The organism is Clostridium beijerinckii (genome assembly GCF_018223745.1).
Taxonomy (GTDB): domain Bacteria; phylum Bacillota; class Clostridia; order Clostridiales; family Clostridiaceae; genus Clostridium; species Clostridium beijerinckii.
In genome coordinates this window covers 1,950,001-2,065,343 of the sequence record NZ_CP073653.1, presented here as the reverse complement: position 1 = coordinate 2,065,343, position 115,343 = coordinate 1,950,001, and the positions used below count along the sequence as shown (strand labels likewise).

Sequence of the window (115,343 nt, the reverse complement as noted above, 5' to 3'; positions counted from 1 at the left end):
TGTTTCCCCATTAGCATCCATAAACTCTTCGCTAAGATAATCAATACCCGAATCGATAATTGCTACATTTACACCTTTTCCTGTTAAGTTCAATTGAGATCCGGTTTGTAAAAAGCTAGCTTGAGACGCATCTACTGGTGAAATATCTTGTAAAGTATAAAATTCTGCAGGAATAACATATACAATTGATGAAATATATGGTTCATTTCCCATATTGATTTCAACATCTTTTTTAACAGATACAACGGCATATCTATCATTGATTACTGTAACATAGTAATCTGGTATTTTAGAAATCTCAGCTTCAATATCTCCTTGATACTGTACAACATAATTATCATAATTAATATCATGAAAAATTCTTTCCATCAATATATTTTTTTTCATTTAAACTCCTCCATGTATCTCTTCGGAATCCTTATGAACGACTTCTATATATAATATTTTAATGTGTACAATATTCAGTTCTTTTAATTTATACACACTTAACTCCTTTATACTATTTATATTTAATAATATTTATATATATAATAAATTATTCGTAAAGAATATTTATAAAAAAAATAACATATCAACTTCTGATTAAGAAGTTAGTATGTTATTTTCTATTTAATTTAAATTACAACCTTTTGTATTTATTACTTTTTATAAAATTATTGTTGATTTGCTAATGTTTTATAAATTTCTAACCTTTCCTTCGCTTCAGATTCTGTTTTCTCGAATAATTTCTCTGACTCCTCTGGAAATGCTTTAGCAAGGGATGCATATCTTACTTCACCCATTAAGAAGTCTTTAAAATCTTCTTTTGGATCTTTAGAATCTAATATAAATGGATTCTTTTCTCCCTTTAATGCTGGATTATATCTATAAAGATGCCAATATCCACAATCAACTGCTTTCTTTTCTTCCTCTTGAGTATTTGACATTCCTACTTTTATTCCATGATTAATGCATGTAGAATATGCTATTATCAATGATGGACCATCATATGCTTCTGCTTCTGCTATAGCTTTAATAGTTTGATTCTTATCTGCTCCCATACAAACTTGAGCTACATAAACATATCCATATGTCATTGCCATTCTTCCTAAATCTTTCTTCTTCGTCCTCTTCCCAGATGCAGCAAATTTTGCAATTGCTGCTGTTGGAGTTGATTTTGATGACTGACCACCAGTATTTGAGTAAATTTCTGTATCGAATACTAATATATTTACATTTTCATTCATTGCTATCACTTGATCTAGACCTCCATAGCCTATATCATAAGCCCAACCATCTCCTCCAAATATCCACTGTGACCTTTTTACGAAATATTCTTTATCCTTTAATATCTCTTTAGCAATTTCACTATTTTCTTTTTCAAGAACTTCAACTAACCTTTCTGCCCTTTCTCTTGTTCCATCCCCAATATCCTTATTATCTAACCATTCTTTAAGAACAGTTTCAGTTTCCTCTGACATATTACTTTCAAGGGCGATAGCAACATTATTCGCTATTCTTTCTCTTATTGTTTTAACACCTAAATACATTCCATATCCGAACTCAGCATTATCTTCAAACAATGAATTTGCCCATGCTGGCCCATGACCATGTTCATTAATTGTATATGCCATTTCATATGACCCTGCTGCCCAAATTGATGAGCACCCTGTGGCATTTGCAATCATCATTCTATCACCAAATAATTGTGTCACAAGCCTTGCATATGGAGTTTCACCGCAACCTGCACATGCTCCATTAAACTCAAGTAATGGTCTTTCAAATTGGCTTCCTTTAAGAGTGTATTTATTTAGCGGATTTTTAGGTTTAACTCTTTCCATATAGTAATTCCAAGCTTCAATTTGCTCATGTTGACTATCTTGTGATTTCATTACTAATGCTTTACCTGGTGCTGGACATACTTGTGCACAATTACCACATCCAGTACAATCAAGCGGAGTAATACCAATTGAGAAATATAACTTTTCATCACCTTTTATTCCTTTAGCATCTAATACTTTTAGACTTTCAGGAGCCTTTTCTTTTTCATCTTCATTTAGTAAGAATGCTCTAATTGTAGCGTGTGGACATATATATGAACATTGTGCACATTGAATGCAGTTTTCTGGTATCCACTCAGGCACATTTACAGCTATTCCTCTCTTTTCATAAGACGTTGTTCCAGACATAAAGGTACCATCTTGTATTCCCGCTTTCACGAAATGGGACACTGGCATTGAATCGCCCTCTAACCTATTCATTGGCCTAGTGATTTCTTTAATAAATTCCGGAAAATTCTCATCAAGCTCAATTTTATCGTCTAAATCAGTATTCCAACTATAAGGAACCTTAATTTTAGTTATTCCCTCTAACCCTGCATCTATTGCTGCGTGATTCATATTAACAATTTTTTCGCCTTTATTACCATATGATTTAACAACTGCTTCTTTTAGAAATTTTATAGCATCCTCAACTGGAATTATATTTGCTATTTTAAAGAATGCAGCTTGCATTATCATATTTATTCTTCCTCCAAGGCCAACACCTTGAGCAATTCTAACTGCATTAATTATATAGAATTCTATATGATTTTGAGCAATATACCTTTTTATAGATGCTGGTAATCTCTCATCCAATTCTTCAGGCGTCCAAATTGTATTTAATATAAATTTACCATTCTTTTTTAGACCTCTAATCACATGATATTTATACACATAGGATTGATTATGACACGCAACAAAATCCGGTCTATCAATTGGATATCTAGATTTAATTGGCTTATCACCAAATCTTAAATGCGAAACTGTAAGTCCTCCTGATTTTCTAGAATCGTAATCAAAGTATCCTTGAGCATACATATCTGTATTATCTCCGATAATCTTAATTGCACTTTTATTCGCACCAACTGTACCATCTGATCCTAAGCCCCAGAATTTGCACGATGTAATTCCATCAGGAGTAGCATCTATATGTTCGAATGTTCTTAAAGATGTATTTGTAACATCATCAATTATTCCAATTGTAAAGTTATTTTTTGGTACATCTAAAAATAAGTTATCATAGACAGCAGCAATATGAGCTGGTGTTGGATCTTTTGATCCAAGTCCAAATCTTCCACCAACAACAATCGGAGCATTATCCATTCCAAAAAATGCTCCTGATACATCTAGGTAAAGTGGTTCTCCAACTGACCCTGGTTCTTTCGTTCTATCTAAAACTGCAATTTTTCTTACAGTCTTTGGAATAGCCTTCAATAGTTTATCCACTGAAAATGGCCTATATAACCTTACTTTTACAAGCCCTACTCTTTGTTTATTATTATTTAGAAAATCTACAGTTTCCTCTATAACATCATTTACTGCCCCCATAGAAATTATAATTCTATCAGCATCATGTGCTCCATAATAATCAAAACAATGATATGATCTACCTGTAAGCCTAGTAACCTCGGTCATATATTGTTCAACAATTTCTGGAACATCATCATAATACTTATTTACAGCCTCGCGCATTTGAAAGTAAATATCTTGATTCTGAGCAGTTCCTCTTATAACAGGATGATTTGGATTTAAAGCTCTTTTTCTAAATTCATCAAGTGCCTTATAATCTAATACCTTAACAAGTTCTTCTGGTTCAATTACCTCTATTTTTTGAATTTCATGAGATGTCCTGAATCCATCAAAAAAATTCATAAAAGGTATCCGTGATTTTATAGTTGCTAAATGTGCCACTCCACTTAAATCCATTACTTCTTGAACAGACCCTTCTGCAAGCATTGCAAAACCGGTTTGCCTTGCCGCCATAACATCTTGATGATCTCCAAATATACTTAGTGCTGATGTTGCAATTGCTCTAGCAGCTACATGTATGACACATGGCAGCAATTCTCCTGCTATTTTGTACATATTAGGAATCATTAATAGTAATCCTTGGGATGCTGTATATGTTGTTGTTAATGCACCTGCTTGAAGCGAACCATGCAGTGCACCAGCTGCTCCCGCTTCTGACTGCATTTCAACAACTTTTAACGGTTGCCCAAAAATATTTTTTTTCCCTTGTGCAACCCATTCATCCACATGTTCTGCCATTGGTGATGATGGAGTTATCGGAAAAATCACTGCTGCTTCCGAAAATCCATATGACATATATGCAGCAGCTGTGTTCCCATCCATAGTTTTCATTTTTCTCATTGTATTTACCTCATTTTCTCTTTGTTTCTATATTGTTAATTATTAATTCTATCTTCATTTATAGTATTACTAAAAAATTTTGATAGTATGTATTTTTCAATGAAGTAATTCCATGTTCTTCAAATGATAGTATAATTTTAGATCAAATAAACAAAAGTTATAATATTCTCACTTATTCGTATGTTTCCAACGGAAATACATGAGAGTATTATAACTTTTAAAATGTTCAAATTTATATTTTTCACATACCACAGCTTTCATATTTAAAAAAATGGGTACTAGCTTTTTCTATATTTATATAAGAATTTAAAGTTTTTACTTGACTAAAATAACATTTTACATTTCGTTTGATTTTAAATAAGGTCTAGGTTCTATACTATCTAATAATAATTATTTTTCCAAAGCTTCCTTCAAAGTATGCCATGCTAAAACTGCACATTTAACTCTTGCTGGCATATTAGAGATATTTTTAAAAGCCATAGCATCTTCTAATGCATATAATTCTTCATCATCTTTAATTTCTCTTTTAATCATTCCAATAAAAGTTTCTGTAAGCTTTAATGCTTCTTCGATATTTTTACCTTTTATCAAATCTATCATTATTGATGTAGATGCTTGAGATATTGCACACCCTTGCCCTGTAAAGGCTAAATCTTCAATAACACCATTGTTTAATTTAAGTTCTAACGTAATTTCATCTCCACAGCTTGGATTATGACCTTTTTCCTTAATATCTGGGTTATCTAAGTTTCTCTTATTATGCTTTGAAGTGCTGTGTTCCATTATAAGTTCTGTATAAATAGCATTTAAATCCATCTAAATTACCTCCATTTCAAAAACATTTCATATGTTTTCTTTGTTGCTTCAATTAATTTATCTACATCTTCCTTTGTATTATAAAAGTAAAAACTAGCTCTACATGTTGCGTTTATACCCATATATCTCATTAAAGGCTGAGCACAATGATTGCCCGATCTTATTGCAACACTGTGAGAATCAAAAACTGAAGCAACATCATGAGGATGAACTCCCTCTATGTCAAATGAAATTATTCCACCTCTATGGCTTAAATCCTTAGGCCCATATAGCTTTACATAAGGCAGTTCTTGAAATTTTTCAAGTGCATAACTTGTAAGTTCTCTTTCTATTTCATCTATTCTTTTCATGCCTATATTTTCTAGATAATCAATGGCTGCTGCAAGCCCTACAGCACCTTCAACATTTTGAGTACCACCTTCAAACTTAGATGGCAGCTCTGCAAAGGTTGCTTCTTGCTCATAAACATATTCAATCATATCTCCACCAACTATATATGGAGGCATGCTTTCCAAAAGCTCTTTCTTACCGTAAACTATACCAATACCCATTGGTCCTAAAAGCTTATGACCTGAAAACACTAGGAAATCTGCATCTAAGTCTCTTACACTTACTTTCATATGTGGTACGCTTTGTGATCCGTCTACAATTACTTTAGCACCCTTTGAATGAGCATATTCTATAATTTCTTTAACTGGATTAATAGTACCAAGTGCATTTGAAACATGTGTTACGCTCACTAGTTTAGTCTTTTCGGTAATCTTATTCTTAATTTCTTCTTCTGGAATCTCTCCGTTTTCATTTACGTACATATATTTTAAAGTTGCTTTTTTAGCTCTAGCTACAATCTGCCATGGAATAAGATTCGAATGATGTTCTGCAATTGAAATAACAATTTCATCGCCTTCATTAATGTTATTCATTCCATAAGAGGATGCTATAAGATTAAAACCTTCTGTAGCATTTTTAGTAAAAATCACTTCTTTTGAAAACTCTGCATCAATGAATTTTTTAACTTTTTCTCTAGCGTCATCATAGGCCTTTGTTGCATCTATGCTTAATTTGTAAGCTCCTCTATGTGGGTTTGCATTACTTACTTTATAGTAGTTTTCAATAGCCTCCAAAACTTGGATAGGCTTTTGAGTTGTGGCACCGCTATCTAAATAAACTAACCTTTCCCCATTTTCGTCAGCCTTTAAAACAGGGAAATCTTTTAAAAAATCTAAATTATTCATTTTTCAATCCCCTGTCTACTTCTTGTAATATTTCTTCTATAACATCATTATCGCCAATTGCGTCTATTATTGGATTAAATGCAGCTCTAACAATTACAATTTTAGCTTCATCGTAACTTAATCCTCTAGACATCAAATAGAATAATTTATTCTCGTCAATTCTACCTGAAGAAGCAGCATGTTCTCCTGAAACGTCATCTTCTGCACATAATAATACTGGCATTGCTTTAGCTCTAGCTTCTTTTGAAAGGAGCATACAATATTCATCTTCCGCTCCAACACTTTTAGCTGCACCAGTTTTAAAATCTAAAGTTCCTTTAAAAGCCTTTCTAGCTTCTCCTTGAAGTGCTCCTTTAACATTTATATTAGAATTACTTCTTTTACCTTTATGAGTAACAATATAATTAATATCTATAAGTTTATCTTTACTTCCTAGATATATTGAATTTATATTTGCAGCTGATTTATCACCTACTAAGTCTCCATGATAGTTATAAATGCTGTATTTTCCTCCAAGGTCTACTGATATAAAATCAACCTTTCCATCTTCTTCAATATCTGAAACATTAGAATCGAAATGAATAGTACTATCATTTAAGAAATTCACTTTAGTTAATTTAATTTCACTATTCTTCTTTGAATATATTGTACAAATTCCATTATGATAACCATTTGAATCGTCTAAAGATTTATACTTTACTATAATAGAAGCTTTTGAATTTTCTTCTCCAACTATTATTAAATTATCTACTAATGAACTGTTATCTTTATCAAAGTTGAATTCTATAATTACTGGTTCGTCAGTTTTTATATTTCTACCTATTGTTATTACATAACCTTGGTTGAAACCTTCTTTACCTTGGTTTATTAAATCTTCACTGATTCCATATTGAAACTCTCTATATAAAGGTAATATTTTGTCATTTTCTAACTTTTGAATATCAACGCCTTCTAAGCCCTTGATTTCTACGTTATCAAACTTTTTAATTTCTCCAATATTTAATTCTCCAAGGCTTATATCATTAATATTAACCCAGCTTTTAGTTCTTATTGGAGTTTTATTTAAATTATTAAATTGTATAGCCTTCATTTCTCTCACCTACCCTATGCTTCCTTCTAATTCTATGTTGATTAAATTGTTCATTTCTACTGCATATTCTAATGGTAATTCTTTTGATATAGGTTCCACAAACCCTCTTACTATCATAGATTTAGCTTCATCTTCACTTATTCCTCTAGTCATAAGGTAGAAAATAGAAGCATCACTTATCTTACCTATTTTTGCTTCATGACCAATTTCAACATCATCATTTAATAAATCAATTACTGGAATAGTGTCTGATTTTGATTTATTATCTAACATTAGAGATTCACAGGATACCATAGATTTTGAATTATAGGCATTTGAATTTACCTTTAATACTCCTCTATAAGTAGCTTTTCCACCGTTTCTTGAAATTGATTTTGAGTTTATAGTAGAAGAAGTGTTTGGTGCGGCATGTATAACCTTTGCTCCAGTATCTAAGTTTTGTCCCTTACCTGCAAAAGATACACCTGTAAATTCTGCTCTTGCTCCTTCGCCCTTTAATATACTCATAGGATATAGCATCGATATTTGTGAACCAAAAGAACCTGATACCCATTCTATTGTTCCATTCTTTTCAACAATTGCTCTCTTAGTGTTTAAGTTAAGCATGTTCTTTGACCAGTTTTCTATTGTACTATATCTTAGTGTTGCGCCTTCTTTTACATAGAGCTCAACACAGCCTGCATGTAAATTTGTAACGCTATACTTTGGAGCTGAGCAACCTTCAATAAAATGAAGCTTTGCTCCTTCATCTACAATAATTAGTGTATGTTCAAATTGTCCTGCTCCAGGTGAATTTAATCTGAAATAAGATTGTAGCGGTATGTCTACATTAACCCCTTTAGGAACATACACAAAAGATCCTCCTGACCAAACAGCTCCATGAAGTGCAACAAATTTATGATCATTAGGTGTAACACACTTCATAAAATATTCTTTAACTAAATCCTCATGTTCTCTTAATGCTGTTTCCATATCAGTATAAATTACGCCTTGTTTTACTAAATCTTCTTTTATACTGTGGTAAACTACTTCTGAGTCATACTGTGCTCCAACTCCAGCTAGTGATTTCTTTTCAGCTTCTGGAATTCCTAGTAAATCAAAAGTTTTCTTTATATCCTCAGGCACTTCATCCCAAGAACCAACTAAGCTGCTCTTTGGCCTTACATAGGTTACAATGTTATCCATATCTAACTCATCCAAGGATGGTCCCCATGTTGGTAATTTCAATTTATTATATATTTCTAAAGATCTTAATCTAAAATCTCTCATCCATTTGGCTTCATTTTTTTCTTCTGAAATAGTTTCAATTATATCTTTTGTTAAGCCTTTTTCAGATTTAAAACTAAAGCTGTCTTCATTTTTAACATCATAGATTCCTCTATCCATTTCATCTATATAAGTCTTCTTTTTGTTTTCCATCTTATTTCACCACCTTTATATAGCTACATTTTCTTTAAAAGATTCATAACCCTTTTCTTCAATTTCATTAGCTAAGCTTCCATCTCCGGTTTTAACTATTCTTCCATCTACTAATACATGAACATAATCAGGTTTTAAATTTTCTAATATTTTTGTATTATGAGTAATAATTAAAACTCCATTGTTTTCATTTGAGAACATTTTAATACCTTTAGAAACAATTCTTATAGCGTCAACATCGAGTCCAGAATCTGATTCATCTAAAATTGCTAACTTTGGATTTAAAGTTAACATTTGTAGTATTTCATTTTTCTTCTTTTCTCCACCTGAAAATCCTACATTTAAATATCTGCTTGCATAGCTTTCATCTATTTTTAATTCTTTCATATTGTTCTTTAAATCTAAGTCAAACTTAAAATGTTTTAGCACATTTCCATCTGTAGTTCTCTTAGCATACTTTAAGAAATTCTCTACAGTAATTCCTGGAATTTCTTCTGGGTATTGAAATGATAAAAATAAACCTTTTTTAGCTCTTTCATCAGTCTTTAATTCATTTATGTTTTCACCTTCGAATTCTATATCTCCACTCAATCTTTTATATTTAGGATTATTTAAAAGAGCATTGGCTAGAGTAGATTTACCAGCTCCATTTGGTCCCATTATTACGTGAACTTCACCTTTATTTATTTCAAGATTTAATCCTTTTAAAATCTCTTTATCATCTGCTTCAATTCTTAAATCACACACTTTTAACAAACTCTTATCCATAACAATTCTCCTATCTAACTAATATTTAATTAACTATGTTTTTCACAAAACACCTGTCTAAACTCCATAAATGTAAGTCTTATATATAATTTCTTTATATGTATAAATTTTAAAGTGCATTCTAAATACACCTTAATATTAGCACAGGTTTTTTTAATGTGCAATACAAATGCACATTTTATTTTTAACCAATTTACTTTTTTTTATTATAAGGTATAATGAAACTAAAGAAGGGATGTGAAAATTTGAACTTATCTAAGTTTTCAGATTATGCTTTTAGAATTTTAATATATTTAGCTAAGAATCAAGATAAAATATGCACTGTGGAAGAGTTGGCATCTAACCTTGAAATATCTGAACATCATTTAAAGAAAATCGTTCATAGGCTAGGTAAAACTGAATATGTAATATCAACTAAAGGAAGAAATGGCGGCTTAAAACTTGGGATGGAGCCTAAAGACATAAACCTTGGGAAAATATTAATAATTACAGAGGAAAGTATAACTGTATCTGAATGTTTTTCAAGTGCAAAGCATACTTGTTCCACTTCAAAATGCAAATTAAAAGCAATATTATCATCATCTATTAATTCTTTTGTTGATGAATTTAGCAAATATACCTTAGAGGATATTTTATAGCAAGATAAAGTTTTTATACTTTATCTTGCTATAATTTTTTATTCAAATTCTATCATTAGAAAAATATTTTTTTGTCTAAAGCCTTGTCACAAAAACCATATACTTATAAAAAATCAAGAAAGTAATTAGGCTGTACTGATTTCTAAATTACATAAATCAGTATTTTTTATGCCCCCATTAAATGTATACTTATATATAAAAATAAAGGTGTTACAGTCGCTTCCCACTATAACACCATTTACTTACGAATTGTATTTTTTCTCCAATTCTTCTAATATTAAAATATTATCTTTTTTTATGTGATTATTTATTTCTTCAAAGTCAATACATTCCTTATTTATACCTGTTAATGTGCCTGCGTTTAATTCTCTTTTGGCAAATGTATATACAACTTTATCTTCTTTATCAATATGTCTCTCTAATAAATGCGTATAGGAGATAGCATTAGAAATTACGTCTAAAATAGCTTCTTCATCCCCATCTTTTAGATTTTTAAGTGCAGCTTGAAGTTCACTTATGTGTAGTCTTCCAAGATCATGCTCCACAAGCATACCATGCTTAACTATTTTTTCAGCAGTTGGGCCTATTTCTTCAACCATTCTATTAAAAAGCATTACTTCTTCTTTCTTATGATGATGAGAATCAGCAAAATTTCTAATAAAACCTATCATGGAATTAAAATCATCATAACTTATTTTTTCACCTTTGTATAATCTAAAACATGCTTTTCTTACAACAACCAACATTCTTTTTATATACTTATGTTCTTCCATCATTAAATCTATAGCATCCATATCTTTTCCTCCTATTACATATTTTCATTAAAAATAATAGTGATAAATTTAATCATCGTATAACCAAAAATATAGCTGGGTACTCTATTATTCTTAAATTATTAACCCATAAAAATCCTTAATTCTAAGAATCTTATTTTCTTCTTATCACCATTGTATTGTTGCCTTCTTCAACATACTCAAAATCTGAATTAACTGCATTTACAAATTCTTTAACCCATAAACTTCTTAGCTTGTAGAAATAATCAACGTCACCTTCTTCTTTATTCCAAATATCACTATGAACGCATACTCTTCTCTTCCATTCAACGATATCTTCTTCTGCTTTAATTACTTCATTGACTCTATCACATGGCATTCCATCTAAAATATAATCATTGATACTGTCAAAAATTTCACCTGCATTTGTAAGTTCCATTCCCTTTTCTTTAACTTCACTTGCAGCTTTAATTCCTTGGCTAGAATAAATCTCTTCTAATTTTGTAGTAACACCTTTATTATTATTTATAAGTTTTGTTGTCCACGCAGCCATTCTTCCTTCTGCTGAATGAATTTTTCCTTGTAACCATCCATGGATGTTACTTGTATCTATCATCTCTTCTAGTGGAAGATTCGGAGTTGGCTCACCATACTTTTCATTGATTTCTTTACGCAACTCATCTACATTTAAGCCTTCCTCTTTTGCAAGATTTATTATCTCACCTTCTAATTTTTCAAACCATAAAATCTTATTAAATAACCAATAGTGTATCTTTCCTAAAAATAAACTCATATTTTTTCTCCTCCTATAGCAAAAGTATTTAACTAGAAAATAAAACCTTTGTTATTTTTAAACTTAAAACAATTTAAAAATCCATATTTATTTACTTCGAATACTTATTTATATTATGTTTTATTTGTAAATTTATAATACCATATTATTTTATATTTTTACGTAACATATGATACAAATCCATAAAAAAGATATATAAGAAAATCTTATATTTTATCCTTTTTTATAGAAATATTTTTCCTTTCATTTTATTTAGCAGTCAATAAAAGAAGCAGTGGATGTTCTTAACTTCCACTGCTTCCTATACCCTTATATTAACTTACCCTCTTATTTTCCCATAAATCTTATTTTTGTACTGGTTTCTTTATTATTCCTAATATTATTGCCCCAACTATTGCCCCAATGACTATTGCTCCTAAGTATTGAAGTGGGTTGGTTACGATTGCAATAACAAATATTCCACCGTGAGGTGCTCTTAATGCACATCCAAATGCCATTGAAAGAGCTCCAGCAACTGCTGAACCGATTATACAAGATGGTAGTACTCTTATTGGATCTGCTGCCGCAAAAGGAATCGCACCTTCTGAGATAAATGATAATCCCATTATATAGTTTACAAGACCTGCTTGCCTGTCTTTTTCAGTAAATTTATTTCTAAATACTGTAGTACATATTGCAATTGCAAGTGGTGGAACCATACCACCAGCCATAACAGCTGCCATTATATCAAAGTTTCCACTAGCAAGTGATGCTGTACCAAAAAGATAAGCTGCTTTGTTAACTGGACCACCCATATCAACTGACATCATACCACCTAAAACAATACCTAAAAGAATCTTACTTGTACCACCCATTGAATTAAGTGCACCAGTGATACCTGTATTTATCGATCCCATAATTGGGTTTATGAATAACATTATAACACCGATTAAAAATGTTCCTAGTAACGGATATAAAAATACTGGCTTTATACCTTCTAAACTGTTTGGTAAACCTGCAAATAACTTCTTAAGACCAACAACTAAATATCCAGCAATGAAACCTGCAAGTAATGCACCTAAGAAACCACCAGAAACTGCTGGAACCTTTGGATCAAATGCGCTTGCAAAAGTAACACCGGCACTAGCTAAAGCACCACCAACAAAACCTACTGAAAGAGCTGGTCTATCTCCAATACTCATTGCAATAAATCCAGCAAGAACCGGTAACATAAATCCAAATGCAGTACCACCAATATTCTTCAAAACTGCAGCTAATGGTGTACCTGTACCAAAACCACTCGGATTAGCAGGATTAAATGTATCAAATAAGAATGCTAAAGCTATTAATATACCACCACCTATTACAAACGGTAACATATGTGATACACCATTCATAAGATGCTTATAAATTTGACGTCCAACTGATTCGTTTGAAACATCTTCGCTGCTATCAGCACCTCCAGCATGATGATATATTGGAGCATTTCCTCTTATAGCTTCCTCAATTAATTGAGTTGACTTGTGTATTCCATCTGCAACTTTGGTTTTAATTACTCTCTTACCATCAAATCTAGCCATTTCTACATTTTTATCAGCCGCTATAATTATACATTCTGCATTTGCTATTTCTTCTTTTGTTAAAACGTTTTTAGCGCCGCCAGAACCATTTGTCTCAACTTTTATTGAGACTCCCATATCTTTCCCCTTACTTTCAAGACTTTCAGCCGCCATGTAAGTATGCGCAATCCCTGTTGGACATGCAGTTACTGCTAATACTCTATAACCACTTTTATTCATCTCTATTTCCCCCTTTACCTCTTCAGGAAACTTTTCCATTTCCTTCTTATCTATTAACCTTAAAAACTCTTCTTTATCAGAACAGTTTACTAAGCTTGTTCTAAATGATTCATCCATTAATATAGTAGATAATCTTGCTAATACTTCTAAGTGTAAATTATCATTATTATCTGGTACAGCAATCATGAAGAAAAGATGTGCTGGTTGACCATCTAACGAATCATAATCAACACCCTTTTTACAAATTGCAGCTGCAAGAGATGCTTTCTTTACTGCACTTGTCTTTCCATGTGGAATTGCTATTCCGTCCCCTATCCCGGTTGTACTTAATTCTTCCCTGGCTAATATTGCTTTTTTATATTCTTCTTTATTATTTAAATTCCCAGTTTTGTCCATTAAATCAACTAATTCATTTATGCATTGTTCTTTTGTATTTGGATTAAAATTTAAGTTTATGCCTTGTTTGTGTAATAAATCTACAATCCTCATTGTTAGCCTCCTAAAATTTAAATATATTTTTATGCTTTTGTAAAAATCATAATACTTGTTAAATTACCCTTGTTAAAACTTTAAAATATAATAAGATTCAACTCACACTATAGTAAATTCACTATTAAATTTGCTTTAATAATTCATATACTTGTTCTTTTGTTGCCAATTCTTCTGAGAAAGCACTTGCACTTCCTGTAGCAATTCCCATCTTGAACGCTTCATCTATATTTTTATTTTTCAAATATCCGCATAAGAAACCAGCCACCATTGAATCTCCAGCCCCAACTGAATTTTTAAGTATTCCTTTTGGAACAGCTCTTTTTATAGGTTCTCCATTTTCAGGTAGTAGAATTGCTCCATCCCCTGCCATTGAAATAAGAACATTTTTTGCTCCCATTTCTTGAAGTTTTCTACCATATTTAATTATGTCTTCATCATCTTTTAACTCTACATTAAACATTTCTGCAAGTTCATGATGATTTGGTTTTATCAAAAACGGTTTATATTTTAATACCTTTAACAGCAAATCTTTTGTTGCATCAACTATGAACTCTACACCCTTATCCAATAAGCTGTTCATAATGCTTTCATATATATTATCTGGCACACTATTTGGTATACTTCCTGATAATATTAAATAATCACCTTTTGTTAGATGCGAAAGTTTTTCATGTAAGAGATTTAACTCTTCATCAGTTATTGCAGGTCCAGATCCATTAATTTCTGTTTCTCCATCACTTTTAAGTTTCACGTTTATTCTAGAAAATCCACTTTTTAATTTTATAAAATCACAGTTTACGCCATGGCTTTGTATTTGTCTTAGAATTTCATCTCCAGTAAATCCAGCAACATATCCAAGAGCTGTATTCGCTACCCCTAGATTTTTAAGAACTATGGATACGTTAATTCCTTTACCACCCGCATAAATATTTTCTTCTTCAGTTCTATTTAATGAATCAACTTTAAATGAATCAACTTTAACAATATAATCTAAAGAAGGATTAAGAGTTATTGTATTAATCATTTTTTACCACCTCTATTACATTAGTATCATAACTAATATTATTATCAATTTTTGTTGTTATTAATGTTGAATCTGCTATTGCTCCGAAAGTTATAAAACTAACTTTTTCTAATTTAGATTGATCTGCTAATACATATGATTCTCTGCACATTTTCATTGCTTGAGCTTTAACCATTGCTTCATTCATATCTGGAGTTGTATAACCGCTCTCGTTGCTTACGCCATTTACTCCAAAGAAGCCTTTTGAGAAGTTATATTTTTTTAAATCTTCTACAACGGTGCTTCCTACTATTGCTTCAGTTATAGCTTTAACTTCGCCCCCAACAATAAAAGTCTTAAAACCTCTTTCCAAAAGCTTTTTTGCATGAACTATTCCATTAGTTACAACTATTATTTCGTTGGCTTCAATAAAATCTATTAAGATCTCAGTTGTTGTTCCAGCATCCAAGTAGAGTATATCCCCATCTTCAATTAATGCAGCAGCATGCTTTGCTATTTCAGATTTTTCATCTACATTCAAAGATTGTCTAACATTAACTTTATAGTCGTGCTTGGATGTACTCTCACCTATTGCAATTGCACCTCCATGAATTTTCTTTAAAAGTCCCTCACTATCAAGTGTATTTAGATCTCTTCTAACTGTAGATTCCGAAGCATCCAGTAATTGTACTAAATCAGTAACAGATACTATTCCTTTTACCTTCAACTCCTGAAGAATGATATTAAACCTTTCTTCTGTAAACATTATCATCACTCCTCTGATATAATCATAACTTATATTTCAATAAAAATCAACCATTTTATTTCAAAAAAATCATTTATTTTCACTTATATTGATTTTTATTGATTGTTTTTATTCGAATTTAAATATTTTATTCTTCTATTGACCGTTTCAAATTATTTAACTTATACAATATTGGTTCTAAAAGTAATCCTTCTCTTACTGGATAATCATAAGAACTACTTTCCTTAATGCAATCTTCAACAAATTTGCATGATTCCTCAACGCTCTTTTCTAATGAGTTACCATCCATAATTAATCCAATCAAAACTGATGCAAAAACATCTCCAGTTCCTGGATAAGATCTTTCTATCCTATCCCTAATTATTAATTTGAAAGAATCGTTTTCTCCATTATATACAGCTATCCCAATCTTCTTTTTATTTGCGACAGGTGCACTTGTGATTATTACATTATCACATCCAAAACTATATAATTTTCTAGAAAGCGCTAATAGTTTCTCTTCATTCACTTCCTCTACAATCTTTTCATCACATAAAATACATGCTTCCGTAAAGTTAGGTGTAATGATATGCGAATATCTTATTATCCTTTTTAAACTATCTGAATATTCCTTACTAAAATTACTATAATAAGAACCGTTATCAGCAAAAATAGGATCGAGCACTACTAATGATTTATTCTTGTTTACAGATTCTAATAAAAGTAAAGTTTCTTCGATATTATTAGTACTTCCTAAATATCCAACAAATATGCTTTCAAAATTTATGTTCAATTCAATATAGTGTTGAACCGCCTTACTTATATATCCATCCAATCTTTCTATGTTTGGACTAAACCCTCCAGTATGACTGGTTAATATCATAGTAGGTATCGGACAAACCTCTACCCCCAAAGTTGATAGAATAGGAATTACATTGGTTAAAGCAGCTTTTCCTATTCCGCATAAATCATGTAAAACAGCTGCTCTTTTTATAGGCTTTATCATAGATTTCTCCTCTCTAAAACATTTTTACATTTAGTTTTTTAATTCTTCATCATATTCAATAGAAATACAACTTCTTTGTAAAAAATTATAGTATTAATACCTGAATCAGGCAAATTAATTACCATATGATTGTATTACATTAGAACTTTTACTGTTGTTTTTTATCATGGTTGTGTAATAATTTTAACTTTTAGCAAAAAAATGCTATCCACCTATCTATAAAAGGTTATATAGCACTTCACTGTTATTCTCTATAAGAATTTCAATTCTTTTAACCTGTCAATTAAATTAATCTTATTATCTTTCGCTACCTGCCTTATCTCTAACTCAATTCCTTTCTCGTAAAGTTTCTTGAAACATTCTATATCTTTATTATTTACGGATATAGCACCAGTAATTTGTTTTTTTCCATCCTTATAGCACATTCCTCCAACATTTACAGATTTAATATCAACTCCACCTTCAATCATTCGAAGCACGTCTGCCGGATTAGTAAATAAAAATAAAGTCTTAAAATTTTTATATTTAGGATTCTTATAAGCTTTGATAGCGGTTTCTATTGGTATTACATAAGCTTTAATTCCTTTTAATGCTACTTGAAGTAACAACTGTTTTCTCAAATCATCTTTAGCAACTTCATCACTACACGCCATAATTCTGTTACATCCACTTGCTTTTGACCATATGGTTGCAATCTGTCCATGTATCAATCTGTCATCAATTCTTACAAAGCTAATTTCCATGATTTCAAAACCCCTTCAAATTTTATATTAATTCTATATTTATCATGTACATTTAAACGCAGCTATCCCCAACGCTACATTTCATTTTTAAAATTTGTAATTATAATATCACAAAATGTATTCATTTTCAATCACAACAATTCACTTTCCTTCAAACAAAATCGTGATAATCCCACTTAAAGCTCAAAATAAGATTTTCTTTATATTATTATTTATTAAAAAATTAAGCTATAATCATTTACTCTTATTTATGTTATGTTGAAATTTAATTTCTGCCTCCTAGCCTTAATTAATCATTTAACTTGCTAGAATTTTAAATAAAGATTTATTTTTGAAGTATTTATACTTCAAATACTCAATTAAATTCATTATATCTAGTAAAATACAAATTATAATTTTTATAACAAAAAATAGCATATTAAAGTAATTTTAATATGCTAAATTGTTTATATTTTTTACTCAAGTATACTTTCTTATGCTGAATTTTATAAAGTAACACCTTGTTTTAAAATAGCTAACTCTTTAAATTTATTAATTTCATTATTTACATATTTTCCATTAGCCACTTCAACCACATATTTTATAAATTCTTCTGTTACTTCACTCAAAGTCTTATCTTCAACTAAAGTTCCTGCATTAAAGTCCATCCAATGTGGCTTTAAATTGTATAATGGAGTATTTGTTGATATCTTCATTGTTGGAACAAATGTACCAAACGGTGTTCCTCTACCTGTTGTAAATAAAACCATATGACAACCAGCTGCCGCTAAAGCTGAGGCTGCAACCAAATCATTTCCTGGTCCACTTAAAAGATTTAATCCATTAGTTTTTAAAGTTTCACCATATTTTAATACACCTACAACTGTTGAATCTCCTGATTTTTGTGTACACCCTAAAGATTTATCCTCTAATGTTGTAATTCCACCAGCTTTATTTCCTGGAGAAGGATTTTCGTATATAGGCTGATTATACGCCATGAAATATTCTTTGAAATCATTTATTAAATGTACAGTTTTATCAAAAGTTTCATTATCTTTAGCTCTATTCATAAGAATTGTTTCAGCACCAAACATCTCAGGAACTTCTGTAAGTATTGTTGTTCCACCTTGTGCAACTAAGAAATCTGAAAAACTACCTACAAGAGGATTTGCAGTTATTCCTGAGAAGCCATCTGAACCACCGCACTTTAATCCAACTTTTAAATTTGATAGAGATACTGATTCTCTCTTATCATTTTTCATATTTTCATAAAGCTCACGTAATATTTTGGCACCCTCTTCTATTTCGTTAGAAACTTCCTGTGATACTAGAAATTTAATTCTAGTTGTATCATATTCTCCCAATGACTCAATAAATTCAGCCATTGTATTATTTTCGCAACCAAGTCCAAGTACTAACACGCCTCCAGCATTAGGATGCTTTACTAAATTTCCAAGCATAGTTCTTGTATTTGCATGATCATCTCCCAATTGAGAACATCCATAATTATGTTTGAAAATTTCAACTCCATCGATCCCAACAGGTTTTACATCTTCTTTGAATTTTTCGATTATTCTTTCACCAATTCCATTAACGCACCCAACGGTTGGCACTATCCAAAGTTCATTTCTTATACCAACATTACCGTTTGCTCTTCTATATCCATCAAAAGTAAGATTTTTGTTTTCTATAGAAACTTGTTTTAGCTGCTGATTAAAATTATATTCCATAATTCCATCTAAATTTGTTTTAATATTATGCGTGTGAATCCATTCTCCTATTGATATATCCTTAACAGCATGTCCTATTGGATATCCATACTTTATTACATTGTCGTTAACTTTAAAGTCTGATATAGCTACTTTGTGTCCTCTTTTTATGTCTTCTTTTATCTCTATTTTTTTATTTTCAACTTCTATAATTTCACTTTTAGACAAATCTCTAAGTGCTACTACAACATTGTCTTTTTCATTTATTTTTATAATTTCTTTCATCACTCTCTACCTACTTCCATTAAATTATTGTTCACAACTTTAAATTTAACAGCTATATGAATATTCTATAATAATAATTTATAATCTTATTCCTAAATAACTTCTTTTATAGCTTCCTTCATTCCTACTTTTTCAATTATTTCTAAATATCTTGAAACTTCATCAGCTAGATTAGGAATTTCATTCAAATTGCTTCCCCAATTCTTTTCATATGCAAGAACAGAAGTTACAATTTTGTTTAGGCCTTCTTTTGTTCCATCATATTTTTCCCATAATTCCTTGAATAATTCTAATATATCCTCATCATCAGCTAGTTCAATATCTTCGTCTCCTCTTTTTCCTTTGTAGAATTCTATTAAAGATGCAAGGGAGAATACTAATTTCTTAGGAAGTGTACCCTTTCTCTTTAGATATTCAGTCAAACTTGGTAAATCTCTTGTTTTGTATTTAGATAATGAATTTAATGCTATGCTCATTAGATAGTGCTTTACATATGGATTTTGGAATCTTTCTATAATCGCATCTGCAAATTCCACTAATTCTTCGTGAGGCAAATCTAAAGTTTCTATGATTTCATCATATATTACATCATGGACGTATCTTCCTATAACCTCATGATCAACAGCTTCTCCTACAGTTTCTAAACCATAAAGGTATGCTACTGGAACCATTGCCGTATGAGGCCCATTTAAAATTCTAACTTTTCTTGTTCTATATGGTGTCATATCATCTACAACTTTTACATTAAGTCCAGCTTTTTCTATTGGTAATTCATCTTTTATAGACTGAGGCCCTTCAATTACCCATAGGTGGAATATTTCCCCTACATCTACTAAATTATCATCATATCCAAGTTCTTCTCTAACTTCATCAATTGTATCTCTTGGATATCCTGGAACTATTCTATCAACTAAACTACAGCAAAAAGTATTAGCATCATTTATCCAATTCACAAAATCTTGTCCTAAATTCCACATTTCTGCATATCTTAATACTATTTCTTTAAGTTTTTCACCATTTCTATCAATAAGCTCACATGGAATTATAATAAAACCTTTACTATTGTCACCATTAAACACCATAAATCTACGGAACAAAAATGCGGTTAACTTACCCGGAAAACTTTTTTGACATCCTTCATTTAACTTATCATTCTCATCAAAAGCGATTCCTGCTTCTGTTGTATTTGACACTATGAACCTTAATTCTGGATTTTCTGCAACTCTTAAATATTCATTATAATCTGTATATGGATTAATTCCTCTACTTATACTATTGATTATTTTATGTGTTTTTATAGCTCTTTTTCCTTGAACTCCTTGAAGATAAAGTGTAAACAAGCCATCTTGTTCATTTAGCATATTAACTAGTCCACCTTCTTGAGGCTGAACGACTACGACACTTCCATTGAAACCTGCTTCTTCATTCATTTTGTCAATTTGCCAATCAACAAATGCTCTTAGGAAATTTCCTTCCCCAAATTGTAGCACTTTTTCAGGGTAAGTCTTAAATTCTTTATATATTTTCTTATTTAATTTCATTAGTTATTCCTCCTAAGTTTTTTCATTAAAAATATCTTAAACTAATTTCAATGGACAATTAACAATGCAAATGCTATCATTTTAATATTTCATATCTCTTCAATTACCAATATCAACTTTGATATATACATTGTTAAAGATAAGTAAAAGTTTATTTTAAATATTATTTGAAGTTTATAATTTAGAGATAGAATACACTTAAAATTTAATTATCAAAATAATCCTCTTTACTTATCCTTAAATGTAATTAAAATTTTATATGAAGAAAATACTTTTAATAGCGCTAACATTTTCAATTGTTAGAAATATAGTAATATCTGTTTCAGAAAACTCTATCTTTCAACACCTTGTCTCTTTCCTATGAATTCCATCAGTTGATCATAATATGGATAACCTTCCATATCTCCTTGTACCAATGTTGCCATAGCTCCAACACCGTTAGCATATTGTCCAATTTCGTTTAGTGATAATTTTTCTAAATATCCAGCTAAAAATCCAGCTGCAAAACCATCGCCTGCCCCAGCTGTATCTTGAATTAAATCTGATACATTATATCCTGCGACCTTGACTCCTTCTTTTTTATCTTTTATATAGCAGCCTTCTGACCCTAATTTTACTGCGACTATTTTCGCTTCCTTATTTAAGAAAAAATCTGCCACATCATCTTTATTAGTTAATCCTAATAAAAGTTCCGCTTCATCTAATCCAGGCATTACAATATCTGCCTTACTAGCAATATCCACCAAGATCTTTCTAGCTTCATCAACCGTCCACAATTTAAGCCTGATATTAGGATCGAATGATACTAATATCTTGTTTTCTTTAGCTATTTCTATTGCTCTGTATACTGCTCTTCTACAACTTTCCGATAAAGCTGGCGTTATACCTGTAATATGAAGAATTTTAGCTTGCTTAATATATTCTTCATCAATATCCTCTGGCGATAAGCTACTAGCAGCAGAATTCTTTCTATAATAATATACATTCGGATTGCTTCGTTGATAACGTTCCTTAAAAAGCAATCCTGTAGGCCTTTCTTTATCAATTATTACTCTTGATGTATCTACTCCCTCTGCTTTTATAGAACTTATAACAAATCTTCCGAATTCATCATCCGAAACTTTTGAGAACCAGCCCGCACTATGATTTAATTTTGCCAAGGCAGTAGCGACATTTGATTCGGCACCACCGAGTGACTTGGAAAAACTATGAACATGTCTCAAAGGGCCATTAATATTAGGACTAAATACGACCATTGATTCTCCAAAAGTTAAAACATCCATTTTAGATTCTCTCCTTCGCTTTTCTGTATGCATCCATAAATTCTTTAGCAGTCCTTTGAACTAGATCATAATCGCCTGTTTTTGCACCTTTAGTTAAATCTCCTCCTGTTCCTACTACGAAGGCTCCTGCTTCTATCCACTCATGTAAGTTAGCTATACTAACACCACCTGTTGGCATAAAGTCTCCTTGAGGGAGCGGCCCCTTAAATGATTTAATTACTGATGGCCCATATAGATTGGCTGGGAATATTTTAACCACATCAACTCCATACTCAAAAGCTGTAATAGCATCCTTAACGGTCATTACTCCTGGCATAACCAGAATCTTATACCTATTACAAAGCTTTAAAGTATCAATATCCAAACTTGGGCTTACAATAAATTGTGCCCCTGCTAAAATACAAGCTCTTGCCGTTTCACTGTCCAATACAGTTCCCGCCCCAACAATTACATCGGTATCCTTATATTTTTCAGCAACTTCTTTAATAACTTCAACTGGATTTGGAACAGTCATTGTAAGTTCCATCACTTTTATTCCGCCTTTTGAAACAGCATCTACAATTTTAAGAGCTTCTTCTTTTGAGTCTCCCCTCACAACTGCAACAACACCTGCTTCTTTTATATTTTTTAAAACTTCTTCTCTTCTCATATTACACCTCAAATTCTTTCTTAATTAATATCTTCATACTGAATATATATACAGGTTTTAGATAATAAAATTATTCTTTAGAATATCCATTAGTTTAAAATTCATAGTCTTTCAAACTAATTTTTCAGAATATATATTATAATTTCAAACATTCATTTTTTAACAAATCTATTTTGTGCTATCACTATTAATTAAATACACAGTTCTTAAAATGGTTAACTTAAAATATGATTAATAAATTATAGTATGAAAATTATAGGTTTGAAGAATTCTATATTATTTATTTTTGTATTTTTAAGAACTGTGTTATATATTAAATAAGTTTATAGCTTATTTATATATCAAAGCATTTTTTTCTTTGATTATTAAATTAAAATATTTATAAATATTTTAATTTAATAAATAATTTTCGTTCACGTTAACAATTAGAGGTCGAACAATTGTTAACGTGAACAATTTTAGTTAAAAATTATTTAAGTTATATTTACATTATAGTATCAAATAAAAAAATATGCAATACTTTTTTGTGAACGTTAACAGTTTTTTACAAGTATATCTTTTTTTATTTACTCAATATATAAAGATAAAACACTATCAACTCTCAAAATACAAAGCTGATAGTGCCTTATTCTTCTTAGCTAAACAATAATGATTTATTTATAACATTATTATTCTAAAATTCCTTTTTCCCATTTTCCTTCTTGTAAGTCTTGAGCAACTTTTCTGTACTTGTCATCTGGTAGATTATGTAATATACCTACTACAAGAGCAGCTAAAGCTAAAGCTACTGCTGGATACAATGTCATTGCTCCCTTAATTCCTAGTAATGTTTCTGCACTTTGTTGTGCGTTTGCAACATACCCAGTCATACCTAATACTGCTGCACTAACAAGGGCTGCCATAGATTGTGCAATTTTTCTTGAAAAGTTAAATGCAGCATAAGTTACACCTTCTTTTCTTATTCCAGTATGCCAATGTCCATAGTCAATTGCATCCGTTACGAATGCCCAAGTAACTCCATTTGGAATAGCTAAAGCTACATATCCTATTGTAACAAGAACTGTGAAAGTAGTAGCATTTGTTGGTATTATAAAGTTTAATCCATTAGCAACAATTCCAATCAATAGTCCTGCAATCGCAGTTTTCTTTTTACCAAAATGTTTTACTAAGAATGGAATAGCGAATATACCTATTACAGAACATCCAATCATTATACCATTAACCTTAGGTTGAAGTTTAATATCCCCTAAGTTATATTGGCAGAAGAAAATCATCATTTGGTTGTTAGTATTCATAGCTGATATTGTAAATAATTGCATAAGAATTAAGCATAACAATGGTCTATTTGTAAATACAACTTTAAAATAATCTTTAGCAGATGCTTTTTCTGATTTACCTTCTCTGTTAACTACAACGTGTTCTTTTGTGTTAGCAAAACAGATAAAGAATGAAACAACTCCTATAACAGCCATAACTGCGGCCGCAACTGGATAACCAACTTTTTTGTCACTAAACATCATAAGAATAGGTACAAAAGCTACTCCAGTTATTAATTGTGCTCCTAATGAACCAGCTTGTCTAAATGTAGCTAATTGGCTTCTATCCTCTACATCTCTTGTCATAACCGATGCTAATGATCCATAAGGAACATTAGTGAATGAATATACAAGACCCCAAATCATATATGTTGCATAACCATATATAATCTTAGATGAAAGCGGCATCTCAGGCATAGTAAAAGTAATAATTGTAAGTAGTGCAAGAATTATACTTGAAATCATCATTACAGGCCTAAACTTTCCTGATTTACCTGCCTTTCTACTATCTATCAATGATCCTGCTAATGGATCCATGAATGCATCGAATATTTTTGTAAATGCAAATATACCACCAACTGCTCCAGCACTAATTCCACATGTATCTATGAAAAACTTTGTAAGATATGATTGACCTAAGTCAAACATAAATCCATTACCAAAATCTCCAAAACCGTAAGAAATTTTCTCTCTTAAACTTAATTTAACGTTTCCATTATTAGCATTAGTTGATGCGTTTTTGTCAACAGAATTTAACATTCCTTTTCCTCCGTATCTTTAATTTAGTTAATTTTTTATTCATTAATCCAATATTATAAATTATCTTTTATTTTACAAATTAGGTTTTGGTATTCATCATCGCTTAAATATATTTTTTGTGGATTCATCTCAAAAGTTTTTCCCCAAGATGGGCCGCCTTCATATTTAGGTACAATATGAAGATGAAGATGTTTCATAGTATCAGCAAATGCTCCATAATTTACTTTATCTGGATTGAACGCTTTATGGATTGCTTTAGCTACCTTTCTAGCGTCATTTATGAAAGCTGCTGCTTCATCTTCATTTAAATCCGCTATTTCACTTTTATGTTCCTTATAAACAACATTACATCTTCCACTATAAGTTTGTTCCTTAAACAAATATACTGTTGATACATCTAAATCACAAATCTTAATCATTAAAGAATCTAAATCTTGATTCTTCGAACAATAAAAACAATTTTCATCAAAACTCATTTATTTACCTCCTTTATTATTGATATATATTTACTTATCATGCAATTAAGAAAATTTAATTGCATGATAATAAATTTCATTATAAAACTACTTTAACTGCTTCCTTCATTCCTACTTTTTCAATTATTTCTAAATATCTTGAAATCTCATCAGCAAGATTAGGAATTTCATTTAAATTGCTTCCCCAATTCTTTTCATATGCAAGAACAGAAGTTACAATTTTGTTTAGTCCTTCTTTTGTTCCATCATATTTTTCCCATAATTTCTTAAATAATTCTAATATATCCTCATCATCAGCTAATTGAATATCTTCGTCTCCTCTTTTTCCTTTGTAGAATTCTATTAAAGATGCAAGGGAGAATACTAATTTCTTAGGAAGCGTACCTTTTCTCTTTAGATATTCAGTCAAACTTGGTAAATCTCTTGTTTTGTATTTAGACAATGAATTTAATGCTATACTCATTAAATAGTGCTTTACATATGGATTTTGAAATCTTTCTATAATCGCATCTGCAAATTCTACTAGCTCTTCGTGAGGCAAATCTAAAGTTTCTATGATTTCATCATATATTACATCGTGGACATATCTTCCTATAACTTCATGATCAACCGCTTCCCCTACAGTTTCTAAACCGTAAAGGTACGCTACTGGAACCATTGCCGTATGAGGTCCATTTAAAATTCTAACTTTTCTTGTTCTATATGGTGTCATATCATCTACAACTTTTACATTAAGTCCAGCTTTTTCTATTGGTAATTCATCTTTTATAGACTGAGGGCCTTCTATTACCCATAAGTGAAATATTTCACCTACATCTACTAAATTATCATCATATCCAAGCTCTTCTCTAACTTCATCAATTGTATCTCTTGGATATCCTGGAACTATTCTATCAACTAAACTACAACAAAAAGTATTAGCATTGTTTATCCAATCAATAAAGTCTTGTCCTAAGTTCCATACTTCTGCATACTTTAATACTATTTCTTTAAGTTTTTCACCATTTCTATCAATAAGCTCGCATGGAATTATAATAAATCCCTTACTGTCATCTCCATTAAATGCATTAAATCTGTGATATAAAAATGCTGTTAGCTTACCTGGATAACTTTTTTGACATCCTCCATTTAAAGTATCGTTTTCATCAAATGCAATTCCTGCCTCTGTTGTATTTGACACTATAAATCTTAAATCTGGATTTTCTGCAACTTTTAAATATTCATTATAGTCTCTGTAAGGATTAATTCCCCTACTTATACTATTGATTACTTTATGAGTTTTTGATGCTTGCCCATTTTGGACCCCTTGTAAATATAAAGTGTATAAACAATCTTGATCATTAAGCATGTCCACAAGACCATTTTCTAATGGCTGAACAACTACAACGCTTCCATTGAAATCTGCTTCATCATTCATTTTATCTATTTGCCAATCAACAAAAGCTCTCAAAAAGTTACCTTCTCCAAATTGCAATACTTTTTCTGGATATGTTTTAAATTCTTTATATGATTCCTTATTTAATTTCACAGCTATTCCTCCTAAATCTTCACTTCATCTGTATCTTTGCATTATTGTATGAAAATAAGCATCTCACTTATTTTCATACATAAAAGATTACATATTAAAGTATTTGTCTGCGTTATTATAACTAATGTCAGCTACAATTTGTCCTAAATGTTCAATGTCGTTAGGTAACTCGCCATTTTCTACCCATTCTCCAATTACGTTGCAAAGTATTCTTCTAAAATATTCATGTCTTGTGTAAGATAAAAAGCTTCTAGAGTCTGTTAACATTCCAACAAATGTGCTTAGCATACCTAAATTAGCTAAAGTTCTAATTTGATCTTGCATACCAATCTTGTGATCATTAAACCACCAAGCTGATCCAAATTGTATTTTGCCCTTAATTCCGTCTCCTTGGAAGCATCCAAGTAATGTTCCTATTGTAGAATTATCATTTGGATTTAAACTATATATAATAGTCTTAGGTAAAGCTTTTTCACTATTTAACGCATCTAATAACCTTGACAGTGGAATTGCAACTTCTGTATCATTAAGTGAATCAAATCCTGTATCAGGTCCTAATTTTTCGAACATTACTTTGTTATTATCTCTAACGCAATTCATGTGAAATTGCATTACCCATCCTAGATCGTGATATAATTTTCCAAAGAACTTTAATATATATACTCTTAATTTATTTTCATCTTCAAAAGATACTTGTCCATTTTTAAGTACGTTTGCAAAAATTTCTCTAACTTCTTCTAAAGAAGCATTGCCTACTGGAACAAAATCCAATGCATTATCTGACACTCTACATCCAGCTTCATGAAAATATTCCACTCTCTTTTTTAATGCTTCTAAATATTCATCAAAGTTTGAAATTTTAGAACCAACTACTTCTTCTAGTTTGTTAAACCAATCTTTAAATGTTTCTTTATTAACTCCTAGAGCTTTATCAGGTCTAAAAGCTGGTAATACTTTCACATCAAAGCTTTTATCTTCTTTTATTGCTAAATGATATTCTAATGAATCTATAGGATCATCTGTTGTACATATCACTTTTACATTTGATTTCTTTATAAGATTTCTTACTGTAAAATCATCGCTATTTAACAGCTTATTAACTTTTTCCCAAATAGCAGGTGCACTTTTTTCATTTAAAACTTCATCTATTCCAAAGAATCTCTTAAGTTCTAAGTGTGTCCAATGATAAAGTGGATTTCCGATAGCAAATGATATAGTCTTTGCCCAAGCTAAGAACTTTTCATAATCACTTCCATCTCCTGTAATATATTTTTCATCTATGCCCAAAGTTCTCATCTGTCTCCATTTATAATGATCACCATAAAGCCATACTTGAGTTATATTTTCAAACTTTTTGTCTTCTAATATTTCCTTCGGATTAATGTGGCAATGATAATCAATAATTGGCATTTTTTCTGAATAATTATGATATAATTTTTCAGATGCTTCGTTGCTTAATAAAAAATTTTCATCCATAAACTTTTTCATATCAAAATCCTCTTTTCTTTTTTGTTCACGTGAACAAAAATACGTGCAAATCCCTGTTCACGTGAACATTTTCTTGTATCTACTTGATAACTTTATTATAATATCATATTTCAAATAACGCAACACTTTTTTGTGAACGTTAACAACTTTTTTTAATAATTAGTGCTTAAATTCACTAATTATTAAAATCCATTATTAAAGTTTTTTTACTGATTTTCTTACCACAAGCTGAGATTGTATATAAACTTTTTCTTTATCTACTTCTTTATTCTTTATAAGATTTAATAAGTTTCTTCCGCCATATTCGCTCATCGCCAAAGAATCCTTCCTTACACTTGTCAACGGAGGAGTTACATAGTTACAGAAGTTGCTATCATCAAACCCTATAATTGAGATATCTTCCGGAACTTTTAACCCAGCTTCAAATATTGCTTTCATAGCACCCACCCCAATATCATCATTAGCGCAAAATACTGCTGTTGGAACATTCTCTAATTTAAGTAACTTTTTCATATTTTCATATCCACTTTTCAGATCATATCTACCACTTAAAATATATTCCTCATTAATTGGAATATTATTATCCTCCAACGCTCTTATATATCCTCTTTTTCTATATACTGTTGATTCAAATTCCTTATTTCCTTGCAATAATGCTATTTTTCTATGATCGTTCTCTATAAAATAAGTAACTGCATCGTAAACTCCTTTTGTATCATCTGACATTATGTTTACTAATCCTTCATTTTCAATGTATCTATTTATAACTACAGTTGGTATATTTTTTTCTAGAATAGTCTGTATGAATTCATCATCATTTTTACTTTGACTTACAACAATTATTCCATCAAAATTTCTGTTATCAATTAAATGGGAGTATTGATAATCATCTATACCTCTTACAACTAAATTATATTCTTTATCTATGACATTATTGACTCCTCTTATAATTTCGTGAAAGAATGTATCTGATGTTCCTTCGCTAATCGATGAAAAAAATACACCTATAACGTATGATTTTAATAAAACAAGACTCTTAGCACTATAATTTGGTACATAATTCAATTCTTTTGCTAAAGCTATAATTTTAACCTTGGTTTCTTCATTAATATACGGACTATTATTAAGTGCTCTAGACACTGTTGTATGAGAAACATTAGCTAATTTTGCAATATCCTTTATAGTGACACTCATATTTTCTTTACACTCCTTATTAAGTAAACTTTTTTCACCATATACGATAATCACAGTATATAAAAAAGCTTAATCTACTTCTAATAATATTTTAATAATTAAAATTCATTTTTGCAACCTATACGATTTTAATTGTTTTTCCTTAATTTATCAATGTTATATTTAATTTTTATTATTTAGTTGTTTTCACAGTAATCTTCAATGGTTTGAGCAACTATTTTGGCTTGCACTACTGCTTCTACTACAGTTTTAGCACCAGTAACAACATCACCTGACGCGAATGTACCTTTTTTAGTTGTATTTCCTTTATCATCTGTTATTAACAATCCCCATTTATTGGTATCTAATTTTGTTGTATTTGAAACTATATTAGTTCTAGGGGTTTGACTTACAGCTACAATTATTGAATCACATTTGAAAAATTCTTCTTTTTCTTCAATAAGTTTGTTTTGAACTTTTCCATCTGACTCTACTACATTCTCAGTATTAACTAACTTTACTCCCTCTTCTGTTATTTCTAATGGCGATTTAAATAATTCAAAATTAATTTTATCTTCCTTAGCTTCTTTTATCTCCTGCTTTGTTGCAGACATTTGATCAAAACCTTTTCTATATATTATTGTAACATCTTCAACTCCATTTCTTTTTGCACTTCTTGCGGCATCCATGGCTACATTACCAGCTCCGATAACAGCTACTTTATTACCTAGCTTATAGTTCTCTGGTGATTTTAAATAATCAATAGCAAAATGTACATTTCCTAAAGTTTCACCTTTAATATTTAATGTTTTTGGATTCCATACTCCGGTACCAATAAACACTGCTTTATAACCATCTTCAAATAGTCTATCTAATGTTATTACAGGACCGATAAGAGTATTAGGCCTAACTTTTACACCAAGTTCTATTAATCTTTCTTCAATGGAATCTACTAATTTTTTTGGAAGTCTATATTCTGGTATTCCATACCTTAGTACTCCACCTATCTTCTCGTGCGCATCAAAAATAGTAATATTATATCCTTTCCTAGCTAGTATAAATGCAATAGTAATTCCTGCTGGACCACCACCAATTATAGCAATTCTGTCTTTCTTTTTAGAAACAGCTTTAAACCTAGTTTCTTCTATGTATCTTTGAGATATTTCCTGTTCTATATCATGAAATCGTATTGGTTCCCCTTTAATCCCTCTTATACAATTTCCTTTGCATTGGTCTTCATGAATACATACTAATGAACATACTGCTGAAAGCGGATTATTTTCAAATAATATTTCTCCTGCTTCTTCAATTTTTCCTTCCTTATACATATTTATAATATCAGGTATAGGTGTTTCTACTGGGCAATTAGACTTACAAGCTGGTTTCTTACATAGCAAGCATCTATTTGCTTCACCAATCAAATTATTATTATTTATCATATTTGTCTTCCTCCTTATCATCATTTGTATATAAAGTATACTAACTTAATTTAGTATTTATTTCAATAATATATATCAAAAAATATGCTATACTTTTTATCATAAAATATAGCATATTTTATTGACTCTGTCCTTATATTTCTTTATATTACATAAAGTTTTGTTCAAACATAAATTTATAGTTATTCTATTATTTTTTATATAAATATAGGATTCCATTTTTAGGGCTGTATATTAACTTGCCTGTAAAGCTCCTCTTCTTCAATTCTTTCTGAAGACTATACATAAAAAAACCATGCGTGACAATTAAAATGTTTTCTGTACCTTCTTTTCTCGCTTCATTTAATAATAAATCAACAAACTTCTCAGCTTTCTCTCTTGTAATAATCTTATTTTCTTGTTGAGATTTATGGTTGAAATACCACGCTATTCTTCCACTAATCGCCCAAAACCAATACGGAAGCTTTAAATTACTTTTAAATATTGGATCAATGATAGTTTCTCTAATTAGATCATTTTGAATTATATCATCCTTATATACATGTTGTGCTGTCGTTATTGCTCTTATAAGCGTACTAGAATAACATTTATCCCAATTTATCCCCATAAGCTCTACATCTTTTCTAATCACACCACTTATATTGTAATTTTCTTCCCAATTTTTAAATTCTTTTGATGTCATAAAAAAACTTTTACGGTAATCAACTTTAAAATGTCTGATAAGACCAACATTCATAAAAATCCCTCTTGTCTTTTATTATTCATATAAGAACTATAATGATTAGGCATTAATCTGCTTAATAATTTCAATTAACATATTAACCCTATTAAAAGGAGTAATGAAATATAATCCATCTGCAATACCTTTTAGTTTCTTTCCTATTTCCACAGTAATTTTTACACCGATTTCTTGTGCCTCTTCTTTGCTCATATTTTCTGAAAACATTTGTACATATTTATCTGGTATAGTTACTCCAGGAAGCTCATTATTTAAAAACATTGCGTTTCTATAACTTACAACGGGAAGTAATCCCGCTAAAATCTTTACATTAGTCCTCTCTTTAATCATTTTCAAGAACTCTATAGCATTGTCATCATAGATAGGTTGCGTTAAAAAAAACTTTGCACCTTTTTCTATCTTCTTCATCATTCTATTATATTCTACTTCTTTATTTAAAACATTCAAATTCAAAGCACCACCTACATAAATACTATCTTCTTTGAATATTTCTTCATTCATGCTTTCTATTAATTCTATTAGCCTAAATGAATTTAAATTAAATACGCTTTTTGTTTCAACTTTACTAGCATCAGATATAGGGTCACCAGTAATTGCAAGGATATTTCTTATATTTTCAATATGAGATCCTATCAGACTTGACCTTATTGCATTAGTATTTTTATCTCTACAGCAAACATGAGGCATAGCTTCAATTCCTATTTCTCTCTTGATTTTAGACGATATAATAGTTGAATCTGCTCTAACCTTCGACATTGGTGAATCCGGAACTGTTACTAAATCAATATTGTTTTCTTTACATATCTTAGCTCCATCTATGATTCTTGATATATCGGTATCAATTGGTGCCGATAATTCTATAGCTACAACAAACTCACCATTTTCGAGCTTATCTTTAAAAGTATTCTTAGCCTTTTTCTCAAAACTTTTAACTTTTGGCTCAGCCTTAGTATTAGCATTGATTACTTTAGAATTCTCATTAATTATTTTGGTTAATTGTTTAATATAGCTTGGATTTGTTCCACAGCATCCCCCTATAATTGAAACCCCAAAAGACCTTATTTCACTAACTTTTTTCGCAAAATATACGGGATTGTTTGGATAAACTGTTCTTTCGTGAATTATCTCTGGATAACCTGCATTAGGCAGTACCGAAACAATTTCATTTTCTATATTAATTTTTTTAACCATTTCCAATATATGTGCTGGTCCAGAACCACAGTTAAACCCAAATGCATCTATATATTCTGTATTTCGTACTTCTTTAATCAATTTAGCCGCACTTATCCCATCTCTTGTAAATCCATCTGGCTTAACAGCAAACTGAGTAAGTATGAAACTATCTATATTCTTGTACTTAATATACTCGCTTATTTTTTTCAGGTAATTATAGTTGCTAAAAGTTTCGAATATAAAAATATCTATACCATTTTTTAAAAAGCAATCTACTATGTATTTATATTCTTCTAAAACTTCATTGCTAAATTCATCTAAATTATCTGTTTTAATAGGTCCAATACTTGCACCTATTAAAACAGAAGTATTTCTTGTTACTTCTTTAGCTAAGTTTATTCCTGACTTAATTATGTCCATTAATGTTTCTAACGATACTCCAAGATCATATGTATTAGCAGAAAAAGTATTTGTTCTAATTAGTTTAGCCCCTGCTTCAATATACTCTTTATGTATTCTTTTTATAGTTTCTTTATCATTTAAGTTACCAAATTCACAATAGGATACATCATTACCTGTTACTTCTGAATAATATGTTCCCATTGCTCCATCACATATTAGTATATCATTTTTTAATATCTCTTTTATCATTTTTAATCTCCCCAAATCCTTGTTAATAATGCTTACTAGTAAGTATACTATAATTTTTTATTCTAGTCCTCTTTTTTAATACGATTTTCCTATTGATAAATTTATTTTTTAGCCAAATTGCATGTAAAAATAAAAAGTAGATCTATCTTTGATACTATGCATCTAGATAAATCTACTCTTAAATAACTCATTAATTTTTAACAGTCTTATTAGCTGTATTCTCGTCAGTTTTTGGTACTTGTATAGTCTTATTAGGATCTTCCTGAATTTTTCCTGACGTAGGATTATTTACAATAGTTCCGTTATCTGGACCTATATTAATAGTATTGTCATCCTTTGCAGGACTTGTCACTGGTGTATTTCCCTTGTTATCATTCTCATTTTGTGCAGGAACCTCTGGTTGTAAATTTAACACACCATCATCCTTTTGTTCTTTTTTAGGGTTATCTGTAGCTTTCCCCGAATCCACATTAGGTAATGAATTGTCAGCTGCTCCATTTATTACAGGCTTATCTACAGTTGTTTTTTCAGGTTTTGCATCTGAATTTGAATTAGTAGCTGGAGTAACGACATCACTATTTTTTTCATCTTTTGCATCCCACTGAGTTACATTTTCTTTATCTTTTATACTTGCAGTAATTTCTTTTACTGGTGCTACATCTATTTTATTCTTTGTACTCTCATCTACCACTAGAGATGCTTCATATCTTCCTAAGCTTATTCCTTTTGTCTTAGCTTCATCAACATCTTCCTTATCACCTTTAACATAAGTAACTTTTTCTGTATTAAAGGTAGATTGAATAACATCCTTTATATCTTTCTCATAAGCACTGTTATCTTCATTTTTTATAAATGCAAATCCAACCAATACTTCCCTATTAGTATCTAAATATTTTTTTTCTATAAGTTTTTCCTTTATTTTTTGTATTCCTTCATCAAGAGATATACCTTTAACATCTGTAAAATCTATATTCTTTCCATCATTGTTTACACCTTCAACTCTAATAATCTTCAATTTATTATCAGCTTCTATTTGTATACTAGGATTAATATCTAAACTAACAACTGCATATGCTGTATCAGATTTCATAGTATGAAAGAAGGTGAATACTATTAAAAACAACGCTGCAATTGCTCCAATTGACTTAATAAAGTTATTATACCTATAAGTCCCACTATTACTAGCCTTAATGAGATCATCTTCAAAATAAAATATTTTTTGCCCTATTTTCATATCTTTCTTAGGTTCAATCTTTTCCATTATGCCATTATCATTTAAAGCTATAGCATAACTTTTTTTAATTTCCATTATTATTCCCCTATTCATTCTTTTCACCTACTTTCTGATCCAATTTTTTAAAGCACTGAGATTTTTATCAATTATTATTACAACAGAAATTATAAATTTTTTGCTTCTTTTTATTACCTTTTCTGTAACTGAAAACTTTAAAACAATCCTTTTGATTGGTAATCTTTTCTTTAAATACATAAAAGATAAAAATTCTTCATCCTTTGATATTTCTTCTGATAAATTAATTGCATTCTTTCTCGTTGCTTGTTGTTTGGGAGCTTCATTCACCAAATCTTCCAAAGTAAAACCAAACGAACTTATTTCATTCTTTAAGGCAGTTATTTCTTCCAGCAACATGCTATTATCTTCCTTAGGCTCAAAATATTCATCTCTAAAATCCAAACCTTTGTCCACTAATTCGTCCAAAGATGAATGATTATGCTTATTTTCACCTTTTAAGTAATTCTTTATTCTACTTCCAATTACTAATTTTGCAAAAGATAAAAAATGTCCCTTCTCATTATCATATCTTTCAATTGCCTCATGAAAACCAAGTAATCCAACGCTAAGTTCTTCATCATTTTCGCAAGATACATAGCGACCTGTCACATCTGAAATACTTTTTATTATAAAAGGCATATGATTTTCAATAAGTTCATTTATACTTGTGTTCTTATCAACATTTAAATCTATTAAAACACATTCGAGCATGACATACGCTCCCTTCTCCGGTCATTATTATATACAAAAAAAAATATAGGTTTTGGTACTTTTTATTAAACAAATGTAAAACTTTAATTTCTAGGCTTAATTTAACATTTAATTGAAAATACTTTCGTAAAATCTAAAGTGATATTTACTATTATATCATGTATTAAATATATTTTTAACTTTGTTGGTTGAAAAATATATTTATAGAACTTTTTTTCTCTTATCAATGTAACTTCTAACACTTTTTTATTAATTTGACAAAAGATATCATTCACATACTTATATTATTAAAACATAAATTTGATTTTTAATTTAATTACAGCTTATTTTACTAAAACAAAAAGGAGCTTAGAGACCGGCGAAGGACACTCTAAGCTCCACATTAGCACTTTACGTACCAACTGCTTATTTAGAATAACATAAATATTTCAAAATTTCAACACAAATTATAAACTTTATCTATATATGTTAAATTTAAAATCCTAATATAGATATATATATATGTTTTAATAAATAAATTTACATTTAAAACTCTAGTAAGCAAAACGCTAAATTAAGAGTAGAATCTTGAAATTTGATTACAACATATATACTAACACATTCCCCCGTTACCACTACTATTATTATCTCCACCGCAAGCATTCATACTATTAGAATTAGGTTTAACATTTTTATTTGCATATTTTTTCATATAATCAATAACTCTTGCCTGCAATTTGTTTAAGCTGTCCAAATATTCATGGTTATTAGGATCTAATTCTACAGCTTTTTTCAAGTAATTAAGCCCACTGTCAAACCATCCCTTTTGAACAGATATAAAACCTTGAAGATAATTCCATTCTGCTGAATTCGCATTATTTATTAAGTTCAATTTTGCTTCAGCCTCAGAAAAGTTTTTATTATCGACTAAATCACGAATTTCTTTATATAGATTACCATTAATAATGAGCTCATATGCCGCACTAAGAGCCAAAACTTTTTGTTTAGTGGTCTCATTTTGATTTTGTGTATATTCTTCTAAAATATCTTTGAATTTATTTTTTATTTCTTCTTCAGAAGCTGTTTTTTCAATGCCTAAAACCTCGTATGGATCCAATTTAATTACACCTCTTTACTCTATCTTCTATTCTACTATTAAATATATTTAATAAAAATTAGTAATATTCTTACATGTAATTAATTTGGTCCAAAATAACCTAATAGATTTTATTAATTGACTACAAATAGTACTTTTTTAAAATTACAGCTCTTATGCTTTCATATTTTATATGTGAAGGTAGTTCTTTTTTTAGTACATTTATCTTATCATATCCATGCTTTTGGCATGCATCTATTATTAGCTTTTCATCTTCTTTATTATAAAATTCTTCCAAATTTATATGAAATGCATTTTCTCCAAACTCTTTTATATAATCTGTTACATATCCTAGGATAGTTGAAATTGAGATCTCTAATTTTTGAGATACTTCATGTATAGTTATGTTCTGCTTAAGCATATCTATTGAGATTTGATCATTCTCCCTAGTCTCTCCATCAATTATAACCTTTCTTCTTTTTCTTTCAATCCATTCTACTTTTCTATCATTTTCTGACAAATATTCGTTTACTATATTTATTATCTTTTCTCCATACAAACTTATTTTCTTAGGTCCCATGCCTGTTATATCTTTTAATTCATCTAAAGAACTCGGGCATCTTCCACTTATTTCCTTCAGAGTATTCATTGTCAGTATTGCTTGGGGTAATGCTCTTTCTTCTTTAGCGAATTCTTTTCTTGCATTGTCTAGTCTCTCGTATAATTCTAAGTCTGTTTTAACTTCTATTCTAGATTCTTCATCTTTATTTATACTCTTTTGTTCGTCTAGCAAGCCTTCATCATGATCAGATATAGCAATTTCATGTTCTTCTACAAAATTCCGTATTACATCTTCAAATACTTTTCCGTATTTATTATATTTAACTTCTCCAACTCCAGAAACTTTAAGCATTTCATATTTTGATATCGGATAATTTACAGTCATTTCTTTTAGTGTAACGTCACCGAATATTATATATGGTGGAACATTGTTTTCCTTTGCCAGTTCTTGTCTTAAATTTCTAAGAATCTCAAAAAGTTCATTTTCTTCACTAGCTTTCTTTTCTACTCTAAACTCTTTTAATTGAACTTTTTCTTGAGATGTTAATACTCTTCTTGATCTATCATTTAAACTCAACACTGGATATGTACCTTCAACCACATTAATATATCCATGAGAAATCAATGTATTAATAAAGTTTTTGAGATCTTCTGCTGAATATTCTTTCATTAATCCATAAGTAGAAAGCTCGTTAAAATGAAATTGAATAACTTTTTTATTTTTAGATCCTCTAAGCACATCTACAAGCATTCCAATTCCAAATTTAACTTTCATCCTGTATATACATGAAAGAACTTTTTGCGCTTCTATTGTCTTATCAACAAACTCTCCTTTACTCAAACAATTACTGCAATTATCACATTGCCCATTATATGTTTCTCCAAAATACTCCAAAACGTATTTTCTATAGCAATAATTGCTATATACAAAATCCATCATTTGTTGAAGCTTTCTATATTGATTGTTCTTTCTCTCTACATCTTCTATTGAGTTTTCTATTAAATACTTTTGGACCTGAACATCTTGAGGCGAAAATAATAATACGCATTCGCTCTTTTCTCCATCTCTTCCTGCTCTTCCAATCTCTTGATAGTAACTTTCAATATTTCTTGGCATATTATAGTGTACAACATATCTTATATTAGGTTTGTCTATCCCCATTCCAAAAGCATTGGTTGCTATCATAATACCAGCTCTATCATATATAAAATTTTCTTGATTTTCTTTTCTAGTATTTTCAGATAATCCCGCATGATAGCAAGTCACATTATACCCTTTCGCTTGCAAAGATTCATATAAATTATTGACTTCTTTCCTAGTTGCAGCATATATAATGCCTGAAACTTCTTTATTGTTTTCTATATATTTATATAAATATTCCTTTTTGTTACCACTTTTAATCACGCTGATAGATAAGTTTTCTCTATCAAAACCTGTTATAAAGACTTTTGGATTATTCAATTTAAGAAGATTTATTATATCTTCTCTCACTTCCTGTGATGCAGTTGCAGTAAATGCTGTTATTATAGGTCTCTTTTGAAGTAAACTTATAAAATTTGATATTTTTCTATAACTTCCCCTAAAATCATGTCCCCATTGAGAAATACAATGAGCTTCATCTATAGCTATTTGAGAAATATTACATTTAGAAATAACACTCAAAAACTCAAAAGATTCTAATCTTTCAGGAGCTATATAAAGAATCTTTATTTCACTATTTTCCAAATTGTTTATTACTTCTTTTTCTTCTATAGCACTCAATGTACTATTTATTAAAGCGCCTTTTATCCCCATATCTTTTAGCGTATCTACTTGATCTTTCATTAGGGATATTAGAGGAGAAATTACTATTGTTATTCCTTCTAGCATCAATGCTGGTATCTGATAACAAATTGACTTTCCTCCTCCAGTTGGCATTATAGCAAGTACATCTTCTCCATTTATTATTTTACTTATTATGTCTTCTTGCCCTTTTCTAAATGACTTATATCCATAATATTTCTCCAAATAATTTAAAGCTACATTATCCATTTAATAATACTCCTTAGATTAATACTTCCATTAAACAAGGTAGTCAAAATTGATTTAAAAACCACTTTTAACTACCTTAATATATTACTTAGCTAAAATTTCTATTCCAGTCTCAGTTATCAACACTGTATGCTCCCACTGCGCTGATAATTTATCATCGGCTGTATAAATAGTCCATTCATTTTCTTCATCAACAAAAACATCATAAGTTCCTTGATTAACCATTGGTTCAACGGTAAGAATCATTCCGGGAACAAGCAACATTCCAGTTCCTTTCTCCCCTATATGAGGAACAAATGGATCTTCATGAAATTCATTACCTATTCCATGTCCACCTAATGCTCTTACTATTGTATATCCATTTTTATGAGCATGTTCCTGACACGCTGCACCTATATCTCCTAAGAATCCCCAAGGTTTTATAGCTTCAATTCCTTTTATCATACATTCCCTAGCTACTTCTACTAATCTTTTAGCTTCTTCACTAACATTGCCAATCATAAACATTCTAGATGCATCTGAATAATATCCATCTAAAATCGTAGAAACATCTACATTTATAATATCTCCATCTTTGATTATAATATTTTCACCTGGGATTCCATGGCACACTTCATTATTTATTGATGTACATACACTCTTTGGGAAACCTTCAAAATTCAATGGTGCTGGAATCGCCCCATGTTCTATAGTATAATCATATACTAATTTATCTATATCAGCAGTGCTCATCCCTGCTTTAATTTTACTTGCAACTAAGTCTAAAACCCCATCATTAATCTTAGCGCTTCTTTTGATTCCTTCTATATCTTTTTGGCTTTTTATAATATTTCTTGGTGGGACTATATGGCCTTTTCTTTTAAAACTTTCAATTTTTTCATCAAATTCTAAATGACATTTTTTATATTTCAACCCACTGCCACACCAACATTTTTCATTTCTATCTAAGATCATTGTTTTTATAACACCTCTTTATAATACATTATTATTTATTAATATTTTAGTTTTTTGTCATCAAATATTCAGCTATATATATATAATACACCTAAATCAATTTAAATGCTCATCTATATTCTTTCTCTGCCAAAATTTTAACATCTTAAGCTAGCTTCCTTTAAGTAATATGGCATTTATAATTTTATAATGCAAAAGACTAGTAATCAATTTACTTTTATTTCCTATATTTAATAAGATTTCATATTCACTATCTATAATACCACTTAATATTATTTATGTTAACATTCTTTAAAATTTTATATTAACATACTTACTTTTTTGCTTTTTCAGCTTTAATAATTTTACCTTTTATAGTTATATTTTTTAACTCTTCTATAACTCTTTTTCCTTTTCCATTTAATATATCAACATAGGATACCGAATCCTGGACATCTATTATTCCAATATCTTCAGATCTAATGCCCTCTATTTTACAAATAGCCCCAACTATATCTCCGGCACGAATCTTCTTTTTTTTACCTCCATTTAAATAAATTTTTGTTATATTGTTATTTATGGCTTTTGATTTTTCTTCTTTTCTTTTCGGTTTACTTTTAAGTGTTTTAACCCCTTCATTTTTTTCCTTTTCAACCATTATTTTCTCAGGCAAATTATAGACAGGAATTTTGAATCCAATAAACTCTTCAATTTCACTTAAAAGCTTATCTTTTTCATTAACACAAAAGCTTATTGCCTTCCCTTTTTCCCCTGCTCTTCCTGTTCGGCCTATTCTATGTACATATGCTTCCTTCTCTACGGGAAGATCATAATTTATTACGTGAGTAATTCCTTTAACATCAATGCCTCTTGAAGCTAGATCTGTTGATACAAGTATTCTAAAATCGCCCAATCTAAATCCATCCATAATGCTTAATCTTTCTTTTTGAAGCATTCCTCCATGTATTCTATTAACAGAGTACCCCTTAGATTTTAACCATTGAAACACTGTATCTACATTCTCTTTAGTTTTTGCAAATATAACTACTGTTTCAGGTTTCTCAATTATTAAAATATCATTTAGTTTTTCTATCTTCTCTTCATAATTAGTATAATATAAATTATGATCTATATTTTCGTTAATAAGTTTTTGATTATCAATACTTATATCTACAGGCTTATTCATGTATTTATCACATAATACCTTTATTTCCTCTGGTATTGTTGCTGAAAATAACATAGTAACTTTCTTCTTTGGAAGTCTTCTAATAATTCCTTCAACTTGCCCTATAAATCCCATATTAAGCATTTCATCAGCCTCATCTATAACAAAATATTTAATTTGAGCTAAATTAAGACTTCCTCTATCTATATGATCTAGAATTCTCCCTGGAGTTCCAACCACTACATGCGTCTTCTGTTTCAATTTTCTCTCCTGCTCTGAGATAGGTTCTTTACCAAAAATCGAAACAGATTTTATTCTTTTAAACCTTCCTATATTAGTTATATCTTCACTTACTTGAACAGCGAGTTCTCTCGTAGGTGTTAATACTAAAATTTGTGGGATATTTTCATTCCAATCCACTTTCTCACATAAAGGAATCCCAAAAGCTGCCGTCTTTCCACTTCCCGTTTGTGATTTAACTATGATATCTTTATTTAAAAGTATCTCTGGGATAACTTTTTCTTGAACTTTTGATGGATTTTTATAACCAAGTCCCTCGATTGATTTTAGGATTTCATCACTTATTTTAAATTTAGTGAATTCATTATTCATATATTAAATTTTCACCTCAATTATTTTATTAAATTATATTAATCAGAAATTATATAAATCTTTCTTATTATACCATTCTTATCTATTTTTCAAACACTATTTGTTTGTTTATTTTTTCATTGTTTTAATGCAATTTATACTTTAAATCTAAATTTTGCTTTAGAGAGTAGTTTTTTTACATAAATATATAATAATTCTATATCAGATAATATATCTGTGGGATTATGTAACTTTAACTAGAAAAATGCACATAATAAGGATATAATTAATTAGCAATATATATAGAAAAATTATTCAACTATAAAAGGAGAAATTAATGATTAACTCATTTAGTGATTTAAATTTAAATTCAAGTATAATAGAAGGACTACAAAAACAAGGAATTAATATACCAACTTCAATTCAATCCTCTTCTATTTTACCTGCTCTTGAGGGCAAAGATATAATTGGTGAAGCCTTTACAGGAAGTGGTAAAACATTAGCTTATCTATTGCCTCTTTTTCATAAAATAGATACATCAAAGAGAGAAATGCAAGGATTAATATTGGCTCCAACACATGAACTTGCTAAACAAATAGAAGATCAAATTAAGCTTCTTGCTGAGAACTCATCATTCCCTATAACTTCACTATCTATTATTGGTGATGTTAATATAAATAACCAAATAAAGAAACTCAAAGAAATAAAACCTCACATAATTGTTGGGTCAACAGGTAGAATTCTAGATCTAATTCGAAAGAAAAAAATAACTGCTCATACTATAAAAACAATAGTAATTGATGAAGGAGATAATTTATTAGATCCGAAGAGATCTAACGTTACTAAAGACATTGTTAAATCAACAATGAGGGATAGACAGCTTATGCTATTTTCAGCATCTATAAAACCTGAAACATTGGAAACTGCGAAGTCTCTAATGAAGGAACCAATAATAATAAAAAGTGAAGATAAGCCTTTAATAAATCCTAATATTGAGCATATGTTTATCTTATGTGAAAGACGTGATAAGTTTGAAACCTTAAGAAAAGTTCTTGTGGCTGCAAAACCAGAAAAAGCAATCATCTTTGTTAATAACAATGAGGATATTGAATTAACAACAGCCAAACTTAATTATCATAGCAAAGATTGTTTTGCTATGACCGGAAAGATTTCTAAGGAAGATAGAAAACTTGCAATTGAAAGCTTTAGGACAGGTAAAATAAAAATACTAGTCTCATCAGATGTTACAGCTCGTGGTCTTGATGTTGCTGATATAACTCACGTTTTCCATTTGGATTTGCCATTAAAATTAAATGAATATCTCCATAGATCTGGAAGAACTGCTAGAGGAAACGCTCATGGTACTTCTATATGTATTTTAACTGTTCAACAGCTTAATATAATAAAAAAATATGAGAGAGAATTTAATATACAATTTAAAGAAAAGAAAGTTTTTGGCGGAGTTTTAGAAGATGCTAATTATAACTCTAGTTCAAAGCAATATGAGCAAAAAAATAAATCTTATAGTAGCAAATTTAACAAATAAAATTTTATTATAGTACTTAATAAAACTTAAGCAAATTAGTATTAGGGATACTTATTTTTTCACCCAAATGATTAAAATGAGTATCCTTTCATTTTTATAATAAACTTAAATCTCTGCACACTCTTTTATATCTAATCTAATTATTCTCTATATAACAATTAGTTAATTATTTAATTATTGATGTGCCTTCACTTTAATTTATGATTTTCTTCCATTAATTTTATTAACGATAATAGTTAATAATAACTTATTATTTTATTAAAGTTTTCTTAAGTAAACAATTACCCAACTTAATCGGTGCTATAATCGGTAGTGATGTAACGGTATATATGTTCTAAGAAGTTCAATTCATAAATGTTTATCATAAACTTATCAGGTATTTATAGAACAATGAACTATATTATTTAGGACTTATATCCAAAAAACTCACTAAAATATACACATAATGTTGGAGGAAAATTTTTATGAAAAAGAAAATCATTAGTCTATTGTTAATTGCAGCAGTTAGTTCAACTGCATTAATATCTTGTGGAAAAACTAAAGATTCTGCAAATTTGAATAATGAAAATATAACGGAGCAGTCTTCCACAACATCTACAACTGAACAATCACCTCAAAGTAATTCTAAGATAGTTGGCGAAAATAACAAACCCACTGTAGAAGTTAAACAAATTGCTTCTTTGACTGATTTTAAAGATAAAGACAAAAGTGAAATTGAAAAACTTTTAGGAAAAGCTATTAGCGAGGAAGATGATAAGGGTACCTATGAAAAAGATGATTATAGTTTTGAAATAAAATATAAAGATTCAAAATGTAATGAAATTAAGATAATTCCTAAGTCAGAAATGAAATTCCCAGCTGATGGAACTAACATCTTAAAATTAGTAGGAATAAACGCAGATGATTCGGATTCTACAATATCTCCAGCTGGACTTGAATGGAATAATAAATTTGATACATTTAAGATCAATGTAGTTTCTAATAATGAACCAAATGGTAAAATTTCTTATGTAACAATTATTTTATCAGATCCTTCTAAATAATGATAAGAGTTTGTGGATTTTGTATATAAAATACTACAGTATTAAAATTTAAACCAAACCATATTAAACGTATATTCATACTTTTTTACCTAACAAATTACTTTTGTTAGTGATTTCCATGAATATACGTTTAACTTTAATTTTCTATCTCTAATTTTTCTATTTTTATAGATGGTATTTTATGCTCTACATTGCTTTCATCTTTAATCACCGAGCTACCTACTTTCCCTATAACTTTAATCTTATCATTTTCTTTTAGTTGATACGATTTATCATAATCTCCAACTATTCCAACGATTTTTGAATCAGCAGCACAGCATGTCATTATAATCCTTCCTATAATTATTTGATCTTTATTTAAGTAATTTTCTTTACATACAAATCCATGTATTTCTAACTTTTTCCCTATATATTTTTCTGGATTAATCCGTATATCATCAAGCATTGTAGGATTATGTTCGTCAATTCTTATAGTTTCTTCATTGTTTCTTATGTTGCTCTTATTAAAATTATACTCAAATTCATGTTCATATAATGACTTTCTATCAATAACACTTGTTTTGTTTTCTAAAATTTCTAAATTCAGCTCTGAATGTTTAAATGTTTGCTGCTTATTAATAGATATGAAACCTATTATTAAGGCTAGTATTATTGGAAACAATTTTATTTTAATATTCATGCTGCCTTTAGGTGTAAATATATTTTTTATTTGAAAAACAGTAATTATACTTATCATTATTATAGTAATATAAAAATATTTAATCATATTACTACCTATATAAAAACCTATACTTCCAGTAGATATTAAATATATTATAGAGAAATCTAACAATATAAGAACAATAAACCATAAAAACTCATCAAAATTAAATCTTTTCACTTATTTTTCAGCTCCTTTTTATATTTAAATTGCTATCATTTAAAGTGCATCTTTATATTCCGCACATCATGAATAAAAAGGAGATTATAAATACAACAACTATTGTACTTATACTTAATTTAAGTACAAAACTTTTTTTAAAGGCTCCAATAATCATAATAAGATTTTTCAAATCAAGCATTGGACCTAAAATCAAAAATGCTGTAACTCCACTAAGTGAATAGTTAGTTAAAAAACTTTTTCCTACGAATGCATCCACTTCTGAACAAAGAGATAAAAAGAATCCAAGCAACATCATTGCAACTATTCCTAGAATCTTATTATTAGAAATAAAGTTTATTTCTCCATGAGATACTGCCACTTGAAATACGCTAGATATAAATGTCCCAAGTATCAAGTATCCCATTATATCCAAGAACTCTCTATTTGTATGTTCAATTATTCCTCTTAATTTGTTTTGATTTTCCACATATGAATTACATCCGCAGTTACAATAGCTATCATTATCTATAAAATCTATCACTAATCCTTTCTTATCTTTTTCAAGCGAATTTACTATCATTCCAATTAGAATTGCAGCTATAAATCCTCCAACTATTCTAAGAAGCACCATAATTTTTTTATCGTAAAATGCATAGTAAGTAGACATTATTACAACAGGGTTAATTATAGGTACAGCAAGCATAAATGTTACTCCGAACCCAACAGGTACACCTTTCTTTATAAGCCGTCTTGTTATAGGAACAATTGCGCATTCACAAACCGGAAAAATAAGACCTATCAAAGCAGCTCCTAAATATCCTAAAATATTTGCTTTAGGTATTATCTTAGCAATAATCCTTTCTGATATACATGTTTGAATTATAGCAGATATGAGAGATCCTATTATGATAAATGGCATTGCCTCAAGAATTATACTTGTAAATATACTTGCAAAATCTCCTATAACTTCAATATATATAAGGGTTGGATATTTATTGTAAATATATATTGATAGTATTACTACACTTATAATAAAGAAAGCTTTAACCTTCTTCTTATAAAGATTCATACATTTTCCTCATTTCCCTCATATTTTATGTTAGTACTTTTTTTGTGGTTTATCATTTTAATTTTTATCTTTTTTAAACACCCATTGTCCAATACCCTTGCTTCCCTAAGTGTAGAATTCAAAATATACTTATTACTAACTCGTAAAATAAATGCTTTAGGATTTATATTCTTAACTTTTTTAAAACCTTCATTTAAAATTTCTTTTTTGCAATAATCTATATTATTAATAACAATCATATTGGCGTTTTGTATAAAAGGTATTATAAAGCCTCCCATATTGTCAATATATTGCTTTAATGTCTTACCATCTGCAACAAAGAATATAGTCGTAATCTTACTACATTCTCTATAAATTCTTTCATTCAATATATCGAATAATTCTTTTAAATCAGAGGTTCCATTATATTCAATTATTATTCTGTTAGGTTTATATTTTTTTATTGAGTATATCATTTTTTCTTTTAAATCTTTAATATCTAAAGCATCCTGAATTCTTACAAAATTACTTATGTTATTAGAATGTACAATATTTTTTTCTCCTTGCTCTAATTGAAAAACCAGTGCTTTTTCTCCATCAACTAAACTTTCTTTTAAAAGTGAATTTATAAATGACGTTTTTCCAGCTCCTAAAAAACCTGTCACAATCTCAATATGTATTTTCATAATTCCACCACCTCTCTACAAAGTTTTAATAATTAATAATTCTTATATTTGCCTAATAAATAGACGTTCTAATTCCCTTTTATTTAACTCACTACCAATTATTGAAACCACTTTCTTATTTGACCATCTAATTTTCCTACTTTTAAATTCATTAGGTACATAATCAAATTGATAATATTCTCCATCGTTTGCTTTAAAAACACCTTTAGCTCTTATTATTCTTCCGAACTTATCATTAGTTGAAATAAATTCGAATTTTTTTTGAATTTCAAGCATACTTATATTTTCTTCAAGATCTATAGGATAACTTTCAAAAATTTCATTTGCACTATGATTTACTTCTCTTCTCATCTGCTTACTTGCGCTAGAGCTAGTACTAGAATTTGCAGCAAAAATTTTTCTTTTTTCATTTATTACATTTGTACTAAGAAAATCACTTCCTTTTAACAACTCCCATGGTTTATATATTATTTTAGCTTTCAAATTTAACTTTCTTATAGAATCTATAGTTGTATCAATTTTTTTATTATCTACAAGTTGACTTCTGCTTAAAACTATAGTTTTTGCTCTTTTTATTTGATTCTCATAAAATTCCTTAAAATTTTTCAAATACATATCATAATTTCTAATATCAATTAAAGTAAAAATATTTCTAATTTCGAGCTCATGCTGAAACTTCTTTTCTTGGAGAATATTTAATATCTCACTTAATTTTGCTACTCCTGAGGGTTCAATTATTATATTGTTCGGATTATACTTACCTATAACTTCTAAAACAGCTTCTCCAAAATTTCCAGATACCTGACAACAAATGCATCCAGAATTTATTTCCTTAATTTCAATATTACTTTCTTTTAATATGTCTCCGTCTATTCCAACTTCTCCGAACTCATTTTCTATAATAACCGTATTGCTATCATAAACCTTTTCTGACAATAACTTTTTGATTAACATTGTCTTTCCAGCACCTAAAAAACCTGAAAATATATCAACTTGAACTTTCATCAAACTTTTCTCCTTCCATTGCAATCATACATTATATTCATATTTTTATTTATACTATAATTGCTCAATATATATGAATAAAATTTATTTACAATTTTTCATAACAAAAAGGTCCTTATAATTAATAAAAAGTTATTAATTATAAGGACCCTCGTTATAGCCTAAGCTAAATGAAATAATTAAATATGTTATGCTACTATTTTATTTAGATATATACTTTAACTTATAGCTATAAATTTATCTAGCATTTATAAAAATCCAAGAAAAATTCACATATATTTCTATTCATATTAACAACAGAATTAATATGGATAATAGAAGAAATGAGTAGCTCTATCTGTTGTCGCAGTATCTTGAAGAATAAGCCTTTTATGTAATACCGAATTTCCAAAGCTTGTCCTTTGGTTATCTACAATATAAGCATATCCATCTTTATCCCAACCCATAAAAATATAAACATGAGTATAATTATTTGTAAATACAATATCTCCTGGTTTAATCTGAGAGAAATCATAACTATAGACAAATCCCATATTCTTTAATATGTTCTCTAACTGATATGTATTTGCTGTTGAAGTTGGTATATTAACACCTATTCTTCTTAACGCTTCAGATGTAAAATATACGCAGTTATTACTAGTAATTCCGTCATGCAATGCAACAGCAGTACTATCTACACTTAATTGATTATTTACATTAGTCATATATTTAAATAGCTGATAGTTTGTACCTGAATGCGAATAATTAGAGGAAGTATTCACTGTTTCACCGCTAGGATTAACATATGTATAATTATCTATCCACACATTTTTAATTAATGAACCATCACTAGAAAATCTATATTTTTTACCGTTTATAACCGTATCCCCTGATGCCATTATACCTGACGTACCATCCAGATAGTATATCTTATCATTTAAAGTTAACCATCCATATTGCATTGCTCCTGATCCTGAAAAATAATAATAGCTATTGTCTATCTTTACCCATCCAGTTGCCATTGCTCCATTATCATTGAAAAAGTATTTAGCACCCTTTATTGTTTGCAATCCTTTTTCCATTTTTCCATCTTTATCAAAGTAATACCAATTTCCAGATATCTGCTTCCAATCATTTTTTATTGCTCCATTTATTCTATCATAATAGTACCAATTCTTATCCTTATCGCTTTCCCAACCATCTTTTACATTACCATCGTCATTGAACTGATATTCCTTACCATCGATAGTTTCAGTTCCTTTAAGCCTATTTCCATTTCTATCCAGATAGCACCATTTACCCTTTAAAAAATACCACCCCTTATCTAACCTAAACTTATTTCCTTCAACATCGCAATAAGTATAAGTACCATTTACTATTTTTTGAGTTATATTTTTAGGTAATCTCTTTAATTGATTATTTCCTAAATCTAAATAAGTTAATCTAGGTAAATCTCCCAAATAATCAGGAATATCTTCATATATATAGCAAGAATTTAAGTTTAGATACTCTAGATTCTTTAACATCTTTATTTCTTCCGGTATATTATTACCAACTCTTTTATGGCTTAAATCAATTTTTTTGATATTCAAAAAATCTGCTTCTGTTAAGTTGTCCACTTTTTTACTTAACTGCTTGGCCACTTCTTCTGTAAGCCAGTTGTCATTAATTTCAACACCACTCTTTTCTACAACTTCCCCACTAATCCTTGCGTCTTTTGCATAAGTTATTACTGGAATACTATTAATACATAAAAATACTGCTAATATTGCTATTTTTTTTACTCTATTGCGTCGCATCTAATCGTCTCCCTTGATTTTTTTCATATAAATTATACCATTTTAGACGTATAATCTCAAATAATTTTAAAAAAATCAATTTTAGGAAATTTAATAGTATCTGCTTTTTTCTCACTTATTCTATATACTTTTAAATTATATGATTTTCTAGAATATTACTTAAATCTATATCTCGAATTGAGTTAACAATCATATCTGCTTTAGATAAATCTTGATTTCCAGAGTTAATATTTTTAAATCCTATACAATTCATTTTAGCATCTTTTGCAGCAAATACTCCATTCCTAGAATCTTCAATAACGACACATTCTTTTGGCGATATTCCCAATTTTTTTGATGTTTCAATATAAATATCTGGTGATGGTTTCCCTCTTTTAACTTCTTCTCCGCTTATAATATATTTAAAGTATTCTTGTAATTTAAACTTTGATACAACTATATCAATTAAATCTTTAGGTGATGATGATGCTATTGCAGCAGGAATATTTCTATTCTTTAATTCTATTAACAATTCTTTGATTCCATCTATTGGCTCTAAATGAGATTCAATAATCTTCATTTTAGTCAATTCTACTTTATAGTCTATTATTTCTTCCAGTGATTTTTTTATATTGTAATTTTCCTTTATATCCGTATACATATATTCATTTGTTGATCCTACGTATTTTTCCAATTCTTTTTCTGAAATATCACAACCTAATTCTCTTATTGTTTGCATATCCACCTCAAAATGAATTGGTTCACTATCAATAATTACTCCATCCATATCAAATATAAATGCTTTCATAATATACCTCCAAATTAATAAAATACATAAACTTTACATCGCTTTAGAATTTGCTATAATGATCTAAACAATTCCTCAAACGTATCGAATTCAACTATACCTTCATCACTAATCTTATCTTTTTCGCATGCTGTATAAATATATCTAAATGAACTAATTCCACTTAATATCTCATTAAATTCTTCTATTTTCTTTTTAAAAAACTCGCTTGCATTTTTAAATTCTCTATATCCATAATCCATCCCCTCCTTTTGCATAATAGAATTATGCAAAAGTTACTAAAATCGTTTCTTAAATGTATCTATATCACTTATCTTTTATCTCAAAAGCTACTTTATATAACATACATTTAATTTTGCAATCCTACTAATAGATTATGATTATTTTTTAATTAGTTAAGTAAGAATATAATAATTTAATAGTATTTTCAAAAGCACTATAATGAGTCCTTTCCATGCCATGAGATGCGTGGACGCCTGGTCCTATCAACGCTCCGCGTATATCATTTCCACCTCTTAAAGCAGCCCCTACGTCTGAGCCGTACATTGGATAAATATCTACAGCATATTTAAGCTCATTATCCTTTGCAAGATTAATTAGTTTTGTTACCATATTATAATCATATGGTCCTCCTGAATCTTTGGCGCATATTGATACATCATATTCACTGCAAGTTAAATCATCGCCAATACATCCCATATCTACTGCTATCATCTCAACTATATCGCTTGGTATATATGATGCTCCATGTCCAACTTCTTCATAAGTTGAAATTAATATCTTGGTAGTATATTTAGGAACTATTTTTTCTCTATTAAATAATTCCAATAAACCCATTAAACAAGAAACACTACCTTTATCATCAATAAATCTTGACTTTATAAACCCACTCTCAGTAATTGTTGTTTTAGGATCAATAAATATAAAATCTCCTACACAAATACCCAACTTTTGAACATCACTTTTTGAATGAACCTCTTCATCAATTCTTATTTCCATATTTTTTGGATCTCTTGTTTTACTTGAGCTATCCTCAAAAACATGGGCTGCAGGACTTGTGCTTAAGAATGTTCCTGTATATTTCTTTCCTTCCCTTGTTCGTATTGTACAATATTCGCTGTCTAAAGTCGGAACAATTGGTCCTCCAAGTAAGGTAAACTTTATTTTTCCATCTGAAGTTATTGATCTAACCATGGCTCCTAACGTATCTACGTGCGCAGATAATCCTAATATTTTTTCATCCGATTTACCCTTTATAGTTATTATTCCACAACCTTTATTGGTAGTTTCAAAACTATATCCTAGTTCTTTAACTATATCTCTTATTTTATCAATTATCTCAAAGCAGAAGCCAGTTGGACTATCAAATTCTAATATCTCCTTTGCAACATCTAAAACGTATTCTTTATTAACACATAATTCCATAAAATCAACCTTCCTTCAAAAATTAAAATCTCTTTGTTAATTTCAAAAATGCCTAATCATAAATTCAGACAAAAATTTCATTATATCAATATCCTTAACTCTTACTCTATATGACTAATAACATTCTCTAATAAGTAAAATTAGATACAATTCACTAAATAGGATTTCCAAAAGTAATCCTATTTAGCGCATTGCATCCAACTTTGCTATACTTTTATCATAATTCTTTTTAATTATTACTCAAAATAAATCTTAATTTTCCAATTAAAATATCCATTTCTTCATCGGTTCCTATTGTTATTCTCAAAAAATTATCTATTCTTTCTTTATCAAAATATCTTACTAGTATTCCTTGACATTTCAAATTCTCATAAATAAACTTCCCAGAAGCACTGTTATGACTAGCAAAAACAAAATTTGATTTTGACTTTAAAACTCTAAAATCTAATTTTTCTAATTCCTTGACCACTTTTTCTCTTGTTTTTACTATTTTCTTAGTTATTTCCTCAAAATATTTACTATCTTGAATAGCTGCTTTAGCCCCAGCTAAAGCCACTCTATCTATAGTATAAGAATTTATGCTATTTTTAATTCTGTTTAATCCCTCTATTAAATCTTTATGACCTAGCGCAAATCCAACTCTTAATCCTGCTAATGAACGTGATTTTGATAATGTTTGAATTACTAAAAGATTATCATATTCATGTATATATTTAACCATTGACTGGCCACCAAAATCTATATAAGCTTCATCAATAATTACTACTCTATCTTTATTAGCTTCAATTAAACTTTTTAAGCTTTCTGTATTTATATATTTTCCTGTTGGAGCATTAGGATTTGGTATTATTACTCCACCATTTGTCTTTTTTAGCTCTTCCAATGGTATATCAAAATTATCGTCTAATTTTACTAATTCATAATTTAAATCAAAAAGTTCAGCATAAACCTTATAGAAAGTATAACTTATATCTGGAAATAATATTTTTTTGTTCTTTGAAAAGAAAGTCATAAACGAAAATGCCAAAATCTCATCCGAACCATTTCCTATAAATATTTCATTCTCATCTAACTTATAATAATTAGCTATTTCACTTATTAACTCACTACATGTTGGATCTGGATAAAGTTTCAAGTCATCATTAACCGCGTTCCTCATGGCTTCTAAAACTTTATCTGATGGTGGATACGGATTCTCATTCGTATTTAGTTTTATGTACTTTCTATCCTTAGGCTGCTCCCCAGGCACATAAGGCTCTATTTCTCTAACTTTATCATTCCAATATTTACTCATACAACTGCCCCCTAGTATGTTATGTTTTTACTATATTATACCCTAAGTCTAAAATATCTTCTATTACTTTATTGTTATTAATAATTCTTAAAATAAACGAAAGATTTCCAATTTTTTAACATTTTCTTATAATTTATTGGTAAAATGGTTTATAGTAAGGTGGAAATATGAGTATTATAAGCTTTTTTTCTACGTCTCTAAGTTCAATATGAAAGGAGTGGTAAATTTAATGAGTAAGCTATTCAAGGGTATTGTTATTATATTTTGGATATCTATCTTATTTGTTTTTCTTAAATATCAATTATATAGTGATGGAGTTAATAAGATAATATTTTTTTTAAATACATATGGAAAATTCAGTGCAATTTTATTTTTCATAATTGCATCACTAAGAATTTTCACACTAATTCCTTGTACAATTTTTATAATTATTGGCGGAATATTATTTAATCCATATGAAGCATTTATTTTAACTGCAACAGCGAATTTATTAAGTGAAATTCTATTATTTTTCTTTGCAAGACTTACGTTTGGAATGAGTTACCAGAATAAAATAGTAAATAAATATCCCAAAATATACAACATGATAAAAAAAAATAATGTGCAACTTCTAGCTTTAGGGGTATCTTCACCAGTTGTTCCCACCGACATTATTTGTTTTTTTTCTGTATTAGCTGAAATTAGCTTTATTAAATATACTTTAACAATATTTTTTGCAGATACACCAATAATTTTGCTTTATACATTTTTAGGAATTAGTATAAAGTATTCGTTATGCGTATTTGCTGTTATGCTTTTTATTATCATACTAGTTAATTATTTTAATTTCAAAAAATGGAGTAATCAAACTAATTAAACAAAGATAGCTATTGATTATGTTATTATATTTACATAATCAATAGCTATTATTAATATTTATCAAATTCTATCGTTTATATATGGATCTTACTTAAGCACATCTATAGGCGAATTTCCTATACCTTTATAATCTTACATATAGCCCTTAAACACAACTGAATTTTTACGACAAATCCATTTCTTTATATGTTTGTTGCATCACCTAATATCAAACCTTTATGTTTATAAAATATTAAGCGAAATTTACAACACGACTTTTAATATTTAAATATCTCATTCTTTTTTCAATCAAATACAAAAAATATCTTATAAATTTATCATATTACAATCTTTTTTTAAATAAAATGAATATATTATACTAAAATAATTTTTAGGAGTTCCATATGATTCTTATATCACCTCTTTTACTAGCTATTTCAACAAATATAGTAACATTATCATTTTTTTTATCTTATGGAATTAAGAAAATACATTTATCTAAATCAAATAGTATTTTACTTGCAATAGTAACTTCTGCTAGTACATTTGTTTCTATGTATATTGGTAAATTAATTCTGCCCTTAATAGATCCTAAGGTCAGTAATATATTTGGTGCTATTCTTTTAAGTTATATTGGTATTTCTTTTATAGTTGAGAATATTCGCTTAGAAAAAAAACGTCTTGGTTACGATACTTCCTTTTATTATGAAAGTTCTTTTAAATATAAAAACCTCTTGGAGGATTCTTATATTCTAAATTTAGATAACTCTCATAATATAAATCTAAGAAAATGTTTAGCTCTTTCCATCTCACTATCTGTAAACAATATTTGTACAAATTTTGCTGCAAGTATAACAGGTGTTAATCTTAGTATAAGTGTATTTTTAAATTTTATTATTTCTATCTTATTTGTATATATAGGCTACTTTAATCGAAATATCAATTTTTCAAAATATTTGATTAGATATTCAAATTTTATTTCTGGAATTGTATTAATCGCTTTCGGAATTTATGAAATATTTGTTTAATAATAATATAATAATGCCATGGAGTAGTAATGCAGAATATATCCATGGCATTAAAAATTATTTTTAGAACATTAGCTTATTCTAAAATCCATTCTATTCGTATCTAAGTGCTTCTATAGGATCTAGTTCAGCTGCTTTCTTTGCTGGATAATATCCAAAGAATACTCCAATAAACATTGAAAATGAAAAACTTACTAAAATAACTAATGGCGATACTGTAGTTGCATATCCCATAGCTTTTGAACCAATTGCTCCTGCACCTAAACCAAGTAATATTCCTAAAATACCACCAATGGAGCATATTATAATTGATTCAACTATAAATTGCATCTTTATATGACTGCTTTTAGCTCCAAGTGCCTTTCTAGTTCCTATCTCTCTTGTTCTTTCTGTAACAGATACTAGCATTATATTCATAACTCCAATTCCGCCAACCACTAGCGAAATTCCTGCAATAGCAGATATAGCCACTGCAACTGTAGTCATCATTGATGTCATTGATTCAAGCATACTTTCCATATTGCTTGCTTGAGCTTCAAACTTTGCATTTTTTGCATAAAGCTTAGATAAGTAGTCTGATAATTCATTAGTAAATGACTGAACATTTACTTCATCTTTTGCTTTTATTTGAAATGTCTGGTAATTTTTATTAGTTGCTGTCTTCTTTGTTACAGTAACAGGAATATATAGGTCAGTAGTTAAATTTTCATCAGATGTTGTTCTATTTCCTCCCGAAGCCTTATATTTATATACTCCAACTATTGTGTATGTGTAAATTGCATTTGATGTATAAACTTTTATATCTTGATTTATGGGATCTACATTTGTTCCAAATATCTTAGATACTAATTTATCTGAAACTACTGCAACATCTTTTGCTCCATCAATATCATTTTGTGAAATATATCTACCTTCGGCCATTTCCAAATTTTTAACATCTTTATATCCAACATTTGTCCCTACTGTGCTTACATTAGAATACGTTGAATCATTTTTAACTTTACCTGAGCTACCACTTTCAGATACACTTATAGAACTTATTTCGTCACTAAAGTTTTCCTGTAAATCATTTATCTGTTCCATTGTCATAAGGTCAATATCTTTTGCAGTGCTACTTGATTTTCCTTGTCTTCCTGAACCTCCTGGAGGCATTCCTCCTCCGCTTGCTGCTTTCATTGCACCTGCACCTGGCACTCCACCCCCACCTTGTGGTGCGCCACCGCCTGACTTTGCGCCTCCACTATTATTTGGTGAATTGCCATTTGAGTTTTTCGAGTTTGAACTATTAGAATTTTTCGAACCTGAATTTTTTGAATTCGAATTATTTTTGTCCTTTAAATTCGAATTATCGGAATTCAACGAATTTAATGTACTTGTAGTACTTTTTTCTTGCACGTTAACTGTAATATTAGTTGCACCCATTGAAGACATTGAACTTGTTAAAGAAGAGGTCATTGCATTTCCTACTGAAACAACACCAATTACTGACGCTATCCCTATTATTATTCCAAGCATTGTAAGTAACGCTCTCATTTTATTGGATTTAAGCCCCGCAACTGCAAGCATTATATTTTCTTTTATAAACATACTTTGTCCTCTTTTGGAAATCTTCTGTAGTACATATCATTCTTTTTTTCAGATATTATATTTCCATCCTTCAAAGTTATAATTCTTTCTGTTTCCTCCGCAAGTTCGCTATTATGGGTTATAAATACAATGGTTTTGCCTTCCTGTTCATGAACTTTATGAAACAAATCCATAACCAATCTTCCAGTTGTTGAATCAAGTGCACCTGTAGGCTCATCCGCAAGTATTATACTTGGATCATTAGCTAATGCTCTAGCAATAGCCACTCTCTGCTTTTGTCCTCCTGACAGTTCATTGGGTTGATGAGACATTCTATCTTTCATTCCAACAAGATCTAAAAGTTCTTCTGCACGTATTCTTCTATCTTTTTTACTCATTCCATAGTAAAGCATTGGCAATTCCACATTTTTCAAAGCTGAACTTCTTGGAATTAGATTATATGTCTGAAATACAAAACCTATTTGTTTATTTCTTACTTCAGATAAACCATTATCAGATATTTCATTGATATTTGTACCATCTAAAATATAGTTCCCAGAAGTTGCTCTATCAAGTGCTCCTATAATATTCATTAATGTACTTTTTCCAGAACCAGATGAACCAACTATTGCTACAAATTCTCCTTCTTTTACACTAATATCAATTCCTTTTAAAATATTTAATTGATTTGGAGTTCCAATATAGAAGCTTTTTGTAATGTCTTTCATTTCTATTATATTTTTACTCAAAGACACTCACCCCCTACTTTGTTTTTCTAGAATTTATTTCTACTGGATCACCAACTTTATAGCTTGTTGGTTCATTAAGTATAATCATTCCATCTGATAGATCAGAACCATCAATTTCAACATTTGCATTTGATTCTATACCTTTAGTTACTGGAATCTCCTTAACGATATATTTCCCACCCTGTTCAACTGCTGCATAAACCTCGTTTTGTCCACTGTTATTAATTACTGCTCCATATGGTACTGAATAAATATCATCTTTTTCATCTGTGATAATATTTACTACTGAATTCATACCTACTTTCACCTTATCATTTTTACCGGTTAACTGTACCTTAACTGTGAAAGATACATCACTGCTTGTCGTATTACTAGTGCTACTAGTACTAGTGCTAGTTTTACCGTTACTACTACTAGTTGTACTTGTACTCGCACTGGCAGTACTAGAAACTGGTTCAACACTTAAAACTTCTGCATCAATAATATCAGAACCTGAAGCATCCGTTGTTATTTGAGCTTTTTGTCCCACTTTTACTTTTGCGACATCTGTTTCATCAACACTCGCATTAACAATTAAATTGTCTAAATCCTGAATTACAAATAATGCCCCAGATGCTTGTATACCTACTACAGCATTTACATTAGTTACTGTCCCATCTACAGTCGCTACAACCTGAGCATCTTGCAATTTCTTTTTCTTGTCTTCATATGCAAGTCTATTACTCTTATCATTAGCTGCTGCTTGAGCAGATTCATAAGCTGTTTTTGCTTCAGATAATGCTTGATCAGAATTAACTTTTGCTGCTTCTAATGCAACTGTTGATTTATCATAAACTCCTTTGGAATTTTCATAATTGGTTTTTGCTGTATTTAGATCTTGCTGAGAGATTTCGCCATTTTGAAACATGACCTTATCATATTCATAAACTTTACTCTTATCTTCCATATCGAGTTTTGCACTATCAACAGATTTTTCTGCATTTATTATATCAGTTTGTAAGTTATTATCATGTAAATACTGCAAATTGTCATATTTTTGTTTTGCACTTGTTAATGATAACTGATTTTTTTGCTCATTTGCATTTAGAGTTTGTTCTGCCTCAGCAAGTTGTTCTTGAAGAGTTGATGTATCTATTGTTGCAAGCACATCCCCTTTTTTTACTACATCTCCAACTGAAACATTAATTGATGCAACATTATATTCTAAATTTGAATATATATTAGTTGAATCTCCACTCTTTATAGCGCCTGATGAACTAATTGTTGTAGCAATATTTGTTTTCTTAAGAGTTGTATACTTAACGCTGCTTTGTGTTACTTTCGTTTTAGCAAATTTAACCTTATAAATACCTGCTCCTATTGCTAAAACAACTAATATCGCAACTAAACTTATAACTTTCTTTTTAGTTAAAAATTTTTTCTTGCTTGCTTCAGTTGTTTCCATAATTTCTTTATTAGCTAAAGTTTTTTTATTAAATAAAAGCTTCAATTTTAGTAACCCTCTTTCATTTCAATGTACTTTAAATAAGACAAATAGCATTGATTTCTTTTATTTATAAAATCCGCATTATCATTATCTAGAGTCAATTTCGCAGCATCTACATCATTTTTTGAAACAAATCCATAATCATATTTTGTTTGCTCAATTTCATATTCTTTTTGTTTCTGGTTTATTACATCATAACTGCTTTTTATTGAATTGTAAGAAGTCATTAAATCATTATATTGTTTTTTAAAGCTTGTCTCAGTACTATTCATTAGCGACTTTAATTTGTTATTTGCTTCTTCAACTTTATTATCATAAATATCTTTATTATCATAATCATCTTCAGCATCATCTAAATCATCAATCTCATCATTTTGAAGTTTTATATCAATATTATTTTCAAGCATTTTGCTCAAATCATCTTCATAATTAATTTTAGATATAACATCAAAATTTTTATCTATATCATTTTCAAATGTAACTTTACTCTCAGAACTTATTCCAAGTAAGTTAAATAGCTTAAGTTTATCAAGCTCTGCTGTATTCTTTGACGAATCCAAGTCGTCAACTGAAGTATTTCCTTGTAATAATTCAGTATATTTATTTTTAGATATAAAGCCACTATCATATTGAAGTTTATATATTTGTTCTTTCTTAGTATTAATATTCACTGTATCTTCTTTTATTTTTTCATTTGGTAAATCAGACAAATAAGTTATGTATGCCTGTTGAGCTGCGTAAACTTGATCTTCAATTTCCTTGTTATAATCATCCCTGGCTGTTTTAAAAGCATCTCGCTTTGTCGTTAAAGTTGTATCAGCATTATCATAAGCATTTTTCGCATCATAAGCTGCTTTGGCATTATCATAAGCTACTTTAAGAGTTTCTTTTTGAGCGTCATCTGTACAATTTTCATAAGCATTTTTTGCCGATTCATAGTTTGACTCGATATTCTCCTTATCACTATAAGCATCATATGAGCTCTTTGCACTACCATAATCATCTAATGCATCATGATATTCCTCTTGTGCTATTTTTAAATTATTCTGTTTAATCTTAATATCTAAATTATTTTCAGTCATGATATCTCTTATGTTTTCTAATGATACTTTAATCGTACCACTATCAGACACTTCGTTAACTGCACTATTATCAGTCGTAGCAGCATATGCACCTGGTATATTAAGAATTGATATGCCACCAGAAACCACTAAAGTTCCAATTAAAAAACTTATAAATGTCTTTCTCAATCTTGTCTCCTCCTCGATTTGTCATTTAGTAATATTATTCTATTTTAAATTTATTTTCTAATTATAATAAAGGATTGTAACATCTCTATTACACATATATAAACAGAATATAAATAAATGTTAAATTCATGTTAAATTTAATATTATAAATTAAAACTAGAGGTGCAAGTAACTTTTGCATTTTCTTACAAAAGTTACTTGCACCTCTAGCCAACATTTCATAATTTCATTATTTTCCCATGTGGTTTTTAAAATTTATAGTATAAACTCAAACCATTATCAAAATAAACATATTTTTATTCAATATGAAATAATTATTAGTTTATAAGTTAAATCTATATCCAGCTCCCCACACAGTTTCAATATACTCAGGATTACTGCTATCTAACTCAATCTTCTCTCTTATTCTATTAATATGTACAGTTACAGTAGAACTATCTCCTAAAGATTCTTCTCCCCATATCCTGTCTAGCAATGTATCTTTTGAAAATACGATATTAGGGTTTGAAGCTAAGAACATTAAAAGTTCAAATTCCTTGTTAGCAAATTTAACTTCATTTTTCCCTATATAAACTCTTCTTGCTTTAAGTAAAATTTTAATACGCCCAATAGTTATTGAACTTTTTTCATTATCGCTATTTTTTTCAATAGTTGTGAGACGTTCATATCTAGAAATATGTGCATTTACTCTTGCTACAAGTTCGCTTGGACTAAATGGCTTTACAATATAGTCATCAGCACCTATGCCGAGTCCTTGTATTTTATAGATATCTTCTTTTTTAGCAGTTACCATCAAAATGGGTATTTCTTTAACAGCTCTTATCTCCTGACAAACTTTAAATCCATCCTTTCCTGGCAGCATAACATCTAAAAGGATCAAATCAAATTCTTCATTTAGCGCAAGATCTAGTCCTTTATATCCATCTTGAGCAATTTCTGTTTTAAATCCAGTTATCTCCAGATAATCTCTTTCTAATTCAGCTATACTTTCATCATCTTCTATTATCAATATCTTTTTCATTGACTATCCTCCCTACCTTATAATATATATCTGTTTTACAATTATCTTTTAGGTAATGTTATTCTTATTGTAAGTCCATCATTATTAAAAGCTTCAATCTCTCCATCATGCGCTTCTATTATATGTTTTGCTATAGCTAATCCAAGTCCACTTCCTTCATTAGGCTTTGTTCGTGAAACATCTCCTCTATAAAAACTTAGAAATAACTTTGAAAGCTCTTCATCAGGAACCCCTGAACCATTATCACTAATTTCTAATATTGCAAATTCCTCATCTTCATACAATTTAATTTTTATTTTAACTAAATTCTTTTGCTTATATTTAACACTATTATCCAATATATTCAGAAGAACTCTATTTATTTCATTATAATCGAGTTTCACTAATGTTGAATTCTCACATTTACTTTCAAATGAAATTTCAACGTTTTTTCCATAAAACTCTTTCTTAGCACACCTGTAAAATCTCTCTATATATTCCCTAATGCTTACTACATCAAATTTAAATGGAAATCGGCCTGTATCTAATTTAGAAAAAAGGAACAGACTATCAACTAATACATCCATATCACAAGCCTTAGTATAAATTGTGTCTAAATACTTTTTTTGTTTTTCAGGAGTATTTGCTACCCCATCACGTAATCCTTCCACATAACCTTTAATTGCAGTTAATGGTGTTCTTAGATCATGGGATATTCCTACCACTAGTTGCTTTCTATCTTCTTCATATTTTAGCTGCATATCGACCGAATGTTTTAATCTTAATCTCATTTCATCAAAATCACCACAAACTTGTCCAAATTCATCATCACTTTCATAATTCATTTCAAAATCCAGATTTCCGTTTTTTATCTGTTCAGCTCCATAGCTTAAAAGTTCTAAAGGGCGAATCAATTTCTTATAAATCTTACTGGATAGTATAACATTAGTTATCGTAACAACAATTAGCGAAATTATAATAACTATTATTATATAGCTTATTACCAAAGTTGACATTTCATTTTTTATGTCAATCCTTACAGGTTTATATGATGGATTTATTGCAATAATATTTACTACTTTATTATCCTTAACAAAGCTATTTTTAACTAAAGATATGGAGTTCATCTCTAAAACTAATGAATTAGATTTGAAAAGTACATCATCTCCTATCATCGAAATAGCTTCTTTATCCTTATCTTCAATATTTGATGACACAATTTCCCCATCATATGTTATTATTAGATGATATCCCTTAGGATCAAGAAATTTCTGTAATTGCTCTGGAAATTTATCTAAATCATTTTTATTTTCTATATTTCTCATATCTGGTTTTAAACTTTGTTGAATGAAATAAGCATTCTGATCATGCTCCCTATAACCTTCAAATTTATTTTCATAAGCCTTTGAAAATGGAATATTCATTATAAATGCAATAATAAATATGATAATTACAGGTATAATTAACATGAATATATTTGAAATGGTTAGACGTTTCTTTATTTTCATAATAGTTCCTCAACCAAATTCTTAATAACATATAAACTTGATAAATTTATTTTATCTGGATTCGTCAACAGGGAATAATCCTTTATCCATAAATTACCCTGAACTATTTTGCACTCTTTTATTTCTTCCGTTGGATCTTCATCATAAACTTCTTCCAATTCCTTTGTCTTAGTAAGTACAACAATTCTTCTGCATGCCTCTTCATGCTCATCGTAAATATTAAAAAAGCTGTTATATGAATCGTAGCTTCTAACTGATGTCACTACCTTTAAAAATAAATTATATCTTTCTGCTGCTTCAATTGCTTTTATCAATTCTTTTTTCATACTATCTCTCCATGTGAATCAAAATATTTCTTCAAAACTATAGTGGTTTATATAATAAAAAGGCTAAATATCCCTATATTATAGAATTTACTTATAATTTTAACTATAACTTTACTATATTTAATTTAATTATCTCATAGGGATATATCCTTTTCAATAAAGTTTACTTATATACTTATCAATATTAGCCTAAAATTGATGTTAACTAAAATATTTTTTACCTAAGCAACTCATTTTTAAGGCTTTTTATTTCATTTTCCTCTAAGTACCTCCATTTTCCTATCTCCAGATTATTAAGCTTTATATTCATTATTCTAATTCTTTCAAGTTTAATAACCTTATAACCTAAAGCTCCGCTCATCTTACGAATTTGTTTATTCATCCCCTGAGTTAGTATAATTTTAAATGTATTATCATCTACCCTTTCTACTCGACATGGTCTTGTTTTAACAAATTTATTTTTTTCACGTTCTATATTTTTCAATTCTTTCAACTGTACTATGGATGAGTCACCTATATTTTCTTCCCCTAGTGGATTTTCTTTATCTTCTATTTTATTATATAAACCTAATTTATCACTTATCCTTCTAACACCAGAACTTTTATTCCCTGTAATCTCCACTCCATCAGACATCCTCTTTAAAAATTCATCATCAAAGTTTTTATTTACTTGAACTAAATATTCTTTTTCATGCATATTATCGCTTTCTAAAATCCTATTAGCAACTTCACCATCATTAGTCATTAAAATAAGCCCTTGCGAGTCTTTATCTAATCTGCCAACTGGAAATATATAGTGTGGATATTTCATATAGGAAATTATATTATCACTAACTTTATTCTCTGCAGTACAAGTAATTCCAACTGGTTTATTCAAAACAATATATACTTTTTCCACCGTAGAAATTGGTTTGCCGTCAAATATTATTTCATCCGAATCATTTACCCATTGTCCCTCAACACAATATCTTCCATTTATAATAATTCTCTTTTCTTCAATCAATCTATTTGTTTCCTTTCGAGAACAAATTCCATAGTTACTAAATAATTTATTTATCCTCATTGTTTACGCTATCCTTTCAAGCTACTAAAATTCAATTGTATATTAATATTAATCAAATATTATACTTTTAACAATAGCAAAAGCTTCTCTTGTATATGTTATAGGAATTAAATACCATACAGTGCAACTAGAATAATTGCTATAATTTACATATCCATTTCTCTTTGCTAAGATACTGCTTCTAAGAGCATGAAAATCGCTTGTTACTATTTTAATATTAAGTTTATCTAGAGGTTTCCCACTATTCTCTTCTATTTTTGCTTTTGAAAATTTAAGATTTTCATCTGTATTCCTTGAATTATCTTCAATTATTACTTTTTCCTCATCAACTCCTCTATTTAATAAATATTTTTTCATTGCATGTGATTCTGGCAGCTTCTCATCAGATCCTTGTCCTCCTGATAAAACAATGAATCTACAATTATCTTCTTTTATGTATTCTAAAGCTGCATCCAACCTTCCTTGAAGGATTAAACTTGGGTTAGAGTTAGTATCAAGTCCTGCTCCTAAAACAATAATATAATCTGCATTCCCCTTATTATATTTAGGATAATTAATTATAAAAATTTCTATTCCTAAAAAAAATATACCTCCTATGCAAATTAGTACTTTTAAAACTTTAAAATACCTATATATAAACTTATTATTTTCTATTCCCCTCTTAATAAAATGATATATTATTAAAGTAACTCCTAAAATAAAAATAGGAATACTAAATGAGATTTTAGAGCTGCTTATAATATTTATTACTGCAATATATACTATAATAATCATGCCAAAGATAATATCCAAATTTTTTTTCATAACATGCACTCCTTAATTAAAATAAAAAATATTCTGTTATAATATTTATGCACGAAAAAAGAGAATAATCTGCTTTTTCATAGTTTTCCAAATTATTCTCTGTATCTTTTTATTATTTTTATTCTATAATTTTAGTATGTTTATCTACTATTATTTAATAATTCTCCTATTTCATCATTAGTAAATTCATATTTAGTATTGCAAAAGTTACATACTATTTCCTCATTCTTTTTGTCATCATATATCTCTTGAAGAGTTTCCTTTCCAATAGATATTAAGGCTTTTTCAACTCTTTCTCTAGAACAATCACATTTATATTCTGGAGTTAAAGAATCTAATACTTTTAAATCCATTCCATCAAAAATATACTCCAAAATTTCTTCTATTGTTTTTCCTTCACTTATTAATGTAGTTATTGGTGGAATTTCTTCTAATCTATATGTTATAACATCTGCAAGAAGTTCATCTGCGCCAGGCATCATTTGCACTATAAATCCACCTGCCGCCTTTATAGATAAATCTCTATCAACCAATACACCAAGTGATACCGCTGATGGTGTTTGCTCAGATGCTGTGAAATAATATGCAAAATCTTCTGCTATTTCTCCAGTTTGTATAGGCACTTGTCCAATATATGGATCTCTAAGCCCTAAATCCTTTATTACATATAAAATACCATCTGTTCCAATAGCTCCTCCAACATCTAATTTTCCTTTTTCATTAAGAGGCCTATCAACATATGGATTTCCAATAAACCCTTTAACAGATGCATCACTATGTGCAGTTACTGTTATTCCATTTATTTCCCCATTACCATTTATTTTTAAAGTTACAACTTCTTTTTCACTTTTTAGTGTAGTTCCTATAAGTGTACCTGCAGTTAACATTCTTCCTAAAGCTGCTGAAGCTACAGGCGTACATTCATGTATTTTACAGCCCTCATTTACTAAATTAGTAGTAATCCCTGCTATTATTCTAACCATTCCATCCTTAGCTGTTGCTCTAACTATTTTATCTTGCATTTTTATCTCATCTCCTATTTCACGTCTTATTTACTTACTATGTAAAGTATTCTTTCACTATTTTCATTTACTTCCTCATCAGAATATCCTGAAAATTTATTTATTATTCTAAAGTTACATTTTTTTAATATATCTTCTATATAGCTTTCTTTATAAGCTCTCTCAAAATGCTCTTCTTCAAATTTTTTATATAGTTCATTTTCGGTTTTTACGAAGAATGTTAAAAACATATTTAATACATCATCTTCAAATGAATTTTCCCACGTATAAAAAATTTCTTCAGAACTGTAAGTGTATATATTATTTCCGAGAACGGTAGAAAGTTTATAATACGAATTTATATCAAAAATAAATATACCATTTTCTTTTAAATGTTCATATACACTTGAGAAATAATCAAGCAAATCTTCATCCTCAGTTATATAATTAGTTGAGTCAAGAACAGAAGTTATAAGATCAAATCTTTTATTTAAACTTAACTCACACATATCTTGACAAATTACTTTTGCTTTAATTTTATTCTTTTTAAATTTATCAAAAGCTACATTTAACATATCATCTGACAAATCTACTGCATAAACAGTTTTAAAGTATTTTGCTACATTAATCGAAACATTTCCAGTTCCACATGCTAAATCCAAATAATCTTCAAACTTTAACTTATTTTTTCTACATATATTTATAATCTTATCTGCAACTTTATCATAATTAATATCTTCATATATTAATTCATCATATATATTGGCAAACTCTTTATAAGCCATCTGCTTTATCACGCCCTTAACGTAAATTTACTAATTCATCTAGTATATTATATCGTAATTATTTACTTAGTCAAATTAGTAAAAATATAGAAGCTTGTCATTTACTTTGGCACTTTTTTTCTTTTAGCCATTATTCCGCCTATTCTTCCGGTCTCTCCAGAAGATAGTCCGCCCCATCCTTCTTTATTAACTTTATCGATTAAACCAAGTTCTTCTGCAATTTCATATTTAACTTTTTCTCTCATTTTTTCAGCTTCAGTAAGCTCTTTATTTGCTTTAAGTTTTGCTTTTATTGTCTTTTTTACAGATTTATTACCCATTCTTTATCCCTACCAATCTTAATAATTAGTTTTTTATTGATATTTATTTATTTATGAAAAGAATAAAAGAAATAAAAAAATTCTAAGTTACTTGAATTACACTATAAAAATAAATTGTAAAGTTTATCTTTTCATCCAATATTATTTCCTTCTATCACTTTACTATTCTATAAAAATATATTTTTACAAAAATTACATTTAATTTATAATATTTATACGACATAATAGCTGCTAATAATTATTTCAGCTTCTTGCATATATATGCATAAATATACACATTATTTCATTTCCCCCCTAATTAATGGAATAAATAATTCTTTATGAATAGTTTTTTTCAACTTATTTTGCTCATTGACTTGATATTTATTCAATATTTAACTATAGTAATTGTATGTATAAAAATATTAATAAATAAATTTAGGAGGGATTATTGTGTATAATATTGCAATAGTTGGGGCTACTGGAAATGTAGGTAGAAAATTTTTAGAAATCTTAGAAGAAAGAAACTTTCCAGTAAATAATTTATATCTTTTTGCATCAAAGAGATCTGAAGGAAGTACTCTATCATTTAGAGGAAAGGATTATGTAGTTGAAGAAACTTGTGAAAAGAATATAAAAGATAAAAAAATAGATTATGCACTATTTTCAGCTGGCGGAGATGCTAGTACAGAATTTGCACCTATTTTTGCGCAATATGGGGCAGTAGTAATTGACAATAGCAGTGCATGGAGAATGGACCCTGAGGTGCCACTTGTAGTACCAGAAGTTAATCCAGAAGATATCAAACTTCATAAAGGAATAATTGCAAATCCAAATTGTTCAACAATCCAAGCAATGCCTATAATGAAAGCTTTACATGACAAATATGGAATTAAGAGAATAGTTTATTCAACATACCAAGCAGTATCTGGGGCTGGTGTCCAAGGTATAAGAGATTTAGAAGATGGTGTTAAGGGTGTTGCACCTAAGAAGTTCCCTTATCCTATTGCTGGTAATGTTTTACCTCATATAGATGTATTTTTAGAAGATGGTTACACAAAAGAAGAAGAAAAGATGATTAAAGAAACTAGAAAAATTCTTCATGAACCAGATTTAAGAGTAACTGCTACTACAGCTAGAGTTCCAGTACTTAATGGGCATAGTGAAAGCATCAATGTTGAACTTAATTCTGAATTTGATATAAAAGATATTTTCGAATTATTTGGAAACACTCAAGGTGTAACTGTATATGATAAAGTAGACGAATTAAAATATCCAACTGCTCTTGAAGTTTCAGGAAAAGACGACGTTTATGTTGGAAGAATCAGAAGAGATTTTAGTGTGGATAATGGTTTAAACCTATGGGTTGTTGGTGATAACATAAGAAAAGGTGCAGCACTTAATGCTATTCAAATTGCTGAAATAATGATAAAAGATAATAAATAGTTCTTAGTAATTAAGTTGGAGGAATCTGAATGTCAATATTTCAAGGCTCAGCTGTAGCTATAGTTACGCCATTTAATGAAAATGGAATAAACTTCGAATCACTTAAAAATTTATTAGAATGGCACGTTAAAGAAGGTACTGATGCCATTGTAATTTGTGGTACTACAGGTGAAGCTACTACGATGACAGAAAAAGAGAAAAAAGATGCAATTAAATTTACAGTTGATGTAATAAACAAAAGAATTCCTGTAATTGCAGGAACCGGTTCAAACAATACTGCTGCTGCTATTTCAATGAGTAAATATGCTGAAAGCGTTGGAGTAGATGGACTTCTTGTTATTACACCATATTACAATAAAACTACTCAAAATGGTTTGATAAAACATTTTAAAGCTATAAATGATGAGGTTAATACTCCTATTGTACTTTATAACGTACCGAGTAGGACAGGTGTTAATATTGCACCTAAAACTTTAGCTAAGCTTGCTGAATTAAGCAATGTTGTTGCGATAAAAGAAGCTAGCGGAAATATCAGCCAAATACTTCAAATGAAGGCGCTTTGCAGAGATTCTATAGATATTTATTCTGGTAATGATGATCAAATTGTATCTATAATGTCTATTGGAGGTATAGGCGTAATTTCAGTTTTAGCTAATATAATTCCAAGTAAAGTTCATGAAATAGCTGAAAAATGTTTAGCTAATAAATTTAAGGAAGCTTTAGATATTCAATTAGACACATTATCTTTAGCTAATACTTTATTTTTAGAAACGAATCCAATCCCAGTTAAAACAGCCATGAATCTTATGGGCCTCGATGTTGGTCCTTTAAGGCTTCCACTTTGTGAAATGGATAATAACAATGAGGAAATACTAAAAGCTGCTTTGCTAGATTATAAATTGATATAAGGTGATAATATGATAAAAATAGTATTAAATGGTTGCTCAGGTAAGATGGGTAAGATGATTACAGAGTGCGCTGATAAATTTAAGAACTTAGAGATTGTTGCTGGAATTGATAAATTTCCAAGTAATGCTCCATATCCTATCTTTGAAAGCACTGAGGATTTAAACATCCAATATGATGTTTTATTAGATTTTTCAAGAGCTGATGCTCTTCATAGTCTATTAGAAATAACAGAAAAAACTAACAAACCATTAGTAATATGTTCAACTGGCTTTACACCAGAAGATTTATCTTTAATAGATGAAAAGAGTACTACTCTTAAGCTATTTAGGTCAGGTAACATGTCTTTTGGTATTAATTTAATTAATTCTCTTTTAAAGAAAGTAACTCCTCTACTCTATGGAAACTATGATATTGAAATAGTTGAAAAGCATCATAATCAAAAGGTGGATGCTCCAAGTGGAACTGCAATTATGCTTGCTGATTCCATAAAAGACTCTATAGAAGATACAACAAAGTACATCTATGGAAGAGAAGGAAATTCCAAAAGAGAAGAAAATGAAATTGGTATACATGCAGTTAGAGGTGGTGGTATAATTGGAGACCACGATGTTATCTTTGCCGGAACTGGTGAAGTAATAGAATTAACTCATAAAGCAATTTCAAGAGAAGTTTTCGCAGTTGGTGCTCTAAAAGCGTGTGAATATATGGCTTCTGTATCTCAACCTGGATTATATGACATGAGTGATGTTATAGGAATTCAATAAATTAGTTACTAATTAAAATAAATAACTGTACTATAGTTTCTAGGAATTTAGATGGATGATTCTAAGAATAATAACCATCTAAATTCCACTGAAACATATTATAAATGCTTATATTACTTATTTTAAGTGATATAAGCATTTATAATATTACATCTACTTGTATTATTAAATATTCTATATAAAGGGAATCAATAGAATTTAAATAATTCTGTTCATTCATCTTGCATCTCCACCCTAATATTCCCACTTATTTTTCTTCATATCAACATGATTACTATTTTTAAAGGATACACCTTCTTCTAATAGCAGAAATCGTTGTTCATCCCACCCTGGTACCAATCTTCCAGCATGATTTACCACACGATGACATGGATATTGCCCATAAAATTCTGCCTGACTAAGAATCTTCCCAACAAGCCGTGCATTTTTGTCTCTGCCAATAAGAATAGCAATTTGTCCATATGTAGCTACTTTCCCTTCAGGGATTTCTTCTACAACTGAAAGTACTTCATAAATTAATTGTTCATTCATTATCTTTTTCATACATTCACCTTTTATAATAATCCTTGCTTGAAGACATTGCGATATTTTGCACCATATTTTAATATTTAATCTTCTGTTTTGATGATATAATACTAACAAAAAAATAAATATTGTGTCAACGTAACACAGTGAAAAGTAGTTATAATGAATTACCTGTTAAATTTACTTAAGCCTATTTCGGATAGTTATTGAGTTTTTTACTTTGTTTAGCAAGTTCCCACGCTCGGCATACCATGAAGAAAAAAGCACCTGTAAAAACAGATGCTTTCATATCTATATCTTTATAAGTATTTTTAATACCTTAACTATTCTTTAATATAAGAGCAACAGTAATCTGCCACTTCTTTTACTATTAGACTGAATTTAGAGTTTGCAGGTACTATAAAAGTATCTCCTTCTTTGTATGTATCAAATTTATCTGAACCTGGTAATTTTACATCCATTGCCCCTCCTAGGATCTCCATTACCTCTTTATCTCCAGTTCCAAATTCGTAATCCCCAGGTAACATTATCCCCAAAGTTTTTCTTTCACCATCTTCAAATATTATAGTTCTGCTAGTTACCTTTCCATCAAAATACACATTAGCTTTTTTAACTGCTGTTACATTTTTAAATTCACCCATTGTGACGCCCCCCCTATATATTTTTATTTATATAAAGACTTTATAAAAATGAAAAGTTAATAAAATTTACCCCTTCATTATTTTTAAAATTCTTTAATTAGAAATTTGGAAAATTTAGTTTTAAAAATCTTTCAAATCTATCAAATGCCTCTTTTAAAATTTCATCACTATAGCAATATGAAATTCTCATATATCCTTCCCCTAAATCACCAAAGGCTGTACCTGGTACGCAAGCAAGCTTTCCTTCATTTAATAACTTTTCACAGAACTCTTCAGAAGACACATTGAACTTTTTAATTGAAGGAAATATATAAAATGCTCCCTTAGGTTCTGCAACTTCCAAATTAAGATCCCTTAATCTATTCAAACAGTAGTCTTTTCTTCTTTCAAAGGTCTTTCTCATATTTTCTACATCATTTAAAGATTTTTTTAGCCCTTCAAGAACTCCATATTGTGCAATAGAAGGTGCACACGAAACACCATATTGATGTACTTTCATTATTTCTTTCATGTACTGTTCACAGCATGCAACATAACCTATTCTAAGCCCTGTCATAGAAAATATTTTAGAAAAACCACTTACATATATGACTTTATCTTTTATTTCCTTTGCCTGTGCTACTGAATAATAATCATCAAAAATTATAGACGAATACATTTCATCTGTTATTACTATAATATTTTTATTTTTTATTAATTCAACAAGTTCGTTTCTTTGCTCCTTAGATAAAATTGCACCTGTAGGATTTGATGGAAATGACAACATTAATACTTTAATGTTTTCATTCTCTAATTTTTCTCTAATTTTATCTAAATTTAATGTAAAATCTTCATTTAAAGGATATGTTACTACATCTGCCCCTATCATTATAGAAATATTTTCATAAGCTGGATAAGCAGGTCCAGGTATTAATATTTTATCTCCTGAATTCATAACAGCAAATAATACTGAATATAATCCTTCACTTCCACCAACTGTTATGCATATTTCATCTTTATTATATTCAATATCAAATGTTCTTAAGTAATTACAAATTTCTTCTCTAAGTTCGTCAACACCTGCATTTGATGTATAAACTGTTTTATTATCTCTTATAGCCTGAATCATAGCCTCAGATATATCTATTGGCACAGGAAAATCTGGCTGTCCGATGGTTAGCGATATTGCTCCTTCAACTTTCTTAACTTTCTCGGCAAATCTTCTTATTCCCGAGATTTGTATTTTCTCTACTTGTTTATTCATAATTTATGCGCCCCCGTTTTGCAATATAAACTTATTTTACCTCATTAATAAAATTGATTCAAACTATTTGTGTTTTTTTACTTATTCCCCTTTTAATTGCGTTCAATCTTTATTATAATAAGGATGATTGCGAAAATAATGGAAAGGGTGATATAATGTCATATAATTTAACGGATCCTTATGAAATTGCTAGATTTATTAAGGAATCAAAAAAATCTACTCCAGTAAAAGTCTATGTTAATGGAGATTTAAGCAATGCTGAAATGAATGATGTAGAGTGGTACGGTTCTAACGGATTTTATATACTAATGGGAGAATCTGATTCTATAACTAAAATAGTTTTAGATAATAAACACCTTATAAAACACTTTAGAATAGAAAATGATAGGAGAAATTCTGCTATTCCAATGCTAGATTTACTTGAAGTTGACGCTAGAATTGAGCCAGGTGCTATCATCAGAGATAAGGTTACTATTGGTAAAAATGCAGTAATAATGATGGGTGCAGTAATAAACATTGGTGCTGAAATCGGAGATGGAACTATGGTTGACATGAATGCTGTAGTTGGTGCTCGTGGACAATTAGGTAAGAATGTTCATCTAGGTGCTGGTGCTGTTGTTGCTGGAGTATTAGAACCACCAAGCAAAGAACCATGTATGATTGGCGATAATGCCTTAATTGGTGCTAATTCTGTAATCCTTGAAGGCGTTAAGATAGGTGCAGGTAGCGTTGTAGCTGCTGGTTCTGTTGTTACAGAAGATGTTCCAGACAACGTTGTTGTAGCTGGTTCTCCTGCTAAGATAATCAAGGCAGTAGATGACAAGACAAAAGATAAAACTCAAATATTAGATGACTTAAGAAAGTAATTATTTTTTATTAGAAATTCAAAATTACATAATATATTATTGAGAAAGTACCTATCAGATGTATAAAGTTAATATACTGGTTATTTCTCATAATTAAATAAAAGGTTTCAATAAATCTATATTAATTGAAACCTTTTTATTTACCAAAAAAAATACTATATTTATGTTACATAATGCTTATAGCTTTTTCGAATTTAGAATATTTATTTTAATTAAATAAACAATTCTATACTGCGCCCTCTTCTCCAGTGCTCTCTTCCTTATTAGCTCTTTCCATTTTTGAGATTGATACCTCATATGCAATCTTTTTCACAACTTCACTATCAGATACCTTTTTTTGATATTCTCTGCTTTGAAGTCTTCCCCATACCTTAATATTATCTCCAACATTTAAAGTTTGACAGAATCTTGAGTTTCTTCCCCAGGCAATAGTTGGAATATAATCTGATTTATTGTATGCTCTATTTACGGCAAGTAATACATCTGCAATCTCACGTCCAAATGGTGTAGTTCTATAAATAGGCTCCTTACAAATGTATCCATCTAAAAATATTTCATTGGGATTTTTACTTCTTTCTAGACATGGTTCAATGTTTCTTGCAAAAACAGTAAGTATTAGCTTGTTAGATCCATCAATAAACTTGTTATAAGATCTAAGTTGACCTTCAACAATTATTTCAACACCCTCATCAAGCTTTATGTCACTTAGTAATCTTTCTGAAACAGTAATATTTAATTTATCTACTGAATCACTTAATCTCATTACATCTAAATCAAAAGTGTAGAAACCCTCCCCATACATTTCATGACTAAACTCTAATCCAGATGTTACCTTGCCTTCAAGGTAAATTTTGTTATTTAACATCAAATTATCCATTGTAATCCCTCTCTCCATCGGAAATTATTTTATTTTGTGTAATATATGCTCCCACTAGCATATATTACCATTATAATACAAAAACTAGTTTATTTTCAATAAATATTAATTATTTTTATGTTGAATCCCTTGATTGTCTATGCTATAGTTATCTGAATATATCATTTGACCTACTGATTTAAACTCATATCCTTTATCCTTTAGTTCTTTAATAATTCTATCTAAATTATTTGGAGTATACTTTGCATTATTATGAAAAAGAAGTATAGATCCTGGTTTAACGTTTTTCATAACTCTGTTATATTCAGTTTCTTCAGATATCTCTTTCCAATCTACAGAATCAACACTCCATTGAATTGGTACATATCCTAGGTTTCTTACTTTTGAAAAAGACTCTTTATTATAATCTCCACTTGGAAACCTAAATAGCTTAGGTCTTTCACCTGTATATTTTTCAATTGTATCATTAGTCTTTTCTATCTCCTCTTTCATTCTATCTGCTCCTATTTTAGTGAACATAGGATGTTTGTAGCTATGATTACCTATTTCATGCCCCCTCTCCTTTATTGCCTTAAGCTTCTCCACATTGTCCTCGCTGTAATTTACCCATCCCCCCATTATGAAGAATGTTCCTTTTACATTATATTTGTCCAATATGTCTAATATTACATTCAAATTATCTTTTTCTGCCCAATTTATATCAAATGTTAAACTAATAACTTTTTCATTAGTATCAACACAATATATAGGATCTTCTTCCTGAATATTACCCATTGCCTGTATCGCTTTGCTAATCCCTATAGATATAAATACTAAAAAGATAATCAAAAATATGTCAATACCGATTCTCTTTTTCTTCCACGTCACTTTCCATGCTCCTTTTAACTTTATATTTTATATTTAAACTATATGCATTACATATTTTTTTATGCTATTAAGTAAACTTAAACTTATAAATTATGATATACTCCTATTCACTAAAAAAAAATTTGTGTTATAATAAAAGGAGATTTTCATCAATTATGGAGGTAATTATGTACGAAAGTTCATCAGAATTAGCAGAAAATAAGTTATTAATGTTATATGTTTTAAAATCAATAAAAAATCCTATATCAAATACTCAGCTTACTGAAATAATTCTTGAAAATAACTTTATTAATTATTTTACATTCCAGCAATATTTATCAGAGCTTGAGGAATCTAAATTCGTTGAATATCATGATGTAAATGATAAAAAATTATTGATATTAACAGAAAAAGGAGATAATGTTCTCTCTTTATTTAAAGATAGAATATCCCCTTCAAAAATGTCTACTATTAATGACTATATAAAAGAAAAAATAGAGTCTATAAAAAAGGAATTAACTATACATTCTGATTACACATTAGGTGCAAACGATAGTTTTATTGTTAACCTTAAAGCTGTAGAAAACGACTCGTTATTAATGGAATTAAAATTATCAGTTCCATCCAAAAATCAAGCTACTTCAATTTGTGCTAAATGGAAAGAAAATCCTTCCGAAATTTATACCAATATAATAAGTTTATTAATTAATTAAAGTTACTTTTATCGATTTAAGACATAATCAAAAAAATAATATTTCCATCGGCCACGCCTATTTTCCACAATTGGAAGTTTGACTCGCATGCGCTCACTGAGTAAGCGATTCACACCAAATCATAGATTTGGGTTCTCTGTTTATCAGCGGAATGCCCTAATATCAGGCTATGAGGCCATTCTACTTCCTTGCCTGATAAAAAATAATCATGGTATTTTGGACTTGTTATTTTCTTTCATATGTCTAAGTTAAAGTCATACCATTGGGTTCATTTCCTATTGGTATGGTTTTTATTCTCCTATTTTTCATATCTATTATCTTCAGTACTCCATTCAAAAAATCTCCAACAAATATGTTATCTCTAGATTTCACTATTCCTCTAGGCATTCCGCCAATGTCAATTTTTTCCTCTTCTTTAAGTTCATTTAAATTTACAATACTTATAGAACCATCACATAAATTAGAAACATATAGGAAGCTGTCTTCTTCAAATAAATCTACTGGCGAGTGTCCAACTTGAATTTTATTTATTAATTCAAGAGTATTTAAATCTATTATTCCAACACTACCATTTTTATCACGCCCAAGATAACTCATACATACGTATAAATATTTTTTATTTTGTGATACGCTTATCTTTGCAGGAGTATTTTCTACTTTAATTCGTTTTATCTCCTTATTATTTATATAGTCAATTATAGATATACTGTCATCTCCCATATTACTTATAAAAACTAAATTTCTATCTTTTAATAATGTGATATTATGAGGAAATCTTCCTGTTGGTATTTTGAAATTAATCCTATCATTTAGCAAATCGTATATTATTAAAGAGTCAGATTCTCCGCACGAAACATAAGCAATATCATTATAAGCCACTATATCATTTGGATGCGCTCCTACATATATATTGCCTTCTTCTTTAAAACTATTAAAATCTATCAACGATATGCTATTATTATAGTTATTTGCAACTAATAGCTTATTTTTATATAATGATAATCCATGAGGGCCAAATGGACCTTCACCAATAGATAAAACTATATTTTGAGTATTTAGATTCTCAGTGTTTATTTTATTCAAACTATCTGAACCAGTATTGCATAAAACAATATAACTCACTCCATCCCCCCCTTTTAAGATAATCATTCTACTATCTATAATATATTCTGAATATATATTATTGGTACAACTTATTAACTTCATTATCTTTATTTATTGACAAATTTCTTGTATAATAAAGTGAGCTTAACTAATTACATTTTCAAAGTAAGTAATTTTGGAAAATTCTTTATAGCTGCTTACTTTTCATGTATATAGTTATATTTTATCTTAAGGAGTGTGTGGAATGTTTTCATATAAAACAACTGGTGTTTGTTCATCTACAATAAATCTTGAAATTGAGAATAATATTCTTAAAAATGTAGAATTCGTTGGAGGATGTGCTGGAAACTTATTAGGCATTGGTCAATTAGTTAAAGGTATGCCTGTGGATGATATAATAAAAAGATTAGGTGGAATAGATTGCAGAAATAAAGGAACATCTTGTCCTGATCAGCTATCAAAAGCACTATTAGCTTGGAAGAAAGAAAATTATATAAACTAAAAATAGATTATAAATTTCTAGCAATAATTTATTCAATTTTGCTAACATAAAAACCATGCATAAGTAAAGAAACTCTTCTTTCTTATGCATGGTTTTTATGTTTTATTGAACTTCAATCCGTACTATTTTTATTGCAAATAGTCTTCTCTCTCCCCAGATAGTAATGATAAAGTATTTGTTATTTCCTCAATTACATCTTTATAACTTAGATATATTTGAATTTTTATAACACTATAATCTTCACTTATCTCTTCTACTTTTCCATAAAGATATTTACCTTTATCTATTAAATTCTTTAATATTAAATTATTGTCTCTTGGAACATACCCCATTACAAATCCTTCTGTTGTTATAACTTCAATTGCATTTTTATCATATTCATTATCAAAATCTCTTTTTAAATATACAATATCCTCTTCCAATAATTTATTGTATATTTCACTCATATCAAAGTAGCTTGTTCCAGCAATGTTTACACTGGTTAAATATATATCTTTAACATGAGCATCAATATGCATATTCTCATCTATTTGGACATATTTTTTATTCTTTTTGCTACTTGATTTAATCAAAAGTGAATTTAATGCTCTTCGTACATCACTAACAATCTCTGTGCTAATAGCGTCCTTAATAGTTTCTTTATCCAATGAATCAAACTCGTCTTTAAATCTTTGAAGATTTGCAGCCGCTTGAATTCTAGTCTCAATTAAAGGTGATTTTAGCGCCTGAAAGTTAATATCCTTATACTCATCTATAAAATCTTCATATTGTGCATATTTTATAATTATAAAGAAACAAATTTGTGCTATATCCTCATAAAGTAAATTTTCTATTTTTAATTCATCCTGTCCGCTTAATATTTCAGTCATTGGTAATTTTCCCAACCCTAATTTAAAAGCACATTTTTTTATAGCCTTATTTCCAATGGAAAATGCATATTTATATAAAAGTGCATTTGTATAATCTCTTTTTATAATTAATTCAAATTCACTTTTCTTTAATCTGTACTTCGTTCTATCTGCACAACTTATTAATACACTACTTTCAATTTCTATATTGTGAACTTCATTCGCAATTACATTATGCCACAACTCTTTCTTGCAAATTTTTTTACAATTATCTACTATTTCTTTATAATCATTATTTAACTTATACGAATTTGAATTTCCTTTATTCTTATATTCATCAATAATAATAGCTTCTATTGAATATAAAATTGAAACTACAGCATATAACGAATATATGCCACCACTTATATTATCAATAATTTCTAATAACTTATTGCAAACTTTTGTTGAATACTTAATATCATCCAAACTATAGTCTGAAAGCAATGTACTGAAAGATTTTGCAAAAACTTCAATCTCTTCTTTTGAAAATTTTGTATCCTCCAAATAGCTCAGAAGATCTAATGAAAGCATAGTGTAAGATAATAATTCCGTAATGCCAACACTATTATCACAACCTTTTTCAATCATCCATTTTTTTATCTCATAAGTTGTAGGAGTAAGATTCATTATACAAAATATCTTCCCATATCCTTTAGATCTTTTTGAAATCTCAAAAATTATATTATTACAACTTCCAATATATTCATATGACTTGATTGTATAGAAAATATATTCATTATGAATAGAAAACACATTTAATATATCCTTCAAGTTTTTAATGCTGCATATAGGCGAAAGTAATATCCCTAATTTCACCGCTTCTGAATACGAACTCTCTTTAAGTAAATTATTTACTCTCTTGCTCATTGCTTGTAACATCTCTTTATTATTCTCCATCGAGTCTTTGAAGATTTTAATCAAGTTTTCATAATAACCGATGATTGGATTTAACGTAATATAATCATGGACACTTGATAATTTTTCTTCATCCAAAGCATAATTACATAAATGTCCTACTAGCTCACTAGCTAGCCTATTCTTTTCATAATCCTGAAGTTTACGAACTTTGTTCGTAATAATCTTAAATTCCCTTCTTCCAGCCACTTCAAAGTCTTGATAGCTATATAGTGTATCTGGATTTCTATCACGAAATTCTTTTAAATCATAATAGATTGAGTTCTTATTATTGATGTAATTTTCTATTTCTATCTTAACCATATAACTTTCACTACTCCTTTTAATCAAAATTCCGAAGCTTGCCTCGGAATCTTTTGATTTATATTCTTTTAGACTAATTCGGAAAATATATGTGCCCCAATTCTACTTATTAGGAAATTTATTTCTTATAATTTTTCTCATATCTCCAATCATGTATAATGATCCACTAACTACAATTAAATCCTCTTCCTTAGCTTCTTTTAACGCTAGAGAAAAAGCCTCTTCATAACTTTCTAATGCAATAGTATTTGAATTATAGTTTAATATTTCCTCTTTCAAATTTTCACTAAGTTCAGCTCTTTCACTATGTGGTGTAAGTGCATAAACTTTTTCAGCTAATGGTGTTATTTCCTGTACCATTTCTTTTACTTGCTTATCTGCTAAAATACCAAGCAATAAGTATAATTTATTATATTTAAAATACTTTTCTATATTTTTTCTAAGAGCTTTAATTCCATCTATATTGTGTGCCCCATCAATTACTATCGTAGGTTTCTTTTTTAAGACCTCGAGTCTTCCTATCCATACAACTTCCTGTAAAGCTTTCTCAATTAAGCTTGTATTTAATTCTATTTTTTCATTCTCGCATAATACCTCTATTGCACTTAAAGCAACTCCCAAATTTAATATTTGATGTTCTCCAAGCAAAGGAAATTTAATCTTATATATATTTTTAATACTTTTAACAACTACATTTTGATAAAAATCATCATAATTGATATCAACCAATTTTCCATTTTGTTCATTCACAAAATATACTTTTGATTTTTTTTCTTCCGCTATCTTTAATATTACTTCTTCTGCCTCTTTTTTTTGAGGATAGAGTACAACCGGTATATTTTCTTTTATAATTCCGGCCTTTTCTTTTGCGATATCTCTTAAATTATCACCCAATATATTTATATGATCTAAACTTACTGATGTTATTACACTAACCTTAGGCGTTAATACATTGGTAGAATCTAATCTTCCACCAAGACCAACTTCAATTACTCCATAATCTATTTTTTCTCTATAGAAATGCAAAAACATTAATGCAGTTATGATTTCAAACTCAGTAGGATGTTCATATCCTTCTTCAATTACTTTATTAACTACTAATTTAATTTCTTCTACTAAGTCTACTAATGATTTTTTGCTAATATTACTTCCATTTATTTGAATTCTTTCTTCAAATTCTTCTAAATATGGGGATGTATACATTCCGACTTTATATCCCATTCCAATCAATATTTTTGATATCATAGCTGTAGTTGATCCCTTGCCATTAGTCCCTGCAATATGAATAAGTTTAAGTTTTTCATGTGGATTTCCAAGTAACTCTAAAATTCTAAAAGTTCTTTCAAGTCCATAATTAGATCCAAACTTCCCCACGCTTGTAATATAATCCATTGCGTCTTTATAAGTCATGCTCATTTTTCTTACCTCTTTGTCTTTTATGTTTTTCTATAAATGCAAATTCTAAATAGTATGTATTTACTTTACATTATATCTTAATTCTAGTGAAATGACTAATTAAATGCTAAACAAAAACATCCCTGAACTAAATTTATTCTATAATTCTTCAAGAAAAAAATCGAAGGTGACTGTGGTTAAGTTTCGTATTGTGCCTTTGCGCCCTTTTCATAATATCTATAATCTTCTTTTACACCAATTTCTAAACTTATCAAATTCACTTAATAATAGAGATATTAATATACTAGCTAATAAAATAGACAATATAATCAACACAGAATTTGTAACTGAAATTTCAATTTCCCAAAACAATATTACTAACTTTATTCCCGTAAAAATTAATATACATCCAACTCCATATTTCATGAACTTGAACATATTATTCATCTTTTCTAATATATAGTACATACTTCTAAGTCCTAAAATCGCAAAAATATTAGAGGTATAAACTATGAAAGTATCCGTTGTTATCGAAAAAATAGCTGGAATTGAATCTATTGCAAAAATAATATCTGAAAATTCTATTATTAAAAGTACTATAAAAAGAGGTGTAGCATAAATAATCTTATTCTGCCTAACAAAAAATTTATTTCCATGCAAAACATTTGTTATAGGCATTATCCTTCTTAAAATCTTAACTGCCAAATTATCATGAAATTGAATATTATCATCTTCCCTAAGAAATATTTTTGCACCACTAAGTAGCAATAATACTCCAAAGATAGATAATATAAAACTAAATTTATTTACCATAGCTACGCCAAGTAAAATGAAAATTAACCTTAATACCATCGCCCCTATAACGCCATATAGAAGTATCCTTTCCTGGTATTCTTCCTGTATTCTAAAACTTGAAAATATCATCAGAAATAAAAATAAATTATCTAAACTTAACGACATTTCTACTATGTAACCACCAAAGTATTCTATTGCTGATGTTTCACCTCGTGTGTAATATATAATAATATTAAATAAGATTGATAAGGATATCCAAAAAATTAAGTTAAGTAAATGCCTTCTCGTTTTCAAAATTCAAACGCCTCCATATATATTATTCTAGAATTATATATATTAATAATCCTCCTATTATATCCTTACCTTGCAAAAATTTTTAACTTTTTTATCTTACTAACTATATGATAATTAAAATTATTGTGAGGTTAATAATTCAATGCATATTGGGTTATATGCTCTAATAGCCTCCTTATCTTTCAGCGTAATATGAACACCTAAAAAAAATAAAAAGATATTGCTAAGTTCCAAGGAACTTAGCAATATCTTTTTTACTGAATTTCATTAAAATTATTTTAAAGCTTCAATTCTAACTTTAACAGCTTCTAACATTTCAACATACTTAACTCTCTTTTCTTTTTCAGCGTCAACAACTGCTGCTGGTGCTTTAGCAACAAAACCTTGATTTCCTAGCTTTTTATCTATTCTATCAATTTCTCCTTCTAGTTTCTTTGCTTCTTTATTTAATCTGTCTAATTCCTTATCTTTGTCTACTAAGTCAAGTAGCGGCATAAATAATTCTCCGCCTTTAACAACTAGAGATACAGCATTTGCAGGAACATTAGCCTTATCACTAATAAATTCTACTTCTGATGCAGAAGCTAACTTTTCAATGTATGCTACACCTGAGTTAAATGCTTTTTTAGCATCCTCAGCTATATAGCAGATTACTTTTGCCTTTCTTGAAGGTGGTACGTTCATTTCAGCTCTAACATTTCTTAAACCTTTTATAGCTTCAATTACAAATGCCATATCATCTTCTGCTTCTTTATTTACTAAAGCTTCGTCAAATTCAGGCCAAGCTGAAGTTGTTATAGTTTCCTCATCACTTAAGTGAGTGAATATTTCTTCTGTTATAAATGGCATAGCTGGGTGTAATAATTTTAATCCTGTAATTAAAACTGTATTTAATACGTTGTAAACTATTCCCTTAGCTTTCTCATCTTCTCCATAGAATACAGGTTTAACAAGTTCTATATACCAATCACAGAATTCAGTCCACATAAAGTCATAAACTTTTTGCATAGCAATTCCAAGTTCATATTTTTCCATGTTTTCTGTTACTTCTTTTATTAAAGTATTCATTTCTGATAATATCCACTTATCAGCTAAAGAATATTCTTTGCAGTCTTTATATTTGTTCATTACTTCTTTATCAAGGTTCATCATTACAAATCTTGAAGCATTCCAAATCTTATTTGCAAAGTTTCTTGATGATTCAACTCTTTCAGGATAATATCTCATATCATTTCCTGGAGCATTACCAGTAGCTATCATAAATCTTAAGGCATCAGCACCATAAGTTTCAATTACTTCTAGTGGATCAACACCATTTCCTAAAGATTTACTCATCTTTCTACCTTGAGAATCTCTAATTAAACCATGAATAAGAACTGTATTAAATGGAGTTTCTCCCATGCAGTGAAGTCCTGAGAATATCATTCTTGCAACCCAGAAGAAGATAATATCATGTCCTGTAACTAATGTACTTGTTGGATAGAAGTATTCTAAGTCTTCTGTTTTGTTTGGCCAGCCAAGTGTTGAGAATGGCCATAATGCTGAAGAGAACCATGTATCAAGTACATCATTATCTTGTTTAATATTGGAGCTTCCGCATTTAGTACATGCCTTTGGAGCATCTTCAAGTACCATCATTTCTCCGCAATCTTGACAATAATATACTGGAATTCTATGTCCCCACCATAATTGTCTTGAAATACACCAGTCTTGGATATTTTCCATCCAGTTGAAGTATATCTTATCAAATCTTTCAGGAACAAATCTAGTTTTGCCATTCTTAACTACTTCTACTGCTGGCTTTGCAAGACTTTCCATCTTAACATACCATTGTTTTGAGATTATAGGTTCTACCGTAGTTCCGCATCTATCATGAGTTCCAACATTATGAGCGTGATCTTTTATCTTAACTAAGAGACCTGCTTCTTCTAAATCCTTAACTATAGCTTTTCTTGCTTCATATCTATCTAGACCTTTATATTTACCACCTTTTTCATTGATAATTCCCTTATCATCCATTACTCTTATGATTTCTAAGTTGTGTCTTTTACCAACTTCAAAGTCGTTAGGATCATGAGCTGGAGTCATCTTAACTGCACCAGTTCCAAATTCTAAATCTACATATTCATCGCCAACTATAGGAATCTCTCTATTAACTAGAGGAAGTATTACAGTTTTACCTATAAGGTGTTTATATCTTTCATCATTAGGATTTACAGCTACACCACTATCTCCAAGCAATGTTTCAGGTCTAGTTGTTGCTATTTCAATAACCCCGCTTCCATCAGCTAATGGATAATTGATATGCCAGAAATGTCCTGCTTGTTCTTCATATTCAATTTCTGCATCTGATAATGCTGTTTGACAGTGTGTACACCAGTTAGTTATTCTATTCCCTTGATAAATCAAACCTTCATTATAAAGCTTAACAAATACATGTTTTACAGCAGCACTAAGGTTTTCATCCATTGTAAATGCTTCTCTTGTAAAGTCTGCAGATACCCCAAGCTTTTTAACTTGGTTTCTTATTGTAGCTCTATACTTGTCACTCCATTCCCAAACTTTTTCAAGGAATGCTTCTCTTCCCATTTCTTTTTTATCATAACCTTGTTCTGCTAACTGATTTGCAACTTTAACTTCTGTCGCAATTGACGCATGGTCTTCTCCAGGTAACCATAATGTACAATATCCTTGCATTCTCTTAAATCTAATAAGCATATCTTGAAGAGTATCATCAAATGCATGCCCTAAGTGAAGTTGACCTGTTATATTTGGTGGTGGCATGATTATTGTATATGGTTTTTTATTCTTATCGATTACTGGAGTAAAGTATCCCTTCTCCTCCCAATTTTTATAGATCCTATCTTCAAATTCTTTTGGATCATATGTAGTTGATATATTTTTTATTTCTTCTGACATTTTAATTCCTCCAAACTTAGTTAAACTAACAATTAACTTGTTAAATTTTTATATTCTAAACAATAAATATTGTAAAGAATATTTATTCCTAAGAATATATATTCTTTAGAATATGCACTGCAATTGCTGTGTCTTAATAAGTTAAATCCGACTCACATTCAGTCTCTTTTGGCTTTCGAATAAGCGAATATAAAATACAGACTGTGAAAGTTCCAAGAAGCAAATATAAAATTTTGATTCTCAACGCAAAAAGAGCCTTCATCACAAAAGGACGAAAGCTCGCGGTACCACCTTTATTTCCACATATACAGAATTACTGCATTAATGGACTCTTAATTTAAATAACGATTCAGACAAACCGTCTTTAGCTACTATTATTTCACTAAAGAAGCTCAAAAGCTACCTTCAAAATTTCTTGCATAAGGGTTTTCAGCGCCTCCCTCTCTCTTCCTAGTTCTTGCTAGTTCTTTCTAAATCTATGATTTAGCTAAAGAACTGTACTCCTCAGCTCGTCTGAGTGAGTTTCCTTGCTAAAAGAACCGTACTCCTAAACTCTCCTGAGTTAGTTTCCTTTTAATGCTCAAAAATTTCTACTCCTCTTTTTCATTGCTTTTATATATTATATTATTACTTTAACTCACATAAACTTCATGATTAACTTTAAAGTGTTAATCATGAAATTTGAACTCTCACTTATGATATCTTATAGTATAATTTTTGTCAATAATAGTTTTCCAGTACTTTTTCTATGATAGTCTTCCTTATAATACTTTTTCAAGACCATTGTAAGTTTTATCCTATTTAACCCGCATTATTCCTATAAATATTTATATATGTTCCTATGTATATAGAAACATATTTTTCTATATACATAGATAAATTTAATCATATATTACTTTAAAACTATATTTCTATAAATAATTGTTCATATAAATATAGTTTCATTTTTATTGAATTTAAATAAGATAATTACTTAAGGATGATATTTAGCATGTCTATCTGTAGCACCTTTCTACAGCTTCTAATAATCTATCCAATGCTTCTTTAAGCACCTTTGTTGGACATGCTAAATTTATTCTCTCGAATCCTTTACCCTCATCGCCAAAAACATAACCTTCATCTAAGAAAAACATCGCTTCTGTTATCATAAATTTTTCTAATACCTTATGATCCTTCTCCAATGTTCTAAAATCTAGCCATTGCAAATAAGTTCCTTCTAGGTTTATTATATTGACCTCAGGAATATTACTCCTAAAAAAGTCTTCTACAACTTTTCTATTCTTATTTATAGTCTGTATAAGTTCCTCAAGCCATTGCTCGCATTCATTATAAGCAATTTCACATGCTTTGTATCCAAAAATATTAAGACCTAAATTTCCTGTAAACTTTCTACGTTCATACCTGACTTTATCTCTTATTTTTTTATTTTTAATAACAATATTAGAAACTTGAAGACCTGCTAAGTTAAAAGTCTTACTTGGTGCTGTACAAATAACTGAATTATTCGCAAATTCTTCAGATATATTTGCAAAAACTGTATGTTTAAACCCTGGCATTATTAGATCAAAATGAATTTCATCAGATACTACAATAACATTATTATCACAACATATTCTACCAATATTTTTTAACTCCTCTTCACTCCAAACTCGTCCGACTGGATTATGCGGATTACATAAAATTAGTAATTTGGTCTCCTCTAATTTGGCTTTCTCTTCGAAATCTTCAAAATTTATTTCATAATGATCTTCATTAAGTATTAATTCACTTTTTATTATCTTTCTATTATTATCTGTAATTGCTTTATAAAAAGGATAATATACAGGTGTCATCACTAAAACATTATCTTCCTCTTTAGTAAGCGCTCTAACAATTGTATATAGTGCTGGCACAACACCTGAGAATTCAGTAATCCATTCTTTCTCTATATTCCATGTATGTCTTCTTTCCATCCAATTGCATACTGCTTTATAATACTTATATGTAGCTTCTGTATATCCCATAATACTAGAGTCTATATATTCTTTAAGCCCTTCAATAATTTCTGGTGGATTTTTAAATTCCATGTCTGCAACAGAAAAAGGCACTATAGATTCACTAACATCATTATTAATTTTTCTCATCAAATTCCATTTACTTGCACCTACATTATTTCGAGATACTAGTGTTTCAAAATCATACTTCATTAAAAATACCCTCCTTAATAATTTTTATTGCCTCATGTGCTTATTCATGTAATTCTAAGGGCAGACCATCTGGATCACTAAAAAAAGTAAATTTCCTATTTGTATATTCATCTATTCTAATTGGCTCTGTTTCAATCCCTTTTTCATTTAACTCTCTTATTACTTCTTCAATATCTTTTACATGAAAAGCTAAATGTCTCAGTCCACATGCTTCTGGATATGATGGTCTCTTAGGCGCATTTGGCATAGAGAAAAGTTCAATTTCACTACTTCCTATCTTTAAATCCAGTTTATATGAATCCCTATCTTTCCTATAATTTTCTCGTATTATTTCAAATCCTAATATATTTACATAAAAATTTTTTGATACTTCATAATTAGACGCAATTATCGCAATATGATGTATATGATTTATATCCATAAAATTCTCCTTTTTAAGCACTAAATTATATAAAATTATATATTTATGTTTTATAAAAAACAAGATGCAAAATTATAGGGATGATTATAAAATAATCATCCCTAATATTGTGAAAATATTATTACTTATTAAATATTTACATTACTTTCCCGGGCAATATTGCATCTAATATTCCAATAACTAAAGCAGCTAAAATTGCTCCAATGATAGATACTGCCATAGTTGGAACAAAAAATTGAGCCACATATAATATTATTGCTGCTATGAAAAATCCTTTTATACCTCTTCCAAAAGGTGATGCATCAACACCCATGAACGCCTCTACTAGATAATCTATTACACTTATTACCACCGCAGCTATTAAAAATGACCACATTCCTGTAATAGTAAAGCCAGGTGTTAAGAAAGATGTTATGCCTAAAACTACAACTGTTAAAACCAATCTTATAATCCATCCACCTATGCTCCTGTTATTAGAACCCTCTTTTGCTGAATGTTCTTTATCATGTACCATAAATAATTACCTCCTTAAATTAAAAAATTAATTTTATTTGGGTGTAATTATATTGTTCCCACCTTATAAAAATATATTATGTTTTTTATATGTAATATTAATTAGTATATAAATGATACTTCCAATACTGTATAAATAATCAAATTAAACAAATTTTCCTTGCTCAGGTCTTGCAATTTCATCTAAATTATCTATGAGATATTTTAGATGTTCTCTCAATTCGCTCCCTTCCATGGGCTTTCCATAACTTGGAATTTCCAAATTAGGTTTTAACTCCCAAAGTAAAATAACTAAGTTTATTTTAAAAAAACTTTAAATTTCTAGGATTCATTTCTTAAAGTTATACTTAAGATTTCTGGCATATTAAATAATCTTATACCGGGTTTACTATGTCCCATTCCTCTACTTACAATAAGCTTTTTCGTATCTATTGTATAAATTCCACTGTTATACTTAGGGAAAAATTTTCTTTCTGGAGAAAGTATTCCACCTATAAATGGTAATCTAATCATTCCTCCATGAACATGTCCTGATAAAACTAAATCTATGTCAAATTTTGTATATTCTTTAAAATATAGTGGATTATGAGCTAATAATATATTATATTCTTTGGAATCGCACCTCTTTAATACTTTCCCAATTACTTCTTCTATATTTGAAGGCCTATTTCTTGTTTTATAAAATGAAAGAGGGATATTTATGCCATAAATATTAAGACAACTACCCTTTTCTTGAATAGTGAGTTTTTCATCATTTAGTATAGTTATATTAAATTCACTCAGCCTTTTTGTAATAAAATCTAAATCGTGTTTTTTTAATCTCTGTTCATGGTTACCTATAATATAATATATTTTATAACTTTTACTCAAAGTTTCTGCTAGCTTAAAAAAAACGCTAAAATCTTTATCATATTTATTAACCATGTCTCCAGTCATAACGATAATGTTTGGAGCTTCAGTATCAATTTTTTTAATCACCTGGAAATTATCTTTTCCGATAAAATTATAGTTATGAAAATCTGATAAATGAATTATCTTAAATTTATTAAATTCTTTTGGAATCTTATTACTTTTTATTTCATATTTAGATAATTTTATAATTTTATTATCTAAATATATTAATGCAGAGATTAAAGCAAAACCTGATAATGTCAATAAATTTTTAATCATTTATTTACTCCATTTCTTTCAATACTATTTTTTATACCTCTAAATCTCATTCTCAATCCTATATATCAGCTCATCAACTGCACTTGATATGCTCTGTATTAAATCTATTTGGCTCTTATCTATTATTTGTAATTTTTTTATCGACATACTTTCCAATAACTTCATTCTTACTACTACATTATTAAGCAATTCCTTTGAATTGCTTTCCTCTACAATAACAAAATCCTTCCAAAACAATAATGGTAAGATCAATATCTCTGATACAGCATATCCTATACTAAAAAATTCTTTATAGTTAGAACAACCATCATGGCAAAACATTATTAAATACTCGCCTAATGATTTAAATAGATTATCCTTACCATCAGTCCTGCACAACATGAGCTCTATTACATTTACAATGCCATCTATCACTAAATATCTTAAATTATCGGGTAAATTTGATATTATGCTGGAAGAAAAGTAATTAATTATTTTTGAAAATTCAGCTTCATTTGTCTCATCTCTTAAATTGCCATTTCCGTCTAAAAGCACACTTGCCTTGTGGTAATCAAATGGATTAATCTGGATTTCAGTTTTTATATATATATTCTTTTCTGATATCAAATTAAATAAACAATTTACATAATCGTATTTTGCATTTATAGATATAATTTTTTCCTTGTTTTTACTAATCTCTTCTCCATATCTACTGATAAATTCTTTCGAAAATCCCTGTCCATCAATAGAAACACATTTGCTTACCTTAGGAGAGAATATTGATACATATTGAGCCTTGTTCCCGCCCTTAGAATGGCCTGATACCGTAATATCACTATATTCAAGGTTATTTATATATTTTAAGGCCTCTATTTGTTCAAGTGTATCATATTCATAAGCACCTTTACCATTGTCATTCCATTCTTTTGTTGTAGCTGTTCCTCTAAAAATTACTGTTGCATTCCCCTCCTCGTTTACAAAGCAGGCATATTCCATTCCATTATTATAATCATTTATATTCTTAATTCTTAGATTACTTAAATTTGGTTTAACTTTTATTTGATTTAATATCATTATCCATTCTTTTGTATCCATTCTTATTATACAATCTCCAATGGCTTCCATAAGATAGTCAAAATTCTCACTTTTTAATAAATTATCTACAAGATTTATAAGTTTTTCATTTTCTTTTATATCCCATTTTAAATATATCAGATTATCTAGAAGTATCAACTCTTCATAAGTCAAACTGTTCATTCTTCCTCCATATAACATTAGATTGATTATCTTTATATTAATAAATTATTCATATAATATAAAAATAAACCTATAAATCTCAGTTATATGAAATCTATAGGTTTATTATTTTAAAATATCATCTATTGCATATATAAGATCTTAACATAAGTTTCTCCAACTTATTACTTAAATACCTAAATAAATAGCTTAGCTATAAATATAATAAATGCTGAAAGAGCTGCTGTTATTGGAATAGTTAAAATCCAAGCCCAAACTATATTTTGAGCAACTCCCCATTTTACAGATTTAATTCTTTTAGAAGCTCCTACTCCCATTACAGTTGTTGAAATAATGTGAGTTGTACTTACTGGGGCGTGAAATAGTGTTGCTAAAAATATTACAGCTGCGCCTCCTGTTTGAGCCGCAAATCCATTTACTGGTGTAAGTTTTGCCATCCCGCTTCCCATTGTTTTGATAATTTTTTTTCCTCCAGATGCTGTTCCAAGAGCCATAGCTATAGCACAACATGCTATAACCCATGTTGGCACTTCAAATGTACTGATAAGTCCACCACTTAATAATGCCATAGTTATTAATCCCATAGACTTTTGAGCATCATTACTTCCATGATTTAATGCCATAAGTGAACCAGCAACAACTTGTAATTTCAAAAAGATTTTATTTATTATTCCAGGCTTAAATGGTTTTAATATCCAATTTAATAATATCATTAATATGTATCCCACTGTAAAACCAATAATTGGTGCAATAAATATCCATATTACAACATCATGAAAAAGATTATACCAATTTACTACATCAAATTTCAAATTATAAGCTATTCCGCCACCAACTAGTGCACCTATTAACGCATGAGATGAACTACTTGGAATACCAAAATACCATGTTATTATGTTCCATATTATTGCTGAAATTAAAACTCCTAATATAACCCATTGAGGCATAGAATTATGACTTACTATGTTTTCTCCTACAGTTTTTGCAACCGCTGTTCCTGAGAATGCACCAATGAAATTAAAAATTGCACATATTACTATAGCTGTTTGCGGTTTAAGCGCTCTTGTTGTAATAGAAGTAGCTACCGCTGTTGCTGTATCATGGAATCCATTGATAAAGTCAAATATTAATACTGTAATTACTATTAATACTGTTATAGTCATAGTACTAAACATTCTTAATGACAACTCCCTCTACAATATTTGCAATTTTTTCACACTTATCAATAGTGTTTTCTAATATTTGATATATTTCTTTCCATTTTATAATTTCTATAGGATCTTTTTCATTTCTAAACAAGTCACCTACTGTATTTCTAAATAAACGATCTACTTCACTTTCTATTTGGTTTATTGTTACTATCTTTTCATTTATATTATTTTTACCAGCTATTAAATGAAGTTCATCCATTAATTCAGATATGAGTTTTGTAGATTTTATTATCATATCAGCTAAATATTTTGCTGGTTCTGTACTTTCAGTAACGTTAAACATTACAAATCTATGTATTGTTGAGTTGATTAAATCTAAAATGTCATCTAATCTTTTAATCAATAAGTACATGTCTTCTCTATCAAAAGGAGTTATAAATGAATCATTTAATTCTTTAACCATAACATTTACTAATCTATCACCGTTATGTTCTAATTCTTCGATCTTGCTAACATTAAGTTCAATATTGGATAATGAGTTTAGGCTTTCTCTTAATACTTTTGCACCTTCCTCTACATTTTGTGCAGCTTCTATAAACATTTTATAGAATTTATCTTCTTTTGGATTTAAATTAAACATATTATCACATCTCCCTATAAAATATAAATATTCGACATATTGTTAAATATCATAATCCAGTAACAAGTATATTCTATTTTGTAACATTTTTAAACTCTTTTTAAAAAACTTAACCTAATTTTAATATTACTCACCTTATTTTAACAATTGTAGTATTTCTTGAATCACTTCAAATTATGTTATCTTACTACTAAAAAATTAATAGCCAACATCTACTCCTTTATCAATTGATAATAATCATATGATATCTTTTATTAATTTCAAGTAAAATTTAATAATATTATCATTACTTGATCAATTTATTAGGTGATAAAGTATTAATATTACTTGGCTTAAATAAGTAAATTAAAATATTTAAAGATAATATAAACAAACACTATTCTTTATGCTATAACTTGCATAATTTCATTATACGAAATATAAATGTATTATATATAATTGAATCCGATTTTCCCTCAAAATATATTAATAGAAAATACTTATTAAATATATAATAAAATTTAACATTACATAAAGAATATTTAAATATACTCATAATCATATGAAAAAACACGTATACATTAATATTATAAATTTCAATTGCATATGTAAAGAAAATTATAAAAATACTCTTCCAAATAATAAACTGTAAAAATTATATTATTCTATATTTTAATATAATTCCAAGAAAAACCTCGATATTTAACATCGAGGTTTTTCTATAATTTTAAATCACACTCAAATTAATGTTCTAATCTTTTTTTACTCTTGGGAAATATACTGTATGAAGTAACTCATGAGCTTTATTACTTAATGGATGATCTAAATATTTTTCATATATAGCAAGTACTTCTGGATTTTCATTTGATCTTCTAAGTGTCTTTGATCTATCTATATTATTCAATCCTTCTGCTCTTTTTTGCAATGCTGCCTGCTTATTTCCCTTTGTTTTAGGTTGACCACCACCGCCGATGCATCCACCTACACACGCCATTATTTCTATTGCATGGAAGAATTCTTCTCCTGATCTTATTTTATCTAACATCTTAGCTGCTTCCCTAAGTCCATGAGCAACACCTATTCTTAATTTTATATCTCCAGCTTCAAGTTCGCAAACTCTGAATCCATCCCAACCTCTAAGGCCTTCAAATTCTATATTATCGAATCTTTCTCCAGTCATCTTTTCAAGAGCTGTTCTTGTAGCTGCTTCTATAACTCCACCTGTTCTACCAAATATAATTCCAGCTCCAGTGTATTCTCCCATAACTGTATCTATTTCTTCATCTTCAATTTCTTTTAAGTTTATTCCTGAATTTTCAAATATTTTAATAAGTTCTCTTGTTGTGATTACATAATCAACATCATAGTTCATATCTACTGAAAATTCTGCTCTTGAAGCTTCATACTTCTTTGCAATACATGGCATAATAGCAACTGAAGTAACTTCATCTCTTGAAAGCCCCTTCTCTTTTGCCCATATTTCCTTAGCCACTATAGCAAACATCTCCATTGGAGATTTAGCTGAAGAAGGAACATCTAACATATCTCCATAATTCTGCTCTATAAATTTAATCCATGAAGGACAGCATGAAGTAAGAATTGGAAGTTTTACACTCTCATCCCCAGCTAGATGTCTTTCAAGTCTTTCTTGAAGTTCTGCAGCTTCTTCCATTATTGTTAAATCAGCTCCCCAGCTCGTATCAAACACATAATCTACTCCTAGTTTTCTAAGACCTGCTGCTATTTTCTTTTCAACATTCTCTCCTGGTTCAAAGCCAAAAGCTTCACCTATCGCAACTCTAACTGCTGGTGCCATCTGAGTAATTACAACCTTATTAGGTGTTGCTAAATCTCTAAGAAATAACATAGTATTATCTCCTGCACTTATTGCATCAACAGGACATGCAGAGACACATGCTCCACAATGTGTACATCTATTATAATCTATTTCATGTTTCTTTTTTAATTCTCCATTTATGCAATCAACAGGACATGCTCTTTTACAAGCTCCGCATCCAATACATTTTTTAGTAATTGTTAATTTTACTAAATGGTTACATTGTGATGTATAACACTTCTTTTCCTCTATATGTTCTTCAATTTCTTCATAGAATTTGTCTATTATTTCTTCCATGATATTATGCTTTTGGTTCATCTTACTTTTCACTGTCACTGCAAGATTTCTCAAAAGATAAATCTCACGCATATTAGACACACCTTTACTTATTCTGTTTAATATATTAAACATTTCAGTTATGTCCTCTTTAACAACTTCATAGTTCTTATAAGATCCATCTTTAATTTTTGCTAGTAAATATTCTATATAAAATTTTTCAAATTGAATAATACAGTCTTCTTGTGATAAAACAATAATTGTTCGTGCAATATTTTCATAAAATAGTCCAAAATCAAATTCTTTATCTAAGCTGTCCTCTGTTAAAAAACCACCGAAAGGAAGTCCTATTTGAGCTGCTTTAAAGTTACTTTTGTTTATAAGCCCACCACATAATTGTATTATTTCATTAAGTGTAGCCCCTTCCGGAACTTCTATTATCCCTGGATTGTTAACTTTTCCACATATAGCAATTTTTCTGCCGTTTGACAGTTCTTTTAATTCCTCTTCGCTAAAAACAGAAAAAACTGAACCTAATGCACTTTGTATAAAAGATTTTTTATTATCTCCCATAATATTCACTCCTTAACATTTTGTCTTCTTTTTATTTTCAAATCTAATCATATAAAATATATATTATTTAGTATAATTGTTTATTATTTTTAACAAAACCGTCGCATAATAATCTATTGTATCTATTAACGCACTATTTTAATAAAGAAAATCCATATATATGATACACCATATTTCGAGAATTTTTCAAGTTAATAAAACTTTCTTAACACGTTTAATAATAAACTTATTATCCTCCCCCTTAAGTTAATAACGAGATAAATACGAAGCTCTCAATTTTATGCATCGCCAGTCTATTATAACATATATTTATAGAAAATTATTAAATATTATATGATTATTTTATAAAAAAAGACAACAAATTTATTAATAATAAATTTGTTGTCTAAAATAAGTATTATTTTAGAATAATCTCCAAGCTATGTACCGCATTTTATCAAAATAGTAAGATAATAAATATTTATAAAAACACAATTTAACGTAAATTCTGAATATATTAATTATTACCTATCAATATTCTTACTTAAATACTCCTTAATATCTAGTAAATTCTCAAAGCTTTTATGACAATACTTTAGTATATCATTGTCGGCTTTCTTAAGATCTTCTACATGTATTCCTATCATTTTAGCTTTATATGCTCCTTCAATACCTGCAGCAGAATCCTCTATAACAATACAATCTTCAGGATTTACACAAAGCTTTTTAGCGGCCTTTAGAAATATTTCTGGATCTGGTTTGGCTTTTACTACATCATCACCATAAACCATAACATCAAAATCTTCTTTGATATCAGTATTTCTAAACTGAATATTAGCTCGTTCTATTTTAGCTGATGTCGCAAGAGCTATTCTATATCCTCTCTCTTTTAGAAACTCTAAAATTTCCTTCGCCCCTTCTTTAATAGCAATTTGACCACTTTCTACTGCCTTCTTTAATTCCTTATCTTTTTCTTCATACATTTGTGTTATAGGCAAGTTTTCTCCATATAACTCTAAAAATTTCTTGATTACGTTTTTCCGTCCTCTTCCCATTACAGAAATATAGACATCATCACTCATATCATATCCATACTTCTTAAAAATCTTTCTCCAAGTCTCTAGGTATACTCTCTCTGTATCGAATATAACTCCATCCATGTCAAATAACACCGCTTTTATTTTTTTCATTATTCCCCCGTGAATTAATTTTTTATTTAATCAAAATTCTCTCTTTTTTAAAGACCTTTTAAATATCATTTATATAACTCCAAATTATGTATAAGGAATCTATATATCTATACCCTTTAAAACATCTTGATTAAATTTCTCAATTCCGATTCTATCAATAAAAAATCCCAGCTTTTCTCCTGCCTCTGCATTTTCTATATAATATTCAAAAATATTATCAACTAAACTCAATGCTTGGCTTTCTGTTATATCTTTAGCAATAATATCTGCCATTCTTGGGTTATAACCTCCTGATCCTCCTGCTGCAACAATAAAACCGGTTTTATCGGCTATCACTCCAATATCTTTACTATAAACGCTTCCACAAGCATTTCTACAGCCTGCTACTCCTATTTTAGTCCTACATGGCATTTCCATCCATTGATATTTTCTTGAAAGTTTCATTCCAGTCCCAATTGTGTTATATTTAGATCTTTTACAGTATCCAGCTGGGCACATTTCAACATTCTTAACTGAATTTTGTGTTTTAACTGCTGGTTCCATTCCAAGTTCATTCCAAACATTTTCCAAGTCTTCTTGCTTAAGATTAGTTATTAATATTCTTTGTCCTGAAGTTATTTTTAATATACCATTATATTTTTTTGCTATATCCACAATTTTTTGCATAGTTTCTATAGTAATAAAACCTCCTGGAATATGCGGAGTTATTCCAAAAGTTCTCTTTCCATTACTTATCTTCTGAAGATTTCCAAAACTCATATTATATCCTCCTCTTATGTGTATTAATAATATTTAATCCTGAATTATTCATAGATATAGTTAATAACATAAGAAAGTTAGTTTTTCATGCTATTAGCTATTTCTTTTCTTAATTTTTAATTATTTTTCTAAATATACGTACAGCTTCGCTACGGACTTTAGGTTTTAACCATATCTTACATATTAAATTGTAATCTGAATCAATTTAATAACGGCAGTGAATTGATATTTTTTAAAATATGCCAAAACTCATTTTGATAAGCACATGAACTACAGAGTTTGAATTTTAAGTATCTACTACTCTTTACAAGTTTACCAGCTACTTTAATTATTTTCATTCGTATTGTTTCTATTCTTAGAGATTTCATTGAATTTGTAAAACATAATCTTCTAATCCAATTGTTTAAATTGTATGCTAAAACCATCTCTTGAAGCTTATTAGCATTTGCGATAAAAGATGAACTACTCATTTTATCGAAAGCGAAGCCGTTTTTGCCTTCTTTAATAAAATTCTCCATTGTTCCTCTATTACAATAAAATTTTATTACAGCTTCTGGATGGCTGGTCATGTTAGTCACAACAAAAGTATAATCTATACACATTTGACCTTCTTTCTTTTCTAATTTCACAACAACTCTACGTTCTTTAGTCCATTTCTTTGCTTTATATACAAATTCACCATATATAGTATAATGGTCATAGATATTTCTTTTGCATAATATCTCCATTCTTGTAGTAAATTCTTCAGAATACTTATACAATGTTGCATTTGCTTTTAATCTTATTGCATATTTAGCATCATGTTCTTCTGCAATTTCATAAAGTCCATAAGTATAGCAAAACCGCTATCGCCACGAATGTATAGGTCTGTACAAATATATTTATTTGAATACCTTTTTAATAATGGACCAATAAAAGCCACTGTTTTTCTTGATGTATAAACATTTCCAGAACGCAACTCTGCCTTTAATAAATCACCTGTTAGTCCATCAAAAACTAATAGTGGATGATATCCATTTGCTGAATAATGTGAATTGTATGCTGAACCATATTGATTACCATAAGTTTCAAAATTAGTAGAATCAATATCCAAAATTATTTGATTTGGCATATCAATTGAGTATACTTTATCCAAAACCAACTCATTTATTTTATTAAATTGTCTTAAGTTTTCTTTATCGAGATTGTTATTAAAACGTGAAATTGTAGGCTGTGAAGCTAGTGCATTTTTATCTAAAATTGTAGTAAGCGCTGGATCATATCTTAATTCATCTGAATTATCGTCGGTTGTATAGCCAGCTATTCTTTGATAAACTTTTTGTAGTAATATCTCTTCGTTTGTATGTTCTCTATGATTAATTCCATCATTAACATAAAAAACATCTTTTACAGTTCTTGAAAAACCTATTCTTTCATCAAATTCACTATATAAAATAAGACCAGAATCTGATGTTAAATTTCCACCATCAAAATTAATTTTTACATTTCTCTTGAAATTCAAAGATTTTTCTAATAAACTACCCATATAGACTCTCCTTTGTTAATTGTTTTTTTTCGCAAATTAACCATAACAAATTTGAGTCTATTTTTCTATATTTTTTCACTTAATAAGTGAAGTTTTGAATTTGTTAAGAACAGCTTAACGAGCCATGCAAAGCATGTTTCATATAATTTTATGAATAATTCAGGTTAATACCAGATTAATGTTTATTTTATCATATTTTTAACATAAATAATTATTTACAGTTGATAAATTCTTCTTCAAAATAACTTTTTAATATTAGTAACAAAGCTATTTATTGTGTCCAAAATAGTTTTTGCTAATAACTGTATCCGCAATTCTAAAAGAAAATAATTCCATTATTAACTTGATACGCGTTCTTCACCAGTATATACTATTAATAATGCTATTTAATATATTATAAACCTATAAGTTACTTATGTTTATGAATATTTATTTAGCCATAATACTCTATATACAGAAAGGTTCTGAAATATAATGATTTCAACTAAAGACAATTCTTCTTTGCTTAAAAACAAATCATTAAGACTATTAATGACAGCACGTGTATCCACTAATTTCGCATATCAAATGATTACAGTTGCTATTGGATGGCAAATGTATTCCTTAACTCATTCAGCATTTTATCTAGGTCTTGTTGGACTAGTTCAGTTTTTACCAATGCTTTTTCTCTCCCTTTTTGTTGGACACATATCAGATAGATATGATCGCAGAAAAATAGTAACCTTAAGTCAAGTAACTCAAAGTGTGTTTATTTTTATTATGGCTTTTGGGAATTATAATGAGTTAATTACTAAAGAGCGATTTTTAATTCTCATTTTCTTTATAGCGGTAGCTCATTCTTTTGAAGGTCCACCAATGCAAGCCTTATTGCCTAATATCGTTAGTAAGGAGATTTTCCCGCGAGCTTCTGCTTTAATGTCTTCAGTTTCAGAATTTGCAGTTATTATAGGACCAGCTGTTGGCGGAATTTTATATACGTTTGGCACAACACTAGTTTTTTTATTAACTGGTATCTTATATTTAATATCAGGTATTCTTATATATCATATTTCAATTGAGAAAGAAATTTTTAAATCTGAGCCAACTAGCATAAAATCTTTATTCGCAGGAATATCTTTTATAAAGAGTAGACCTATAATACTTGGAGCAATATCACTAGATTTATTTGCAGTATTATTTGGTGGCGCAACTGCCTTACTTCCAATATACGCAAGTAGCATTCTAATGATAGGTTCTTTTGGTTTAGGCATACTAAGATCTGCTCCTGCCGTTGGAGCATTATTAATGTCTGCTTATCTTGCAAGGAAACCATTAAAGCACAATGTAGGGAAGACAATGTTCATAGCTGTTATATTCTTCGGTTTATCTACTATAGCTTTTGCAATATCTAGATCTGTTATAATATCTTTCATTGCTCTTTTGATTTTAGGTGCTTCCGATGTAATTAGCGTTGTTATACGATCTACGCTTGTTCAACTTAATACTCCAGATTATATGAGAGGAAGAGTTAGCTCTGTAAATATGATATTCATAGGAACTTCTAATCAGCTTGGTGAATTTGAATCAGGAATTACAGCGTCTTTATTCGGGACTGTTCCCGCTGCTCTTATTGGAGGCATTGGAACTATAGCAGTTGTAATGTTATGGATGAAATTATTTTCTTCTATATTGCATGTTGATAGATTTGAAGCAAGCAAAAACTAAAAATGTATTTTTAGTTCATGAATTTTTTAATTAAATATTTTAAATAAAAAAACTTTAAATAGTATTATAGTAACCATTTAAAGTTTTTTACTTTGTAATAATAAATGCGCTACACCATTTATAATAGTCTAACTATTCCCCATTTTTATAGAAACCCTATTTCTCCCTAAACTCTTCGCTTCATACAAAGCTTTATCTGCAAATTTAATCATATTTTCCAAATCTCGTTCTCTAACTGATGTAAATATCCCAAAAGAAGATGTTATCTTTATGCATTTATTGTCATGGAGTATTTCCAAATTTTCAATCCTTCTTCTTATTGTTTCACCAATCTCTAAAGCTTTTTCTGAATTAGCATTATCTAGTAGAATTAAAAATTCCTCTCCCCCATATCTTCCTATATAATATTTTTTTCCCAATAATTCTTTACAAATATTCATTACCTTTTTTAGAACAATATCACCTGTAGGATGCCCATAAGTATCATTAATAATTTTAAATTTATCTATATCCATCATTAATAGAGACATATGTTTCTTATCCGAACAAGCTTCAATTTTTTCTTTTGCAATTTTATAGAAATACTTTCTATTATATACCCCTGTCAAAACGTCAGTGATGCCATAGTACTCAAGTTTCTTAATCATTAAAACCTGTTCAGTATTATCACTCAAAACAATAACTTTACCCTTCCCTCTGTTATTATTAATTAGTGTAAGCTTTCCTTTAAAATAATAGAGTTTGTTCTTGATTTTAATTTCACAGTTGAAACTCGTTTCTTTTTCTTCATATATATATTTGATAATTTCCTGATACTCTTTAAACTCTGTGCATACGTCTTGTCCTATTGCTAGCTTTGATTTTATATTAAAAATTTTCTCTGCTATATTATTCATATCTATTATTTTGTTTTCTTGGTCTAATACTAATATTGCTTCAGAAATATTGTCAAAAACAACATGTCTAGCAATAGTAGCTGTTTCAAAGATATTTGATTTAAACAAAGCGTATGTATATATCAAACAAAATACTCCCATAAAAATTGGAACTATATCTATTCTTATAGACGTAATCCTTGACATGTATATCCAATATCCAATCCAAGGAATAAATGATGTAAGCATGATTTTAAAGCTTCTCTTTTTATATAAACTGTTTTCTTTTCTATAAAAAATTAAATACAGGCTATTCCCTACTATGAAGCATACATTTACAAAAATTACGCATATAACATATACAATGCCTGGTTTAAGATTTGCAATATATAGATTATCTGCAATGTCAACTGTGTAACTTTTATAAAAAAGATGATGATAGTCATTAGTAATATTTAATGCCACTAATACCATAGGCAACGAAAATAGCAACATATAGAGCTTTTTAGTAATATACCTACTTTTATTAGTATATTCTAGGGCCATGATGACCCAAAAAGCCGGAATGGATGCTATTCCTATATACTCTATTCCAGTAAACAATTTCATAAAGGTTAAATTAGGACATATTAACTCAAAAGAATAAAATAAACTATATATAAAAACACATAAAATAACACCTAAAAGACCGTTTAAATGTATTCTTCTTTTTTTATAAAATAAAAATATGCATAATTGCGCCGAAACAAATGCCGTTAAAAACATTGCAAGAAATATTATATAATTAAACATCTAATATCCTCTTTCATAATCACTAATTCTTTAATAAATTATTATCCTAAAGCCAACTTTAACTTTTGGAATCAGAAACCTATTCTATCATTATATATTATAAAACCCACGTTATTCCATTTCAATAACTATTACAATATATTTCTGTAATTAAAGATTTCTTTATCAATTTTTACTCGAATCAACGTGATTTTGTGAAACTTTTAATTAACGAAAAAAAATCAAGTAGCTACAACAGCTACTTGATTTTTTTTAAATTCAAAATTTAATCCTATTCCCACAATGAGGACAAAATTGAAAACTTGGGTCAACTTCCATACCACAGTTCCTGCATATACCACTATTATAATTATCTCTATAATTACTGCTTTCTAGCTCATCAAGATCCCAATAAGTTATATTCACAGGTTCGTTATTCTCAATGGCTTTTCCTTTGTCTACTGAAATACTAAAGTTAGCTCCACATCCATCACATATTATATAATATTTTATATTCCACCTAAAAAGCGGAATAAAGAAAAAATGAAAATAATTAAAATTTTTTATCAGCTTTCCACGAAAAACTTTATTACATTTTTTACAGTTTAAATTGTCTAAAATCTTTATTTCTTTATTTTTATTTTCAATGCCAAATATACCTATAAAAAACATACAACCATTTACCTCTATCTATAAATATTATTATCATATATATCTGTAAATACTAAGTATACATTTAGAATCCTTATAAATCAAGTTATACAATTAGGGCCACAATATTGGAACTTAATTGTAACATACATTATCCATTTTATTAAAGTATTCACATTTTTAATTCTATTCAGGCTTTATTGTATCTAGATAAGTAAACTTGCCATCTTTAACTATCTTCAAAACAGCTTCTTTTACTGCATTATTGTTTTCATCAATTGTTATTACTCCTGCTGCACCAGGAAAATCTTTTGTTTTTGCTATTTCATCTCTAATTTTAACTGGATCTGCAGAATTAGCTCTCTTAATCGCATCTAAAATTACTAGATATGCATCATACCCTAATGCTGTAGCTGCTGCTGGCTCCTTATTATATTGTTTTCTATATTCATCAAGAAAAATTTTAGATTCTTCAGTTATAGGTGTCTCAGTTGCAAAAAATGTTGAAAATACAGTTCCTTCAACATCCTCTTTACCTATATCTAAAAATTCCGGTGTCTCCCAGGTATCAGCTCCAATTATTGGTGCTGTAATTCCAAGTTGCCTTGCCTGCTTTATTATCATTGCTCCTTCAGTAAAATTCCCTGGAGCAAATATTACATCAGGATTGCTTCCTTTAATATTTGTAAGCTGTGCTGAGAAATCCTGATCTCCTGTGTTATAATTTGCTTTTGCTACAACAGCATTATTATCCTCAGTTAGCTTTTTAAATTCATCAGTAAAGAATTTGCAGATTCCAACTGAGTAATCACTTGAGACCTCTTGAAGAATTGCTACCTTTTTAGCCTTTAACTTATTAGCTGCGTATTTTGCCATAACAGTTCCTTGAAAAGGATCAATAAAGCAAACTCTAAAGTAATAATCATTTCCTGCGGTTACTAAAGGGTTTGTACAAGTTACCCCTACAGCTGGAACCTTAGCTTCCTGTACTATATCACCTGCTGCCATAGAAAAACCACTTCCATAGCTTCCTATAATAGCATTAACATGCTCCTGCTCAATAAGGTTTGCAGCTGCATTAGCTGCTTCAACTTTATCAGATTTATTATCTGCAAAAACCAGTTCAACTTTTTTACCAAGAACAGTTGGATAAATCTTGTTTGCAAGTTTTGCACCTTCTGTTTCTAATTGTCCACCTGCTGCATTTGCACCTGTCATTGGTTCAAACACACCTATTTTTATTACATCACTATCCTCATTGGCTTTTGTGCCTGATTTTGAATTACAACCTCCTAAAGTAAAAGAAGTCATCATAGCTATAACCAAAAGCAATGAAATTTTTCTTTTCATATATATATCCCCCTAATATCTAAGTATTAATTTAATCTTATTGACGTACAAAATAAGAGCAACAAAATAGTAACTCAAAAAATTCTAATATCCCAGCATTTATTTCTTATAATATACATCTCTTAGTTCAATTAAAATTATCTTTTTCTAAAAACTTATATTTTAATTTAATGTATTGTAATAATAAAGGCAAAATAAATTCCTTAAATAAAAAAATAACAAGTCAGTATTTTTCTATTTTCTGACTTGCTATTTCTCCTCTAAATACGAAAATTCTCATATTACAAAGCTTCACCAAGATAAGCTTTTTTAATTTCATCATTAGAAAGTAATTCTTGCCCTGAGCCACTTAGTGTTATTCTTCCAGTTTCCATAATATAGCCAATATCAGCTATTTTTAAAGCTGCATTTGCATTTTGCTCAATTAGTAGAACTGTCATGCCTTCTTCATTAATTTTCTTTATAATTCCAAATAATTCTTTTACGATTATTGGTGCAAGTCCTAAAGAAGGCTCATCCATCATTATTAACTTTGGTCTTGACATAAGTGCTCTTCCTATTGCAAGCATTTGTTGCTCACCTCCTGAAAGAGTTCCCGATAATTGCCAAGTTCTCTCCTTAAGTCTTGGAAAAAGTGAATATACCTTTTCCAAGTCTTCTTGAATACCTGATTTATCCTTTCTTGTATAAGCGCCTATTTTTAAATTTTCCAGTACTGTAAGATCTGAAAAAACTTTTCTTCCTTCTGGAACTAATGCTATTCCTTTTTTCACCATAAGTTCTGTATTAAGCTTAGTTAAATCAGTTCCATCATCCAAATTCATAGTTCCACTCTTTGGTTTAACTAGACCTACTATAGATTTTAATGTAGTACTTTTTCCTGCTCCGTTAGCACCAACTAAAGTTACGATCTTCCCCTCTGGTACCTCTAAGCTTATTCCTTTTAACGCTTCAATTCCACCATAGGCGACTACTAAATTATCAATTTTAATCATCTTCAGCTACCCCCAAATATGCATCTATAACCTTTTTATCGTTTTGTATTTCAGAAGGTGTACCTTCAGCTATAGTAATTCCATATTCAAAAACCTGTATTCTATCTGATAATCCCATAACCATATTCATATGATGCTCTATCATAAATATAGTTAAATCAAATTTATCCTTAATTTCTCTAACAAAATCTGTAAGTTCATCAGTTTCTGTGGGATTCATTCCTGCTGCTGGTTCATCAAGAAGAAGAAGCTTCGGATTAGTAGCAAGCGCTCTTGCTATTTCAAGTTTTCTCTGCATACCGTATGGAAGAGAACTTGCTTTCTCATTTTTTAACTTTTCAAGACCTACTTCTTTTAAAAGCTCTAAAGATTTCTCAACCATTTCTTTTTCTTCTCTTTTATATCTAGGAAGCTTTAACATCGCTTCAATGCAGTTTGACTTAATATGAACATGATTTCCTATTAAAACATTGTCAAGTACACTCAAATCTTTAAAAAGTCTTATGTTTTGAAATGTTCTTGCTATACCAGTTTGAGTTATTTTATCTTGTCTCATTCCAGTAATATTAGTATCATTAAAGATTATTTTTCCTCTTGTAGGAGTATACACATTAGTGATCATATTAAAGGCTGTAGTTTTACCAGCCCCATTAGGTCCAATTAAGGAAATTATTTCTCCTTGATTAATTTGAAGGTTAAAGTCTTTTACAGCCGTAAGTCCTCCAAACTGCATAGTCGCATTTTGTACGTTTAATAGTGCCATTACTTGTCCCCTCCTTCTTCTAGAGGTTTGTTATTAGAATATTTAAATATTGATTTCCACGAAAATTCTTTTGTGCCCATTATTCCATGTCTAAAGAATAATACTATTATCATAAGCAAAATTGAGAAAATAACCATTCTAAGTCCTGGTATCCCTGAAAAACTAAAGATTCCTAAATCAAATTGCTTTTCCATATCCAAAAATCTTAAAGCTTCTCCAAGTATTGTTACGATGAAAGCTGATATAACTGTTCCTGTAACGCTTCCCATTCCTCCAATAACTATTATAAGGAGTATATTGAACGTAAGGCTGAACTTAAACATATTAGGATCAATTGTTCCCATTAAGTTCCCAAGTAATCCACCTCCAACTCCGGCAAAAAAAGCACCAATAGCGAATCCTATTACTTTGTGTTTGAATAAACTTATCCCCATACTTTCAGCTGCAATCTCATCTTCTCTAATTGATTTTAGAGCTCTTCCATATGAACTATTTATAAGCGACAGCAATATTATTATTGTCACAATTGCTACTCCAAAGCTCCAATATAGGTTTGTCATATGAGGAATACCACGAAGACCCAAAGCTCCATTGGTTAGACCTTGTATATTAGTAATAACTATTCTTATAATTTCTGCAAATCCTAAAGTAACAATAGCCAAATAGTCACCCTTAAGCCTTAAAGCCGGAGCACCTATTAAAACTGCTATAAATGCGGATAAAAGACCAGCTATTAACAATGCTACAATAAACGGTACCGATATATGATTAAAAGGCGCCATTAATGGTTCCATAAAGAAATTTTGATTTTTAACTTTTTCACTCATTGTAAGCAATGCAGTTGTATAAGCACCTACCGCTACAAAGCCTGCATGTCCTAATGAAAACAATCCTGTAAATCCATTTATTAGATTTAAGCTTAATCCAAGAACTGTATATATTGCACATAAATTTAAAATTCTAATTTTATAAGAGTCTAAGCTATTATTTGCAACAAATAAGAGTAAAAATACAATTGCAATAAGAGCTATATTTAAAAATTTATTTTTATTGTTCATTTTTACACCTTCTCTGTTAAATTTTTTCCCATTATTCCTGTAGGCTTAAATAGCAATATTACGATTAATAGTATAAATGCTAAAGCATCCCTATACCCTGTAAGTCCAGGGAAAAATCCAATTAACATAATTTCAGCTAGTCCAAGTATAAAACCACCAATAACTGCTCCCTTAATATCTCCTATACCACCAATTACAGCGGCTATAAAACATTTAAGACCTGGCATCATTCCCATAAGTGCAACTATTTGTGGATATTTCACACACCACATCATAGAACCTACTGCAGCTAATCCCGATCCAATAGCGAAAGTAAATGATATTGTCTTATTTACATTTATCCCCATAAGTCTTGCAGTTTCAACATCTTTTGAAGCTGCTCTCATTGCCATACCAATATTCGTATTATTAACTAAGTGTAATAAAACAAATAGTATTACTATTGTAACAACTGGAATTATAAAAGTAAGTCTTTGAATTGAAATTCCACCTATAACTATTACATCTGTAAATAGCTTCACATCTGGAAATGCTTTAGGTCTTCCTCCAAATAAAACAACCGCTAAATTTTCAAGTAAGAAGGATACACCAATAGCTGAAATCAAAGCTGAAATCTTAGGTGCATTTCTTAACGGTCTATAAGCAGTGAATTCAATTCCCATTCCAAGGAATGCTGTTATAACCACTGCGATTATAAAAGCAAAGTACCAAGGTAGTCCAAATGTTGCAACTCCGAAAAATCCGAAATATGCAGCCATCATAAATATATCTCCATGCGCAAAATTTATAAGTTTTAATATTCCATAGACCATAGTATATCCTATGGCTATAAGTGCGTATAAACTTCCTAGTGAGATACCATTTGCTAAATTTTGCATAAATGTGCTTAAATTCATTAAAGTCATATTTTCACCCCTAATTAATTTTCTTCAGGTTTTATTGTATCAAGATAAGTAAATTTACCATCTTTAACTATCTTTAAAACTGCATCTTTTACTGCATTGTTATTTTGATCTATAGTTATTACTCCTGCAGCACCAGGAAAATTCTTGGTTTTTGCAATTTCATCTCTAATCTTTACTGGATCTATCGAATTAGCTCTCTTAATTGCATCTAAAATTACTAGATATGCATCATATGATAAAGCTGAAACCGCTGCTGGTTCTTTATTATATTCTTTTCTATATTCATCAAGAAAGACTTTTGATTCGTTAGTTATAGGAGTCTCACTTGCAAAAAAAGTAGAAAATACTGTTCCATCAACATCTTCTTTACCTATATCTAAAAATTCTGGAGTTTCCCAAGTATCTCCTCCAATTATTGGAGTAGTTATTCCAAGCTGTCTTGCTTGTTTTATTATCATAGCTCCTTCTGTAAAATTACCTGGAGCAAAAATCACATCTGGATTACTGCTCTTTATATTTGTTAGTTGAGCTGTAAAATCCTGATCACCTGTATTATAGTTAGCTTTAGCTATAATTGCATCTTTATCTCCTGTAATCTTTATAAATTCATCAGTAAAGAACTTACAAATTCCAACTGAGTAATCACTTGAAACCTCTTGAAGTAAAGCTACTTTTTTAGCTTGCAATTTATTTGCTGCATATTTTGCCATAACAGTTCCTTGAAAAGGATCTATAAAACAAACTCTAAAGTAATAATCATTACCAGCTGTTACAAGAGGATTTGTAGCTGAGGCTGCAACTGCTGGAACCTTGGCATCTTGTACAACATCTCCTGCCGCCATAGAATTTCCACTTCCCCAGCTTCCTATAATTGCATTAACTTGTTCCTGCTCCACAAGATTAGATGCTGCACTAGCCGCTTCAACTTTGTCTGATTTATTATCTGCAAAAACCAGTTCAACTTTTTTACCATTAACTGTTGGATAGAGCTTGTTCGCAAGTTTTACGCCTTCTACTTCTAGCTGTCCCCCAGCTGCGTTAGCACCAGTCATTGGCTCAAATACACCAATTTTTATAACATCGCTGTCTATATTTGCTTTAGTATTTGATTTTGAACATCCCGCCAGCGTAAATGTAGTTGTCATAGCCAGCGCCAAAATCAAAGAAATTTTTTTCTTCATAAAATAAGCCCCCTAGTATTAGTTTTATTTTCTCAAGGTGTACTCTGCAAAAAAATAATAATTTGATAATAAGATTTACAAAAAACATAGAAAATAATTAACCAGCTATTCATTGTTTAAATATTACTATTCTTTTTAATATTTCTATTGAAATTGTTTATATAAAGTAATCCTTAAAGTATAAATTTATTAATTTATTAATTTATTCCGACGATTATTAACAAATTATATATTATCCTATATCCGCCCATCTGTCAACCCACGAAAGACATTTGTATTCTCTACAAATATAAATATTAGAACTATATTATCAAAAAACGTTCGTTATGTAGAAATGTTATGATAGTTTTTACAAGTTAATTTATAAATTTATATATATCAGTTATGTATTTCCTAGTCTCTATCTCTTTTAATTAATTCTAGAAAGATATTTTCACTTTACTTTTCAGAATATGCTTAATTGATTTATATACAGTATTTTAACGTTGTTTACCTTTGGCTTATTAAACCTTATAAAAATACAAAAAAGCTTAATGTTACTAAAATATAACATTAAGCTTTTTTATCTATACAATTTTCTTATAGACTAAAATCCTGCTGGCTCTGATTTAGCACCAGCTTCATGCATTTCTTTGATTGCTTCTACATACATGCTTTTATCTTCTACAATCTTAGCAGCTTGCTCATAGCAATATAATGCTTTATTTAAATCTTCAAGATGATAATAACATGCAGCTAATCTATTGATTAAATCAGGATTTTTCCTGTTTATTTTTAGTGCCATTTTATAATATCTTACCGCACTTTTATAGTTCATACTATATTTATCTCTCTCATTAAATTCTACTATATTTTCTTTACTTAAATATATATTTCCTATACACTCATAAGTTGCACAGATTAATAATTTATGATCTTCCTTTTCATTTTTTGAGATGTTCTTTTCGCCTTTTCTAAGATGATCTAATGCATTTTCTATGTTTCCTAATTCTGCATACGAAAGTCCCATATATATGTGGGTTAATGAATCATCAGAGTCTTTACAATATACATTAAATGCTTCAATCGCATCTTCATTTTTCCCTAACTTTCTACATACTAGACCTTTTATAAAATATGAATAATAATTTTCTTTATTAAATTCAGCTGCTTTTTCTGTGAAATATAATGCCTTATCTAGCTTTCCTTTTTTAAAATCTCCCATTGCAAGATCATTTAAAACTAGTGATAATTGCTTTTCACTTGTTATAGTTCCACCTTTAACATTTATCCTATTCTCTTCTAAAAAACTTTTTATTTTGTCTTGTATATTTTGATTATCTTCCATTTTGTTCCTCACTTTTTATCTTTATTTTAATAACAAATGCCAAAAATGTTAATATTAATTCTAGCATTTTTATTTTCATATATATTTATATATTATTTTTCATTTTATTACAATAAATACTTTATTAAATTTTTAATTTATATCCACTTTATAAAAATGTATGTTTATCTTAATATAATTATCAAAATATATTAAGTATTTTTAATTCATTGTAACTAAAGTCCTCCACTTTCCCCCATAATTATTACGATTATATCCTTATGCCACTTTATCACTGATTCTCCATCCATAATCTCACTCCCGATCTTCTAATTATATCATTTATATAAAACTCATTTTATATTCTCAGTATATATATTACAAATTTTATATATTCAGTATTTTACATTCAAATATTTGTAAAATTCTTTCAACAATATTATATAAATTCAATATTCAATTTCAAATTACTCTATTAGATGTATCGATTTAAACACAATTAAAATAATCAAAAAATGTAATAAGGAATGAACTAAGATTATTGGTGTTAAATAATCCTATTTCATTCCTTATCACATAAATCATACGACAATACAAAGTTACTATATAAACTAACTTTTACTTACTTATATAATTGCATGCATCTATATCTGATTCATACAAACAGCTTTTCTTTTTTGAGTATTCTATATCTATTCTCCTGATGCTAATATAGTATGCACTTATAAGTGGAATACATGCTCCAAGCCATGCTAATGGATTAGCCATACACACGCCTAAAAAACCTAACGGTCGTGATAATATAATTGCAGCGAACGTCCTCATCAACAATTCCATAATTCCTGCTACTGTTGGAATAAAACTTTGCCCTAATCCTTGAAGCGTATATCTATATATAAACAGTAGTGAAAGTAAAAAATAATTTAATCCGTTTGAAGTTAAATATATTTGTGACAACCTAATAACTTCTTTTTGATCATATCCAACAAAAATTCCTGTAAGAAAATAACCTGCAAAAGTATTTATAAGGCCCACTATAATACTAAATGCTACTGATATAAAAACGCATTTCTTTACGCCTTCTTTAATTCTATCAATTTTTTCCGCACCAAAATTTTGTGCTGTGTATGTGGCCATTGTTATACCAAATGACATCATCGGTTGAGTAGCGAGAGTATCTATTTTCTGAGCGGCAGTATATGCAGCTACAGAAGTAGCCCCAAGGCTATTTAATGCAAATTGTAATATAATAGCACCAATTGCTATTATAGATGCCTGAAATCCCATTGGTAGAGAAATTTTAATGTGTTCTAAAAAAGTTTCTTTGGATAACTTTAAGTCACTCTTCTTTAACTTAAGTATGGGCAAATTTCTCTTTATGTACCACATACACAATAACGCCGATACTCCCTGTGCTATAACAGTTGCACAAGCTGCTCCAGTTACTCCCATCTTGAATATTAATATAAATGCAAATTCTAAAATTATATTTAAAATACACGCTACCACTAAGTATATTAATGGCGTTTTGCTATCTCCCAAGGCTCTAATAATATTTGAAAAAAAATTAAAAAACATCGATGCTATTATTCCAATAAATATTACTACTACAAAATTATATGCATCATCAATAATTTCTACAGGTGTATTCATTAGTTCTAATATAGGTCTAGCTAGAATCGTACTTATAGTTGTAAGAATTATAGTTATTATCATGCTAATAACTATGCCTGTGAAGTAACTTTTCTTAACCCCTTCCTTATCATCTGCACCAAATTTTTGCGCAGTAATGATTGAAAGTCCCGATGTTAAACCTTGAGCAAACCCTAAAATTAAAAACATTATGCTTCCTGTACATCCTACCGCTGCTAAAGCATTTACGCCTATTGTACGGCCAACAATAAATGTATCTGCTATATTGTAAAATTGTTGAAATATATTTCCTATTAATAAAGGAATAGTAAACAGCAATATCAATTTTGCCGGATTTCCTTTTGTTAAATTTCTAGTTATTATCATTTAATGTCTCCCCCTTAAAGATATTAGTAAAAATTAATTTATATTAGTCAAACATTTAATACGATATCACAAAAATATCCTATTTCAATTCTGAACTCCACAACTATGTAATTATACGCTTTATATTAATAGAAATATATAAACAAAAAATACAAAATTTTATATTTAATTTGAATAAAATCACAAAAACAGTAAATCTATATAATTTAAAATTTTAAAAGATTTACTGTTTTTGCAATAAATTATATTTCTTTGTTATAATTATTGTAATTTTTTCTTAAATTCAGATTTTACACCAACTTATCCTATCACTTATTCCTTATCTGATAGGTAATAATGAGTAATTGGCTTTAACTTTTCATCCAATTCATATACTAAAGGTATTCCTGTTGGAATATTCAAATTAGCTACATTATCAGCTGGAATGTCGTCTAAATATTTAACTAAAGCTCTTAATGTATTTCCATGAGCAGATATTATCACTCTTTTACCTTCTTTCAAATCTTCAGCTATATTTCCTCTCCATTCCTCTAACACACGTCTTTCAGTATCAGCAAGGTTTTCTGTTAAAGGTATTTGTTCTTCATTTAAATCCTTGTACTTATATTCATTCCCAGGGTATCTGGTATCCTCTTTAGTCAATTCTGGAGGTTTTACATTTACAAATCTTCTCCATTTATGAACTTGCTCTCCTCCATATTTTTTAGCAGTTTCTGCTTTATTTAATCCTTGTAAAGCTCCATAATGTCTCTCGTTTAGTCTCCATGATTTAAAAACAGGAATCCATGCCAAATCCATCTCATATAATATTATCCATAATGTTCTTATCGCTCTTTTTAGAACTGATGTATAAGCTACATCAAATACAAAACCATTTTTCTTAAGTATTTTTCCTGCTCTTCTTGCTTCCTTTAATCCATTCTCTGACAAATCCACATCTGTCCATCCCGTAAATCTATTTTCTAAGTTCCAAAGACTTTCTCCATGCCTTACTAGTACTAATTTAATCATAATCTCACCTTCTAAAGTAATTTATCACAATCACAATTTAATGATAATTAGAAAATTCTTAAACAGTCTCAGATAATGAAATCTAAATATAAAAAATTGTGCATAGAAATAAATTTCAATATATATGCTTATCTCTATTAATACCAGTATAGTCGTGTCCCAAAAATTAGTTACACGTTGTATAAGTAGTTATTGCAAATCCTTAAATCTGAATTTTTATATTTAAGGATTCTTTAATTATTATTTTAAATCAAAAAACTTTATAATAAAAAATATGCTCAGATGATAAGTTATCATCTGAGCATATTTTTTATTACCTCGCAATGTCCTACTCTGCCACACAGTCTCCCATGCAGTACCATCGGCGCTATAGACCTTAACTTTCCTGTTCGGAATGGGAAGGAGTGTTACCTCTATGCCATCATCACGAGATTAAGTGAGTTCCCAAATCTATAATTTGGTTTAACGAACTTATGCAAATCGCTTTTGGGATTTGTATTCCTTATTTGTGTAAATTAGCACTCAGCAAACGAATATGAGTCGAGTTTCCTTTGAAAAAAGACTCTTAATTTACGCTTATACTACATTTACATAAATCTACTACTGTAATTATTCCTTTGAAAAAACCTTGCTCTTTCAAAATTGCACATAGTTTCTTTAATATATATTACAACTTGATTATATTGGTCAAGCCCTCGACCTATTAGTATCAGTCAGCTAAATATGTTACCATACTTACACCTCTGACCTATCAACCTTGTAGTCTTCAAGGGGTCTTACTAGCTTATGCTATGGGAAATCTCATCTTGAGGTGGGCTTCACACTTAGATGCTTTCAGCGTTTATCCCTTCCCGACTTAGCTACCCAGCTATGCTTCTGGCGAAACAACTGGTACACCATAGGTCAGTCCATCCCGGTCCTCTCGTACTAAGGACAGCTCCTCTCAAATTTCCTACGCCCGCGACGGATAGGGACCGAACTGTCTCACGACGTTCTGAACCCAGCTCGCGTGCCGCTTTAATGGGCGAACAGCCCAACCCTTGGGACCTACTTCAGCCCTGGGATGCGACGAGCCGACATCGAGGTGCCAAACCTCCCCGTCGATGTGAACTCTTGGGGGAGATCAGCCTGTTATCCCCGAGGTAGCTTTTATCCGTTGAGCGATGGCCCTCCCACGAGGTACCACCGGATCACTAAGCCCGACTTTCGTCCCTGCTCCACTTGTAGGTGTCGCAGTCAGGCTCCCTTCTGCCTTTACACTCTTCGAACGATTTCCGACCGTTCTGAGGGAACCTTTGGGCGCCTCCGTTACATTTTAGGAGGCGACCGCCCCAGTCAAACTGCCCACCTAACAATGTCCTGTCACCAGTTTCATGGCATCCAGTTAGAACTTCAATACTATCAGGGTGGTATCCCAACAACGACTCCACCAAGGCTGACGCCCTAGTTTCCCAGTCTCCCACCTATCCTGTACAGACAATACCGAAATTCAATGCTAAGCTACAGTAAAGCTCTACGGGGTCTTTCCGTCCAATCGCGGGTAGCGAGCATCTTCACTCGCACTACAACTTCGCCGGATTTGCAGTTGAGACAGTGCACAAGTCATTACGCCATTCGTGCGGGTCAGAACTTACCTGACAAGGAATTTCGCTACCTTAGGACCGTTATAGTTACGGCCGCCGTTTACTGGGGCTTAAGTTCACACCTTCGCGATATTTCACTAAGTGTTCCCCTTAACCTTCCAGCACCGGGCAGGCGTCAGCCCCTATACATCAGCTTTCGCTTTAGCAGAGACCTGTGTTTTTGTTAAACAGTTGCTTGTGCCTATTCTCTGCGGCCTGATTTCTCAGGCACCCCTTCTCCCGAAGTTACGGGGTCAATTTGCCTAGTTCCTTAACTGCAATTCTTCCGTCGGCCTTAGGATTCTCTCCTCATCTACCTGTGTCGGTTTGCGGTACGGGCACTACTTCTCTTTCTAGATGCTTTTCTTGGAAGCATGGAATCAGATACTTCGGTTCCGTAGAACCTTCCCCATCACGCCTCAGAATTGTTGGAACGGATTTGCCAATCCCAACTCCCTAAACGCTTAGACTAGCATCCAATAGCTAGCACATCCTATCCTTCTCCGTCACACCATCGATAATAACGATTGTAGTGGTATTGGAATATCAACCAATTGTC

The 115,343-nt window shown here is 29.5% G+C and carries 96 protein-coding genes, 2 rRNA genes, 1 pseudogene and 1 other annotated feature (2 of these 100 only partly in view); of the genes and pseudogenes, 12 read left to right on the top strand and 87 right to left on the bottom strand.

Annotated elements, in window-relative coordinates; all coding sequences use genetic code 11:
* The 7 genes from KEC93_RS09460 to sufC form a co-directional block, all read right to left on the bottom strand.
* Positions 1–387, bottom strand: the beginning of a protein-coding gene (locus KEC93_RS09460) for a S8 family peptidase (protein WP_023975074.1). It extends 1,350 nt beyond the left edge of the window; 387 of the gene's 1,737 nt are visible here — the first part of the coding sequence; its start codon is at positions 385–387; the stop codon falls past the left edge of the window.
* A gap of 266 nt (positions 388–653) precedes the next feature.
* Positions 654–4,169, bottom strand: a complete 3,516-nt coding sequence (gene nifJ, locus KEC93_RS09455) for a pyruvate:ferredoxin (flavodoxin) oxidoreductase (RefSeq protein WP_077868393.1) — start codon at positions 4,167–4,169, stop codon at positions 654–656.
* Positions 4,170–4,559: 390 nt separating this feature from the next.
* Entirely contained in the window at positions 4,560–4,985 is a 426-nt protein-coding gene (gene sufU / locus KEC93_RS09450; protein WP_011969175.1) for a Fe-S cluster assembly sulfur transfer protein SufU, read from the bottom strand.
* 5 nt (positions 4,986–4,990) lie between these two features.
* Positions 4,991–6,220: a cysteine desulfurase gene (locus KEC93_RS09445; protein WP_077868394.1), complete on the bottom strand. Its 1,230-nt coding sequence runs from the start codon at positions 6,218–6,220 to the stop codon at positions 4,991–4,993.
* Complete coding sequence (sufD, locus tag KEC93_RS09440) at positions 6,213–7,310, bottom strand: Fe-S cluster assembly protein SufD (RefSeq protein ID WP_077868408.1); 1,098 nt, start codon at positions 7,308–7,310, stop codon at positions 6,213–6,215. Before sufD ends, KEC93_RS09445 begins: the two co-directional genes overlap by 8 nt.
* A 9-nt stretch (positions 7,311–7,319) precedes the next feature.
* Positions 7,320–8,729: a Fe-S cluster assembly protein SufB gene (sufB, locus tag KEC93_RS09435; protein WP_039772420.1), complete on the bottom strand. Its 1,410-nt coding sequence runs from the start codon at positions 8,727–8,729 to the stop codon at positions 7,320–7,322.
* Between the two features lie 15 nt (positions 8,730–8,744).
* A complete protein-coding gene (gene sufC, locus KEC93_RS09430; protein WP_011969171.1) occupies positions 8,745–9,497 on the bottom strand; it encodes a Fe-S cluster assembly ATPase SufC in 753 nt (250 codons plus the stop codon).
* 245 nt (positions 9,498–9,742) lie between these two features.
* Here sufC and KEC93_RS09425 point away from each other — a divergent pair, with 245 nt between their 5' ends.
* Positions 9,743–10,135 carry an RrF2 family transcriptional regulator gene (locus KEC93_RS09425; protein ID WP_017209651.1) on the top strand — a complete coding sequence of 131 codons (393 nt, stop codon included), beginning with the start codon at positions 9,743–9,745 and terminating at the stop codon, positions 10,133–10,135.
* 242 nt (positions 10,136–10,377) lie between these two features.
* Here the strand turns inward: KEC93_RS09425 and KEC93_RS09420 are convergent, their stop codons facing one another.
* The 25 genes from KEC93_RS09420 to KEC93_RS09300 all read right to left on the bottom strand — a co-directional run bounded on the left by KEC93_RS09420 (position 10,378) and on the right by KEC93_RS09300 (position 42,036).
* Positions 10,378–10,929: a hemerythrin domain-containing protein gene (locus KEC93_RS09420; RefSeq protein ID WP_017209652.1), complete on the bottom strand. Its 552-nt coding sequence runs from the start codon at positions 10,927–10,929 to the stop codon at positions 10,378–10,380.
* A gap of 133 nt (positions 10,930–11,062) precedes the next feature.
* Positions 11,063–11,701 carry a hypothetical protein gene (locus KEC93_RS09415; RefSeq protein WP_077868395.1) on the bottom strand — a complete coding sequence of 213 codons (639 nt, stop codon included), beginning with the start codon at positions 11,699–11,701 and terminating at the stop codon, positions 11,063–11,065.
* 344 nt (positions 11,702–12,045) lie between these two features.
* Positions 12,046–13,968, bottom strand: a complete 1,923-nt coding sequence (locus KEC93_RS09410; RefSeq protein ID WP_077868396.1) for a PTS fructose transporter subunit IIABC — start codon at positions 13,966–13,968, stop codon at positions 12,046–12,048.
* Positions 13,969–14,092: 124 nt separating this feature from the next.
* Entirely contained in the window at positions 14,093–14,995 is a 903-nt protein-coding gene (gene pfkB / locus KEC93_RS09405) for a 1-phosphofructokinase (protein ID WP_077839001.1), read from the bottom strand.
* Complete coding sequence (locus tag KEC93_RS09400; protein WP_077868397.1) at positions 14,988–15,740, bottom strand: DeoR/GlpR family DNA-binding transcription regulator; 753 nt, start codon at positions 15,738–15,740, stop codon at positions 14,988–14,990. Before KEC93_RS09400 ends, pfkB begins: the two co-directional genes overlap by 8 nt.
* Positions 15,741–15,867: 127 nt before the next feature.
* Positions 15,868–16,725, bottom strand: coding sequence for a pyridoxamine kinase (locus tag KEC93_RS09395; RefSeq protein WP_077868398.1), 858 nt, complete (start codon positions 16,723–16,725; stop codon positions 15,868–15,870).
* Between the two features lie 251 nt (positions 16,726–16,976).
* Entirely contained in the window at positions 16,977–17,468 is a 492-nt protein-coding gene (locus tag KEC93_RS09390) for a mannose/fructose/sorbose PTS transporter subunit IIB (RefSeq protein WP_023975085.1), read from the bottom strand.
* 485 nt (positions 17,469–17,953) lie between these two features.
* Entirely contained in the window at positions 17,954–19,441 is a 1,488-nt protein-coding gene (locus KEC93_RS09385) for a UxaA family hydrolase (protein WP_023975086.1), read from the bottom strand.
* Between the two features lie 92 nt (positions 19,442–19,533).
* Positions 19,534–20,982 (bottom strand): tagaturonate reductase, encoded by a 1,449-nt coding sequence (locus KEC93_RS09380; RefSeq protein WP_077868399.1) that lies wholly within the window; start codon positions 20,980–20,982, stop codon positions 19,534–19,536.
* Between the two features lie 332 nt (positions 20,983–21,314).
* Positions 21,315–22,265, bottom strand: coding sequence for a sugar kinase (locus KEC93_RS09375; protein WP_023975088.1), 951 nt, complete (start codon positions 22,263–22,265; stop codon positions 21,315–21,317).
* Position 22,266: 1 nt separating this feature from the next.
* Positions 22,267–22,914, bottom strand: coding sequence for a bifunctional 4-hydroxy-2-oxoglutarate aldolase/2-dehydro-3-deoxy-phosphogluconate aldolase (locus KEC93_RS09370; protein WP_011969159.1), 648 nt, complete (start codon positions 22,912–22,914; stop codon positions 22,267–22,269).
* A 668-nt stretch (positions 22,915–23,582) separates the two neighbouring features.
* Entirely contained in the window at positions 23,583–24,989 is a 1,407-nt protein-coding gene (locus tag KEC93_RS09365; protein ID WP_011969158.1) for a glycoside-pentoside-hexuronide (GPH):cation symporter, read from the bottom strand.
* A gap of 53 nt (positions 24,990–25,042) precedes the next feature.
* Complete coding sequence (locus KEC93_RS09360; RefSeq protein ID WP_039772411.1) at positions 25,043–25,465, bottom strand: HIT family protein; 423 nt, start codon at positions 25,463–25,465, stop codon at positions 25,043–25,045.
* 79 nt (positions 25,466–25,544) lie between these two features.
* Complete coding sequence (locus tag KEC93_RS09355; protein ID WP_023975091.1) at positions 25,545–26,993, bottom strand: tagaturonate reductase; 1,449 nt, start codon at positions 26,991–26,993, stop codon at positions 25,545–25,547.
* Positions 26,994–27,080: 87 nt separating this feature from the next.
* On the bottom strand, positions 27,081–28,481 hold the full coding sequence (uxaC, locus tag KEC93_RS09350; protein ID WP_077868400.1) for a glucuronate isomerase: 1,401 nt from the start codon (positions 28,479–28,481) through the stop codon (positions 27,081–27,083).
* A gap of 195 nt (positions 28,482–28,676) precedes the next feature.
* Positions 28,677–29,675 carry a LacI family DNA-binding transcriptional regulator gene (locus tag KEC93_RS09345; protein ID WP_023975093.1) on the bottom strand — a complete coding sequence of 333 codons (999 nt, stop codon included), beginning with the start codon at positions 29,673–29,675 and terminating at the stop codon, positions 28,677–28,679.
* A 176-nt stretch (positions 29,676–29,851) separates the two neighbouring features.
* Positions 29,852–31,093 carry an NAD(P)-dependent oxidoreductase gene (locus tag KEC93_RS09340; RefSeq protein ID WP_011969153.1) on the bottom strand — a complete coding sequence of 414 codons (1,242 nt, stop codon included), beginning with the start codon at positions 31,091–31,093 and terminating at the stop codon, positions 29,852–29,854.
* A 190-nt stretch (positions 31,094–31,283) separates the two neighbouring features.
* Positions 31,284–31,829 (bottom strand): histidine phosphatase family protein, encoded by a 546-nt coding sequence (locus KEC93_RS09335; RefSeq protein WP_017210043.1) that lies wholly within the window; start codon positions 31,827–31,829, stop codon positions 31,284–31,286.
* Between the two features lie 45 nt (positions 31,830–31,874).
* Entirely contained in the window at positions 31,875–33,656 is a 1,782-nt protein-coding gene (locus KEC93_RS09330; RefSeq protein ID WP_077868401.1) for a bifunctional homocysteine S-methyltransferase/methylenetetrahydrofolate reductase, read from the bottom strand.
* A 190-nt stretch (positions 33,657–33,846) separates the two neighbouring features.
* Positions 33,847–34,983 (bottom strand): anti-sigma-I factor RsgI family protein, encoded by a 1,137-nt coding sequence (locus KEC93_RS09325; RefSeq protein WP_039772400.1) that lies wholly within the window; start codon positions 34,981–34,983, stop codon positions 33,847–33,849.
* A 9-nt stretch (positions 34,984–34,992) separates the two neighbouring features.
* Positions 34,993–35,658, bottom strand: a complete 666-nt coding sequence (sigI, locus tag KEC93_RS09320; RefSeq protein WP_011969149.1) for an RNA polymerase sigma factor SigI — start codon at positions 35,656–35,658, stop codon at positions 34,993–34,995.
* A gap of 592 nt (positions 35,659–36,250) precedes the next feature.
* On the bottom strand, positions 36,251–36,754 hold the full coding sequence (locus tag KEC93_RS09315) for a J domain-containing protein (RefSeq protein WP_023975095.1): 504 nt from the start codon (positions 36,752–36,754) through the stop codon (positions 36,251–36,253).
* A 121-nt stretch (positions 36,755–36,875) separates the two neighbouring features.
* Positions 36,876–39,326: a DNA helicase RecQ gene (gene recQ, locus KEC93_RS09310; RefSeq protein ID WP_077868402.1), complete on the bottom strand. Its 2,451-nt coding sequence runs from the start codon at positions 39,324–39,326 to the stop codon at positions 36,876–36,878.
* A gap of 84 nt (positions 39,327–39,410) precedes the next feature.
* Positions 39,411–40,280, bottom strand: coding sequence for a methionyl aminopeptidase (locus KEC93_RS09305; protein WP_077868403.1), 870 nt, complete (start codon positions 40,278–40,280; stop codon positions 39,411–39,413).
* A gap of 313 nt (positions 40,281–40,593) precedes the next feature.
* Entirely contained in the window at positions 40,594–42,036 is a 1,443-nt protein-coding gene (locus KEC93_RS09300; RefSeq protein ID WP_077868404.1) for a DEAD/DEAH box helicase, read from the bottom strand.
* Between the two features lie 316 nt (positions 42,037–42,352).
* Here KEC93_RS09300 and KEC93_RS09295 point away from each other — a divergent pair, with 316 nt between their 5' ends.
* On the top strand, positions 42,353–43,561 hold the full coding sequence (locus KEC93_RS09295) for a DEAD/DEAH box helicase (protein ID WP_077868405.1): 1,209 nt from the start codon (positions 42,353–42,355) through the stop codon (positions 43,559–43,561).
* A gap of 464 nt (positions 43,562–44,025) precedes the next feature.
* Positions 44,026–44,604 (top strand): hypothetical protein, encoded by a 579-nt coding sequence (locus tag KEC93_RS09290; protein WP_077868406.1) that lies wholly within the window; start codon positions 44,026–44,028, stop codon positions 44,602–44,604.
* 136 nt (positions 44,605–44,740) lie between these two features.
* On the opposite strand, the gene KEC93_RS09285 is transcribed toward KEC93_RS09290, so the two are convergent.
* From KEC93_RS09285 to hisC, 9 genes are all read right to left on the bottom strand, one after another.
* Complete coding sequence (locus tag KEC93_RS09285) at positions 44,741–45,484, bottom strand: TIGR03943 family putative permease subunit (RefSeq protein WP_111944714.1); 744 nt, start codon at positions 45,482–45,484, stop codon at positions 44,741–44,743.
* 52 nt (positions 45,485–45,536) lie between these two features.
* Positions 45,537–46,535: a permease gene (locus KEC93_RS09280; protein WP_023976835.1), complete on the bottom strand. Its 999-nt coding sequence runs from the start codon at positions 46,533–46,535 to the stop codon at positions 45,537–45,539.
* Positions 46,532–47,200 (bottom strand): GTP-binding protein, encoded by a 669-nt coding sequence (locus tag KEC93_RS09275; RefSeq protein WP_077868713.1) that lies wholly within the window; start codon positions 47,198–47,200, stop codon positions 46,532–46,534. The genes KEC93_RS09280 and KEC93_RS09275 overlap by 4 nt, the downstream gene beginning before the upstream one ends.
* A gap of 42 nt (positions 47,201–47,242) precedes the next feature.
* Entirely contained in the window at positions 47,243–48,205 is a 963-nt protein-coding gene (locus KEC93_RS09270) for a GTP-binding protein (RefSeq protein ID WP_077868712.1), read from the bottom strand.
* 302 nt (positions 48,206–48,507) lie between these two features.
* Positions 48,508–49,983: a leucine-rich repeat domain-containing protein gene (locus KEC93_RS09265; protein ID WP_039772388.1), complete on the bottom strand. Its 1,476-nt coding sequence runs from the start codon at positions 49,981–49,983 to the stop codon at positions 48,508–48,510.
* Positions 49,984–50,113: 130 nt separating this feature from the next.
* Positions 50,114–50,770 (bottom strand): HAD family hydrolase, encoded by a 657-nt coding sequence (locus tag KEC93_RS09260; protein WP_077868711.1) that lies wholly within the window; start codon positions 50,768–50,770, stop codon positions 50,114–50,116.
* Between the two features lie 53 nt (positions 50,771–50,823).
* Positions 50,824–51,012, bottom strand: coding sequence for a hypothetical protein (locus tag KEC93_RS09255; protein WP_017212999.1), 189 nt, complete (start codon positions 51,010–51,012; stop codon positions 50,824–50,826).
* Between the two features lie 145 nt (positions 51,013–51,157).
* The gene (locus KEC93_RS09250; RefSeq protein ID WP_017212998.1) at positions 51,158–52,195 is read right to left on the bottom strand and encodes a M42 family metallopeptidase; all 1,038 of its coding nucleotides are present in this window, start codon (positions 52,193–52,195) and stop codon (positions 51,158–51,160) included.
* 229 nt (positions 52,196–52,424) lie between these two features.
* On the bottom strand, positions 52,425–53,489 hold the full coding sequence (gene hisC / locus KEC93_RS09245; RefSeq protein WP_023975343.1) for a histidinol-phosphate transaminase: 1,065 nt from the start codon (positions 53,487–53,489) through the stop codon (positions 52,425–52,427).
* A 229-nt stretch (positions 53,490–53,718) separates the two neighbouring features.
* Here hisC and KEC93_RS09240 point away from each other — a divergent pair, with 229 nt between their 5' ends.
* Positions 53,719–54,345, top strand: a complete 627-nt coding sequence (locus KEC93_RS09240; protein WP_077868710.1) for a VTT domain-containing protein — start codon at positions 53,719–53,721, stop codon at positions 54,343–54,345.
* A 385-nt stretch (positions 54,346–54,730) separates the two neighbouring features.
* Positions 54,731–55,354, top strand: coding sequence for a manganese efflux pump (locus tag KEC93_RS09235; RefSeq protein WP_023975342.1), 624 nt, complete (start codon positions 54,731–54,733; stop codon positions 55,352–55,354).
* A 93-nt stretch (positions 55,355–55,447) separates the two neighbouring features.
* On the opposite strand, the gene KEC93_RS09230 is transcribed toward KEC93_RS09235, so the two are convergent.
* The 12 genes from KEC93_RS09230 to KEC93_RS09175 all read right to left on the bottom strand — a co-directional run bounded on the left by KEC93_RS09230 (position 55,448) and on the right by KEC93_RS09175 (position 67,212).
* Positions 55,448–56,941: an ABC transporter permease gene (locus tag KEC93_RS09230; protein WP_017212996.1), complete on the bottom strand. Its 1,494-nt coding sequence runs from the start codon at positions 56,939–56,941 to the stop codon at positions 55,448–55,450.
* On the bottom strand, positions 56,932–57,669 hold the full coding sequence (locus tag KEC93_RS09225; RefSeq protein ID WP_020372905.1) for an ABC transporter ATP-binding protein: 738 nt from the start codon (positions 57,667–57,669) through the stop codon (positions 56,932–56,934). Before KEC93_RS09225 ends, KEC93_RS09230 begins: the two co-directional genes overlap by 10 nt.
* A gap of 13 nt (positions 57,670–57,682) precedes the next feature.
* A complete protein-coding gene (locus tag KEC93_RS09220) occupies positions 57,683–59,158 on the bottom strand; it encodes an efflux RND transporter periplasmic adaptor subunit (RefSeq protein ID WP_039772385.1) in 1,476 nt (491 codons plus the stop codon).
* A 2-nt stretch (positions 59,159–59,160) separates the two neighbouring features.
* Positions 59,161–60,405 (bottom strand): TolC family protein, encoded by a 1,245-nt coding sequence (locus KEC93_RS09215; protein WP_017212994.1) that lies wholly within the window; start codon positions 60,403–60,405, stop codon positions 59,161–59,163.
* 322 nt (positions 60,406–60,727) lie between these two features.
* Positions 60,728–61,426, bottom strand: coding sequence for a response regulator transcription factor (locus tag KEC93_RS09210; protein ID WP_017212993.1), 699 nt, complete (start codon positions 61,424–61,426; stop codon positions 60,728–60,730).
* Positions 61,427–61,467: 41 nt separating this feature from the next.
* On the bottom strand, positions 61,468–62,913 hold the full coding sequence (locus tag KEC93_RS09205; protein ID WP_041895818.1) for a HAMP domain-containing sensor histidine kinase: 1,446 nt from the start codon (positions 62,911–62,913) through the stop codon (positions 61,468–61,470).
* Positions 62,910–63,239, bottom strand: a complete 330-nt coding sequence (locus tag KEC93_RS09200) for a hypothetical protein (protein ID WP_011969126.1) — start codon at positions 63,237–63,239, stop codon at positions 62,910–62,912. Before KEC93_RS09200 ends, KEC93_RS09205 begins: the two co-directional genes overlap by 4 nt.
* Positions 63,240–63,456: 217 nt before the next feature.
* Complete coding sequence (locus tag KEC93_RS09195; protein ID WP_017212991.1) at positions 63,457–64,302, bottom strand: pseudouridine synthase; 846 nt, start codon at positions 64,300–64,302, stop codon at positions 63,457–63,459.
* A gap of 48 nt (positions 64,303–64,350) precedes the next feature.
* Positions 64,351–65,106 carry a YdcF family protein gene (locus KEC93_RS09190; RefSeq protein WP_039772379.1) on the bottom strand — a complete coding sequence of 252 codons (756 nt, stop codon included), beginning with the start codon at positions 65,104–65,106 and terminating at the stop codon, positions 64,351–64,353.
* Positions 65,107–65,246: 140 nt separating this feature from the next.
* Positions 65,247–66,128: an Hsp33 family molecular chaperone HslO gene (hslO, locus tag KEC93_RS09185; protein WP_017212989.1), complete on the bottom strand. Its 882-nt coding sequence runs from the start codon at positions 66,126–66,128 to the stop codon at positions 65,247–65,249.
* 26 nt (positions 66,129–66,154) lie between these two features.
* A complete protein-coding gene (locus KEC93_RS09180; protein WP_039772377.1) occupies positions 66,155–66,892 on the bottom strand; it encodes a class I SAM-dependent DNA methyltransferase in 738 nt (245 codons plus the stop codon).
* Between the two features lie 101 nt (positions 66,893–66,993).
* Positions 66,994–67,212 carry an alpha/beta-type small acid-soluble spore protein gene (locus tag KEC93_RS09175; RefSeq protein ID WP_011969121.1) on the bottom strand — a complete coding sequence of 73 codons (219 nt, stop codon included), beginning with the start codon at positions 67,210–67,212 and terminating at the stop codon, positions 66,994–66,996.
* A gap of 432 nt (positions 67,213–67,644) precedes the next feature.
* On the opposite strand from KEC93_RS09175, the gene KEC93_RS09170 reads away from it, so the two are divergent.
* The 3 genes from KEC93_RS09170 to dapB are packed head-to-tail and all read left to right on the top strand — an operon-like array spanning position 67,645 to position 70,310.
* The gene (locus KEC93_RS09170; protein ID WP_011969120.1) at positions 67,645–68,637 is read left to right on the top strand and encodes an aspartate-semialdehyde dehydrogenase; all 993 of its coding nucleotides are present in this window, start codon (positions 67,645–67,647) and stop codon (positions 68,635–68,637) included.
* Positions 68,638–68,666: 29 nt separating this feature from the next.
* The gene (gene dapA / locus KEC93_RS09165) at positions 68,667–69,545 is read left to right on the top strand and encodes a 4-hydroxy-tetrahydrodipicolinate synthase (protein WP_011969119.1); all 879 of its coding nucleotides are present in this window, start codon (positions 68,667–68,669) and stop codon (positions 69,543–69,545) included.
* A 9-nt stretch (positions 69,546–69,554) separates the two neighbouring features.
* The gene (gene dapB, locus KEC93_RS09160) at positions 69,555–70,310 is read left to right on the top strand and encodes a 4-hydroxy-tetrahydrodipicolinate reductase (RefSeq protein ID WP_039772374.1); all 756 of its coding nucleotides are present in this window, start codon (positions 69,555–69,557) and stop codon (positions 70,308–70,310) included.
* A gap of 234 nt (positions 70,311–70,544) precedes the next feature.
* Here the strand turns inward: dapB and KEC93_RS09155 are convergent, their stop codons facing one another.
* The 3 genes from KEC93_RS09155 to KEC93_RS09145 form a co-directional block, all read right to left on the bottom strand.
* Positions 70,545–70,853: an MGMT family protein gene (locus tag KEC93_RS09155; RefSeq protein WP_039772373.1), complete on the bottom strand. Its 309-nt coding sequence runs from the start codon at positions 70,851–70,853 to the stop codon at positions 70,545–70,547.
* Between the two features lie 305 nt (positions 70,854–71,158).
* Positions 71,159–71,476 carry a pyrimidine/purine nucleoside phosphorylase gene (gene ppnP, locus KEC93_RS09150; RefSeq protein WP_041895809.1) on the bottom strand — a complete coding sequence of 106 codons (318 nt, stop codon included), beginning with the start codon at positions 71,474–71,476 and terminating at the stop codon, positions 71,159–71,161.
* Positions 71,477–71,573: 97 nt separating this feature from the next.
* Entirely contained in the window at positions 71,574–72,719 is a 1,146-nt protein-coding gene (locus tag KEC93_RS09145) for a pyridoxal phosphate-dependent aminotransferase (RefSeq protein ID WP_077868709.1), read from the bottom strand.
* Positions 72,720–72,874: 155 nt separating this feature from the next.
* Between KEC93_RS09145 and dapD the strand changes: the two genes are divergently transcribed.
* Entirely contained in the window at positions 72,875–73,585 is a 711-nt protein-coding gene (gene dapD, locus KEC93_RS09140) for a 2,3,4,5-tetrahydropyridine-2,6-dicarboxylate N-acetyltransferase (protein ID WP_011969114.1), read from the top strand.
* Positions 73,586–73,811: 226 nt separating this feature from the next.
* Here the strand turns inward: dapD and KEC93_RS09135 are convergent, their stop codons facing one another.
* Positions 73,812–74,462: a single-stranded DNA-binding protein gene (locus KEC93_RS09135; protein WP_011969113.1), complete on the bottom strand. Its 651-nt coding sequence runs from the start codon at positions 74,460–74,462 to the stop codon at positions 73,812–73,814.
* A gap of 105 nt (positions 74,463–74,567) precedes the next feature.
* On the bottom strand, positions 74,568–75,329 hold the full coding sequence (locus KEC93_RS09130) for a polysaccharide deacetylase family protein (protein WP_077868708.1): 762 nt from the start codon (positions 75,327–75,329) through the stop codon (positions 74,568–74,570).
* Positions 75,330–75,496: 167 nt separating this feature from the next.
* Between KEC93_RS09130 and KEC93_RS09125 the strand changes: the two genes are divergently transcribed.
* The gene (locus KEC93_RS09125; protein WP_011969111.1) at positions 75,497–76,021 is read left to right on the top strand and encodes a DUF4364 family protein; all 525 of its coding nucleotides are present in this window, start codon (positions 75,497–75,499) and stop codon (positions 76,019–76,021) included.
* A gap of 243 nt (positions 76,022–76,264) precedes the next feature.
* Here the strand turns inward: KEC93_RS09125 and KEC93_RS09120 are convergent, their stop codons facing one another.
* Positions 76,265–77,143, bottom strand: coding sequence for a YncE family protein (locus KEC93_RS09120; protein ID WP_238892643.1), 879 nt, complete (start codon positions 77,141–77,143; stop codon positions 76,265–76,267).
* Between the two features lie 226 nt (positions 77,144–77,369).
* Here KEC93_RS09120 and KEC93_RS09115 point away from each other — a divergent pair, with 226 nt between their 5' ends.
* The gene (locus KEC93_RS09115; protein ID WP_077868706.1) at positions 77,370–77,627 is read left to right on the top strand and encodes a TIGR03905 family TSCPD domain-containing protein; all 258 of its coding nucleotides are present in this window, start codon (positions 77,370–77,372) and stop codon (positions 77,625–77,627) included.
* A 128-nt stretch (positions 77,628–77,755) separates the two neighbouring features.
* On the opposite strand, the gene KEC93_RS09110 is transcribed toward KEC93_RS09115, so the two are convergent.
* The 15 genes and pseudogenes from KEC93_RS09110 to KEC93_RS09040 form a co-directional block, all read right to left on the bottom strand.
* On the bottom strand, positions 77,756–79,735 hold the full coding sequence (locus tag KEC93_RS09110; RefSeq protein WP_077868705.1) for an HIRAN domain-containing protein: 1,980 nt from the start codon (positions 79,733–79,735) through the stop codon (positions 77,756–77,758).
* A gap of 102 nt (positions 79,736–79,837) precedes the next feature.
* The gene (locus KEC93_RS09105) at positions 79,838–81,151 is read right to left on the bottom strand and encodes a bifunctional folylpolyglutamate synthase/dihydrofolate synthase (RefSeq protein WP_077868704.1); all 1,314 of its coding nucleotides are present in this window, start codon (positions 81,149–81,151) and stop codon (positions 79,838–79,840) included.
* A gap of 216 nt (positions 81,152–81,367) precedes the next feature.
* Positions 81,368–82,219, bottom strand: a complete 852-nt coding sequence (locus KEC93_RS09100) for a TerC/Alx family metal homeostasis membrane protein (RefSeq protein WP_011969106.1) — start codon at positions 82,217–82,219, stop codon at positions 81,368–81,370.
* A gap of 273 nt (positions 82,220–82,492) precedes the next feature.
* Complete coding sequence (locus KEC93_RS09095; protein WP_077868703.1) at positions 82,493–85,138, bottom strand: valine--tRNA ligase; 2,646 nt, start codon at positions 85,136–85,138, stop codon at positions 82,493–82,495.
* Positions 85,139–85,402: 264 nt separating this feature from the next.
* Positions 85,403–85,621, bottom strand: a binding site (T-box leader).
* Between the two features lie 512 nt (positions 85,622–86,133).
* Positions 86,134–87,324, bottom strand: coding sequence for a MalY/PatB family protein (locus KEC93_RS09090; RefSeq protein ID WP_077868702.1), 1,191 nt, complete (start codon positions 87,322–87,324; stop codon positions 86,134–86,136).
* A 40-nt stretch (positions 87,325–87,364) separates the two neighbouring features.
* Positions 87,365–87,745, bottom strand: coding sequence for an SMU1112c/YaeR family gloxylase I-like metalloprotein (gene gloA2 / locus KEC93_RS09085; RefSeq protein WP_011969103.1), 381 nt, complete (start codon positions 87,743–87,745; stop codon positions 87,365–87,367).
* A 136-nt stretch (positions 87,746–87,881) separates the two neighbouring features.
* On the bottom strand, positions 87,882–88,259 hold the full coding sequence (locus tag KEC93_RS09080) for a phage holin family protein (RefSeq protein WP_011969102.1): 378 nt from the start codon (positions 88,257–88,259) through the stop codon (positions 87,882–87,884).
* 320 nt (positions 88,260–88,579) lie between these two features.
* Complete coding sequence (locus tag KEC93_RS09075) at positions 88,580–89,428, bottom strand: metallophosphoesterase (protein WP_011969101.1); 849 nt, start codon at positions 89,426–89,428, stop codon at positions 88,580–88,582.
* A gap of 39 nt (positions 89,429–89,467) precedes the next feature.
* Positions 89,468–90,664: an Mbeg1-like protein gene (locus KEC93_RS09070; RefSeq protein WP_011969100.1), complete on the bottom strand. Its 1,197-nt coding sequence runs from the start codon at positions 90,662–90,664 to the stop codon at positions 89,468–89,470.
* Between the two features lie 176 nt (positions 90,665–90,840).
* Entirely contained in the window at positions 90,841–91,839 is a 999-nt protein-coding gene (locus KEC93_RS09065) for an inorganic phosphate transporter (RefSeq protein WP_011969099.1), read from the bottom strand.
* Entirely contained in the window at positions 91,832–92,455 is a 624-nt protein-coding gene (locus KEC93_RS09060) for a DUF47 domain-containing protein (RefSeq protein ID WP_011969098.1), read from the bottom strand. The genes KEC93_RS09065 and KEC93_RS09060 overlap by 8 nt, the downstream gene beginning before the upstream one ends.
* A gap of 730 nt (positions 92,456–93,185) precedes the next feature.
* Positions 93,186–95,120: a [FeFe] hydrogenase, group A gene (locus tag KEC93_RS09055; protein WP_011969097.1), complete on the bottom strand. Its 1,935-nt coding sequence runs from the start codon at positions 95,118–95,120 to the stop codon at positions 93,186–93,188.
* 503 nt (positions 95,121–95,623) lie between these two features.
* Positions 95,624–96,289, bottom strand: a complete 666-nt coding sequence (locus tag KEC93_RS09050; RefSeq protein WP_039768405.1) for an HAD family hydrolase — start codon at positions 96,287–96,289, stop codon at positions 95,624–95,626.
* Between the two features lie 99 nt (positions 96,290–96,388).
* Positions 96,389–97,048, bottom strand: coding sequence for a ferredoxin-like domain-containing protein (locus tag KEC93_RS09045; protein WP_039768402.1), 660 nt, complete (start codon positions 97,046–97,048; stop codon positions 96,389–96,391).
* A gap of 200 nt (positions 97,049–97,248) precedes the next feature.
* A pseudogene (locus KEC93_RS09040) lies at positions 97,249–98,573 on the bottom strand (IS1380 family transposase).
* 474 nt (positions 98,574–99,047) lie between these two features.
* On the opposite strand from KEC93_RS09040, the gene KEC93_RS09035 reads away from it, so the two are divergent.
* Positions 99,048–100,277 carry an MFS transporter gene (locus KEC93_RS09035; RefSeq protein ID WP_077869897.1) on the top strand — a complete coding sequence of 410 codons (1,230 nt, stop codon included), beginning with the start codon at positions 99,048–99,050 and terminating at the stop codon, positions 100,275–100,277.
* Positions 100,278–100,405: 128 nt separating this feature from the next.
* Here the strand turns inward: KEC93_RS09035 and KEC93_RS09030 are convergent, their stop codons facing one another.
* The 13 genes from KEC93_RS09030 to KEC93_RS08970 form a co-directional block, all read right to left on the bottom strand.
* Positions 100,406–101,944, bottom strand: a complete 1,539-nt coding sequence (locus tag KEC93_RS09030; RefSeq protein ID WP_039768397.1) for a histidine kinase N-terminal 7TM domain-containing diguanylate cyclase — start codon at positions 101,942–101,944, stop codon at positions 100,406–100,408.
* A gap of 258 nt (positions 101,945–102,202) precedes the next feature.
* The gene (locus KEC93_RS09025; RefSeq protein ID WP_077869900.1) at positions 102,203–102,595 is read right to left on the bottom strand and encodes a zinc ribbon domain-containing protein; all 393 of its coding nucleotides are present in this window, start codon (positions 102,593–102,595) and stop codon (positions 102,203–102,205) included.
* Between the two features lie 165 nt (positions 102,596–102,760).
* Complete coding sequence (locus tag KEC93_RS09020) at positions 102,761–103,924, bottom strand: ABC transporter substrate-binding protein (RefSeq protein ID WP_077869901.1); 1,164 nt, start codon at positions 103,922–103,924, stop codon at positions 102,761–102,763.
* A gap of 281 nt (positions 103,925–104,205) precedes the next feature.
* A complete protein-coding gene (locus tag KEC93_RS09015; protein ID WP_077869904.1) occupies positions 104,206–104,919 on the bottom strand; it encodes an ABC transporter ATP-binding protein in 714 nt (237 codons plus the stop codon).
* Entirely contained in the window at positions 104,912–105,682 is a 771-nt protein-coding gene (locus KEC93_RS09010) for an ABC transporter ATP-binding protein (RefSeq protein ID WP_017212967.1), read from the bottom strand. Before KEC93_RS09010 ends, KEC93_RS09015 begins: the two co-directional genes overlap by 8 nt.
* Positions 105,682–106,740 carry a branched-chain amino acid ABC transporter permease gene (locus KEC93_RS09005; protein WP_011969088.1) on the bottom strand — a complete coding sequence of 353 codons (1,059 nt, stop codon included), beginning with the start codon at positions 106,738–106,740 and terminating at the stop codon, positions 105,682–105,684. The genes KEC93_RS09010 and KEC93_RS09005 overlap by 1 nt, the downstream gene beginning before the upstream one ends.
* Positions 106,741–106,742: 2 nt before the next feature.
* On the bottom strand, positions 106,743–107,645 hold the full coding sequence (locus KEC93_RS09000) for a branched-chain amino acid ABC transporter permease (RefSeq protein ID WP_011969087.1): 903 nt from the start codon (positions 107,643–107,645) through the stop codon (positions 106,743–106,745).
* Positions 107,646–107,659: 14 nt separating this feature from the next.
* Positions 107,660–108,826, bottom strand: a complete 1,167-nt coding sequence (locus tag KEC93_RS08995; protein ID WP_039768388.1) for an ABC transporter substrate-binding protein — start codon at positions 108,824–108,826, stop codon at positions 107,660–107,662.
* A gap of 586 nt (positions 108,827–109,412) precedes the next feature.
* The gene (locus tag KEC93_RS08990; protein WP_011969085.1) at positions 109,413–110,153 is read right to left on the bottom strand and encodes a tetratricopeptide repeat protein; all 741 of its coding nucleotides are present in this window, start codon (positions 110,151–110,153) and stop codon (positions 109,413–109,415) included.
* Between the two features lie 597 nt (positions 110,154–110,750).
* Positions 110,751–112,151 (bottom strand): MATE family efflux transporter, encoded by a 1,401-nt coding sequence (locus tag KEC93_RS08985; protein ID WP_011969084.1) that lies wholly within the window; start codon positions 112,149–112,151, stop codon positions 110,751–110,753.
* A 312-nt stretch (positions 112,152–112,463) separates the two neighbouring features.
* On the bottom strand, positions 112,464–113,162 hold the full coding sequence (gene gpmA / locus KEC93_RS08980) for a 2,3-diphosphoglycerate-dependent phosphoglycerate mutase (RefSeq protein ID WP_077870052.1): 699 nt from the start codon (positions 113,160–113,162) through the stop codon (positions 112,464–112,466).
* 315 nt (positions 113,163–113,477) lie between these two features.
* Positions 113,478–113,594 (bottom strand): 5S ribosomal RNA (rrf, locus tag KEC93_RS08975).
* A gap of 251 nt (positions 113,595–113,845) precedes the next feature.
* A 23S ribosomal RNA gene (locus tag KEC93_RS08970) occupies positions 113,846–115,343 on the bottom strand (it continues 1,414 nt past the right edge of the window).

What these genes read in the sequence shown, in the direction of transcription:
- KEC93_RS09340 (WP_011969153.1), bottom strand. Translation starts at nt 31,093, where the DNA reads ATGATAAATAATAATAATTTGATTGGTGAAGCAAATAGATGCTTGCTA.
- KEC93_RS09025 (WP_077869900.1), bottom strand. Translation starts at nt 102,595, where the DNA reads ATGTTTTTTATAGGTATATTTGGCATTGAAAATAAAAATAAAGAAATA.
- KEC93_RS09045 (WP_039768402.1), bottom strand. Translation starts at nt 97,048, where the DNA reads ATGAGTTTTGGAAATCTTCAGAAGATAAGTAATGGAAAGAGAACTTTT.
- KEC93_RS08995 (WP_039768388.1), bottom strand. Translation starts at nt 108,826, where the DNA reads ATGAAGAAAAAAATTTCTTTGATTTTGGCGCTGGCTATGACAACTACA.
- KEC93_RS09370 (WP_011969159.1), bottom strand. Translation starts at nt 22,914, where the DNA reads ATGAGAAGAGAAGAAGTTTTAAAAAATATAAAAGAAGCAGGTGTTGTT.
- KEC93_RS09175 (WP_011969121.1), bottom strand. Translation starts at nt 67,212, where the DNA reads ATGGGTAATAAATCTGTAAAAAAGACAATAAAAGCAAAACTTAAAGCA.
- KEC93_RS09080 (WP_011969102.1), bottom strand. Translation starts at nt 88,259, where the DNA reads ATGGTACATGATAAAGAACATTCAGCAAAAGAGGGTTCTAATAACAGG.
- KEC93_RS09135 (WP_011969113.1), bottom strand. Translation starts at nt 74,462, where the DNA reads ATGGATAATTTGATGTTAAATAACAAAATTTACCTTGAAGGCAAGGTA.
- hisC (WP_023975343.1), bottom strand. Translation starts at nt 53,489, where the DNA reads ATGAGTAAATATTGGAATGATAAAGTTAGAGAAATAGAGCCTTATGTG.
- sufB (WP_039772420.1), bottom strand. Translation starts at nt 8,729, where the DNA reads ATGGAAAACAAAAAGAAGACTTATATAGATGAAATGGATAGAGGAATC.
- KEC93_RS09075 (WP_011969101.1), bottom strand. Translation starts at nt 89,428, where the DNA reads ATGATTAAAAATTTATTGACATTATCAGGTTTTGCTTTAATCTCTGCA.
- KEC93_RS09180 (WP_039772377.1), bottom strand. Translation starts at nt 66,892, where the DNA reads ATGGCTTATAAAGAGTTTGCCAATATATATGATGAATTAATATATGAA.
- KEC93_RS09360 (WP_039772411.1), bottom strand. Translation starts at nt 25,465, where the DNA reads ATGAGTTTTGATGAAAATTGTTTTTATTGTTCGAAGAATCAAGATTTA.
- KEC93_RS09095 (WP_077868703.1), bottom strand. Translation starts at nt 85,138, where the DNA reads ATGTCAGAAGAAATAAAAAATATATCAACTACATATGATCCAAAAGAA.
- sufC (WP_011969171.1), bottom strand. Translation starts at nt 9,497, where the DNA reads ATGGATAAGAGTTTGTTAAAAGTGTGTGATTTAAGAATTGAAGCAGAT.
- KEC93_RS09055 (WP_011969097.1), bottom strand. Translation starts at nt 95,120, where the DNA reads ATGGGAGATAATAAAAAATCTTTTATACAAAGTGCATTAGGTTCAGTT.
- sufD (WP_077868408.1), bottom strand. Translation starts at nt 7,310, where the DNA reads ATGAAGGCTATACAATTTAATAATTTAAATAAAACTCCAATAAGAACT.
- KEC93_RS09065 (WP_011969099.1), bottom strand. Translation starts at nt 91,839, where the DNA reads ATGTTTAGTACTATGACTATAACAGTATTAATAGTAATTACAGTATTA.
- KEC93_RS09280 (WP_023976835.1), bottom strand. Translation starts at nt 46,535, where the DNA reads ATGAATCTTTATAAGAAGAAGGTTAAAGCTTTCTTTATTATAAGTGTA.
- KEC93_RS09295 (WP_077868405.1), top strand. Translation starts at nt 42,353, where the DNA reads ATGATTAACTCATTTAGTGATTTAAATTTAAATTCAAGTATAATAGAA.
- KEC93_RS09335 (WP_017210043.1), bottom strand. Translation starts at nt 31,829, where the DNA reads ATGAATGTTGGTCTTATCAGACATTTTAAAGTTGATTACCGTAAAAGT.
- KEC93_RS09420 (WP_017209652.1), bottom strand. Translation starts at nt 10,929, where the DNA reads ATGGATGCTATAGATTTAATGATGGAAGAACATAAGTATATAAAAAGA.
- KEC93_RS09290 (WP_077868406.1), top strand. Translation starts at nt 44,026, where the DNA reads ATGAAAAAGAAAATCATTAGTCTATTGTTAATTGCAGCAGTTAGTTCA.
- KEC93_RS09400 (WP_077868397.1), bottom strand. Translation starts at nt 15,740, where the DNA reads ATGTTTACAGAAGAAAGGTTTAATATCATTCTTCAGGAGTTGAAGGTA.
- KEC93_RS09260 (WP_077868711.1), bottom strand. Translation starts at nt 50,770, where the DNA reads ATGAAAGCATTTATATTTGATATGGATGGAGTAATTATTGATAGTGAA.
- KEC93_RS09270 (WP_077868712.1), bottom strand. Translation starts at nt 48,205, where the DNA reads ATGAAAGTTCAAGTTGATATATTTTCAGGTTTTTTAGGTGCTGGAAAG.
- KEC93_RS09250 (WP_017212998.1), bottom strand. Translation starts at nt 52,195, where the DNA reads ATGGAATTATGTGTTAATAAAGAATACGTTTTAGATGTTGCAAAGGAG.
- KEC93_RS09415 (WP_077868395.1), bottom strand. Translation starts at nt 11,701, where the DNA reads ATGAGTTTATTTTTAGGAAAGATACACTATTGGTTATTTAATAAGATT.
- KEC93_RS09375 (WP_023975088.1), bottom strand. Translation starts at nt 22,265, where the DNA reads ATGGATGTTTTAACTTTTGGAGAATCAATGGTCGTATTTAGTCCTAAT.
- KEC93_RS09125 (WP_011969111.1), top strand. Translation starts at nt 75,497, where the DNA reads ATGTACGAAAGTTCATCAGAATTAGCAGAAAATAAGTTATTAATGTTA.
- KEC93_RS09235 (WP_023975342.1), top strand. Translation starts at nt 54,731, where the DNA reads ATGATTCTTATATCACCTCTTTTACTAGCTATTTCAACAAATATAGTA.
- KEC93_RS09015 (WP_077869904.1), bottom strand. Translation starts at nt 104,919, where the DNA reads ATGATTAAAATTGATAATTTAGTAGTCGCCTATGGTGGAATTGAAGCG.
- KEC93_RS09365 (WP_011969158.1), bottom strand. Translation starts at nt 24,989, where the DNA reads ATGTTAAATTCTGTTGACAAAAACGCATCAACTAATGCTAATAATGGA.
- KEC93_RS09020 (WP_077869901.1), bottom strand. Translation starts at nt 103,924, where the DNA reads ATGAAAAGAAAAATTTCATTGCTTTTGGTTATAGCTATGATGACTTCT.
- KEC93_RS09050 (WP_039768405.1), bottom strand. Translation starts at nt 96,289, where the DNA reads ATGAAAAAAATAAAAGCGGTGTTATTTGACATGGATGGAGTTATATTC.
- KEC93_RS09385 (WP_023975086.1), bottom strand. Translation starts at nt 19,441, where the DNA reads ATGAAAGAAATTATAAAAATAAATGAAAAAGACAATGTTGTAGTAGCA.
- KEC93_RS09195 (WP_017212991.1), bottom strand. Translation starts at nt 64,302, where the DNA reads ATGAGGATAAATAAATTATTTAGTAACTATGGAATTTGTTCTCGAAAG.
- KEC93_RS09110 (WP_077868705.1), bottom strand. Translation starts at nt 79,735, where the DNA reads ATGGTTAAGATAGAAATAGAAAATTACATCAATAATAAGAACTCAATC.
- KEC93_RS09060 (WP_011969098.1), bottom strand. Translation starts at nt 92,455, where the DNA reads ATGTTTAATTTAAATCCAAAAGAAGATAAATTCTATAAAATGTTTATA.
- dapD (WP_011969114.1), top strand. Translation starts at nt 72,875, where the DNA reads ATGTCATATAATTTAACGGATCCTTATGAAATTGCTAGATTTATTAAG.
- KEC93_RS09330 (WP_077868401.1), bottom strand. Translation starts at nt 33,656, where the DNA reads ATGATAAAAGAGATATTAAAAAATGATATACTAATATGTGATGGAGCA.
- sigI (WP_011969149.1), bottom strand. Translation starts at nt 35,658, where the DNA reads ATGCTCGAATGTGTTTTAATAGATTTAAATGTTGATAAGAACACAAGT.
- gloA2 (WP_011969103.1), bottom strand. Translation starts at nt 87,745, where the DNA reads ATGGATATAAATCATATACATCATATTGCGATAATTGCGTCTAATTAT.
- KEC93_RS09115 (WP_077868706.1), top strand. Translation starts at nt 77,370, where the DNA reads ATGTTTTCATATAAAACAACTGGTGTTTGTTCATCTACAATAAATCTT.
- KEC93_RS09200 (WP_011969126.1), bottom strand. Translation starts at nt 63,239, where the DNA reads ATGAAAAAAGAATTGATAAAAGCAATTGAAGCAGCAGAAAGATATAAT.
- uxaC (WP_077868400.1), bottom strand. Translation starts at nt 28,481, where the DNA reads ATGAAAAAGTTTATGGATGAAAATTTTTTATTAAGCAACGAAGCATCT.
- KEC93_RS09230 (WP_017212996.1), bottom strand. Translation starts at nt 56,941, where the DNA reads ATGTTTATAAAAGAAAATATAATGCTTGCAGTTGCGGGGCTTAAATCC.
- KEC93_RS09410 (WP_077868396.1), bottom strand. Translation starts at nt 13,968, where the DNA reads ATGAGGATTGTAGATTTATTACACAAACAAGGCATAAACTTAAATTTT.
- gpmA (WP_077870052.1), bottom strand. Translation starts at nt 113,162, where the DNA reads ATGATTAAATTAGTACTAGTAAGGCATGGAGAAAGTCTTTGGAACTTA.
- KEC93_RS09325 (WP_039772400.1), bottom strand. Translation starts at nt 34,983, where the DNA reads ATGAATAGGGGAATAATAATGGAAATTAAAAAAAGTTATGCTATAGCT.
- KEC93_RS09390 (WP_023975085.1), bottom strand. Translation starts at nt 17,468, where the DNA reads ATGGAAATTAGCTTTGTAAGAATTGATGACAGATTGATACATGGACAG.
- KEC93_RS09155 (WP_039772373.1), bottom strand. Translation starts at nt 70,853, where the DNA reads ATGAAAAAGATAATGAATGAACAATTAATTTATGAAGTACTTTCAGTT.
- KEC93_RS09300 (WP_077868404.1), bottom strand. Translation starts at nt 42,036, where the DNA reads ATGAATAATGAATTCACTAAATTTAAAATAAGTGATGAAATCCTAAAA.
- KEC93_RS09070 (WP_011969100.1), bottom strand. Translation starts at nt 90,664, where the DNA reads ATGAACAGTTTGACTTATGAAGAGTTGATACTTCTAGATAATCTGATA.
- KEC93_RS09445 (WP_077868394.1), bottom strand. Translation starts at nt 6,220, where the DNA reads ATGAATAATTTAGATTTTTTAAAAGATTTCCCTGTTTTAAAGGCTGAC.
- sufU (WP_011969175.1), bottom strand. Translation starts at nt 4,985, where the DNA reads ATGGATTTAAATGCTATTTATACAGAACTTATAATGGAACACAGCACT.
- KEC93_RS09210 (WP_017212993.1), bottom strand. Translation starts at nt 61,426, where the DNA reads ATGAAAAAGATATTGATAATAGAAGATGATGAAAGTATAGCTGAATTA.
- KEC93_RS09190 (WP_039772379.1), bottom strand. Translation starts at nt 65,106, where the DNA reads ATGAAAAAAAATTTGGATATTATCTTTGGCATGATTATTATAGTATAT.
- ppnP (WP_041895809.1), bottom strand. Translation starts at nt 71,476, where the DNA reads ATGGGTGAATTTAAAAATGTAACAGCAGTTAAAAAAGCTAATGTGTAT.
- KEC93_RS09345 (WP_023975093.1), bottom strand. Translation starts at nt 29,675, where the DNA reads ATGAGTGTCACTATAAAGGATATTGCAAAATTAGCTAATGTTTCTCAT.
- nifJ (WP_077868393.1), bottom strand. Translation starts at nt 4,169, where the DNA reads ATGAGAAAAATGAAAACTATGGATGGGAACACAGCTGCTGCATATATG.
- KEC93_RS09395 (WP_077868398.1), bottom strand. Translation starts at nt 16,725, where the DNA reads ATGATAAAGCCTATAAAAAGAGCAGCTGTTTTACATGATTTATGCGGA.
- KEC93_RS09205 (WP_041895818.1), bottom strand. Translation starts at nt 62,913, where the DNA reads ATGAAAATAAAGAAACGTCTAACCATTTCAAATATATTCATGTTAATT.
- KEC93_RS09030 (WP_039768397.1), bottom strand. Translation starts at nt 101,944, where the DNA reads ATGTTTAATTATATAATATTTCTTGCAATGTTTTTAACGGCATTTGTT.
- KEC93_RS09240 (WP_077868710.1), top strand. Translation starts at nt 53,719, where the DNA reads ATGAGTAAGCTATTCAAGGGTATTGTTATTATATTTTGGATATCTATC.
- recQ (WP_077868402.1), bottom strand. Translation starts at nt 39,326, where the DNA reads ATGGATAATGTAGCTTTAAATTATTTGGAGAAATATTATGGATATAAG.
- dapA (WP_011969119.1), top strand. Translation starts at nt 68,667, where the DNA reads ATGTCAATATTTCAAGGCTCAGCTGTAGCTATAGTTACGCCATTTAAT.
- KEC93_RS09305 (WP_077868403.1), bottom strand. Translation starts at nt 40,280, where the DNA reads ATGATCTTAGATAGAAATGAAAAATGTTGGTGTGGCAGTGGGTTGAAA.
- KEC93_RS09275 (WP_077868713.1), bottom strand. Translation starts at nt 47,200, where the DNA reads ATGAAAATACATATTGAGATTGTGACAGGTTTTTTAGGAGCTGGAAAA.
- KEC93_RS09105 (WP_077868704.1), bottom strand. Translation starts at nt 81,151, where the DNA reads ATGAGCATGACTTATAAAGACGCAATGGATTATATTACAAGCGTGGGG.
- KEC93_RS09380 (WP_077868399.1), bottom strand. Translation starts at nt 20,982, where the DNA reads ATGAAATTAAATAAGAAAATATATAAAGAATTTAAGACTTACCCTGAA.
- KEC93_RS09090 (WP_077868702.1), bottom strand. Translation starts at nt 87,324, where the DNA reads ATGAAGTATGATTTTGAAACACTAGTATCTCGAAATAATGTAGGTGCA.
- KEC93_RS09255 (WP_017212999.1), bottom strand. Translation starts at nt 51,012, where the DNA reads ATGGATTATGGATATAGAGAATTTAAAAATGCAAGCGAGTTTTTTAAA.
- pfkB (WP_077839001.1), bottom strand. Translation starts at nt 14,995, where the DNA reads ATGATTAATACAATAACTCTTAATCCTTCTTTAGATTATATTGTTAAA.
- KEC93_RS09035 (WP_077869897.1), top strand. Translation starts at nt 99,048, where the DNA reads ATGATTTCAACTAAAGACAATTCTTCTTTGCTTAAAAACAAATCATTA.
- KEC93_RS09145 (WP_077868709.1), bottom strand. Translation starts at nt 72,719, where the DNA reads ATGAATAAACAAGTAGAGAAAATACAAATCTCGGGAATAAGAAGATTT.
- KEC93_RS08985 (WP_011969084.1), bottom strand. Translation starts at nt 112,151, where the DNA reads ATGATAATAACTAGAAATTTAACAAAAGGAAATCCGGCAAAATTGATA.
- KEC93_RS09265 (WP_039772388.1), bottom strand. Translation starts at nt 49,983, where the DNA reads ATGCGACGCAATAGAGTAAAAAAAATAGCAATATTAGCAGTATTTTTA.
- hslO (WP_017212989.1), bottom strand. Translation starts at nt 66,128, where the DNA reads ATGCAAGATAAAATAGTTAGAGCAACAGCTAAGGATGGAATGGTTAGA.
- KEC93_RS09010 (WP_017212967.1), bottom strand. Translation starts at nt 105,682, where the DNA reads ATGGCACTATTAAACGTACAAAATGCGACTATGCAGTTTGGAGGACTT.
- KEC93_RS09005 (WP_011969088.1), bottom strand. Translation starts at nt 106,740, where the DNA reads ATGAACAATAAAAATAAATTTTTAAATATAGCTCTTATTGCAATTGTA.
- dapB (WP_039772374.1), top strand. Translation starts at nt 69,555, where the DNA reads ATGATAAAAATAGTATTAAATGGTTGCTCAGGTAAGATGGGTAAGATG.
- KEC93_RS08990 (WP_011969085.1), bottom strand. Translation starts at nt 110,153, where the DNA reads ATGGAAGATAATCAAAATATACAAGACAAAATAAAAAGTTTTTTAGAA.
- KEC93_RS09000 (WP_011969087.1), bottom strand. Translation starts at nt 107,645, where the DNA reads ATGACTTTAATGAATTTAAGCACATTTATGCAAAATTTAGCAAATGGT.